The sequence below is a fragment of the Brucella sp. LJL56 genome (assembly GCF_054871705.1).
On record NZ_JBTXLQ010000001.1, the window covers coordinates 343,888 to 458,246 of the forward strand.

The following is a 114,359-nucleotide window of genomic DNA, read 5'->3' on the forward strand; positions in this document are numbered from 1 at the left end:
AGTTGCAAACGTCAAGGTGATATGTCTTGAACAATACCGCCTCAATATAGTGTGCGTGGCCCTTCTTTAAAACCTCTCTAAACTGAATTTCAAGCACCGGGTTCAAATTTGCCCCTAAAAATGCCGATTAAAACGATCAACTTAATGAAACAGTCCGATGAAACAGCGATTACGGTCGATACGTCCCGGCTTTGATACCTTGATTTCCTTCAAAGAATTGGAATTACCGCACAGTCGATCAGAATCATGCCTGCCCTTGCTCTGCGCATGTAGGGACATAGATAGTCAAAGGAAAGGGAGACCATGATGAGCACCCAGAACCTGCAGGACTATGTAAAATTTCTCGAACAACAGGTGAATGACGAGGGCCGCACCATTGAGCAACTGAAGTTTTTTCAGGACGCCCACGACAAGTTCAATATTTCAAACGCCAGCGCTTCAAACGACATCGCCGCTGATATAGCCAAGCGGGAAGAGTTCAAAACGCGCTACGAGGGTTATATTGCGGCTGCAAAACAGAAGCTCGGTCTGGACTTTTAGAGCGCGTCTCGATCTGATTGAATCAGATCGGCGCTCTAAATATTAGTTTTAACGCGCATCTTTTCCGAAAACCGTTTCACACTTTTCGGGATGCGCTCTAAACTGTGATCAGGCTTTCCCGGCACGGCGCGCGATAATCTTGCGAAACACGTCGAGAAACGCATCGACGTCCTCCGGCGTCGCTGTTGGTTCAAGCGACACACGGATCGCTCCGAGACTGTCTCCGTGTCCCATGGCCGACAGCACATGGCTGGGGCCCACCTTTCCAGACGAGCAGGCCGATCCTGCCGAAAGTGCGACCCCGCCTAGATCAAACGCAATCTGTATGGTTTCCGCTTTTTGCTCCTCAAGGGAAAAGAACGTCGTGTTCGGCAACCTGTCGACCGATTTGCCGTAGATCACGGCATCCGGGGCGATTGCCTCCAGCCCGGCTTCCAGCCTGTCCCGCATCGCCGGGGACCAGCCATCACCGTCCAGTCGTGCCTTGGCAGTATCTGCCGCAGCACCAAAACCTGCAATCAGCGGCAGAGCCTCAGTTCCCGCTCTATGCCCCTTCTCCTGACCACCACCGCGAACGAGCGCCCTCGGCATCATAAGATCGGAAATGGCGATAACAGCACCAACACCTTTCGGCCCACCGATCTTGTGTGAGGAGATTATGAGGTAATCACCGCAATTATCTGAAATATCTAATTTAATGCGTCCTGCAGCCTGAACCGCATCAATGATATAAATGCCGCCCGCAGCCTTGACGATGGCCGCAATCTCCGCAATCGGCTGGATGATGCCGGTTTCGTTGTTGGCGGCCTGTATCGCCACAAGCGGCAGCCCTTGGCTTTTGTCGTGATCGGCGAGAGCTGTTTTCAGGGCATCGAGTTCTATGATGCCATTTGCATCAACCGGTAGAATGGTGACGTCCTGCGCGGCAAACTGGCCACCGGACAACATGCACGGATGTTCCGTATCACTCACATAGAGATGCGATAGGCGAACTGGTGAGCGTCCCATCATGTATTGAGGCGTCAGCAGCGTCGATGCGGCTTCCGTTGCTCCTGATGTAAAGAAAACATGGTCTGGCCTGGCATTGACAAGCGCTGCAACGCTCCGGCGCGCTGATTCAACAAGCGCGCGCGCGGCGCGGCCTTCACGATGCACGGAGGATGGATTGCCGGTAATGCCGAGTGCATTGATGACCGCATCCCGCGCTTCATCGAGCAACGGAGCACTGGCATTATAATCCAGATAGAGCCTCTTGCCGCTCCCGTTCACCGTACCTATCTCCTAAACAAAATTCTGGAAGCGCAATTTTCTTGAATTTTCAATCAAGAAAAGCCTATTAAGCCCCCATAGGAACTGAAACTCGCTTTCAGTCTGTCGAAATTTCAAACCGGTTCTAGAAGCGGCGTCCAACGACGTCAAGTTTCGCCGCCCAAGTCCGGTCTTCCCGTTACGAGCGGAGTACACATGCCAGAAGTCATTTTCAACGGCCCTGCCGGACGCCTCGAAGGTCGCTATCAGCCTTCCAAAGAAAAGAATGCTCCGATCGCGCTTATCCTTCATCCGCATCCGCAATTCGGCGGAACGATGAACAACAAGATCGTCTACGATCTTTTCTATATGTTCCAGCAGCGCGGCTTCACCACGTTGCGCTTCAATTTCCGCGGGATTGGCCGCAGCCAGGGTGAATTCGACCATGGCGCAGGCGAATTGTCGGATGCGGCAAGCGCACTTGACTGGGTGCAGGCGCTTCATCCCGATTCCAAGACGTGCTGGGTCGCCGGTTACTCGTTCGGTTCGTGGATCGGCATGCAGCTTTTGATGCGTCGCCCGGAAATCGAAGGCTTCATTTCCGTTGCACCACAACCGAATACTTATGATTTCGCTTTCCTCGCACCCTGCCCTTCATCCGGCCTCATCATCCATGGGGATCAGGATAAGGTTGCACCACCGAAGGATGTGCAGGCTCTGGTCGACAAGCTGAAGACCCAGAAGGGTATCACGATTACCCAGACTACGATTCCGGGCGCGAACCATTTCTTTGCCGGTCAGGGCGATGAGCTCATAGAGGATTGCGCCGAGTATCTGGATCGCCGTCTGGCAGGCGAGCTGGTTGAAGTGCGTCCGAAGCGGTTGCGTTAAACCTTAAGCAATCCGGCAAGTCGTTTTCCAGATTTGCAACGTCTCATCCGGCGGGTCTCCCGCCGGATTTTTCATGCGATGTTACCATCGCCATCAAATGATTCGTTTTTTCAAATCCATCTTATGGGCGTGACATGCCGGTTTATGCTTTCCTTGCTATCGCCATCGTGTCCGAAGTCATCGGGACTCTCAGCCTCAAGGCATCGGAAGGCTTCACACGACTGGGACCGTCTCTGATCGTCGTTGTCGCTTACGGTCTGGCCTTCTACTTTCTTTCCATGACGCTGAAGACCATTCCCGTCGGTGTCGCTTACGCGGTCTGGTCCGGGATCGGAGTCACGCTCGTCGCCCTGATCGGCTGGCTGTTGTTCGGCCAAAAGCTCGATATGGCTGCAGTGGTCGGTATGGGGTTGATCATTGCGGGTGTCATTGTGCTCAATCTGTTTTCGAATACTGCGCAACATTGAGACCGATGCCGACTGCTTGCGATCATCGAAGCCAAATTACTGGTTTGAAACCCGCCGATTCGGGAGTTTCCTTGTTTTTGGCGGTTGATTGGTGCTAAAGGCGGACTTATCACATGGGTGTAAGCAGCCGCTTGCGACCAGTTTCAACTTCGCCTTATCAGTCAGGGAAAAGGAATGTCCGGTTTCAAATCCGATTTTCTTCGCACGCTTTCCGAGCGTGGCTTCATTCATCAGATTTCCGATGAAAGTGGCCTCGACGAATTGTTGGCCAAGGAAACCGTGACGGCCTATATCGGCTTCGATCCTACGGCTCCGAGCCTTCATGCAGGCGGCCTGATCCAGATCATGATGCTGCATTGGCTCCAGCAAACCGGGCACAAGCCTGTTGCGCTGATGGGCGGCGGCACCGGCATGGTGGGCGATCCGTCCTTCAAGGACGAAGCCCGCAAGCTGATGACCGAGGATACGATTGCCGAGAACATTGCCGGCATCAAGCGCGTCTTCGCCAACTACCTCACCTTCGGTGACGGCGCGACCGACGCCCTGATGGTCAACAATGCCGACTGGCTGCGCAACATCAACTATCTGGAATTCCTGCGTGATGTGGGCCGTCATTTTTCGGTCAATCGCATGCTTTCGTTCGATTCGGTGAAGACGCGCCTCGACCGCGAACAGTCGCTGTCATTCCTCGAATTCAACTACATGATCCTTCAGGCCTACGATTTCGTGGAACTGAGCAAGCGTTATGATCTGCGCCTGCAGATGGGCGGCTCGGATCAGTGGGGCAATATCATCAACGGTATCGATCTCGGTCACCGTATGGGAACCTCGCAGCTTTATGCCCTCACCTCGCCGCTGCTGACGACAGCATCGGGCCAGAAGATGGGCAAGTCGCTTGGCGGCGCAATCTGGCTAAACGCCGAGATGCTGAGCGCCTATGATTTCTGGCAGTACTGGCGCAACACGGAAGATGCCGATGTTGAGCGGTTCCTCAAGCTCTACACGACGCTTCCGCTGGACGAAATTGCCAAGCTGGCTGCCCTTGAAGGTGTCGAAATCAACGAAGCGAAGAAAATCCTCGCGACGGAAGTAACGGCGATGCTTCATGGGCGCGATGCTGCCGAGGAAGCTGCCGAGACTGCCCGCAAAACCTTTGAGGATGGAGAACTGTCGGAAAATCTTCCGACAGTTGGTGTTCACAAGGCAACGTTGAATAGCGGCATCGGCGTACTGGCATTGATGGTCCTGGCCGAGCTTTGCACGACCAATGGCGAAGCTCGCCGTCACGTTGAAGGCGGCGCCGTGCGCATCAATGACGAACCTGTCAGCGATCCGCGCATGACCGTTGATGCCAGCGCGTTGAACGATCAGGGCGTCATCAAGCTGTCGCTCGGCAAGAAGCGCCACGTGCTGATCCGTCCTGCATAAGCTGCACGACGATTGAACAAAAAAGCCGGGCCTTACGCCCGGTTTTTTTTCAGAATTCGAAGATCGAACGGAATATGCCTGGCGCGATAACGGAGATTGGATTGACGATCACCTGCGGCTGCTTGGCGCTACCCGCAAGCTTGTAGGTAATTCCGATCAGGCCCCGATCGCGCCCGTTTCCAAGCAAAGCACCGAAGATCGGAACTTCGCCGAATAGCCGGTTGACGCCATAGGCGGGCATGAATGTGCCGGTGATCGCCATGTTACCCTGCTTGTCATAGAGCGTTCCCTGGAAAGTGGTGCCGACAGTCGGGCCACGCACCACACCCTTGGACAGATTCAGATAACCGTTGCCTTTCTCAATCAACGAAAAGCCGCGCTCGATATCAACCCGTGAAACGTCGATATCGCGCTTTACGGCCTGATTGAGGCTTGTGCCGCCGCTGGACGGCGGGCTGGAAACGATTTTCGCAAGGCGCGGTTCATTGATGATAGCAAAGTTGCGCGCATCGATCTGTCCACGCAACGGACCGTTGCCCTGTGCAGCCAGTCCGACCGTGATTTTGCCGCCACGCATCTTGTCATAGAAATCGAAGAACCGAAGCACCGCTCCAGCATCGTTCGATTGCAGCGAGATCGACCGCGCGTCGCCCTGATCGTTATTCGTAGCCACGAAGGATTCGCCGGACGATGTGACGGCATTGACCGATACGCCTGAAACTTTGCTGCCGGCACTTTCATAGGAAACGGCAACATTGCGCAGAGTTTCACTATTAAAGCCGCTGACTTCATCAAGCTGGGCGCTAACAACCACACGCGGATTGTTGGATTTTCCACCGCTGCTCCCCTTCTCGCCAAGATCGGAAACCTGTTTGATCAACGCACGCGCGTCGAATTGCGAACCACGCACGTTGACCCGATAACCGCCTCCACTTTTGGTCGCCTTGACTGAGAGGTTGTCGTTTCTGTTCAGACGGATTTCGCTGAAATTCGCCGATTGGAAATCGCCTTTCGCAATGGAAAGATCGCCCTTCGCACCGAAAGCATCGCCGGAGAACACAAGATTGTTGATGTCCATCTTGCTTTTGTCATCAGTACCCTGGACCAGATCGAAAGTTGCTTTTGCCGGTATACCTGCGCCTTTGCGCCATCCAAGCCAGGGCAGATCAATCTGCGTTTTGCCAAGATCGGCCGAAACACGCCGCTTGCCGCCATCTTCCATTCCAAGATCCACCGACATCGGGCCGGAAAAGATGGAGCTTAGCCCAGGGAAGACCGCATCACGGCTCTTGTCGTCAATATCAAGCTTGATTTTCTGTTCGCGTTTGGCCGGTCCCGAACGATCCACCGGTTCCGTCATACTGACTTTGGCAGGAATGCCGTCAAGCTTTGCATCGGCGGTAATAATGGCTGCTGACTGATCGACTTTGATGTTGCCGGTCGCATCACTGACGGAAGAGCCCGCTATCGGCTTCGAAATATCAAGGCCCGTGAAGCCAATATCAGCGTTCCATTTAAGTGTACCGGGTGGCGGATCTTTGGAAACAGCAAAATTCACCTTTACGCGCGACTTCACATCGCCGGTCACATCGCCAGGCAGAAAAGGCACATTCTTCAGAACGTCGATAGGCTTGTTACCGGCGATTTCGGCAATTGCCGATGCCTCACCCGAGACACCGAGATCCAGCTCCGCGATGACGGGGCGCTGCGGTCCCCAGGGAATAATAAGCGTGCCGTCTGATACGTCTATCTTGCGATTATTCGGCGTGTAGGCCACGCCTTTCAAAAGCTTGATGGTCGTATAGGCGCCACGAACCGATATTTCGCCATCGGCATCCCGCACCGGCGGCAGCTCGCCAACCACATCGAAGCGCGTATCGAAAACCTTGAAATCCGCCTTAATTTCATCGCCCGTCAGCGGTGGCGGCAGGCCCGGTCCATTGAAGCGACCACCCGCGAGCGAAATATCGATGCGGCTGTCTTTGACGGTCCCGCCGAAGAGGTTTTTCAGCACCCATTCACGTGCGCCGTCCGCGACATCGATTGGCCAGAGATGCTTGGCGTCGGCAACAGGCATTTCGGGAATGCGCAGCATGAAGATCATTTCCGGCGAGCCGTCGCCGAACCCCATGCTTCCCTGGCCAAAAAGCTGTCCAGTTTCCGTCTGCACGTCGAGATTGGCAAATTGGATGCGCCGCTGGTCGGCCATATAACGTCCGGCAATGCGCGTGGCGAAAGATAGCGGCGGGTCGGTCGATTCCGATGGCATGCTTGTCGCTGACGTGGTCAGGACCTCGAAGCGATATGTCGGCCCCCCGGTGTTGTTTTCAGCTTCCGGTTCCGGGCCGAAGGCGCCGTTGAACTGCGCCTGCATACCACCGAGCTGCAACTTGGACGGCTTGATCTCGATCTTACGGCTTCCCACCGTATGTTCGAGGTTAAGACGAATACCACCACGCACATCTTCAACCCTGCCAAGCTGCATATCTATGCCGTCAACAGCGAGTTCCGTCGCGAGACGTTCGGCTTTGTCGCCATCGGCTGCGGATCCCGTCAATGACAACCGCGCCACAGCTTCCAGTTCGAAATGGGCCGGATTAACGCGATTGCCATTTATAACCGGAGAGACTTCAGGCGGAGACCCCAATGCAACTGGAATGTCGCGAACGTTCAGTTCAAAGCCAGCAAGGCTATTGTCAGCTACATGGCGGTCAATCGTGCCGTCCAGTGCAATTTTCTTGCCTTTCCAGACGACGCTGCCGGTGATGGCGATCTTTCCGCCGTTTTCAATGAGACGAGCCTGTTCTATGTCCAGAACCTGTTGCTCATCGCCGACCTTGAAAGCGATAGTGCTGTTGAAAATGCTTATGACATGCGTGTCCTGCGCGCGCAAAAGTTCAAGGCTACGACGCATTGCGGCGAAAAGCTCACCTGAAACCGCATCAAAATCGAGAATGCCACGTTCGTCGTAAGGCAAGGACTTCCAGAAGCCGGGCCCTTTCGTTTCCGGCATTTCAAAAGAAACACCATCCACTTCGAGCTGAGCCACTCGTACCTTGCCAGTCAAAAGCGGAAGCGGTGCCAGTCCCAAACGTACGGACTTGATTCCGCTGATTTCAAGGCCCTGTTTGGGATCCGTAATCGACACGTTTCGGGCTTCCAGCGCAACATGACTGTCCTGATCCAGAGATAGCGCCGCGCTTCCAATGGATGCGGAGGCACCCTCACCGAGAATACGGGTCAGGCTTTTCTGTGCTTCGTCACGCAATAGGTTGCTGTCAACGCCACTGCGAAGAATGACGAAACCGGCACCGACGACGAGAACCAGAAGAATGCAGATCGACAAAATTGCATGGGAACAGCGCGATAGAAATGAACGGCTCGAACGCGTCGCGCCGGGCAAATAGCCACACTCGCCGTCAGCGGCGAGACGTTCGATTCTTTTCATCTCCCGCTTGCTGAAGCGGATCTTCTGCGGTTTCTCTGTCAACAACCCAGCCAGAAAAAGAGTGCCATACCAAACGGTCCCTTAGAATTTACTTCATTAAGTAACCGTAATTATATGTTTTACAACGACTTCCAACCCGTTCCATGTGTTTACACCGGCAACCGTGCGCCTATCCTCCGACATCACGAAGACGCTGACATCAATGGTTGCACAAGCCTTGCCTGAATGCGATAGCTCAGACTGTAACAGGTGATTTCCATCCTAATCCATAAAAGAAAGGCGCAGATATGGCTCATCCCCAGGTTGGCGATCCAGCACCCGATTTCACTCTGCCTTCGGATAATGGCGAAATCTCCCTGTCATCTCTCAGAGGTAAGCCAGTCGTCATCTATTTCTATCCGAAAGACGATACTTCCGGCTGCACCAAGGAAGCGATTGCTTTCTCTCAGTTGAAACCGGATTTCGACAAGATCGGAGTTCGTGTCATCGGTCTTTCTCCCGACAGCGCAGTAAAACACGCAAAATTTCGCAAGAAGCACGACCTGACTGTTGATCTTGCTGCCGATGAAGACCGTGTGGCGCTTGAAGCCTATGGCGTGTGGGTCGAAAAGAGCATGTATGGTCGCAAATATATGGGTGTGGAACGCACGACCTTCCTGATCGATGCGGATGGGCACATCGCTCGCATCTGGAACAAGGTGAAAGTCGCCGGTCACGCCGAACAAGTGCTTGAAGCCGCTCGTGCGCTCTGAACGATGCCAAACAAAACATCATACGAGCAGACGCTGCGCGGCAACGCCATTCGCGCCATATCTACCTGTGATCTGGATGAAAAAGTCAGGCTGACACGAGAGACCGCTCATCGCTGGTTCGGACGTACGCTTTCGGTGCGCAGCCCGCTTGATCCACCGTTGCCAGACCGTCCGGGGCGCCCGGCCAAGCCGGAGCTTGTGCCGCCGCGCATGATGAAGAAGCGCTCGCTCCACACGGAGCATGGGCGTATTGCGCTCATGCATGCACTCGCCCATATCGAGCTGAATGCCATTGATCTTGCGCTCGACATCATTGCCCGGTTTGCCGCCAAACCCATACCGCGCAGTTTCTTCGATGGCTGGATGAAAGTCGCCGACGATGAAGCCCGCCATTTCACGTTGTTGCGCGACCGTCTCAAGTCGCTCGGCGCAGACTATGGCGACATGCCTGCTCATGACGGACTTTGGCAATCGGCGCACCAAACCCGCAACGACCTTGAAGCTCGTCTCGCTGTCGTGCCGCTTATTCTTGAGGCGCGCGGGCTGGATGTGACGCCGTCTCTGCTCGAGAAGATGATCGAGACTAGTGACCATGAAACCGCTGCGATCCTCGACGTCATCTACAATGATGAGAAAACGCATGTTGCCGTGGGGGCCAAATGGTTCCGATTCTTCTGCGCGCAGAACAAAATCGATCCTGCCGCGAGGTTTCGCGAACTGGTTCGTGCCAATTTCCGTGGCGACCTCAAACCGCCGTTCAATGAACTGGCGCGCGCCGAAGCAGGATTGACGCCGTCCTTCTACCGCTCTCTATCGCCGGTATCGATCTAGTCGCTCCCTCAAAAGCTTCCTTGCTGAAAACAAACCCGGTCGCATGGTCCGCGCAAGCCTCAAATGTAAAGGTCTGTTAACCCTAATAAGTTGTAATCAAGCTAGGGAATCGAGAAGGGGCATGCGGCTGGCATGACTGGGAAGCAGGCGAAAACATCGACAAAAAAGGTGTTCGGAGAGCGCAAGGAACTGCCCGTCCTCATTATTGCGCGCGGTGAAAAGATCAGCCATTTCACCTTTCGCCCCTGGATGGCAGCCCTTGGTGGTGCAGCTTTTCTGGCGCTTTCGGCAGGGTATCTTGGAGCGACTGCTTATCTCGTGCTGCGTGACGACCTGATGAGCGCTGGCATTGCGCGTCATGCGCGTAACCAGCAGCTTTATGAAGATCGCATTTCCGCGCTTCGCACCGAGGTTGACCGCATTACCAGTCGACAAATGCTCGATCAGCAGGTGATGGAGAACAAGGTTGCCGAATTGATGCAGCGTCAACAGACGTTGAGTGCGCGTGACGGAAAACTTGCTCCCTTGCTTGAACGAGCTTCGCAATTGCAGCCGATGCCGGAAATGCCAACGGAGAACGCACCGGATCTGGAAAAGCATAGTCAGCTTATCCCCGACGAGGCTCTGGCAGGACACGATTTTCCGGGTATAGACCCGATCATCACCGGGCCTGTGTCCGGAAAATCTCTCGCTGAAAAGCCTGACCGTCGGGCCGACGCTGGTTCGATAGGGTTGCGTCTCTCAGGTGGGCTTTCGGGTGAATCGACACTAGAGACCTCCGACAAGATACTGGCCACCATCACCCAGAACCTTCATCGCATCGAGAGCGAACAGAACGGCAAGGTGCGGGTGCTGGCAGATGCTGCTTATGAAAAGGCCGACAGCATTATCGATACTTTGAATGCCGCTGGATTGCGGATCGAAACGCCGCACAATGCTGCGATAGCGATGGGTGGACCGCTTATTCCGGTTTCGTCACCCGGAACTGTGATCAATGATTTCGATATGCAGTTGCGTAACCTTGATAGCGCCCTTGATCGGCTCGATCAGGTACGCAAACGTGTGAGTGCCCTACCCCTTGCCAATCCTGCACCGGACAAGCCCGTAACAAGCCTGTTCGGTGTGCGCCGTGATCCGTTTCTCGGAACGGCCGCGTTCCACTCCGGTATTGACTTCCGTGCAGCCTATGGACAGTCGGTGAAATCCACCGCAGCAGGCAAGGTCACGAAGGCAGGCCGTTTCGGTGGATACGGTAATATGGTCGAGATCGACCACGGCAATGGATTTTCGACTCGTTTCGCTCATCTCAGTCGCGTTGTTGTACGCGATGGGCAGCATGTCGCTGCCGGAACCATTGTGGGTGAAGCAGGAAGTTCCGGACGCTCGACTGGCAGTCACCTGCATTATGAAGTCCGTGAAAACGGGCGCGCGGTCAATCCTGTCAATTTTCTCAAAGCGGGCAAACAGATCGAGCCATTACTTTGAATTCCTGAAACGAAAAAACCCGGCCAGAAGCCGGGTTTTTTTTCTATGCACGTGTATTTACGATTGATCAGTCGATGTCGTCGACCATTTCGCCGCCGCCCTGAATACGGTGGGCAAGTGCGGCTTCCATAAATGGCGTAACGGAACCATCCAGCACTTCCTGCGGGTTGGTGCTTTCGACGCCGGTGCGCAAATCCTTGACGAGCTGATAAGGCTGCAGGACGTAGGAGCGAATCTGATGCCCCCAACCGATTTCGGTCTTGGTGGCATTCGCCGCATCCGTCGCTTCTTCGCGCTTTTTCAATTCCTCTTCATAGAGGCGTGCGCGCAGCATCGACCATGCCTTTTCCCGGTTCTTGTGCTGTGAGCGTTCCGCCTGACACTGCACCACGATTCCAGTCGCGATATGCGTGATACGCACTGCTGAATCAGTGGTGTTGACGTGCTGGCCGCCCGCACCCGAAGCGCGGTAGGTATCGATGCGAACATCGGCTTCCGTAACCTGTACATCGATATTGTCATCGATCACAGGGTAGACCCAGATGCTGGCGAAGGACGTGTGGCGGCGAGCGTTGGAGTCATAAGGTGAGATGCGGACCAGGCGATGGACGCCCGATTCTGTCTTCATCATGCCGTATGAATTGTGCCCCTTGACGAGAATGGTTGCGGACTTGATGCCCGCTTCTTCGCCATCATGCACTTCCATCACTTCGACCTTGCGGCCGCTGCGTTCCGCCCAGCGCGTATACATGCGCAACAGCATCGACGCCCAATCCTGACTTTCCGTGCCGCCAGCACCGGCATGCACTTCGATATAGGTATCGTTCGCGTCGGCTTCGCCCGACAGCAGCATGTCGATCTGGCGACGATCAATCTCGACCTTCAGCTCACGGATGGTATTTTCCGCGTCCTCGATGATCGACTTGTCACCTTCCTCCTCGCCCATGGCGATGAGTTCGATGCTATCTTTCAGCGTCTGAGTAAGTTGATTGATGCCATTGATGCTGTCTTCCAGTTGCTGGCGCTCGCGCATCAGCTTCTGGGCTTCCTGGGCATCATTCCACAACGTGGGATCTTCGGCTTTCTGATTGAGATAGCCGAGACGTTTTATCGCCTGATCCCAGTCAAAGATGCCTCCTCAGCAGGCTTATGGCCTGCTTGATTTCGTCAACCAGCGTCTCGATTTCCGCGCGCATGGGCAAATCGTTCCTTCAATATCAGTCTATTTCATCTGAGAAGCTGAGCCGGTCGGTTATGAGGCTCAGGCTTTCGGGCATGGACGGTCGGTCCAGGCGCCGCGGACCATAGTAAGCACGCAGCGCGGTGTAAAGGGTAAAGCCCTGCTTTTCCCGATCAGTAAAGTCCGCCGGAACCGGAGTTGATCGCACGGGTTGCCTGCGGCGACTGTGGCGCAACCGGTGAACCTTCACGGAACGAATCCATGCCAATGACCGAATAGCTGTCAGACGGGCCTGTACCCGGCTTGAAGGCTTCCATGATGACGTTCGGATCGCCGGGATTTGCACGCATGCCGGTCTTGCGGTTGATCGCGATAACGGTCATGCCTTCAGGCACGCGGAAATCCACCTTCGGCGTGCCGGCCAGAGCTTGTTCCATAAAGGACTTGAACACTGGGGCTGCCAGACCGCCACCGGTATTGCCACGACCAAGTGGCGTGGGCGTGTCGTAACCCATGAAAACGCCGACCACGAGATCAGGAGTAAAGCCTACGAACCAGGCATCCTTCTCGTCATTCGTCGTACCGGTCTTGCCGGCCATTGGACGATCGAGGCTCTTCAAAATCTGTGCCGTACCGCGCTGAACGACACCTTCCATCATCGACGTGATCTGATAGGCGGTCATGGGGTCGAGCACCTGATCGCGATTATCGATCAACGTCGGCTCATCCTGATTGGCCCAATCCTGCGCATTGCAGCCCTCGCACTGGCGCGCGTCGTGCTTGAAGACGGTCTTGCCATAGCGATCCTGAATACGGTCGATCATCGACGGGGTTATGCTTTGCCCCCCATTCGCCATGATGGAATAGGCAGTCACCATGCGCAGAACAGTTGTTTCGCCCGCACCAAGCGCCATCGAAAGAACAGGCAGCATCTTGTCGTAAATACCGAAGCGTTCGGCATATTCAGCCACAAGCTTCATGCCCATGTCCTGCGCCAGACGCACCGTCATCACATTGCGCGACTGTTCGATACCGTAACGCAACGTGGACGGGCCGGAGAACTTGCCGGAATAATTCTTCGGCGCCCAGACACCGAGCGAACCACCTTGATTGACTTCCAGCGGACCATCCAGAACCACGGAAGCAGGTGTATAGCCGTTATCGAGAGCCGCAGCATAAACGAACGGCTTGAATGAGGAACCTGGCTGGCGATAGGCCTGCGTCGCGCGGTTAAATTCCGATTCCGCGTAAGAGAATCCGCCGACCATGGCCAAAACGCGGCCCGTATGCGGGTCCATGGCGACAAGCGCGCCCTCAAGCTTCGGCGGCTGCTGGAGACGATAGCGGGAATCGCCCTCCTTGGAGACATAGACGATGTCGCCCGCCTTCAGAACACCTTCCGGCGACTTCGCGCTGGTACGCTTGCCACCGATATTCACGACGCGCATCGCCCACTTCATATCATCGGCAGCGATGAACGCGCGCTTGCGTTCCTTGCTGCGGGAACCTGATGCCTCAAGCGGCGGCTGCAGTCCGATATCCGCGCCTGCAGCAGAAACATTGAGCACAATGGCGAGCTGCCATTCCGGCACATCCGAGTAGGACTGCATATCACCGAATGCTGCGCCCCAATCGTTGCCAAGCTCGACATTCTTCATCGGTCCGCGCCAACCGCGTGCTTCATCATAGCGAAGCAGTGCCGCCTGCAAGGACTTGCGCGCTTCAACCTGAAGGGTTGGATTCAGTGTTGTGCGAACAGAAAGACCACCTTCATAAAGCGCATCGACACCGTATTTCTGGATGATCTGGCGACGCACTTCCTCGGTGAAATATTCCGACGCAAACACATAATGGGCGTCCGAACGTTCCTTGACACCGAGCGGCTGCTTTTTGGCTTCGGCGGCTTCTTCGGCGGTGATGTAGCCGTTTTCGCCCATTCGATCGATCACCCAGTTGCGGCGCTCGATGGCGCGCTCTGGCTGGCGGAACGGATGATAATTGTTCGGGCCTTTAGGCAAAGCTGCAAGATATGCGCTTTCAGCGATAGAAAGCTCGCCGACCGATTTGTCGAAATATGTCAGTGCCGCGCTGGCGATACCGTATGAACCAAGACCGAAGAAGATTTCATTGAGGTAAAGTTCGAGAATACGGTCCTTGGAGTAGGCCTGCTCGATGCGCATAGCGAGAATGGCTTCCTTGATCTTGCGATCATAGGTCTGCTTCGACGTCAGAAGGAAGTTTTTTGCGACCTGCTGAGTGATAGTAGATGCGCCAACCGGACGGCGACCGGAACCCATATTCTTGACGTTGGTTATCATGGCGCGAGCAAGACCCGCGAAGTCGAGACCATGATGTTCGTAGAAGGTCTTGTCTTCAGCCGAAACGAAAGCCGCTTTGACGCGGTTCGGAACAGCCTGAATGGGAATATAAAGACGGCGCTCACGGGCAAACTCTGCCATGAGGCTACCATCGGAGGCGTGAACGCGCGTCATTACCGGCGGCTCGTATTTTGCGAGCACCTCGTAATCTGGCAAATCCTTCGTGAGACTTCCGACGTAAAGGGCGACGCCACCTGCCACGAGGAGCATCAGCACCGTTCCGATCCCGAAGAAATATCCGATAAGCCTTACCATAAATGCGGAATCCTGCCTTCAGATTATTCACATGATAAGGGTCAAAGCACGAACAGCCAACCCTTTAACCCAATTTTGCCGTATAGCAACCACTGGCTTAGTGACCAGCAAATGAGTCAAAGGCAAGATGGTTTACGCGTTTTTACCAATTTAACGCTGTCACTTTCGTCCGCATGACGAAAATCCACAAAACTGTTGCAAGCATGCATCTTATAAGCTGAAGCGCATTCAACACCAAGCGGACAGATCCACTTTCCGGTTCCCTACCCTTTGCTCATGCTTGCCGGATGCTTCAACGTTTCGAAAGCCTTGATCGCAATCGCCAACCGATCCGCAAGCCTCTTGCGCCATTCTGGGTTACTGATCAGCTTTTCATCCTCGGCGTTGGACAGATACCCGATTTCGATCAGAACGGATGGCACATCCGGCGCGCGTAGCACCTGGAAACCGGCGAAACGATGCGGATTATTGATGAGGTTCACCTGCCCTTGCAGGGAATGTATCACCTTCTCGGCAAAACTCAGCGAGAATGTATGCGTTTCACGTCGCGTCAGATCGAGAAGAATATCGGTCACCTCGGGCTGCTCTTCTGGTGCAGCTCCGGCCAGACTATCCGACTTGTTTTCACGCTCAGCCATGGCACGCGCGACAGAGTCCGATGCCTTATCGGAAATTGTGTAGACAGTCGCACCGCGAATATCGTGCTGGTTGATCGTATCTGCATGGATAGAAATAAACAGATCCGCCTCATGCTGGCGAGCAATCCGCACCCGTTCGGACAGTCGCAGAAAAGTATCATCAGCGCGGGTCATCAGAACTTTGATGTTGCTTTCCTGCGCCAGACGATCTCGCAGTTCCTGCCCGAAAGCGAGCGTCAGATCTTTTTCCTTGATACCACTGAGGCTTTCGGCTCCGCTGTCGATACCGCCGTGACCAGGATCGATCATAACGGTAAACGGGCGCGCGGCAGACGCATTCGGCGATGCAGCCTGAATGGGCTTTCCACCACGGTCCGTCGAGCTCGTTATTTCCTCGCGGCCTTTCAATTGTTCCGCAAACTCCCGATCCGAAGTGGCAACGACATCGGCCACCAAACGGTAACCCGATTCACTCTCATTTTTCAGAACGCGAAGATCCTCGACCTTGAAGGGACCGCGCAATGTCAAGATCAGACGTGAACGGCCCTTGCCGACGAGTCCATAGCGAACACGAGATACGAGCCCTCGGGCTTCCAGACTTTTTTCATCGAAACCAAAGCGTGTTTCAGGCAAATCGACGACGAGGCGATGCGGATTATCGAGAAGCAAGGTCGAGAGTTTTGGTTCCCGATCGAACATGACGACGATGCGCGTTCGCAAATCATCGCCGGCCATACGGAAGGTCAGCGCAGATATTGGAGAAATGATGCGATCGGCAGCGAAGACAGATGCGGTTTGGAACAGCAAAACCGGCAAAAGAGCGATCAATGCCAGGAGGCATCTTGCACTCGGCAATCGTGTCATAGCGTTTTCAACGCTTCGAAAATGCATCAGCCGCCACAATCAAGAACATCATTGAATGACTGGTATCAAAAATCGCGATACCGGCACGCTTGCCCCTGCACCATCTCGCCCGAATACCCATTAAAACACTCGTACAGAACTACAGTTAATGAAGGATTTCCAGCCGTATTTCGACCGTGAATAGGTCCTATACTCAGCTTTCGGCGAAATTGCGATACGAATGTCAATTGATATTCGCACTTGTCATCGTTCAAACGACGCCATAAAAGCTATGGAAGGTTATGGGTGAACTATCAGAATCGTTTGCCGGTTCTCAAAACGAACCGCAAGTAATGATAGTGAAAACAGCGGCATATTCATTCGCCGCCCTCGATAACCGGCACAGAATTCAGCGGAGATGTGGCTCCCCCGCCCTCCGTTTCTATCGGCCGACTGCGCATCTTTACGCGCTGTCGCCAACGCTCGAAAAGAGCAAAGAGGTCGGCCCGGCTTTTCCGGGTCATATATGAGGTCGTTTCGTTCGGAACAGCTATGGGTCAAGCAAGACTGACCATTGCGAGCCTGAAGACCGTGATCGCCACGAGGCCGTCGCGCGCGGAGGCAGCAGCTTTTATTCCGACGAACCCAGAATCATCCGGCAGATGCAACGCAGTGAGCACGGCAGCCCTCAGGGTTTTGTCCGGCGTACGCGTTTTGCGTCTTGGCGCCGGCAGGAAAGACAATAATGTCCAACAAAATGCTTATAGATGCCTCCCACCCGGAGGAGACCCGGGTTATCGTTACTCGGGGCAACAAGATTGAAGAATTCGACTTTGAGTCGGAACACAAGAAGCAGCTCAAAGGCAATATCTATCTCGCACGCGTCACCCGCGTCGAACCTTCGCTTCAGGCTGCGTTCGTGGAATATGGCGGCAATCGTCATGGTTTCCTCGCATTCTCGGAAATCCATCCTGACTACTACCAGATTCCGGTAGCAGATCGTCTCGCTCTGCTTGAAGCGGAAGCAAAAGCTGCACGCGCCGAAGACGATGAAGACGAACCACGCGCCAAGAGCGAACGCACCGAACGAAATGATCGTTCGCGTCGCAACCGTCGTCGCGGTCGTCGTGATGGCCAGACTGGTGAAGCGCAAGCCAATGCTTCCGACAAGGAATTGCCAGCGGCTGAGCCTGTTGGCCCGGATTTTAAAAACTACGTGCCGGGCACACCGGCTATTGCCCTCTCGCAGAAAAGCGACGTGATCTCCGAGGCCGTCGAAAACGGCGACGAAGACGAAGTCGAGAATGAAGAGGATATGGTCGAGTCGGTCGGCTCGGAAGATGCTCTTGAAGAGCTTCCAACGCATTCCCGCACCAATCGTCGCCAGTACAACATTCAGGAAGTTATCAAGCGTCGCCAGATTATTCTGGTGCAGGTGGTCAAGGAAGAGCGCGGCAACAAGGGCGCAGCTCTCACGACCTATCTCTCGCTTGCCGGACGCTATTCGGTGCTGATGCCAAACACCGCGCGCGGTGGCGGCATTTCGCGCAAGATCACCAATCCACAGGATCGCAAGCGTCTGAAGGAAATCGTCAAGGAACTCGAAGTGCCGCAGGGCATGGGTGTGATCCTGCGTACGGCCGGTGCAAACCGCACAAAGGCCGAAGTCAAGCGCGACTATGAATACCTGATGCGTCTTTGGGAAAATGTGCGCACGCTGACGCTGCAATCGACAGCTCCTGCCCTCGTCTACGAGGAAGGTAGCTTGATCAAGCGGTCGATCCGTGACCTCTACAACAAGGACATCTCGGAAATCCTCGTTTCCGGCGAAAACGGTTACCGCGAGGCCAAAGACTTCATGCGCATGCTCATGCCGAGCCATGCAAAGGTTGTTCAACCGTATCGTGAACAGGTTCCCATCTTTACGCGTAACGGGGTTGAAGCACAGCTTGACCGCATGCTGCTGCCGCAGGTCACGCTTAAATCGGGCGGTTATCTGATCATCAATCAGACGGAAGCGCTTGTCGCGATCGACGTCAACTCGGGCCGTTCGACGCGCGAACATTCGATTGAAGACACAGCGCTCCAGACCAATCTCGAAGCTGCCGAAGAAGTTGCGCGCCAGCTACGCCTGCGCGACCTTGCCGGCCTGATCGTCGTCGACTTCATCGACATGGAAGAAAAGCGCAACAATCGCGCCGTCGAAAAGAAGATGAAGGACTGCCTGAAAGATGACCGTGCCCGCATTCAGGTAGGCCGCATCTCGCATTTCGGCCTCCTGGAAATGTCGCGCCAGCGTATCCGTGCATCGGTACTTGAAAGCACGATGCAGGTCTGCCAGCATTGCGGTGGCACTGGCCATATCCGCTCGGATTCCTCCATGGCGTTGCATATCATTCGCGGTATCGAGGATTATCTGCTGCGTCATTCCGGTTTCGACATTCACGTCCGCACACCGGCTGCATCGGCGCTTTATGTTCTCAATCACAAGCGCCAGCTTCTTGCCGATCTGGAAGGACGCTTCGGTGCAACGATCAGCATTGACGCCGATGAAAGTGTCGGCCACCAGCATTTCGTCATCGACAAGGGTGCGCCGTCCACTCGGCCTATAACCCAGCCTCCGGTGCAGCCGATGGCCTATATCGAGGACGACATCGAAGATCCGGAAGTCCCGGTTGATGAGGACGAAGCCGAAGAAGAAACGACGGCTGAGATTCAGGTTCGTGAAGATCGCGGTAATGAAGCTGACCACAAGCGTCGTCGCCGTCGTCGTCGTCGCGGTGGACGCGATCGCGATAACCAGGAACAGCCAGCAACGACCGATTCCGAGTCGGATGAAGTTTCCGACGAAGACGATGATGCCGATGAATCTCAGGAAACATCTTCGAATGCTTCATTGAGCGAAGAAGATCGCCGCAAGAAGCGCCGCCGCGGTCGCCGTGGCGGGCGGAAGAATCGTCGTGATGACGAACCCCGTGCGCGTAAGGTTCCTGATCCTGAGTTCGTCGGATATACGCCGGTTCTGCCTGTAAAGGTCGAAGAAACTGTTGCTGAAGAAGTTGCAGCCGATGTCACTGAAGCGGCTGTTCCCGTCGTCGAAACGGCAGTGGAGGAAAAGCCCACCAAGCCCGCTCGCAAGACGCGTGCTCGCAAGTCTGCAAAGACTGAAGAAGTGGCTGAGGAAGTGGTTGCCGTTGAGGTAGAGGAAAAGCCTGCCAAACCGGCCCGTAAGACCCGCGCTCGCAAGAAGGCGACTGAAGAAGAGGCTCCTGTTGAACCAGTAGCAGTCGCCGATGAGCCGGAAGCGGAAACGGAAAAGCCAAAGCGGCGTACCCGTAGAGCTGCTGCCAAACCGATTGTTGAAGTCGAAGAAACGGTATTGGCCGAAGCAGAGGTAGCAACTGTTGCCGAACCGCAGAAAAGCGCTGAGCCTGTTGTGACCTCGAGCGAGAGCGAAGAGCAAAAGCCCAAACGCGCAGGCTGGTGGCAGAAGAAGGGCTTCTTCTAAGCACCGCGTCACGCTTGAAATGAAAAAACCGGCGGAAACGCCGGTTTTTTTATCTTTTAGAGCGCATCCCGAAAGTGTGAAACGGTTCTCGTAAAAGATGCGCGTTAAAACAAGTATTTGGAGCGCCGACCTGATTCAATCGGATCGAAACGCGCTCTAACGGAGATCGATGTTTTCAGAAGCCGAACAGATTCAGGCTTTCTGTTGTGGCAGCCAGTTTTCCAGCCTGCGGACAGCCTCTTCCATTTCCTCGATCTTGCCAGCATAGGAAAAGCGCATTGTGCGGTGTCCATCCAGCGGGTCGAAATCGCGCCCAGGCGTCGCCGCGATGTTGATTTCAGCAATCATACGGCGAGCAAATTCCATGCTGTCATTGGTGAAACGCGAGACGTCACAATAGGCATAGAATGCACCGTCCATCGGTGCAGCCAGGTTAAGACCCACGCGCGGAAGGTGGTCAAGCAGGATAAGCCGGTTCTGACGATAGCGATCCTTCACCCGCTCCAGTTCCATCGTTGCATGAAAAGCTTCGATGGCAGCACGCTGTGAAAGCTCCGGCGCGGAGATGTAAAGGCTTTGGCTCAGTCGCTCGATAGCGCGAATATCGCTCTCGGGCAGAACCATCCAGCCGATACGCCAGCCGGTCATGCAATAATATTTGGAGAATGAGTTGATGACTGTCACATCGTTGGAAATCTCCAATGCAGTGACATCATCCGTTTCATAGGAAAGCCTGTGATAGATTTCATCCGAAATAACCCGGATGCCCAGATCGCGGGCTGTATTTATAATCGCTTTCAGTTCCGGTTTGTCTATGACCGCGCCGGTGGGATTGGCGGGGCTCGCAAACAATACGCCCTTCAAAGGCTTTTCAGAATGTGCCGCCTCAAGCGCTTCAGCAGTCAGCGATGCCGATGTTCCATTGCCGGTCGGTATTTCCACGACTTCAAGGCCAAGCGCCGTCAATATATTGCGATAGGCAGGATAGCCTGGACGTGTAATAGCAACCCTGTCGCCCGGATCGAAATAGACCAGGAAGGCCAGATTGAAGGCGGCGGATGAACCTGTGGTAACAGCAATTCGCTCCGGCGAGACCGAAACACCGTAGTGGTCGGCATAATGGGAAGCAATCGCCTCTCTCAATTCAATCAGCCCGAGAGCATCGGTATAACCGATGCGACCGTCTTTCAAAGCACGCTCTGCCGCTTGTCGAACGATTTCGGGCGCCGGGTCGGCAGGCTGTCCTACCGCCATGGAAATGATTGGATGCCCGGCTGCGCGGCGACGGTTAGCCTCCGCCAAAACGTCCATGGCATGGAAGGGCTCGACCGCGCTGCGGCTGGAAAGAGTGACCAACTTTACCTCCAGAAAATTGCGAGTGTCGCTTTCTACACCCGCCGTATAATCGCCGGATTGCTAAAGCAACAGCACCTATCGAGAAAATACGACCAAATCCCGATTTGGAGATTATCCCGCCGCTCCGCCTATCGGTGATTGAATGCAAAGGTTATAAGATTCGCGCCGGTTTCAAGAAGGAAGAACAGCACGATGGGGACGATGACTGCACCTTTCCCAGCCAGAAGATTTTCTTTCCAAGGTTTAGTTCGCCGCTCGGTCGCTACAGTGGCCGCACTGTCCATAGCTGTTACCAGTGTCCTGCCTGCATTCGCTCAATCGCGCGGCGGTGGCGTGCCTATCGTTCGGGATGCGGAAATCGAGGCACTTGTTGCCGATTATGCCGCGCCGATCCTCAAGGTGGCTGGCCTGGGCGGTCGTGGCGTTCGAGTCATTCTGGTCAATTCACAAAGCTTCAACGCCTTCGTCGATGGACGCCGTATTTTCATCAATACAGGCGCGATCATGCAGGCCGAAACGCCCAATGAAATCATCGGCGTGATTGCGCACGAATCAGGACATCTCGCGGGCGGACACCAGGAGCGCTTGCGTCAACAGCTCAGCCGCGCCCGCAATATGGCGATCATCGGCATGCTGCTTGGTGTAGGAGCTGGCGTTGCCGGTGCTGCAAGCGGCAGCGGCAATGCGGCAGGCGCCGGAGCGGGCATTGCCATGGGCTCAAGCGAAATCGCCATGCGCAGCGTACTCAACTATCAGCGCACTGAAGAAATGACCGCCGATCGCCTTGCCGTGAACTATCTCAATGCCACAGGACAATCGACCAAGGGCATGCTCAATACTTTCGAACGCTTCGCATCCGCTCTGTCGCTTACCGGGACGCAGATCGACCAATATCGCATCAGCCACCCGCTTCCCCGTGAGCGAATTTCGAACCTTGAGGAGCTCGCGAGAAAGAGCCCTTATTTCAACAAGACCGATTCTCCAGCCCTGCAGATGCGCCACGACATGGCTCGGGCGAAGATTGCGGCCTATTCCGGCAATATGGGTGCATTGCAGCGCATGTTCCGCAGCAATCCCGGTGGTCTGCCGGCACGTTATGGCAATGCCATCACCACTTACCTGAACGGCTCGGCCCGTGCCGCATTGCCGAAATTCGATGCATTGATCAAGGAACAGCCGAAGAACCCGTATTTCCAGGAAATGCGCGGTGAAGTCTTGCTAAAAGCCAATGACGCAGCGGGAGCGGCAAAGGCTTTCCAGAAGGCCGTTTCGCTCGATCCGCGCAAGTCGCCGTTGCTGCGCATGAGCTATGGGCGCGCGATGATGTTGACAGGGGCCAAGGCAAACATGCCGACGGCAATCAAGGAAATCAAGGCAGGTATTGCTTCCGATCCAGAGTTTCCCGGCGGCTACGGCTATCTGGCACAGGCTTATGGACAACAAGGCGACATGGCCCTCGCAGACCTCGCCACTGCCGACATGAACTATTATTCGGGCAAGCTTCAACAAGCCCAGATCTTCGCCATTCGTGCACAAAAGCAGATGAAACCCCGTTCACCCGAATGGCTTCGTGCGCAAGACATAATCAATGCCAAGAAAAGCAAGTAGGACAGCCGTTCGCACCTGCTGCCGGCATTCAAGACAGATAGGATTTTTGGAATGAAGAACATAGTTTCCATAACGGTTGCCAGCGGCATCGTGGGCATCGCTGCACTTGCAGTGGGTTACTATGCAGGTACCGCCCGGCAAGTTTCGACTGCTGTAGAAAGCCCCGCTGCTCCCGCAGCAATGAACCAGCAAGCTATTGAGAATGTCGTGCGCAACTATCTCATCCAGAATCCCGAATTGATGCTGGAGGTACAAAGCGCGCTGGAAACCAAGCAGGCACACGCGGCGCAGGAACAGATCAAGCAGGTACTGGCTGCCAATCGCAGCTCCCTTTTCGATCCCAAGCATGATGCCGTCTTTGGCAATCCCGACGGTGATGTGACAGTCTACGAGTTCTTCGACTACAACTGTGGCTATTGCAAACGGGCCCTGCCCGACATGGAAGCGATCCTGAAAACCGACAAGAACGTGCGGTTTGTCTTGAAGGAATTTCCGATTCTCGGACCAGATTCCGCCAAGGCGCATATTGTGGCGCAGGCTTTCAAAGCACTGATGCCGGAAAAATATGCTGAATTCCATGAAGTGCTGCTGGGTGCGCAGGAACGTGCGACGGAAGATTCTGCCATCGCCGATGCCGTAAAACTGGGTGCCGATGAAGCGCGGCTCCGTGAAAAGATGAAGGACTCGGCAATTACGGGCGCTTTCCAACAGACCTATCAGTTGGCACAGCAGCTCAACATTACCGGCACGCCATCCTACATCATCGGAGATGAACTGGTGCCTGGGGCAATCGGCGCTGATGGTTTGGTAGAGAGAATCGCGGCAGCACGCGCTGCGGCAAAAAAATAAGCAGTTTCGCGATGGCTTGACTGTTCGCTTTTGTGAAACAGTTTAAGCCATGGCCTCCAATGTTTGTGTTGCGAGCAAAGAAACTGCCGTACTATCCGCCTATTTTGCAAAGAATAGCGGGAAAAACCGGTTCGGCAAAACATCTGCAATGATTTAGAGGGTTTCGACTTGCGTCCAAGCCCTCTATATGAAATGCGAAGTGTACCGAAATTTCGTGGTAAATGCGTTATCAGTCGCGGACGGATATGGCAAAAACAGTTTTTGTTTTGAACGGCCCCAATCTCAACCTTCTCGGCAAACGAGAACCGGGGATATACGGTGTTGCAACGCTCGATAATATCGAGGCGGACTGCAAGCGTGAGGCCGAACAACTTGGACTTGATGTCGATTTCCGTCAGTCCAATTACGAAGGCGATCTGGTGACCTGGATTCAGGAGGCTGGCGACAAAAACGCCTATGTCCTCATCAATCCTGCCGCCTACAGCCACACTTCGGTTGCTATTCATGATGCGATCCGCTCGGCCAAGGTAACGGTCGTGGAAGTGCATCTTTCGAACATTCATGCGCGTGAGGCCTTCCGGCATCACTCCTATGTATCCGCAGTCGCCAAAGGCGTTATTTGCGGCTTTGGCGCGGAAGGATATCTGCTCGGTCTGCGCGCGCTTGCGGCAATTGCCAAAGAAGAAGAAAACAACGGGCAAAGCGTTAAAGGGGCCTGATATGTCCAGCAAAAATTCCGTCATCGACAAGGAAACGATCCGCGACCTCGCGGACATTCTCAATGAAACCGACCTGACCGATATCGAAGTGGAACACGGTGATCTGCGTATCCGCGTTTCGCGCAAGGTCACGGTTCAGGCCGCAGCAACCGTGATGCAAGCAGCAGCTCCTGTTGCTGCCGTTCCGGCCGCACCAGTTGCTGCTGCTGAACCGACAAAGGCTGAGCTATCCAAGAATGCCGTTCCGTCGCCAATGGTTGGCACCGCCTATCTTGCTCCGGCTCCAGGCGCTCGCAACTTTATCGAGGTCGGTGCGCAGGTGAAGGAAGGTCAGACCCTTCTCATCATCGAAGCCATGAAGACCATGAACCAGATTCCAGCTCCACGTGCCGGTACGGTCAAGGCCATTCTCATCGAAGACGCTCAGCCGGTTGAATTCGGTGAGCCGCTCGTCATAATCGAATAAGACAGAAGATTACGGCTTATTCAATGAACGGGCAGCAAAGCGCAATGTTTCAAAAGATACTCATAGCCAATCGTGGCGAAATCGCTCTTCGCGTGCTCAGGGCTTGTAAGGAACTGGGCATCAAGACCGTCGCCGTTCACTCCACGGCAGACGCCGACGCGATGCATGTACGGCTGGCGGACGAAAGCGTCTGCATCGGCCCACCGCCATCGCGCGACAGCTATCTGAATATTCATCAGATCGTAGCGGCTTGCGAAATCACCGGTGCCGACGCAATCCATCCGGGTTACGGCTTCCTGTCGGAAAACGCCAAGTTCGCGGAAATTCTTGAAGCGCACGGCATAACCTTCATCGGTCCCACCGCTTCGCATATCCGCATCATGGGCGACAAGATCGAAGCCAAGCGCACTGCAAAGCGCCTCGGCATTCCAGTCGTCCCTGGTTCTGATGGTGGCGTGACGGACGACGTGGAAGCGGCTCGCATCGCGGAGGAAATCGGCTACCCGGTCATCATCAAGGCTTCGTCCGGTGGTGGTGGACGCGGTATGAAGGTCGCCCGCAGCGAGGAAGAACTCTCCATCGCTCTTGCAACGGCTCGCTCCGAAGCCGCAGCGGCATTCGGTGATGACGCAGTCTATATCGAGAAATATCTCGAAAAACCGCGCCACATCGAAGTTCAGGTCATGGGCGATGGTGCAGGCAATGCCATCCATCTGGGTGAACGTGACTGCTCGTTGCAGCGCCGTCACCAGAAGGTTTGGGAAGAAGCCAATTCACCGGCACTCAATGCTGAAGCACGCGACAAGATTGGTATGGTTTGCGCCAATGCCTGTGCGGAGCTGGGCTATCGCGGTGCGGGAACGATCGAATTCCTTTATGAAGACGGCGAGTTCTATTTCATCGAAATGAACACACGTCTTCAGGTGGAACATCCGATCACGGAAGCCATCACGGGCATCGATCTTGTTCACGAACAGATTCGCGTTGCCGCCGGTCTTGGCCTATCGGTAAAGCAGAAGGATATCCGGTTCTCCGGCCACGCCATCGAATGCCGTATCAACGCCGAAGACCCGCTGACATTTGCGCCTTCGCCGGGCCTGATCACGCATTATCATACGCCAGGTGGCCTTGGTATCCGCGTGGATTCGGGCGTCTATTCCGGCTATCGCATTCCGCCTTACTACGACAGCCTTATCGGCAAGCTTATCGTACACGGTCGCAATCGCGTGGAATGCATGATGCGCCTGCGCCGCGCACTGGATGAGTTCGTGGTCGATGGTGTGAAAACCACCCTTCCGCTTTTCCAGGATCTGATCGCCAATCAGGACATTGCGAACGGCGAATATGACATTCATTGGCTGGAAAAATATCTGGCCAAGAAAACCAAGAGCGAAAGCGCCTGACGAAAGTGACCGCAGGAGTATCCCCGGACGACTATTCAATCGAACCGGAGCTGCTCCTGCGGGCCTATGCCACGGGAGTATTTCCCATGGCCGAAGAAGCCGACGATCCCGAGGTCTTCTGGGTTCGCCCTGAGAAGCGCGGCATTATCCCGCTTGATGGCTTCCATCTGCCGAAAAGCCTCCAGAAGACCATCCGTCAGGGCATTTTTGACATAAGGCTCGACAGCGATTTCGATGGCGTAATTGATGGTTGCGCCAGCGGAACCGGAGAACGCGCGCGCACATGGATCAATGGCCCCATCCGCGAATCCTATAAGAAATTGTTCGAGATTGGACATTGCCACACGGTTGAAGCCTGGAACGACGGCCAGCTCGTCGGCGGGCTTTACGGTGTAACACTGGGACGCGCCTTTTTCGGCGAAAGCATGTTCACGCGCAAACGGGATGCGTCGAAGGTTTGCCTCGCCTATTTGGTCCAGCATCTGGTCAGGCAAGGTTTCGTGCTTCTCGATACGCAGTTCACAACGCCGCATCTTGAAAGATTCGGCGCTGTCGAAGTTCCACGGAAAAAATATGAGAAGCTGCTGGAAAACGCTCTGGATGGAATCGCGCGTTTCTGACCGGATAGAACCTAGTTACGCTGATCTGGCGGTGGTACTTCCGACTTCTGTTTGCAGTCTTTCAGCCAAACGTCATAGATTGGATGTTCAACAGCGTTGAGACCCGGACTATCGGCGAACATCCAACCGGTGAAAATACGGCGTATCTTGCGATCCAGCGTGATCTCATCGACTTCCACAAAACCATCCGTGCGCGGCGCTTCGTTCTCGGTGCGCGAGTAGCAAACTTTCGGCGTTACCTGAAGGGCGCCGAACTGGACAGTTTCATTGATATAGACGTCGAATGTCGTGATGCGTCCGGTGACTTTATCGAGACCTGAGAACTCAGCAACCGGATTGGTGATGCGCTCGGCCATGGCTGCCTGAAAAGTGCTGGTGGACGTCATGAACGAAATCAGGGCAATTTGAACTGCTCTTTTGATCGAGTTTTTTCCGTTGCCAGCCGCGCCGTGAGATTGCTTCGTCAAAACGGAGATCCGCATCCAAAGGGTTTTAATTAAGCCGGAACAATTCCTAAGCATGAAATGTGACGATTCGTTGCCCTGTCGCAAGTCGCAATGCAGTCGTTGCTGCGAAGCAAGCCGTCTATCCTCAAACCTTTTCCGCTCTCGCGTAAAAAGGGCGGGCATATAAGAAATCCGGCGCGAATTAACGCGCCGGACAAAAATCAGAACCGATTATCAATTGCCGGGCGTCCAGGCATCGTACTCGCCAGTCACGCGCGGACGTTCCGCAGGTTCCGTGCCCGGACGAGCGATAGCACCCTTCGGACGATAAGCCAGCGGAGAACCAGTCAGATTCTGCAGATGCGGTTTCTGCCAGTCACGTGGCTTGTAATCTTCCTTGGAAGGCGGCGTGTCGACGCGATGATGCATCCAGCCATGCCAACCGGAAGGAATAGCGCTTGCTTCCGCATAGCCATTGAAGATTACCCAGCGGCGCGTGCGACCTTCGGAGTCCTTGCCGCCCTGATAATAGATATTGCCGAACTCATCTTCACCGACGCGCTCACCCTTGCGCCACGTATGAAACCGTGTGCCGAGCGTCTGGCCGTTCCACCAGGTGAAAACTTGCGTAATAAATTTCTTCATGACCTATTCCAGATCCATCATTGCCACAGGTGATCGAAACCACCGGGTTTTCTTGCTTATGGCCCTATCGCCCGGCCATGGCAAGGGTCAAGTTGCCGCTGTCACAAGAGTATGAAGAGCCTAAAGCGCTACGCGTTTCAGGCCATTATATTCTCACATGTCTTGATCCCCAAACCGGTTCCCACTTTGGGGAGACATGCTTTACACACTCCAGCCCTCGAGCGACTTTTCCATTACCAGCACAGGTTCCTTGCAATTGGGATCGCCCCAATCCTCATTACGACCGACTTTGGTATAGCCTTTGCGCTCGTAGAAATTTACCGCCTTGGTGTTTCTCTCGATCACTTCAAGCTTCATCGTTCGCACGTCAGGAAAAGCCATCTCGATTTCGGCAAGAAGCATCGTCCCGATACCCTGCACCTGTGTGTCGGGGCGAACATATAGCTGATGCAGCAAAGCCTTGCCTTCTTCGGCTTGGCTCGCAAAAGCCATTCCGTCGATGCCACCTTCGCCATTATCGGCGACGATGAACTCCGAATAAGGTTTTTTCAGATTGGCTTTCAGCACAGCAATGCTGTGCCATTGGGCGGTAATGGCGTCAACCATTTCCCGCCCAAGAATGTCATCGAAGGTCGCGTGCCAGGTCGCTACAAGCAGCTCGTTCACTGCCTTGAGATCAGCCTCTGTCGCGCTTCTGACCCACATTACTCTTCGATCCCGAGCTTGGCCTTGACCAGTTCATTGACAGACTGCGGGTTGGCCTTGCCGCCCGTTGCCTTCATGACCTGGCCGACGAACCAGCCAGCCAGTGTCGGCTTGGCCTTCGCCTGCTCGACCTTTTCAGGGTTGGCAGCGATGATGTCATCGACAGCTTTTTCGATGGCGCCAGTGTCGGTGACCTGTTTCATGCCACGTTCTTCAACGAGCTTCTTCGGGTCTCCGCCTTCATTCCAGACGATCTCGAAAAGATCCTTGGCGATCTTGCCGGAAATCGTACCGTCCTTGATGAGATCGATAACCGCGCCGAGCTGTTCCGGGTTAACCGGCGAATCCTCGATATCCTTGCCTGCCTTGTTCAGCGCGCCAAGAAGATCGTTGATGACCCAGTTCGCAGCCGCCTTTCCGTCACGACCGGCAGCAACTGCTTCGTAATAATCAGCAATGGCCTTCTCGGTCACGAGAATCGATGCATCGTAAATCGAGATGCCCTGCTTCTCGACGAGACGCTGCTTCTTGACATCCGGCAGTTCCGGCAGATCTGCTGCCAGCGCATCCACGAATGCCTGATCGAATTCGAGCGGCAGAAGGTCTGGATCCGGGAAATAACGATAATCATGCGCTTCTTCCTTGGAGCGCATGGATCGGGTTTCACCCTTTATCGGATCGAACAGGCGCGTTTCCTGATCGATGGAACCACCGTCCTCAAGAATGGCAATCTGGCGACGGGCTTCATACTCTATCGCCTGACCGACAAAGCGGATCGAGTTGACGTTCTTGATTTCGCAACGCGTGCCGAACTCACCGCCCGGACGGCGGACGGAAACGTTCACGTCGGCGCGCATGGAGCCCTCGTCCATATTGCCGTCGCAAGTGCCGAGATAACGAACAATCGTACGCAGTTTGGTCAGATAGGCGCGGGCTTCATCCGACGAACGCAGGTCCGGCTTGGAAACGATTTCCATCAGCGCCACGCCAGAACGGTTCAGGTCGACATAGGACATGGTTGGATGCTGGTCGTGCAGAGACTTGCCCGCGTCCTGTTCCAGATGCAGGCGCTCGATGCCGATCTCCACGTCTTCGAACTGGCCCTTGTTGTCCGGGCCGACCGAAATCATGATCTTGCCTTCGCCAACGATCGGCTGCTTGAACTGCGAAATCTGATAACCCTGTGGCAGATCAGGATAGAAATAGTTCTTGCGGTCGAAAACCGACTTCAGATTGATTTGAGCATTGAGTCCGATACCCGTGCGAACCGCCTGCTTGACGCATTCCAGATTGATCACCGGCAGCATGCCCGGCATAGCCGCATCCACCAGAGAGACATTGGAATTAGGCTCCGCGCCGAACGAAGTGGAAGCACCGGAAAACAGCTTCGATTCTGACGTGACCTGCGCATGGACTTCCATGCCGATGACGACTTCCCAGTCGCCGGTGGCACCGGAGATAAAGCGTTTCGGTTCAGGCGTGCGCGTATCGATAAGTGACATTACTGGCTCGACAATACTGTGATTGGGCTGAAACTGATTGCTTACTGGCTAGAGCAAAGCCCCACCGGATGCAAGCTTTTCAGCCATCCATTTCCATGATCGCAAAACGAAAAGGCCGCGCGATGCGCGGCCTTTCCGAATTCATGCTTGAAGCGAAGATCAAGCCTCTTCGGACTTATCTTCATCGGCCTTCTTCTTGGGAGCGGCCTTCTTCTTCGCAGCAGCCTTCTTGGCAGGCTTTGCTTCCGAAGCAGCATCCTCGTCTTCAGCCGTCAGCTCTTCCTTCGAGACCTTCTTGTCGGTCACGTTGATGTTGGCGAGCAGATGGTCAACGACCTTTTCTTCGAAGATCGGGGCGCGAAGGTTGGCAACGGCATCCGGCGTCTTGCGCAGGAAGTCGTAGATTTCCTTTTCCTGACCCGGATAGCGACGAACCTGATCGTAAACGGCGCGCTGCAGTTCTTCTTCAGAAACTTCAACGCCAGCCTTTTCGCCGATTTCGGAGAGAACCAGACCGAGGCGCACGCGACGCTCAGCAAGCTTGCGATATTCTTCGCGAGCAGCTTCTTCGGTGGTTTCTTCGTCTTCGAACGTGCGGCCAGCCTGCTGCAGGTCGAAATTGATTTGCTGCCAGATGTTGTTGAACTCGGCGTCAACAAGCTTCTGCGGCGTTTCGAACTGGTAATCGCCGTCCAGAGCGTCGAGAATCTGACGCTTTACCTTCTGACGGGTGATCTGGCCGTACTGGCTTTCGATCTGTTCGCGAACAACCTGACGCAGGCGCTCAAGCGATTCGATGCCGAGCTTCTTGGCCGTTTCGTCATCAAGAACGAGTTCGTTCGGCTTGGCAACTTCCTTGACCTTGATGTCGAAGGTAGCTTCCTTGCCAGCCAGATGAGCGGCGCCGTATTCAGCAGGGAACGTTACGTTGATAACCTTCTCGTCGCCAGCCTTGACGCCGACGAGCTGCTCTTCAAAGCCCGGAATGAACTGGCCCGAACCGAGAACGAGCTGCGCATCGTTATCTGCACCGCCTTCGAACGGCTCACCGTCGAGCTTGCCCAGATAATCGATCGTGACGCGATCTTCGTTTTCGGCCTTACCCTTCTTGGTTTCGAAGGTGCGGGTCGACGAAGCGATGCGCTTGACCTGATCGTCAACTTCCTCATCGGAAATATCAACGACTTCACGGGTAACGGCGATCTTCGAGAAATCCTTGACTTCAATTGCCGGCAGAACTTCGTAGTTCAGCGAGAAAACGAAATCAGCCTTGCCATCGAGAACCTGTTCGGCCTCTTTTTCGTCTTCCGACAAGATAACTTCAGGCTGCGTAGCAGACTTTTCGTTGCGCTCAGCGAGAATCGAGCGCGACGAATCGCTCAGGATTTCGTTCACGATCTCAGCCATAAAGGACTTGCCGTAGGTCTTGCGCAGATGTGCTGTTGGCACTTTGCCTGGGCGGAAGCCGTTGATCTTGGCGCGACCGCGCGCGGTATCGAGCCGCTCAGCGAGCTTGGCTTCGAGATCTCCGGCCGGAACCACGACTTTAATCTCGCGCTTCAGCCCTTCATTGAGCGTTTCGGTAACCTGCATGTTCAAACCTTCACTTCTTGTCATTGTCCCGCCGTCACCGGCTTGTTTGCCTTGTCGCGGGAGAGAAATTCTTTTGCCTTATGGCAGTTGGTGCGGATAGAGGGACTCGAACCCCCACGGTCTCCCGCCAGAACCTAAATCTGGTGCGTCTACCAATTTCGCCATATCCGCTTCTGAACCGAAGCGCATTCTTTAGAACGCACCGAATTCGTCTCAGATCTTGAACTGCCCTCGAAAGCGCGCGTCTCTATATCACCCAATTTTCCCGGTTCAAAGGAAAAAAGCCGCCTTCCCGGCAGAGAATTACCACGCTCGCTCCGACTAACCTTCCCGTCTCTATATAGCGATCCTGCCGCATCAGCCAACCCCTTTGAAACAGTGTGTGATTGTAGGATCAATAAAGCGGCTCCTGATAGAGCTGTCGTCCATCTTCCTGCAGCGCTTTGATGACGGGCCCTCCGTTCGGATCAACAGCGACCACGGCGGTGATCCGCCGCTCCCGCTGACTGTCTTCTATCGCGCGTCCCTGCCCCTCGGGCACATAATATCGCTCTATACCGAAATTGAGACGGATATTCGTTTCCGGATCATCCGAGATGGAATAGACGGCTTCGCCGCGAATCTGCACCTCATCAGACGCAAGCTCCGAAAACGGGTGGAATGAGGCGCGAGAAAAGCGTGCTATTCCGTTCGAATCGGGTTTCACCGCCACATAAACAGTACTCGAACCGGCAGGACGCACGCCCTGAATGTCTTTTCGTGACAGGCTGGAAATCTCGTAACCCAGAACAACATAATCGCCGCGCATCAGGTCGCGCGGATCGAACGGTTCCGTCTGAAGCGTCACTTCCGTGCCTGAACGCAAAACAGAGGCGCGTTTTTCGATACCTGCATAAAGAATGCCTGTTTGCAGCAATGCAGTGATGGTTGCCCCGACATAAAGCCATTTGAACCGAATGGTCATGGATGAACCTCCACGCTGCCTTTCCGTCCGAAACGGTTCTCCATACGTCGCACAAATGCAGCCAGCAGCAGCACGAGGATGCCGGCAGTCAGGAAGAAGCCTGATGTTCCGATCATAGTACCGACCGTCTGAAAGGCCAGATAGAGGACTTCGATCGAGAAAGCGGCATAGGCTATCGAACGCAATCCACCGTTGTTCCGACCACCAATCGCAATGGCTCCGACCGAAAGCGCCAATATGAAGATGCTATATACTATGTCCCGATCCAGACTTGCGGTAACGCCGGAATAGGAGAACATCTGGTTGAGCTGAAGTGTAACTAGTGATAGCAGCGCGAGAGCCAGGCCGTATGCCGCGAGCGGATGAGCGAAGCGAGTCAGTCTCTCCAGCGTCACATGGGCAAAACCGTCAGCCAGTATCAGGCCGATTCCCACGAGCAGCATAAGCACCAATACCGTATTGCTCTCATGCTCGGAATAGACGAGCAAAGCCCAGCCGATGGAAAACATGGCCCATAGATGAGCCGCATGCCGCGAGCGCGTGAAAAGGGCTGCCATAGCGCCAAATAGCAGAAGCAGCGGGCCGACCCAGCGATAGGTCATATCATCGTAGGACGAGCCATCGAATACATAGGTCGAAAGATAGAAACAGGCGACACCCGCACCGAAAGCCGCCAATACGGGCGCCCGCAGAAGAAAGGCTGAAATCAGGACGCCGACAGACCAGTAGATTGCGGCGGAATGGATATCGCCGGACAAATGATACATTTGCCCCACGAGCGCCAACCCTGCCCCGAACGATGCAGCCCCCACAATATAGAGTGCTGCCGGGAACAGCTTGTCACCACGAGACTGCCGCCACGCACCGCCGAGATAGCTACCCCATATAAGAACAAATATGAGGCCGATACGCATAAGACGTGGCATGTCCTGCCAGTTGGCAGCTACCAGCATGATGACTGCGGCACCCAGAAGCAGCCCGCCAAGCGTGGCCAGAACGGAACCAAGGCTGAAAACCGAAGCACGTTTTTCAAGATCGGCATTCAGTTTCGATGCTGTTTCTGCATCGATCAGACCGTCTCGCTGCCATCTCTCGATCAGGCGTTCAACAGAAATGGAAAGTGACAAATTAGCTCCTGGTCAGTCTGTCAGTTGTGCTGTCGCAACTGTAAGCGGTTGAGAACATATAGGAAACCGCGCCGCCGGCAAAGGGTTGGATCAAATCGCTTTGCGGCTATTTTGTGCCCTGCCAGTCTAATCGATTTAACGTGTCGTGCAGAACCCGCAGAGCAGCTATGCAAACTCGGGTCTGCAACCTGCGAAAACAATAGCTTATACAACAGGCAACAAACGAGATGAATTGAACAGAACTCCAGTTCCTCAACGATGAAGGAATAGCACGATGAACCTTATCCGCTCTTACAACAACTGGCGCCGTTACCGCGACACCGTCAATGAACTCAGCCAGCTCTCCACCCGTGAGCTGAATGATCTTGGCATCTCCCGCGCGGACATTCCGTTCGTGGCTCGCCAGACCAAGGCTCGCTAATTTAACGAGCTTTAAAGTTTCTCCAAGTCTGGATCCTCCTCCCACCAGACTTGGTTCATCGCAGAACCATCCTCCTCCCAGGTTTTGCGATAACAAGACCGGTTCTCCTCCTCCCAATGCCGGTCTTACCATAATGGCATCCGTCGCTCCTCCTCCCGCGACGGATGCCATTTCTTTTTGCGGCACGATTCCCGTCCTTGGCGAGCCTTCTCCATTGAAGGCGTTCAACAAAGGCGATAAGGGAATGGCCCATGTCAAACACATCCGATCTTTCTCCCGTTCACGTCGTCGGCGGCGGCCTTGCCGGTTCTGAAGCTGCATGGCAGCTCGCACAGGCTGGCGTGCCCGTCATATTGCACGAGATGCGCCCTGTGCGCGGCACCGATGCCCATAAGACGGAGAATCTGGCCGAGCTTGTCTGCTCCAACTCTTTCCGCTCCGACGACGCCGAGACCAATGCAGTCGGCGTTCTTCATGCCGAGATGCGCCTTGCCGGATCGCTCATCATGGCTTGCGCCGACGCACATCAGGTTCCTGCTGGCGGCGCACTGGCTGTCGACCGCGACGGCTTTTCACAGGCCGTCACTGCCAAGCTTGAAGCCCATCCGCTGATAACCATCATTCGGGAAGAAGTAACCGGCCTGCCGCCGGAAGAGTGGGGAACGACCATCGTTGCCACCGGGCCTCTGACCGCGCCTTCACTGGCTGAGGCCATTCAGGCGCAAACCGGCGCGGATGCTTTGGCTTTCTTTGATGCCATCGCACCGATCATCCATTTTGATTCGATCAATATGGATGTTTGCTGGTTCCAGTCGCGCTATGACAAGGTTGGCCCCGGCGGCACCGGAAAGGACTATATCAACTGCCCTATGGACAAGGAGCAGTATGAAGCTTTTGTGGCCGCATTGGTCGAAGGTGACAAGACCGACTTCAAGGAATGGGAAGGCACACCCTATTTCGACGGCTGCCTGCCGATCGAGGTGATGGCCGAACGCGGACCGGAAACCTTGCGTCACGGACCGATGAAGCCGATGGGCCTCACCAATGCCCACAATCCGACCGTGAAGGCATATGCCGTTGTGCAGCTCCGTCAGGATAATGCTCTAGGCACGCTCTACAACATGGTCGGCTTCCAGACGAAGCTGAAATACGGCTCCCAGACCGGCATCTTCAAGATGATTCCGGGTCTGGAAAATGCGGAGTTCGCTCGTCTCGGTGGCCTCCACCGCAATACCTATCTGAATTCTCCGGTGTTGCTCGATGCTACCCTTCGCTTGAAATCACGCGAGACATTGCGCTTTGCCGGTCAGGTGACGGGCTGTGAAGGCTATGTTGAATCGTCTGCAATCGGATTGCTGGCAGGTCGTTTCACCGCAGCAGAAAAGCTGGGACAAACGCTGACGCCACCTCCGGGAACAACCGCATTCGGCGCCCTGCTCGGTCATATTACAGGTGGACACATCGTTGCCGACGATGAGCCGGGCAAGCGTTCATTCCAGCCGATGAATGTGAATTTCGGCCTGTTCCCGTCCGTCGATGTTCCAAAACCGGAAGGCAAGCGTCTGCGCGGCAAGGAAAAGACTATTGCCAAAAAACAGGCGCTTTCCGCACGTGCTCTGGCTGATTGTCGTCAGTGGCTAGGGTTGGGGTTAGGACTAGCTGAGTGATATCGCGATAGGCTTCAGTTCGAAGTGGACTGAAGCCTATCAGTTCTGGTTACTCAGAAGTTGGCTCTGAACATGAGCCATTGCTTTCGGATGGCTGAAATATCCGCCACCTTTTCCGCAGCTTGTGCGCCCAGACGCTCGATTGCCTGCAGATAGGCTGGGACAAGCGCCAATGGCAGAAACGCCGGAGCTAAGCTCTTCGGTACCTGCCGCATGTTCTTCTCGAAAATCGCCAGATGTTCACGCGCGAAAGCCAGCATGATGCTGACGACGCGCTCAACAGCCGCCTTGTCTTCGCCAGCAATCAAGGTCTCGCGAGTCACGCCGACGGCCTGCAACATATCAGCGGGAACATAAAGTTGCCCGCGTCGCCGATGAATGGGCATAAGACGGAGTAAACCGGTCACCGCCTGCGCCACACCGGCATGACCAGTAATTTCTGTCTGTGCCTGCGCGGCATCTCTATCGAGTATAAAGCCAGCTAACTGGATGATAGCCGATGCGGTTTCACCGCAATAGCCCTCCAGATCATTGCGGCTGGGCATGGGATCGTCATAGAGATCGAAAATGCGCGCTTCGCAATAATTGTCGAAAGCAGTTCGCGGCAGCTCATATTTTTCAATGGTGCCGATCAGCGCTGCGGCAACGGGATGCGCTTCGGCACTGCCCCTCGCCTCGCCGTTTATGAGGTCGCGCCACCATTGTAGCCGAACTTCTCCGGGTAGCGGTTCGTGGACCAGATCACGGATACGCGCAATCTCTGCATTGAATGCGTATAACGCAGCCAGACCGCCTCGACGGTCTTCCGGTGCATAAAGCACTGAAAGATAGCGATCCCGGTCAGCTTCGCGAAGCAATGCCAGGCAATGTGCCTCATTCTCGTTCATGATGTCAGTCTACAGCAATCAGAGCCGCCGCAACCGCGCGATCTTCGGCCAGAAGCACATTATAGGTTCGGACGGCTGCACCCGTGCTCATGGGATCGGAAGAAATGCGGTGTTCGCGCAGGATGGCGCGCACATCTTCAGGGATGCGGCGCAAATCCATGCCCGTCCCCACCAGCAGAATCTCAATGTCAGATGCCTGCTCTAGGATCATTTCCAGATCAGCTTTGGCCAGGACTGGCGGTGTTGCGGGTTTCCAGCCGTGAATTCCAGAAGGCAGGCAAAGTATCGACCCGCGATGCGACATCTCGGCAAAGCGGAAGCCTCCATCGCCATAGGCATCGATAGGAGCACGGCCCGGAAAATGGGCCTCGCGTATCTCTATCCCTTTAGCCATTCTCAGCTTTCCAAATTCAGCGATTGCGCCAGTTCATCATCCAAGGAATCGCCTGCTCGATCTGATCCGCGCGGCTTGAGCCCAAACTGAACCAGCAATGGAGCGGCAATGAAGATCGACGAATAACTCGCAACGATAATACCGACGCTCAGCGCCAGCGCGAAACTGCGGATATCTGCGCCCCCGAAGGCATAGAGCGGAATATGCGCGAGAAAGGTCACAAAGGAGGTCAGCAGCGTACGCGACAAGGTCTGGTTGATCGAGGCATCAATGATGGCAGGCAACGGCGCGCTTTTATAGACCCGCAGATTCTCACGCACGCGGTCGTAGATCACGACCGTATCGTTGAGCGAATACCCAATGATCGTCAGGATTGCAGCGACGCTCCACAGATTGAACTCCATGCGGAAAACAATGAACATACCCGCGAGGATGATAACGTCGTGCAAGGTGGACAGCACTGCACCAAGCGCGAGTTGCCAGCGGAACCGGACCCATACGTAGATGAAGATACCAATCAGCGACAGAATGACTGCCAGAACACCGGCGCGCGAAAGCTGTTCCGAAACCGTCGGTCCGACGACCTCGACCCGCTGGAATGAGTAATCCTGCTCGAATTCACCGCGCAGCTTCACGGCGACGGTTTGTTCGGCATCGTCTCCGACTTCCTGACTGCCGATAATGACAAGAGCGGAGCGCGGCGACTTTGCCGGCAGAACACGCGCGCTATCGATATTGAGCTCGGCAAGCCGCTCGGTAATGTCTTCAAGATTAGCGTCACCGCTGCGGGCCTGCAATTCGACCATTGAGCCGCCACGGAAATCGATGCCGTAGTTGAAACCAATATTGACGAACAGTGCGACCACGATAGCGCAGGCCAGAACCGAGATGCCCAATGTCACGAACTGCAGACGCATGAACGGGATGTGCGTCACAGTCGGAACCAGCTTCAAACGGCGCTTCGGCACCTCCTTCGGCTTGGCTGTGCGCACCCATTGCGCGATCACCAAGCGGGTGAAGGTGAGCGTCGTGAAGAGCGTCGTACCGATACCCACCGCCACCGTCAATGCGAAGCCGTGAACCGTTCCCGAACCGAGCAGGAATAGAACCAGCGCTGCAATAAGTGTGGTGAGGTTCGCGTCGATAATGGTCGAGAGAGCGCGATAGAATCCGGACTCCATAGCCTGAACCACGGAATAGCCTTTGCGACGGTCTTCGCGCACACGTTCGTAAATCAGGATGTGAGCGTCGACTGCCAGACCTATGGTCAGCACCAGACCGGCAATACTGGCGAGACTGATCGAAGCGCCGATCAGCGACAGTATCGCCGTCAGGATAATGATGTTGACGGCCAGTGCGATCATGGCGATCACACCGAGGATACCGTAGGACAAGACCATGAACAGGCCGACCAGCAGTGCAGCAAGCAGCGCTGCCAGTGCGGCGGCGCTGGCATAGTCTTCGCCCAATGCAGATGCGATCGTGCGCTCTTCCAGAACCGTAACATTCTGCGGCAGCGCGCCGGAACGCAGCACAACCGCCATGTTGTTGGCCGCTTGAAGATCGAAGGCGCCAGAAATCTGCAGCTCATTCGTATCGAGCTTCTCATCGACGGCAGGTGCGGAAACGATCTGGTTATCGACGACGATAGCAAAACTTCCACCGACCAGATGCGATGTTGCTTCGGCAAGGTTCTTGCGACCTGCATCGTCCAAAGTCAGCGTAATGACAGGTTCGGTATCATCGTCCGCAAGTGTCGCCTTGGCATCCGTCACATTGGCGCCAGTCAGGATCGGCTGTTTTTTGACGAGATAGCCGACAGGCGGATCGTCATAGGAGTAGATGATTTCACTGTCTGCCGGTGGCGTGCCACGAATGGCATCATCCGGTGACATGGTACCATCGACAGCACGGAAAGAAAAATCGCCGCGGACGCTCAGAATGTCTTTCAGAAGCTGCGCGTCATAAACACCGGGAACTTCGACCCGAATCTGATTGCGGTTTTCCTCTTCTACAACTGGCTTGCCATAACCAAGCTCTTCGAGACGCTGCCGCATGATATTGGCAGTGCGTTCGAGTTCCCCGCGTCCTGCATTCTGCACTTGCAGGACCAGTCGCGAGCCGCCGGAGAGATCAAGCCCAAGGGCGATCTGCTGCTTCGGCAGAAAATTTGGCAGCTTGGCCAGCGTTTCACGCGAGAAAAAGTTAGGGGATGCGATGACGAAACTCACGAGAACCGCAAGCCAGATCAGGGCAGATTTCCAGCGTGAAAAATAGAGCATAGAGCAGCAATTCCGTATCAGCTTGGATAGAGCATACCGGAGTTCACTTGTTGCGAACCGCTCTCCGGCGTCGTAGCACGCAAAACTTATGTAGCGTTTACCGAATAATGCGCAGGCCCCGGTTATTGAAATCTTACCGGGGCCTGAAGTGTCGTGAAAAGAATTACTTGTTCTTGTTGTCGGCGACAGGCTCGCCCTTGACGCGAACATCCATCAGCGTGCTGCGCATGACACGGATGCGAACGCCTTCTGCGATTTCGACTTCAAGTTCGTTGTCATCAACAACCTTCTGAACCTTGCCAACAATGCCGCCGCCAGTGACGACGGTATCGCCGCGACGAACCTGTGTCAGCATTTCCTGGCGCTTCTTCATCTGCGTCCGCTGCGGACGGATGATAAGGAAGTACATGATCACGAAAATCAGGATGAACGGCAGAATGCTCATCAGCATGTCTGGGCCAAAAGCGCCGCCGCCAGGTGCTTGAGCGAAAGCCGGTGTTACGAACATTAGGAACTCCTCTGAAGTCTCGAAGACAAATTATTAAGGGCATTACAATGGTTGGCGCGCCAAATGCAACCGGCGATGACACCACCTGCGCCAAGGTCGCACACTTTTCGCCTCCGCTGTGGCATGTTAAGCCATTACCCCTATCATCAGGGGCATGAAATGACGACCGAAGACATACTCAGCCAGAAACTGGACCGTTTGATCGCCGCTCTGGAACGCATCGCGCCGCCGGAAGCTAAAACACCCGATCTTGATGCCACAGACTGTTTCGTCTGGGCTCCCGAACGCCTGACTCTAGATCCGGTCAGCCGCGTGAACCGCGTGGATATCGCACTGATCCGTGGCGTAGATTTGGTACGTGACCAGCTCGTGGACAATACCCGGCGTTTCGCAAAAGGATTTCCAGCAAACAACGTGCTGCTCTGGGGAGCGCGCGGCATGGGAAAATCCTCGCTCGTCAAGGCTGCACAGGCAAGCGTGAACGCAGAAATGCCCGATCGCAATCCGCTCAAGCTGATCGAGATTCACCGAGAGGATATCGATAGTCTTCCGACATTGATGAATCTCATCAAGGATACAGACTATCGGTTCATTCTGTTCTGTGACGATCTTTCCTTCGATCACGACGATACGTCCTATAAATCGCTGAAGGCCGCACTTGAAGGCGGCGTTGAAGGCCGACCGGGCAATGTGATCTTCTATGCGACCTCGAACCGCCGCCATCTGATGCCGCGCGACATGATCGACAACGAGCGCTCGACGGCGATCAATCCCTCGGAAGCCATAGAGGAAAAAGTATCGCTTTCGGACCGTTTCGGCCTCTGGCTCGGTTTCCACAAATGCAGCCAGGACGATTATCTTGCCATGGTCGACGGCTACGCGGCCTATTTTAAGCTGGCTTACGATCCAGCTAAAATGCATGCGGAAGCATTGGAGTGGTCCACAACACGCGGAAACCGTTCAGGGCGCGTTGCATGGCAATATATCCAGGATCTCGCAGGTCGCCTCGGGATTGCAATGTAAAAAGACGAAAGTAACCATAAAAAGAAGGCGGGCTTTGGGCCCGCTTTCTTTTTTGTTGTGTCACGTTTCGATCAGGATTCCAGATACTTGTTAGGATTGACCGGAGCCGAATTCTTGCGCACTTCGAAATGCAGCTTCGGAGATTTCGCGTTGCCGCTCATGCCCGATTTTGCAACTTCTTCGCCGCGACGAACTTTCTGTCCACGCTGAACCAGTATCTGGCTGTTGTGGCCGTAAACGGTGACGAGGCCATTGTCGTGGCGGATCAGAACCGTCTGGCCGAATTCCTTCAGACCATCACCGGCATAGATGACGACGCCATTTTCAGCAGCCTTAACCGATGTTCCTTCTGGAACCATAATGTCGATACCGTCACTCACCGATGTACCTTCACGCTGGCCGAAGCTTGCGAGAATACGGCCACGTACCGGCCAACGCATCTGCGAAATGCCGGTTGAAGAAGGTGCCGCCGCCTGATCCTTTTCGGCATCTTCGATCACCTTATTGCTCGCTTGCGGCGGCGTATAAGGCTTCACATCGGCATTGGCGGTCGGCGCAGCCGCTGCCTTGGCCGGGTTTTCCGGCGGCTGCGAAACTGCAGCAACCTGCGTTGCATTGCCCGCTGCGGCAGAAGGAATGACGAGCGCCTGACCGACCCGGATAGCGCCGTTCGACAGGCCGTTTGCCTTCTTCAACTGCTCGACAGGAACGTTATGCTTCTGCGCGATGGAGAAGAGCGAATCGCCGCTCTTAACCGTGTAGGTGCCGTTCGGCGCTGGTGGCGTCGTGGCGCTTGCGCCTGCCGAAGCCATATCGTTTGCCGAAGGCTTCTTGCCGTTGACGGCAGGTGCCTGCGGTACGACTGCGATATTGTTATCCGTTGGTCGCGGCATGGCCGGGTTCGCCGGAAGCTGTCCGAGAACCTTTTCCTGCGCACCGTTCACGGTGTTGCGCGTAGATGTTGCCGCGCTGGCGACTTTGGTTTCAGCAGCGTTGACCGTGTTGTTCACACGGTTTGCGGCCATGTCCTGCGCCTGCCCGACCTGATTCTGAATGTTATTGGATGCCGCTGCGACCGGAGCCTGAACCGACTGTCGTGCTGCCGCCACAGGCGCTGCCATCGGCGCAGAAGATACCGGAGGCAACGAATTGCGCTGAACGGAACCGCTTGAAGCGGGGGCTACGGGAGCCGCGGATGCATAAAGATCGCCTGTCGGCTGCTGTGCGACACGCTGACTGGACGTCGATCCCGTACTGATACCATCAGTGAAGCGCATCGTATCCGCACTGCACCCGGCACCAAAACCGGCAATCAGAACGATCGCGACATTCCGCAGGAGACGTTCAGACGTGTGCTGCAAAATTTGTAAACGCATGTTCAACTCGCCCATACTCGAAACTCAGTAAGGTGATTAAAACGCGTTAATGTTACTCTCTGGTTAAGAACGGCAAATCTTCGAAAAAAGATTCACCAATTAAATACCATAAGCGCACAAAGCAGCCAGTCCGCCCCCGCCGACTATGCTGAGCGAGCCCGATAGCCTTCATTTCGACGAATCGATACGCATGTCGGTCACAGAACGGACGAAACACCTTCGACAAATGGCTGATAGCGGACCGACATCAGGTCCTCTTGCTCGAATCGGCTGCCAACCTTGGCTATGCGGGTCATGACCTGCTGGCCATCTCCTGGTCCGATTGGAGCTATCAGCACACCATGCGTTGCCAGAAGATCGACGAAATGCCGTGGCACGTCCTCGAATGCGAGCCAGATCAGAATACGGTCAAAGGGGCCGCCCGGCATTCCATGGCGACCATCGGCATGTTTGACCATGATGTTTTCGCGCTTCAGCGAAACGAATTGCTGGAGGGCGTGATCGCAGAGCTTGCGATAGCGCTCGACGGTTGTGACACGTCCGACGAGCGAAGACATAACCGCCGCTGTAAATCCGGAGCCGGTTCCAATCTCGAGCACACGATGACCGGGCTCCAGCTTGAGTGCAGCGATGGCCCGAATCTGGTCGTCGATGCCTTCCATATACTCGCCGCAGTCAAGCGGCGCAGTCCGTGAACTATAGGCAAGATGCGACCATGATGATGCGAGGAAGCTTTGGCGTGGCGTCGCTTCAACGGCTGCAAAAAGACGCGGATCGTCAATTCCATATCCGCGCATTCGCATAACGAAGGATGCAAATCCTTCTCTGTCCGAAAGCCGTGGGCGCTCAGACGTCGCCTGCCTCATGCTTCAACCCCAAGTGCTGCGCTCAACTCCGCCCGAACCTTATGCGCGGTCAGATCAAGGTGCAACGGAGTGACTGAAATGCAGTCGGAACGAATGGCAGCGATGTCGCTGTCGTCTGCTACCGGAGCCTTGCCGCGACCAAAATGCAACCAGAAATACGGGAAACCACGCCCATCCCGGCGCTCGTCGAGGCGCGCATCATGGCTAAGCTTGCCCTGCGCCGTGACGCGCACACCCTTCACTTCTTCAGGACCGCAATTCGGGAAATTCAGGTTTAGAAGCACCCCTTCCGGCCAGCCTGCCTCCATCAGCTTTTTGATAAGGTCTGGAGCGTGGGCTTCAGCCGTTTCCCACGGCACAATGCGGCGATCACCCTCATATTCATATTCTTGCGACAGTGCGATGGCTCGCACACCGAGCAAGGTTCCTTCCATCGCACCGGCGACGGTGCCCGAATAGGTTACGTCGTCGGCCATGTTCGCCCCGGAATTGACGCCGGAGAGGACGAGATCAGGCGCCCCCGGCAGAACATGACGCACACCCATGATGACGCAATCGGTCGGCGTACCGCGCAATGCGAAATGGCGATCATCGATCTGGCGTAGACGGAGCGGTTCCGACAGCGTCAGCGAATGCGCGAGGCCACTCTGATCGGTTTCCGGAGCGACGACCCAAACGTCGTCGGAAAGCTTGCGTGCGATCCGCTCCAGAACTGCGAGGCCTTCAGCGTGGATACCATCATCGTTCGTCAGCAGAATTCGCACGTCGTCACTCCTTCATTGTGGCTATCGGTAGTTTAATTCACGCAGCTTTCTCAATCCGCGTGAGGCCGCCCATGTATGGCTGCAATGCTTCAGGAATATGAATGCTGCCATCCTCTTCCTGATAATTTTCCATGACGGCAATCAGGGCGCGACCGACTGCGACCCCCGAGCCGTTCAGCGTATGGACGAAACGGGTCGATTTCTCGCCTTCTGGACGATAGCGGGCATTCATGCGACGACCCTGGAAATCACCGCAGACCGAGCAGCTCGAGATTTCGCGGTAGGTGTTCTGGCCAGGCAGCCACACCTCAATATCGTAAGTCTTCTGCGCACCGAAGCCCATGTCGCCGGTGCAGAGCACCACAGTACGAAAAGGCAGACCGAGGCGTTTCAGCACTTCTTCCGCACAGGCAGTCATGCGTTCATGCTCTTCGATCGAGCTGTCGGCATCCGTGATCGACACCATTTCCACTTTCAGGAACTGGTGCTGACGCAGCATCCCGCGCGTGTCGCGACCGGCAGATCCCGCTTCCGAACGAAAGCACGGGGTCAGCGCCGTATAGCGCTGCGGAAGCGATTTGGTGTCGACGATCTCGTCGGCAACCAGATTGGTCAGCGGAACTTCGGCGGTCGGGATGAGCCAGCGGCCGTCCGTCGTGCGGAAAAGATCTTCGGAGAATTTCGGTAGCTGGCCGGTCCCATAGACAGCTTCGTCGCGCACCATCAGGGGCGGCATCGTTTCGGTAAAACCGTGCTCCATGGTGTGGAGGTCGAGCATAAACTGACCAAGCGCCCGCTCGAGACGCGCAAGCGGCCCCTTCAAAACCGTAAAGCGCGAACCCGCGAGCTTTGCGGCGCGCTCGAAATCCATATAGCCGAGCGCTTCGCCAAGCTCGAAATGTTCCTTCGGCTGGAAGGAAAAATTGCGCTGGTTGCCGATACGACGAACTTCGACATTGTCGCTTTCGTCCTTGCCGAGCGGCACGTCTTCCAGCGGAATATTGGGGATGGTCGACAGCGCGTCGTTCAGTTCCCTGGTCAGGCGACGTTCTTCATCCTCGGCCTGCGCAAGAAAATCCTTCAACTCGGCAACTTCCGCCTTCAGCTTGTCAGCCGTCGCCGCATCCTTTGCAGCCATGGCCTTGCCGATTTCCTTCGAAGCGGCGTTGCGACGCTCCTGGGCGGCCTGAACCTTGCCGACATACTCGCGGCGTTTTTCATCCAGCGCCATCAATTCGGACGACAGCGACTGAGCCCCGCGCTTGGCGAGCGCTTTGTCGAGGGTTTCAGGGTTTTCGCGAATCCATTTGATGTCGAGCATGGGAAAAGCCGTTTCTTGAAATTGAACAGAAGCGAGGCCGCATGGAATTGCGACCTCATAGAATCAGAGTGACAAATCAGGACGATGAAGCGTCGTTCTCGGCGTCAGCGGATTCCTGCGCCTCATCCCGTTTCTTCTCGATCATGCGAGCCACGATGATTGAAATCTCGTAGAGAAGGATCGTCGGCAAGGCAAGGCCGATCTGGCTCGCCGGATCAGGCGGCGTCAGGACCGCCGCAACGATGAAGGCGATGACGATTGCATATTTGCGCTTGTCCTTCAGACCAGCCGAGGTCACCAGACCGACACGGGCCATGAGGCTCGTGACCACCGGTAGCTGGAAGACCAGACCGAAAGCAAAGATGAGCGTCATGATGAGGCTCAGATATTCCGAGACTTTCGGCAAAAGCGATATCTGCACTTCGCCGCTGCCGCCTGTTTGCTGCATTGCGAGGAAGAACCACATCACCATCGGCGTGAAGAAGAAGTAGACGAGCGCGCCCCCGGTCAAAAACAGGATCGGCGATGCGATCAGGAACGGCAGGAACGCCATGCGCTCATGCTTGTAGAGGCCGGGCGCCACAAATTTGTAGATCTGCGCGGCAATGATTGGAAATGCCAGCACGATGCCGCCGAACATCGCCACCTTCACCTGTGTGAAGAAGAATTCCTGCGGGGCAGTATAGATCAGTTCTGCTTTCGAGCGATCCATACCCGCCCAGTCGAGCGCCCATTGGTATGGCACGACAAGCAGGTTGAAGAGCTGTTTGGCGAAAGCGAAACAGAATATGAATGCCACGAAAAATGCCAGAATTGCCCAGATCAGGCGGCGGCGTAGCTCGATCAGGTGCTCAAGCAGAGGCGCTGCGCTCTGTTCGATTTCGTCCTCGTCGCGTTTCACGCTTTGGTTCCTGTCTTTTTCGTGGTCTTCTTGGCAGGTGCGGCAGCGGTCCTGGCCGTTTCGGCCTTTGCCGTTTCCGATTTAGCTGCAACGGGCTTCTTGGGAGCAGGTTTTGCGACAGAAGCTGCCTTTGGCGCAGCCTTCGTTTTAGCTGCGCGGGCTTCGGTCGCTTTGCTCTGTGCCTTGGGTGCCGTCTTGCGCGCCGCCTTTTGGGGCGCTTCGGTTTTTTCCGTCAGCGGCTCCGCAGCAGGGGGCACCAGTTTGCCACCAGCATCGACGGGTGTCGTCACTTCAGCGGCTTTTTCAGGAGTCGCCGGAGACATGGAAGACGTGGACTGAAGGCCAGAGCGTAAATCCTCGCCTGCGCTTCGAATCGGATCGAATACCTGCGTAATCTTTGAACGCGGGTCGAGCTTGCGGGTTTCATCAATGATGTTCTTGACGTCCTCAAGCTCCGCCTCTTTCAAGGCCTCGTCGAACTGCTGCTTGAACTCGTTGGCGGTAGCGCGCATGCGCGCGGTTGCCTTGCCGAATGCCCTCAGCATTTTCGGCAAATCCTTGGGACCGACCACTACGATCATCACGATCGCAATAATCAGAAGTTCAGACCAACCGATGTCGAACATATTCTTGATACCCCGCGCAATTCGCGCGCGCGTCCCGTCTTTCGGCGGAAAACCGCACTTGTAAATGGCAAAATATGCTGCGCGCGTTTCCGTGCACGCAGCATGCTTTATCCGTTAGATCAGGACTTGGTGGTTTTCTTGACGTCGTTGACAGTTTCGTCAGCCTTGGCGTCGATCGTACGGCCCGAATCCTTGGCTTCATCCTTGGCGTCTTCGTCGGACATGCCCTGCTTGAAGTTCTTGATGCCCTTGGCAACATCACCCATCAGCTCGGGAATCTTGCCGCGGCCAAACAGAAGAAGGACAACCGCCAGAACGATCAGCCAGTGCCAGATGGAAAAGCTACCCATTTCATTCCTCTCATTGCCGCGAATGCGCGGCATGTTCCTGCAATGCCAATTACGATTTAAGCGCTTTCAACAAATCTTTCAAACAGAAGTATGACGGTGAACGGCTTTGCTACAAATAAAATTGGCTCCAAAGACCGGGGTGAGACTATTCACCGCGTGGGGCGAGCAAGCCAAGGCTTTCCAGATCTATATCTTCGAGCGGCTCTTCATCTTCGGTCAGCTCATCCGGGTCTAAATTCGGCACCGGAACTGCAAAACTTGATGGCATGCGTGCGGATAGAAGCCCTGCCCCACGCAGCTCTTCCAGTCCGGGCAAGTCCCGGATTTCCGGAAGGCCGAAATGGTCAAGAAAAGACTCCGTTGTTCCGTAAGTGACCGGACGACCCGGTGTACGGCGGCGGCCGCGCAGCTTGATCCAGCCCGTCTCCATAAGGACGTCAAGTGTGCCCTTCGAGGTCTCGACACCGCGAATGTCTTCCAGCTCGGCGCGCGTGACCGGCTGGTGATAGGCAATGACGGCCAGCACTTCCATCGCGGCGCGAGACAGTTTGCGCTGCTGGACAGCTTCGCGGCTCATGAGAAATGCGAGATCGGGCGCGGTGCGAAACGCCCATGCACCGCCAACCTGAACAAGATGCACGCCGCGCGTTTCATATATTTTCTGCAAATGTTTCAAAACAGGAGCAACCTCCACATTGGCAGGCAGACGTTCCGCCAATGCGCGCTCGGAAACGGGTTCGGAAGATGCGAAAACGATGGCTTCCACAATACGTGCGAGTTCAGCGAGCCCCTGCGTCGAGACGGAAGCTTCTTCATCCATCAGATAATCATCGCTATCAATTTCAGCCAGATTTTGACGTTCCGCCTCAGACATCCTCGTCCTCATCCAATTCGCTGATATCTACCGTCGCCCTGATATAGATCGGCTCGAAAGGAGCGTTTTGCCTGACTTCCAGCTTACCTTCGCGCACAAGTTCAAGACTGGCGGCAAAGGAACTCGCAAGTGCCGAGGCCCTCTCGCGTGGTGAAAGCGCATAGTCGATCAGGAAACGGTCGAGAGAAACCCAGTCTCCAACCGTTCCCATCAAACGCACAAGCGCCACCCGTGCTTCTTTCAGCGACCAGACTGCCCGCTTGGCGATTTGCACCTGCGACACGGCCTGCCGCTGCCGCTGTGAAGCATAGGCTGTAAGAAGGTCGTACAAGGTCGCGGAAAACTGGCTGGTCCTGTCCACCATGACCATTTCCGGCATGCCGCGCGCAAAGACGTCCCGCCCCAGCCGATTGCGATTGACGAGCTTTGCCGCCGCATCGCGCATGGCTTCAAGCCTCTTCAAGCGATAGTGCAGCGAAGCTGCCAATTCTTCGCCTGTTGCTCCGTCATCACCCTGTTGCTTCGGGATCAGCAGCTTCGACTTGAGATAGGCGAGCCAGGCAGCCATGACGAGATAATCGGCTGCAAGTTCAAGGCTCAACACGCGTGCCTTTTCCACGAATTCCAGATATTGCTCCGCGAGCGCCAGAACGGAGATGCGGGCAAGATCGACGCGCTGGCTTCGAGCAAGATGGAGCAGCAGATCAAGCGGGCCTTCGAACCCCTGCACATCGATGAGAAGAGACGGTTCGCTTTCGCTGCGCTCGGGATCACCTTGCCACAGCGCATCCATCGGCACGAGCGTGCCGTCTTTGCCGTCTGCGTCTGCTCCCGATGCCGCCAAACCCGTTTCCCTGCTGACAAGATCGCCGGCGGATCAGCCCGCCGACCATCTCAGTTTACCAAGTTTTGACGATTACGCTATCAGTTCGAACATGGCGTTGAATTCTGCACGCAGTTCGTCTTCATCGGAAAGATCGGGATCGCCCGCATAGACTTCCGCCAGATCGGCACGGCGCTTCGCCTTGCCCTCAAGAACCGGCACACGCGCTGCAACCTGCTTCAGTTCGTCCATCACGCCAGCACAATAGAGAACCACGTCGCAACCGGCACCGATGATGCCGTCTGCAATGTCGCCAAGTCCGCCCGAGAGCGCCTTCATGGAAATGTCGTCGCTCATGACGAGACCGTCGAACTGGATGACATCGCGAATGATCGTGTTGATGACAGTCGGCGACAATGTCGATGGACGCTGCGGGTCGATGCAATCGAACACGACATGCGCTGTCATTGCCATCGGCAGATCGTTGAGCGCCTTGAATGGCACAAAATCATGCGCAACCAGTTCGTTCAATGGAACGGTGACGCGGGCCAATTCCTTGTGCGTGTCGGCAAACGCGCGGCCATGTCCCGGCATATGCTTGACTACGGGCAACAAACCACCGGCAAGCAAGCCCTCCGCAGCAGCTCGCCCCATTTCCGCAACCGCATGCGGGTTCTTGGAATAGGCTCGCGCACCAATGACATCATGAGCGCCTTCGACTGGCACGTCGAGGACCGGCAGGCAGTCTACATTGACGCCAACCTTCAGCAGATCGAATGCATGGAGGCGAGCATGAAGCCACGCAGCGCGCAGACCAGCTTCGCGATCATGCGCATAGATCGCACCGATTTCCGAGGCCGAAGGATAGTTTGGAACAAGCGGCGGGCGAAGGCGCTGCACACGGCCACCTTCCTGGTCGATGAAAACAGGTGTTTGGTCCCTGCCCGTCAGGTCGCGCATGTGCGCCGTCAGCTCCGAAACCTGTTCCAGACTTTCAACATTGCGCGCAAAAAGAATGAAGCCCCAGGGTCTTTCATCCCGAAAGAACGCAATTTCGTCCTGAGTAAGTTTCGTTCCTGACACACCGGCAATCCATGCCTTGCACTCTTTCATGCGCTCGTCCTTCAAATCGTCTGGAAATGCTGTACTCAAGCCCTGTTTCGGTTTAGCCGAAAAAATCAGGGCTTGGTAGTGGACCATGAAAAAGGGCGACCGAAGCCGCCCTTTCAATAATCAGTCTCTGATAAATTACTGCGTCACGAAGCAGCTACCGCCCGCAGACTTGAGGCGTCCGCAAAGTGCGGATGCATCTTCCTTGGAACCGCCCTGAACGCGGACACGATAGTAGGTGCCCTTGCCCGGAATGTCGGCACGCTTGATGTCGACGCTACGGCCACCGATCACGCTGCCATATTTCTGGGCCATATTGGCATAGGACTTCTGTGCCAGCTCGGCTGATGGCTGCGATGCGATCTGGATGAAGTAGCCGCCTGCCCCTGCTGCCGATGCAACCTGTGGCGCAGCCGTGGCAGCGGCTGAACTCGCTGCTGCCGGTGCCTGCGTACGCTGCGGAACATTGCCGACGATATTGACCGGCTGTTCAGCAGGCCGTGACGGTACCACCGGAGCGCGGGCCGGAAGACGTGGAGCTTCCGCAGCAGGCTGAGGCGGTTGTGCCTGAGGTGTCGGTGCCGATGCTGGTGCTGGTGCTTGCGCGACCGGTTCTGCAGGTATGTTGCCAGCCGCCAGTGCGCCGATTTCATCACCGCCAGCAGGTGCGGCCGGCTGCGGGGTGTTCGCAGGAGGCAGTTGCGAGGCCGTTTCCTGCGGAGCAGGAGATGGCTGCACGATAGAGCCATCCGGACGAACAATCATGGTTTCCACTTCGCGCGGCTGAACCAACGGCGCATTGTGGTTCGTATTTTGATTCTCGGCCGGAGCATTATTCGCCACGGGCTGTTCATCTGGCGTATTGTCCGCCATGTTCTCGCTGTCATCCGTACCCGAAATGTCCACCGGTTCTTCACCGGAAGTAATCAGGGACTTTTGTTCCGGATTATTCGGCAAGGTACCAGCAACGCGATCATAAACGGCCTTGTCCTGGTTCGGCACCGTTGCGCCGCCCGGATTTTCCGGCTGCATCTTGATCGGCTGATTGTCAGCGCGAATCACAACCGGCTCACCGGAACCGCTTCCTCCGATGAAATGATAGCCGATTCCGCCAAGAAGCACTGCCACGCCGGCTACACTGGCCAGAATAAGGCCACGGCGGCCACGGACGGGACGATTGCGATAGGCCTCGGCAGCACTGCCAAGATCATCTTCCGGCTGCATCGCAGCGCGTTCACCGTAGTCGCCGCCTTCAAAGGTCTGCGCACCCTGGGCCGCCCAATGGTTGTAGAAATCGTCTTCATTACCCAATGGGTTGGAAGCTTTTGGCTGCGCTGGCGCCTGAGGCGTTGCCAGCGAGCGGCCATATGCTCCCGCAGATGCGGCAGCACCAACGCCCATTGCAGCAGCACCGACAGCGGCGCCAAGGGTGGCACCGGAGTTTGGCAGATAGCTTGAAGCGCTTTCACGGAATATATCCTCAAAAGCCCTGTCAGCCTCGCTCTGCGCGTCGGATTTCGCCGAATCATCCGCGCCGACCGTGTTGAAGACCTCCGCGAATTCCGCTTCAAGATCAGTCAGACCAGCATTGGGCTCTTCTTCGCCGTAGCTTACTTCAGGCAGATCGAGGGAATGCGTCTGCTCGACCTTCTCTTCGGCCACACTTAATGTTTCGACTTCGGGTGCCGGGGCACTGACCGCAGCCGTATGGGTACTTCCGAACTGCGAGAACGAAGCCGGTGATGATCGATAATCGTCGTCCGAACGCACCGCATGCGCGTAGGCAGCAGTTTCCTCTTCAGTTTCCGTACTCAGATCGAGATCGTCTTCCGTAAAGAAATCATCTTCGCCGAAGGCATTCTCATCCTGAATTTTGGAAACATCGCCCGACGGTTCAAAACCAAAATCATCTTCCGAAAGGCTGATCTCAGCCATTTCGGGAAGATCGTCCTCTGTTCCTTCGGCAGCTACTGCAGTGTCTTCAATGTCGAACGAAAAGTCGTCATCGAACGAGAAATCGTCCTCATCGTCATGAGAGGACGCTGAGCCTGCAACAGGCGCATAATCAGCCTGCGGCGTTGTCGCGACCGTGTCTTGTCCTGAAGCTTCCGAGGAGAAATTGCTCCGCGTGTAATACGGGTAACCCGCAGGAACCGTCTGGGGCGCGTAAGTTTCAACTGGCGCAACTGGTGCGGCAGACTGAGGTCCATTATCATAAGCCTGCTCATCGAGCTGCAAATCGTCGAAATGCAGGTCTGCCAGCTCTGGCTCATCCTGATAAACATGATTCTGCACCGACGCCGCATCATGCTGGACATTTGCCGCTGCGGCAGGCGCAACGTGTGAGAAGTACGTCGCGTCGTGAGATACTGGCTGTGGCTCGTCTCCGAAAAGGAGATTCTCCAGCTCGTCCTCAAGCGAAACGGGTGCCGTGACAGCGGCATAGGACTGCTCAACGGGTTCTACGGCCTGAACATTCCAGTCGTGCTCGCGTGCAGGCTGGTAAGCCTCTTCATGCGGCTCTATGGCGCGCTGATAGATCGTCGGATCGTAGTCAGTCTGATCGATATGTACTGGCTCAACGGTTTCCCGGCGGCTGTAGATCGCCGATGCAGCGTAACCCTCATCGTTCGAATCGCGTGCAGCCGAGTAATCGTTGTAATCGAATTGCGGTACAGGCTCGGTGCGGTCCGTCTCTTCGAACTCCAATGTTTCGAACGAAGGCGTTTCCAAAGCTGGCGCCTGCTCATCCTCGCTCATCTGAAGATCGAGTTCGTCTTCCAGAGCGGACGCAAGTTCTTCCTCATGTATCAGAGTTTCGCCCGCCGGGTAAGAATCATCGCGCGTGGGTGCTGCTTCGAACTGTGACTGGTCCGCAGGCTGAGAATAATCATTGAAGTCACCGAGCAGCTCGCGTTCCAGATCCAGCGCTGGATCGAAGCCGGGATCTGTCCGGTTATCCTCGAAGTGAGTGGGGCGACGCTCGTTCCAAGCGACGTTATCATCAGCAGGCGTGCCGAAGTCCATGATCCGTGACAATTCCATCAGCGGATCGTCTTCGTGCAACGGACGCTCGCCGTAATTACGGGGATTTGCACTGCTGTCCGTCATAACGTGTTCCTAACTCAAACCCTGGACGTCGCAAGACGTCTCCATACATTGCTTTTTAGCGAGGCAATGTGGGCAAAAGTTGACGGAAGTTTCCTGCGCCAGAAGGAAGACCAATGACTTGCGTTCATTATGGCCTCCCACCTGTTCGACTTGCCAACTTTTGCCTTCAATCAGTCTTTCGACCTGAACAGCTTCGTGACAGCCGAGTGGTCACCGAAAACATCTCGACCCGCATTTCGCGGCTCGCTCACTGCGGTGACCAATCTTCGAGTATAATCCGTCTCAAAGGCTTTCACCTTCAAACTATACTCTAGCGCATTTCCGTTGGAGCGTCCGCACCGATTATCGTCAATCCGGAACGCAGTACATCGGAAACAACCTGTACCAGCCCTAGCCTGGCTAGTGACAAGTCTGGATCGTTAACCTTAATAAAACGTAAGTCCGGGTTCTCTGTGCCTCTATTCCACTGCGAATGGAACGCGCTGGCGAGGTCATAAAGGTAGAATGCAAGCCGATGCGGCTCCTGATGGACGGCCGCAGCCTCGATCAGACGCGGATATTCCGCAAGCTTTCGAACGAGTGCAATTTCGCTTTCATCGGTCAGCTTGTTGAAATGCGCAGCCATGCCGACTCGGTCCAGATCGGCAAGCCCAAGTTGATCGGCAGCCTGCCGGAAAACCGAGTGACAACGCGCCGAAGCATATTGCACGTAGAAGATCGGGTTGTCCTTCGACTGCTCGGTCACCTTGGCAAAATCGAAATCCAGCGGCGCGTCGTTCTTCCGGTAAAGCATCATGAAACGAACCGGGTCGCGGCCGACTTCATCCACGACCTCGCGCAACGTTATGAACTCGCCCGACCGCTTCGACATGCGCACAGGTTCGCCATCACGGAACAGCTTGACGAGCTGGCAGAGCAGCACTGTCAGCTTGGCCTTGCCGTCGGAAACGGCTCTCGCGACCGCTTCCAGACGCTTGACATAGCCACCGTGGTCGGCACCCAGCACATAGATCATCTCGTTGAAGCCACGGTCGTACTTGTCCTTGAAATACGCGACGTCGCCGGCAAAATAAGTGAAAGCGCCATCGGACTTCATCAGCGGACGGTCAATATCGTCGCCCACTTCCGTCGAACGGAACAATGTCTGCTCCCGGTCTTCCCAATCTTCCGGAAGCTGGCCCTTTGGAGGCGGAAGCTTGCCCTTATAAACATGGCCCTTGAGCGTCAGATCGTTGATTGCATTGCGAATCGCCCGTGCGTGATCCACATGCAGCTTCCGCTCGGAGAAGAACACATCATGATGCACATTGAGCGCATCGAGATCGGCACGGATCATCGCCATCATGGCGTCAATCGTGCGATCCTTTACGAGAGCGAGTGCTTCGGCTTCCGGTATTTCCAGAAGCTTCTTCCCGAATTCCTTGGCAAGCTCCTGCCCGACCGGAACGAGATAGTCGCCGGGGTAAAGACCAGCCGGAATCTCACCGATATTCTCGCCTAGCGCTTCGCGATAACGCAGCATCGCGGAACGCGCCAGCACATCAATCTGCGCCCCGGCGTCGTTGATGTAGTATTCCTTGACCACATCATAGCCTGCGAATTTCAGCAGATTTGCCAGAACATCGCCCACAACCGCACCGCGGCAATGGCCGACATGCATCGGGCCGGTGGGGTTTGCCGAAACATACTCGACATTCACCTTCAAGCCGGAACCAAGCTTGGAACGACCAAAATCAGTACCCTCATTCAGCATCGCCGAGAGTTCACGCTGCCAATAAGCGGCCTTGAGACGCAGATTGATGAAGCCCGGACCCGCAACATCGACAGTTTCGACATCTTCATCCGAGGCAAGAGCTTCAGCTATCCGAGCGGCAAGTTCACGCGGGTTTTCACCAACAGCCTTGGAGAGCACCATTGCAGCATTGGTTGCGATATCGCCATGGGAAGCATCTCGCGGTGGCTCGACACCGATGCGCGAAAGATCAAGTTCGCCACCGTCTTTCGATTTCAGATCAATATCTTGCAACGTCTTTTTGATACGTGCGTCGAAATCTGCAAAGATATTCATGGTCTGTCCTGTCAGGCTTACGCCGGGCTTTTAGAGCGCATTTCGATCTGATTGAATCAGATCGGCGCTCCAGATATTTGTTTTTACGCATGTCTCCCGAAACCGGTTCCCACTTTCGGGAGACATGCTCTAGTCCTGCTTTTCCGGTGTCGGCTCGTTCCAATAAAGTGCGGGATCAGGTCAATTTACCGATAGATGCCGCTTCGTTTGGCCCCGATTAAGCTAAATCGGGTGTGTGGTCAAACAATCGTCGGTGTTCTCGCACGGCATAATTGTCAGTCATCCCGGCGAGATAATCAGCTATCCGTCGTGCCCGCGATGCTTCATCCAGCGTCTCGCAGCCTGATTGCCATTCTGGTGGCATGATCATTGGGTCGGCAAAACAGGCGTCAAAAAGGTCTTGAAGAATCTTGTCGGCGGCGTGCCTGCGCACCAATACGCTGTTGTGGAAATAAAGATTCTTGAAGAGAAACCGCTTCAGCACTTTTTCATCGGTGCGCATGGCATCCGAAAAGCCTACCAGTGCACGCGACTGACCACGCACGTCATCCACGCTTTGTGGTTTCGCTGCAGCAAGACGGCGCTGAGCCTCCTCAATCACGTCTTCCACCATGATCGTGATTTGCCTGCGCACCAGTTCGTGTCCGGTTCGCACGGGGTCGAGATCAGGATAACGCGTCCGAACAAGATCGATCAGGCGCCTTGTCAACGGCACTTCGTCAAGTGCATCGAGGTTCAGAAGCCCCGCTCGCAAGCCATCATCGATATCATGGGCGTTATAAGCAATATCATCGGCAATGGCCGCACATTGTGCTTCCAGGCTCGCAAACCGCGTAAGCTCCAAGTCATAGCGTTCATTGAAATCGAGAATCGGCAGCGGAACAGAAACATCCGGACGGGGTGCATACGCACCCAGCAAAGGTCCGTTATGCTTGACCAGCCCTTCCAGCGTTTCCCATGAAAGATTAAGACCATCGAAATCGGCATATCGATGTTCGAGTTTGGTCACGATCCTGAGCGACTGCGCATTGTGATCGAAGCCACCGAATGACTTCATACGCTCATTGAGCGCTTCCTCACCGGTATGGCCAAAGGGCGTGTGCCCGAAATCATGGACAAGCGCCACAGCTTCGGCAAGATCTTCATCGAGCCGTAATGCACGCGCCAGAGCTCGGGCAATCTGGGCGACCTCTATCGTATGCGTGAGCCGCGTTCGATAATGATCGCCCTCGTGCGCGATAAAAACCTGCGTCTTATGCTTCAGACGGCGGAAAGCCGTAGAATGGATGATGCGGTCCCGGTCGCGCTGGAATGGCGTGCGTGTCGGGCTCTCCGGCTCCGGCACCAGACGGCCGCGACTCTGTGCAGGATCACAGGCATAGGGCGCGCGTTCGCGATAACCAAAGCCTATTCCTTCCAGCGACATTGCGATGCATCCTTCACTGTAATATGATTACGCCAAATTGGTGCGGACCCAGTACAGACATTGACTTCCGCAATTCGCGTTCATAGCTATCAGCTAACCATGAAGGCAAGTATGCGGCTATCGGAAATCTGGAGAAATAACCCGGTTCGATATTCGCATCTGCAAACGGAACAAGGCAAATGACAGGCATTACCGTTTCAGATTCCGCAGCAAAGCGGATCGCCAAGATTCTCGGATCGGAACCGGGAAAGACTGCACTTCGCGTTTCGGTCGAAGGTGGCGGGTGTTCCGGTTTCTCCTATAAATACGACCTGGTCGATGAGCAGGCCGACGACGATATCATCATCGAGAAGCTTGGCGCCAAGGTGTTGATCGATTCCATCTCCGTTCCCTATCTGGACGGCTCGGAAATCGATTTCGTCGATGATCTGATGGGGCAGTCGTTCCAGATCCGGAATCCGAATGCAACTTCATCCTGCGGCTGCGGAACCAGCTTCGCCATCTAACTGGCACGCACGAATGGGAAATTAAAACCGGCTGCCATGGGGCTGCCGGTTTTTTTATGATTGCCGAAAAACAACCCGCCTCAAACCTTTACCGAAGCCACCGTGGCCTCAATGTGGTCCACCAAAGCATCTGGCAGGCCGAGACGACCGGCCAGCATATCCATATATCCGCGTTCAGCCCGGTTATCGGGATCTATCGCAAGGCGCGACGCCGTATAAAGCTCGACTTTCTGTTCTTCAGTCTGTGCGGCTGAAACCAGAACGTCGATATCAACGGGATCGGCAAGTTCCTTCTCAAGGAATGCTTCTGCCTCATCATCGAGACCCGAAATCTTCACCTTCTCCATGATACGAGCCCGCTCCGCATCGTCAATATGGCCATCGGCTTTTGCAGCGGCAATCATCGCCTGCACGAGCGTCAGCGCAAAACTGTTGCTCATTGCCGGAGATTGCGGGTGGAACGGAGAATCGGCGGGGGGCGGCGGAAGAAGTTCAGGTTCCTTCGCGACCGGCTGTTCTACCGTTTGCGGTGCCTGACCGGATTTGTAATTCTTGTAGGCGAGATATCCCAATCCGGCGACGGCAGCGATCCCACCAACGGTCGCCACGTTGCCAGCGAGCTTGCGCCCGGTCTTCGTGCCGAGAATGGCGGCGGCAATGGCACCCGTCGCAAGCGGGTTCTTCTTTGCCAGGTCTGTAACCTGCCCGGCCTTATCGCGGACGCTTCCCGACGTACCGGGTACTTGCGATCCCAGAAACTGTTCGAGAAGTTTCTTGGCGTCGAACATTCGAATATCTCCTGTTTGGCTCCTGTTCATGAGCAAATAGGAACGTAAAACGGTCAATACAAACAGTTCAGCATCAAAATATTCGCGAACATTGAAAATACTGGGGTTGAAAAGCTGTGACGCAAGATAGCGTCCTGCTTGCCCTCACCTCCCCGAGCGCATAATCATAGTGATATGAAAATCGCTACGTGGAACATTAACGGCGTCAAGGCCCGCATCGACAACCTCCAGCATTGGCTGAAGGAATCTTCGCCCGATATCGCCTGCCTGCAGGAAATCAAATCGGTCGACGATCAGTTTCCGCGTCTGGAGATCGAGGCGCTCGGCTACCATGTGGAAACACATGGTCAAAAGGGCTTCAACGGTGTCGCACTTCTGTCCAAGAAATCGCCGGATGAGGTCAACCGTGGCCTTCCGGGTGATGATAGCGATGAGCAGGCACGCTTCATCGAAGGCGTCTACTCGACGGACAAGGGTGTCGTTCGCGTCGTTTCGCTTTATCTGCCAAACGGCAACCCGGTTGACACCAAGAAGTTTCCTTACAAGCTTTCGTGGATGCAGCGGCTTGAACTATGGGCGAAAGATCGTCTTGCCCTTGAGGAGCCCCTTGTCCTCGCTGGCGACTATAACGTCATTCCTGAACCCGAGGACGCCAAAAACCCCGCTCAGTGGGTCGGTGACGCGCTCTTCCTGCCGCAATCACGCCAGGCATTCCGCAGACTTGAAAATCTGGGCTTTACCGAGGCCATCCGCGCGTCGACCGACGATAGTGGGATTTATTCGTTCTGGGATTATCAGGCCGGTGCCTGGCAGAAGAACAACGGCATCCGCATCGACCATCTGATGCTATCACCCGAGGCGGCCAATCGTTTCATATCGAGTGATGTGGAAAAGCACGTTCGTGCCTGGGAAAAGCCGTCCGACCATGTGCCGGTGACGATAACGCTTTCGGTCTGAGAACAGACCATAAATCAGGATGAAAATCAGAAATCGCCTTTGGTGGCATAGTCACTGGAGAGAGCAACCGCATTACGGCGGTCGGCTTCACCGGCAATTGAGAATGCCTGTTCCTGCATATCGCGTATCCATGGGCAATCTTCGGTCGGGCAGCGTTCGAAAGCCGCCGTCATCATGGCAAGGCCGCGAACCGTCTTGCCTGCCTGAAACAGCATATTGCCGAGCATAGCCTGTGCACCGGCATTGCCTTTCTTGGCGGCAAGCTGGAACCAGCGTGCGGCCTGCACGGAATTGCGTTCTCCGCCATCGCCATCGAGCAGCATCTTGCCAAGCTCGAACTGGGCCGCGGAATCACCGAAATTCGAGGCGGCCTGCACATAGAGATTGCGCGCCATGCCCGGATTTGCATTGACCGGCGAGCCCGGAATGCCACGCTTCACATAGCCCGCAAGCGCCACGAGAGCATCGGCCACATAGGAGTCGTTTTCCGACCCCGGCTCCGAGCCTTCGCGAACGATCTTTTCGAAAATCTTATAGGCTTCGTAATCGTTTTCCGGCACGCCATCGCCATCGGCATACATGCGGGCCAGTTTCCACTTTGCGCCCTGATGGCCACGATCCGCAGCATAGCGCAACGCCTTGATCGCCTCGTCCTTGTGACCGTTCTTGTAGGCAGAGAAGCCGAACTTGAAGAGTTCGAACGGGCTTCTCGACTTTTCGGAATCGTCATTAAGGTCGAAAGCAAAGGCGCTGTTACAGGCAATGGCCAAGCCGAGAGCCATAGCAAGGGCGCTATATGAAAAACTGCGGATACGCATCACAACGCTGGTCTTTCACACTCAGTGGAGGAAACATTCATCGAGGACAGAATGCACGCTGTTTTCGTCAAGACTGAGACCCGATCTTGGCCGAAAAAAGCCTTACCATCATTGGAACGAATAAAGGGCGAGCGAACAGGGTTCATCCTGTTCCCAATTCGTTTGCTGTGCAACAACGCGCCCTTCGTCATTCCTGCCTATCCTGTTGGAGTTTAGCGGCTCCAGATATTTGATGGCTTCTGCCTTTCCATGATCGGTGACGCCTGTTTGTGGCGGGAAATGGGCAAAAAGTACCTTAGCTCTTTCTAGCCTAAAGCAACGGTAAAGACTGTTGCCAATTGACAACAAACTGAAGGTTGTTCTGATCGACAATCTGCTCGTGTTGACGTGAGCGATACGAGCTCGCAGTCTGACATAAAATCTAAGATGCCGGGGAGTCGGGAAGCCACCTATGAGCAAATACCGTCGCCCTTATAGGCGTCCTTATCGCCCGGCCCGCAAAAGCAATAGCATAAGCTTTCGCAGCATCTTATTGACTATATTACTTTTTTCTTTTCTTGCCGTATTGATCGCTTATCTGCCGATCCAATCGGCTCCTAAAGAATCATTGAACGGGCCCGTCTATGTGATCGACGGCGACACTGTGGTCCTCGGCAAGATACATATACGCCTCAAGGGTATCGACGCGCCGGAGATGCAACAGCAATGTGTTCGGGCAGGAAGCGCTTACGATTGCGGCAAGGAAGCTCGCAACATCTTGCGATCCAGAATCGGCAGGTCCTCGATTCGATGCGAGGCGGAGGGGCGAGATCAGTACAATCGCGATCTGGCGCGCTGCTATCTTGGAGAAACCGACCTCAACCGCTGGATGGTCGAGCAGGGCTGGGCCGTCTCCTACGGTGACTATCGGCGCGAGGAAAGAGACGCCCGCAGTAACCGCCGCGGCATCTGGGCCGGACAGTTCGAGCAACCATCTCTATGGCGCAAGGAACATCGTAATGAGGAAACTGCACAGCAATCCGACCGTAAACCACTGTCGGCTGTAATCGGCGAAGCCTTTACCTATATAAGGAACCGTATTCAGAACTTCATCGAAATGATCCTGCCCCGAAGCTGATAGTATTCATGGAAAAACTAGACGCGCTCAGTCGCTCAATCCGGGCCTGCCGCATCTGTCGCGACACACCAGAATTTCTGCCGCCCTTGCCGCATGAGCCCAATCCCGTCTGCATCGTTTCGGATACAGCGAGAATTGCCATTTGCGGTCAAGCTCCCGGCATTCGCGTGCACAACACTTCCCTGCCGTTCAACGACCCGTCGGGAGATCGCCTGCGGCAATGGCTCGGTGTGTCACGCGAGGAGTTTTACGATCCGTCGCTCTTTGCCATCGTACCGATGGGTTTTTGCTTTCCCGGCTATGACAAGCATGGCGGTGACCTTCCGCCACGCCGCGAATGTCGACAAACCTGGCATGACCGCGTTTTCGCCGCTATGCCGCAACTGGAATTCATTCTGGTCGTCGGACAATACGCGCTTGCCTATCACCTGCCCGACTATCGGGGACGCAATCTGACTGAAACCGTCAAGAACTGGCGGCATTTCATCGAAACACCCAATCCGGCAGGACGAATCGCACTGCCCTTACCGCATCCATCCTGGCGCAACAGCGGTTGGCTCAAGCGAAATCCATGGTTCGACGCTGAAGTTGTGCCTGTTCTTCAGGCAAAAGTCCGACACCTGCTCGGTGACGATAAATAATTTTTACTCCTTTCGTTTTCATCAGAAAATTCTTCCTGTAACTTCGGTTCATTGCGAACCATAAGGTATGACGTTTCACCTATTCGCAAAGTTCGGGAAACGATTTCTAAAACCGGGAACGGAAACGCATGGACAGGCTCGACAGGAAGATACTGCGCTTATTGCAGGAAGACGCGACACTTGCGGTGGCAGACGTTGCCAAGAAAGTTGGCCTTTCCACGACGCCATGCTGGCGTCGAATCCAGAAACTCGAAGAAGATGGCGTCATCAAGCGCCGTGTCGCTATTCTGGACCCCATTCGCGTCAATGCGCGGGTGACGGTGTTCGTATCGGTGCGCACAAGCTCCCACAGCCATGAATGGCTGAAGCGCTTCTCCGAAGTGGTTCAGGAATTCCCTGAAGTCATCGAATTCTACCGCATGAGCGGTGATGTGGACTATCTGCTTCGCGTAGCTGTGCCGGACATCGGCGCTTATGACGCTTTCTATAAGCGCCTCATCAGCAAGATCGAAATTCGCGACGTGTCTTCGTCCTTCGCCATGGAGCAGATCAAGTACACCACCGAACTGCCGCTCGACTACATGGTGCTCGACAAAGATAACAACTAACGCATTTAAGCGCTTGTTTTAAAAGAAAAGCCCGCTCAGTAGCGGGCTTTTTTGATTGTGCTGGCCACCGTTATTTCGATCCGGATATTCCAGCCTGTTCGAACGTCGCCATGCCGCTATGGCACAGTACCGCCGCCTTGACGATACCGGCTGCGAGCGCCGCGCCTGTTCCTTCACCAAGGCGCATTCCCATATCGAGAAGCGGTTGCTTGCCCATCTTCTCCAGAAGCTTGCGATGGCCGGGCTCTGCAGAAACATGGCCGAAGAGACAATGATCTATTGCTTCCGGATTGGCGGCATAGAGAACCGCTGCGGCAGCGCTCGCCACAAATCCATCGACGATGACCGGAATTTTCTCCATGCGCGCTGCCAATATCGCGCCAGCCATGGCTGCGATTTCGCGACCGCCGAGACGGCTCAGCACTTCCAGCGGGTCCTGCAAATGTGCCTGATGGAAGGCAACGGCCTGACGAACGGCAGCAAGCTTGCGCTCAAGCAGTTCACCCGTCGATCCCGTGCCCGGCCCAACCCAGTCTTCCGCCGTACCACCGAAGAGCGCCAGCGCGATAGCCGCTGCAATCGTGGTGTTACCGATACCCATTTCACCGATGCACAAAAGATCGGTTCCACCGGCAATCGCTTCCATACCGAAAGCCATGGTCGCAGCGCAGGTGCGCTCGTCCATTGCTGGCTCTTCCGTAATGTCCCCGGTCGGGTGCTCCAGCGCCAGATCGAAAACCTTCAGCCCAAGATCGTTGGCGATACAGATCTGGTTGATTGCTGCGCCACCGGCGGCGAAATTTTCGACCATCTGTGCCGTCACGCTTGGCGGAAACGGCGTGATGTTCTTGGCCGTAACGCCGTGATTGCCGGCAAATACCGCTACCAGTGGGCGATTGATCTGCGGCGTGCGCTTGCCGGTCCATGCGGCAAGCCATGCCACGATCTCTTCCATGCGTCCGAGCGAACCGGCAGGCTTGGTCAACATCACCTCACGCTCCCGAACAGCCCTTTCAGCCCCCAGATCGGGACCCGGCAGATTTCGGATCAATTCTCGGAAATCGTCAAAAGGTAGGCCGCTGGCGCTCATAAGTTTAGTCCAATCAATGATGGGAGGTGTAAATTCGTTGGGCTCGTCCTATAAGCACTGACGCGAATTTTCAAATCACCTCTTTGAGTTGAAGCAACATTGAGGCGAATTATCGCGGGAATCCGTTTCGGGAAACAAAGTGGAACAGTCACTTGCAGCGAAATAGTCTCATTGGCGACACGATCCGGAGTCTGGGCTTTCTGAGCCGCCTGCCGCTTCCACAGAGCTGGTTTGAGAATGGTGATGATTCGTTGCCCCGCAATGCCCGTGCATTTCCGCTCGCCGGAGCGGTTTTGGGCCTGCTGGCAGGCGCTGTGCTTTTCATGGCCTATAAAATGAACCTGCCGCCCCTTGCCTGCGCGCTGCTCGCGATTGGCGCCCTGGCGGCGATGACCGGTGCACTCCATGAAGACGGCTTAGGCGATACCGCCGATGGTTTTTTCGGAGCTTCTTCGCCCGATCGCCGACTGGACATCATGAAAGATTCCCGTATCGGAACTTTCGCCGCGCTGACGCTGATTGTCTTCATCGGTTTGAAAGCGGCTCTCCTGATGGCGATCATCGACCGTGCGGGTGCAGGATATGCAGCAATTGCGCTGATCGGCTGCGAAGCGGCAAGCCGCGCTGGCATGCTGGCATTCTGGCACGCCCTGCCCTCCGCACGTCCCGGCGGGCTTTCCGACAGTATTGGCCGGCCGCAATGGGAAACCGTTGTGTGCGGTTTCGGGATCGGGCTGGTCTTTCTTGTCTTTACACTCATACCAGCGGGCGGATTTCTTTCGCTCATCAATGCGCTTGTACTATCGACAATTCTGCTATTCGGTTTTGCCAGGCTTTGCATGGCAAAAATAGGCGGACAGACGGGCGATACACTGGGCGCGGCACAGCAGATCGGTTCGGTTGCCGTCCTCGCCGGGCTTGTCATGGCCCTTTGATGCAACCACATTGCACCCATGGACACGACAACCATCGAATCCCCGTGCATATTGGTTTGCACAATCGATACCGAAACCGGCTTCTGCCTTGGCTGTGCCCGGACGCTGGATGAGATCGCACGCTGGTCCAGCATGAGTGCGGAAGAGCGATTGGCCGTCTGGGCGCTTCTCGCCGACAGGCACGAGATTATTGTAGAAAAGAGAATTGGCTGATGGGGCGCTTTTTCTGGCTCATTATTGCGGCAGTCGCGATTGTTGTCCTGCTGCTGATGTCCAACAATGACAGCGGCTCAACGCTTGGCATGGACAATGACGTGTTTGCCCGCGCAGCCTATCTGGGCATATGGGGCGTCGTGCTTGCTGCCGGTCTGCTCGGCTCCGGCATCAAGCTGACCGACTTTGCGCGCAACATGGCCATGTGGGCCGTGATTATTCTCGGCCTCGTTGCGGGCTACCAGTATCGTTATGAGCTACAGGACGTAGCGAGCCGGATCACGGCTGGGCTGATCCCCGGAAGTCCCATTTCGGGCCGCAATGCCGATGGTGCCCTGACTGTCACGCTTGCAAAGGCTGCGAATGGCCATTTCGAGGTCAACGGACGCGTGAATGGCGAACGCGTTCACTTTCTGGTCGATACCGGCGCGTCCTCGGTCGTCCTGTCACAGCAGGATGCAGAGCGCGCAGGCATAGACACCGCCTCGCTCAACTATTCCGTTCCGATCATGACCGCCAATGGCACGGCAAGTGCAGCAGTCATCACCATTGCCACCTTGCAGATCGGCGATATTGAACGCCAGAATGTGCGTGCAATGGTGACCAAGGAAGGTCTGATGACCGGCAGCCTGCTCGGCATGAATTTTCTGCAAACGCTCGGCGGATTCACTGTCCGTGGCGACCAGCTTATTCTTATAGATTAAGCAGCCTCCGCTCCGGCATCAGTCACAACGGCATAAGCCTGACGCAGAACGTCACTCGTCGCGCCCGGCTTGGTGGCATCCGTCGAAAGGATTTGCCGCCAGCGCCGTGCGCCCGGCTGTCCGGTAAAAAGCCCGACCATATGGCGGCTCACATGCGAAAGCCTGCCGCCTGACGCAATATGGCGATCAGTATAAGCGCACATTTCATCAATAATATCTGCTATCGAAGTATCTGCCTGTCCGCCGTCATAAAGGCGCGCATCCACCTCTGCCAGAAGCTCGGGATTATGATAAGCGGCGCGACCGAGCATCACCGCATCGACCTTCCGCAAATGCGTTTCGGCTTCATCAAGCGTGTTGATCCCGCCATTAATGCCGACGAAAACATCGCCAAGCCGTTCCTTGAGGCGATAAACACGATCATAGTCGAGCGGCGGAATCTCGCGGTTTTCCTTGGGCGACAGTCCTTTCAGCCACGCCTTGCGGGCGTGTACCCAAAGCGCATCAGCACCAGCGTCGAGCGTCACGTCGGCCAAGGTATCGAGCGCAACTTCCACATCCTGATCGTCAACGCCGATACGACATTTGACGGTAACGGGCACGGAAACGGCTTCCTTCATCGCTGAAACGCAACGCGCCACCACATCTGGGGTCTGCATGAGACACGCTCCGAATGTACCGGACTGAACGCGGTCCGACGGGCAACCGACATTGAGATTGATTTCATCATAGCCGTAATCGGCGCCGATCCGGGCAGCCTCTTTCAGCTTGGCCGGATCAGAACCACCTAGCTGCAGCGCCACCGGATGTTCGGCGGCGTCGAAACCCAGCAACCGGTCACGCGGGCCGTGGATGATAGCATCCGCCACGACCATTTCGGTGTATAGCAGTGCGTGCCTGGAAAAGAGCCGGTGAAAATACCGGCAATGTCTGTCCGACCAATCGATCATGGGGGCGACGGCGAATCGGACATCAGGATAGTTGCGTTTTTTTGATTTTATTTCAGTCATTTATACAACAATCCTGAGAATGCGATTCAATCGCAGTCAGCGCCTTCAGTTTCCATTCGAGTTCGGAACTATCCCAAAAGCCACAATTGATCGAAATGATCAAGTTTCACCATTATTGCGGTCAGCGCCGCTTAATATAGTGACCCAGGAAGAATTTTCATACCCGACACGAAAACTCTGGCTGCTCCAGAGAGTAGAATGCCCTGTCTTCTCGCCAAATACGCACTATGATTGGGTACACAAACATTCTCCCGATTCTCATCTGCGCAATTCAAGGAAATTCGGCGTGACCTCCTTTTCTCCCTTCGGCAAATCATTCGATGCGTTTCTCTTTGACATGGACGGCACGATATTGAGCTCCATCGAAGCGACCGAACGCGTGTGGAGCGAATGGGCGATACGCCACGGCATCGATCCGGTCACATTCCTGCCGACCATCCACGGTGTCCGGGCAGTCGAAACAGTCCGCCGCCTTGCGCTGCCGGGCGTGGACCCGATCCGCGAGGCGGAAATATTGCTTCAGGCCGAAATGGCGGATCTGGACGGCATTGCACCTATCGACGGGGCTTGCGAGTTCCTGAACTCGCTTCCGGAAGACCGTTGGGCGATTGTAACCTCGGCGCCGCTCGAACTGGCGCGCCGCCGCGTCGCTGCGGCAGGATTGCCGATGCCGAAGACGATCGTTTCCGCCGAAGATGTAGAGCGCGGCAAGCCGAGCCCTGAATGTTTCCAGCTCGGCGCAAAGCGGCTTGGCTTCGATCCGCTTAACTGTCTTGTGTTCGAGGATGCGCCAGCCGGTATCGTTGCCGGAGAAACTGCAGGGGCCTGCGTCGTCGTGGTGACCGCAACGCACCCGCACTCCCCGAAAACATCGCACCTCAGCATTGAAAGCTATCGCTATCTGCAGCTCGACATTCTGGATGATGGCAGACTGGCTCTGGAACCGACCACGCCGATTCCAGTGGGTTAAATAACCCGCCGCCCTTCCCGCCAGACGGTGCGGATGATCGGAACATGATCGGCGATCTGCACCCGAACCAGATCAGCTCGCTTGCCTGCGAGGATCTCGCCGCGATCCTCCAGCCCTACCGCCTGGGCAGGGTTGGCAGAAACCAGTCGAATAGCTTGAGGCAGCGAAATGTTCTCAGCGACATCTGCGAGAAAAAACGCCGACTGCATCATGCTGGCCGGAATATAGTCCGACGATATGATGTCGAGATTTCCAGCCTCCGCCAGCTCGCGCGCGGATACATTTCCCGAATGTGAACCACCGCGCACCACATTCGGCGCTCCCATAAGAACCGACATTCCGGAATCTTTTGATGCCTTCGCCGCAATGTGTGTCGTGGGAAATTCGGCAACGCGTATTCCCTGCGCCTTTGCTTCTGCGACATGCTCTGTCGTCGCATCATCGTGGCTCGCCAGAATAACCCCGCGCTGGTGGCACAATTCGGCAATCGCCTTGCGCGTTGGAGCCGAATATCGCTGGGAATGCCCGATACGCCGCTCGCAATAGAGCCGGAACTCCTCTTCCGAGAATTTCAGCTTGCGGATGAAATAGGTCTTGTAGGTTTCGATATCCGTAAACTGGCGCTGCCCCGGCGCGTGATCCATCAGCGATACCAGCCTGACCAGCGCCTGATTACCGAACTGTTCGAAGGCCGGAAGGCAGTCGGGAGCCGAAACCTCGCAGCGCAAATGCAGGAAATGGTCGGCGCGCAACCGGCCTGCATGGCGACCCTCCGCGATTGCCGACGAAAGCTTGCGCATATCGTCGATACCCGTCTCGGCGTCATCATCGAAGCCTATACGCAATGCGTCGAAAACAGTGGTGATCCCGGAGGCAGCAATCTGGGCGTCATGCGCCTGCACAGCAGCAATCGGGTTCCAGCGCACCTTCGGACGCGGCGCATAGTGTCCTTCGAGGTGGTCTGTGTGCAGTTCCACCAGTCCGGGTGTCAGGAAGTCACCTTCCATATCCTCGCCGACACTGGATGCGCCAGCGGAGATATCGACGATCTTGCCGTCAACAAGCTTCAGGGAACCGAGAACGACATCGTCGGAGAGTACGATGCGGGCATTACGCAGAACCGTTTCATTTCCCATTACTTACGGCCTCCCAACCGCTCGTGAGGCCCGAGCAGACGCCACCTTGCCACCGGTCAGAGGATGCAGCGAATGAATCTCGAAAGGAGCCCCTTTTTCAGGTTCTACGAACAAAGCGAGATTCGCAACCTCCACAGCATCATCCAGCAGCGGCGTGAAGAACTCGTCCAGCGTCCGCTCCACGCGAGCGCGATCTTTCTCTTCCACAGGGCCGGTCAGGGTCATATGAAAGCGGAACTCCTCGAAAACATAAGGATAGCCCCAGCGCTCGATGTTGTGCCGCTGTGTCTCGCTAAGACGCTCCGGACGCCGCTTTGCAATTTCCGCCTCGGTGAGCGGCGCGCGAAAGCGGTCGAAAGCAACGACAACATCATTTGCGAGCTGGTTCAACCCGGCAACGGGTTCTTCCGGTACAAGAGCAAAGAACGGCCCTATTGCGTGAAGTTTCAGACGAGGAATGGTAACAGGTGCCGCCGATGAGGCGAAATGCATCAATGCGGAAAGCAGATCATTTTCGGTCTGTTTTTCGTCCAGACGAAATGGAGCCTTCATGGTCGCATGAAAGCCATAGCGGCGCGGCTCTTCGGTCAGCTTGGCGATTTCATCGGTCGCAAGCGAGCGAATCGCAGGCATCTTTACCGGCTCGCCACTGAACGCGCTTCGTCCGAGCCAGTTTGCGGCAACCTTCAAAAGCGCATCGTTGGATGGCGGCGTGAAATAAATCGCATAACGCATGTCAAATCCTTAGGCGAGGTTCGCTACACGACGTCAGCGGAACTCCAAGATATCAGGTAATGCATCGCGCTTCTGAAAAGCTATCCCGATTTTGAGGTCGAAGCGGTCGGCGGATGCTTACACAATGAATGTGGCAAGTCGATAAAGACCAGATGACAGTCATCACCAATTACCGACAAACCAATTTTACACGAGCGAAAATTAGTATAGGCGTTAGCCCCATTGGAAGTGAGGAGACTGACATGGGCGGATTTGCGTCTATCGGCGAATGCATGATCGAGCTTTCAGGCAATGAAGGCGATCAATGGCGCATGGGTTTTGCGGGCGATACGCTGAACACTGCGTGGTACATGCGGGCGTTGACGGACAAAGCCTTTTCCGTCGAATATGTGACCGCTTTCGGCGAAGACAGCTTTTCGCAGAAGCAACGCGTGTTTCTGACATCGAACGGTATCGGCATCGCGCACAGCCCCGTTATCGACGGGCTTCACCCCGGCCTTTATGCAATCACACTCAACGGTGCCGAGCGCTCCTTCACCTATTGGCGCAGCGACGCCGCCGCCCGGCGTCTCGCCAGTGATCGCGCAGCTTTGGAACAAAGTCTGGCCGGTCGCGACATCATCTATTTTTCGGGCATTTCTATTGCCATTATCCTGCCGGAGCATCGAGACACGTTTTTCAACGTCTTGCGAGAATGCCGCGCCGCCGGTTCGCGAATCGCATTCGATCCGAATTTCCGTCACCAGCTCTGGCCCGACCGGAAAGTTGCGCAGGATATCATCAGCGAAGCGATGCGCATTGCGGATATTGCGCTGCCCACATTCCCCGATGAACAGGCGCTTTTTGGCGACAAGGACGCCGGCGCTTGCGTAGATCGCCTTGCCGCGCTTGGCGTGAAAGAGATCGTCGTGAAGGATGGCACGGAACCTGCACTGGTCGTCACGGGCACTGAAAGCGTATCGGTGCCGTCCGTTGTGGCGCAAGCCGTGGACACCACCGGCGCTGGCGACAGCTTCAACGGCGCATATCTTGCCGCGCGATTGAAGGGGCTTGCTCCGGTGGAAGCAGCCCGGAAAGCCCATCTGGTAGCAGCACGTGTCGTCGAGATACGTGGCGCGCTCGCTCCGATGGAAACCGCACGCGCCGCCTTTTCCGACTAAAGCGTGTCGCGCTTTATCATATTCAAACGACACGCTTTAAGCTTTTGTTTTTACGCATGTCTCCCAAAACGGTTCCCACTTTTGGGAGACATGCTCCAATTATTCTCGCGTAAAGCTGAAATGGCTGGTCTGGGCATAAACCTCGCCTGGACGTAATATTGCCTGCGGGAAATACGGGTACTCCAACGATCCCGGCCAAATCTGCGGCTCCAGGCAGAAGCCTGCGTGTTTTCCGTAGGGCTTGCCCAACAGGCCGATACAATCATTGGCCATGGTGTTGCCAGCGTAGAACTGGACGCCCGGCTCTGTCGTCGATATGTCGAGACGAATACCCGAACGAGCACCCACGACCGACGCGCATGGGCGCAATGGCCCGCGTGCAGCGGTCAGGCAGAAATTGCTGTCATACTGGACCTGACTCCCGTTTTCCTCAAAGCGAATCGGACGAAAATCCCTGAAGTCGTAGGGCGTTTCTTTGACCGGCAGAACGCGACCGTCCGGAATGAGAGCGTCATCGACCGGCATATAGGCGTCGGCCTCGATCTTCAGTTGGTGATCTAGAATATCGCCCTCGCCGCCATCATCGAGATTGAAGTAACTGTGATGAAGCAGATTGCATATGGTCGGCTTATCGGTCACCGCTTCCAGACGGACAATCAGCGTTCCGTCTCCATTGAGCATATATGTGCAGCTCACATTCAGATTACCGGGGAAACCCATCTCGCCATCCGCAGCGACAGTCGCAAGCGTCACGAAATCCGGACCGTTTCCGGTTATCTTCCAGACGCGATTGCCCAACCCCTTGCTGCCGCCATGCAGGTTATGACGGCCCTGAAAGTTCGGTTCCACCTCATAGGTTGTTCCATCCAGATCGAACCGGGCATTGCGGATACGATTGGCCGAACGACCGGCAATCGCGCCCAGATGCGGTGAGTGAGCGGGATAATCGGCAAAGTCGCGATAGCCGATCACAAGAGGAGCCGTATGACCCTCCATCCGCAAATCCTGAATGGCAGCGCCCCAGCTTATGATCTTGGCCGTCAAAGGGCCGTTGGAGATAGTGAGCCGGTGAACCGCCTGCCCGTCCGGTGCATGTCCGAAGATTTCCGAATTCACGTTTGCCCGCCTGTCAATGATGCAACGATGAGATGCGCATGAAGCCGCATCAATGCGCAGGACGCAAGACACATCATGACCAAATGACGATTTTGAACCAATCTTGATTGAACCTGCAAACAAGTATTTTTCACACTATTTTCTTATTCAATACAGATGTTATCCTCATCTATAAACTACCGAATATTACCGATAAATACTAAATTAGAGGATTTTAAATGAAATCAAACTTTCAGAAAGTCATGCCCTATATTTTTATTGAAGAAGGTGGCTATGTAGACAACCCTTCTGATCCGGGCGGCGCAACCAATATGGGTATCACCATCGCAACATTGTCCGCATCGGAGGGGCATCAAGTCTCGCCTCAAGATGTAGAGGAAATGACGCAGGCGACCGCCACCCAAATCTATCAGGCACAATTCTGGAACAAGATAGACGGAGACAATCTGCCTTCCGGGATCGACTACGCCGTATTCGACTTTTCAGTCAATTCGGGACCAGGGCGCGCGGCAAAAATGCTGCAAAGCGTTCTGCATATGCCCGAAGACGGTGTCATTGCAGCGCAGACGGTCGCGGCAGCGAATATGCGATCCGCTGATGAGGTCATCAACGCGTTGTGCGACGCACGCGCGTCCTGGCTGGAAGGTTTGTCTACAGCATCAACCTTCGGGAAAGGCTGGCTCGCCCGTGTCGAACGGGTGCGTTCCCGTGCCCTGGCGCTCGCTGCCAATCCGCCGGTTGCTCAGCCTGCAGAGCCCGTGAGCGAAATTTCGCCCAAGGCCCGACAAAGTGACATGGCCTTCACATCGGCTTTGAAGCATCCGGAAGCTTTAGGGACAATGGGGAGCGCGGCTTCCGGACTCGCGGCAATTGCATCAGGGAATGGCCCGGTGCAGTACGCCTTGGCAATCGTCATGATAGCTTGTGCTGCCGTAGGTCTCTGGTACTTTGTCAGGCGCGTTAGAAACGATCCATAGGGGCAGTCGCGATAACTCGGTTTTGAGAATATTTCCAAAGTTCGAGTTTGTCTTTATGTTGCGCTTCGCATGTTGCGCGCCTTATATGCGCTTTTGAAAGCTTGGTGGTTATGAAAGTAATATGACTTTCCCTGTCACCGGAAAAACGCTAGACACGCGCAAACAGTCAGATGTGTGCCAACTGTGGCACCGCCATGAATAAAGGAATCGAAACTTGTCCTCTACTTTTGACAAAGTCGCCGACATCATCGCCGAAACCAGTGAAATCGACCGTGATACCATCACGCCAGATAGCCACACCATCGACGATCTGGGCATCGACAGCCTCGACTTCCTCGACATCGTCTTCGCTATCGACAAAGCTTTCGGCATCAAGATTCCGCTTGAGCAGTGGACCCAGGAAGTGAACGAAGGCAAGGCTCCGACCGAAGAATACTTCGTCCTCAAGAACCTCTGTGCAAAAATCGACGAGCTGGTTGCAGCCAAAAAGGGCTGATCCGGCACATAATATGGCGGTATTGAGGGGTGAACAGAAATGTTCGCCCTGATTCCGTTTCTGATAGCGCGAAATTTTCGCTTGTCAGAGCAGTCACAGTGTCTGAATCAAATAATCGTCAGACCGTGGCGAAAATGATGGTTTTCGAGAACGGGAGCGGAGTGTACTTTTGAGAATAATCCCGAAAAATTGTAGACTTTTCGGATAAGATTATGCGTCTAAGCAAAGTACACATGCACCGGAAGCGCAGAAAAGAACCATTGCTAGTGGTCTTTTGATTCCGGCATTTGTCCCGCGCCAGTAACCGAGGAATGCAAATATTGGAATCAGACCACTAGCCAAGGCATTGCGACTTTTGGATCGGACACTCAGTATCGACGGACGAACGGGACTCATGCAGAACAATAAAGTCGTCATCACCGGTATCGGCATCATCTCCTCGCTCGGCGAAGGGGTCGATGTGCATTGGAACGCTTTCTCGAAGGCTGCGGGTGAACCGCGCCTCGAAAAGGAAGCCTTTGCGCCCTACACTGTCCATCCACTGGGCGAAGTGGACTGGAGCCTCCAGATTCCAAAGCGCGGCGATCAGCGCCAGATGGAAACCTGGCAGCGTCTCGGTACTTATGCTGCAGGGCTTGCACTTCAGGATGCAGGCATGAAGGATGACGAGGCGCTTTGTGCAACCATGGATATGGTCGTGGGCGCTGGTGGCGGCGAGCGTGACATCACGGTCGACATGCAGATTTTGGATGAAGGCCGCACCCGTAACGATCGTGGTGTCATGCTGAACGAGAAGCTCTCGACCGAATTGCGCCCGACGCTGTTTCTGGCCCAGCTTTCCAACCTGCTCGCAGGCAATATTTCGATCGTGCACAAGGTGACCGGTTCTTCCCGCACCTTCATGGGCGAAGAAGGTTCCGGCCTTTCAGCCGTTGAAACCGCAGCCGCACGCATTCGCACCGGACAGAGCACACATGCGCTCGTCGGGGGTTCCTATAACTCAGAACATTTCGATATGATTCTCGGTCATGAACTTGGCGGACTGCTCAAGCACGATGGCTGGGCACCGCTCTGGCAGCGTGAAGGTTCGGCAGGCGGCGGGATGATTTCCGGCTCCGGTGGCGTATTCCTTGTTCTGGAAAGCGCCGACCACGCGGCCAAGCGCGGCGCGCGCGCCTATGCGGAAGTGACCGGCATCGAAAGCGCACAGATCCGGCGCGAAAGCGCTGACCTCGCCAACACCATCCGCGAACTCATCCTTGCTGCCAATGGTGGCGAAGACCCGTCCTATGTTGTTTCGGGCGCTTCCGGTGCACATGAAGCGACCGGCGCGGAGAAAGCCACACTGGACGCTCTGTCAACCGCTTATCGCGGCATTTCCGGCCTGACCGGCCATATGCGCGAAGCACAGTTTCCGCTGGCATTGGCACTTGCAGCCATATCCGTCTGGAAGGGCGAGGCTTTCGCGCCGCTGGATGCATCCGAAAAGGATGCCGCTGGCCCAATCAGCGAAGCAATCGTCACCATAGTCGGAGCGACTCGTGCCGAAGGTGCCGCAAAGCTGGTGAGGGTATAAGATGACAAAATATACAGACCATCTCGGCCGTCCCATTGTTGCCATCACCGGTGCTGGCGTGGTTTCCTCGCTCGGTCAGGGCAAGGAAGACAACTGGGCTGCATTGACCAGCGGGAAATCGGGCATCCATGCCATAACCCGCTTTCCAACCGAAAATCTCAATACGCGCTTCTCCGGAACGGTCGATTTCTTGGCCGAAAGCGATGTGGGCGCATCGGCACTCTCCGAAGCACTGGCCCGGCTTGCTGGCGAAGAAGCCCTCGCCCAGTCCGGCCTTTCCTCGACCGATTTCGGCGGTCCGCTTTTTCTGGCAGCTCCCCCGGTCGAACTGGACTGGAAAAGCCGGTTTGCACTTGATGCGACCGTGAAGAATGAAGGCCCGGCGAGCTATCAGCTTCTGCTGGAAGCCTGCCGTCGTGCGCGTCAGGACGAGCTCTTCAACACAACCCAGTTCGGCTATATCGCCGAACGCCTGTCGGAAGCTTTCGGCACGCGCGGCCTGCCGATCACGCTGTCGACCGCATGTGCTTCGGGTGCGACTGCGATCCAGCTTGGTGTCGAAGCCATCCGTCGTGGCGAAAGTGATCGGGTTCTTTCCATCGGAACCGACGGTTCCGTCTCTGCCGAAGCCCTGATCCGTTTCTCGCTGCTATCCGCTCTATCCACCCAGAACGACAAGCCGGAAAAGGCGTCAAAGCCCTTCTCCAAGGATCGCGACGGCTTTGCCATGTCGGAAGGGTCCGGCGCGCTGGTGATGGAATCGCTCGAAAGCGCCGTTGCACGTGGCGCCAAGGTTCTGGGCATCCTGGCCGGTTGTGGCGAGAAGGCCGATGATTTTCATCGCACGCGTTCGAAGCCCGACGCCTCGCCTGCCATCGGCACGGTGCGCGCCGCGCTTGCCGATGCAGGCCTGACCGAAGATCAGATTTCCTACATCAACGCGCACGGTACCTCGACGCCGGAAAATGACAAGATGGAGTATCTGGCGCTTTCGTCCGTATTCGGCGAGCGCATCGAATCCATTCCGGTTTCGTCCAACAAATCGATGATCGGTCATACGCTGACCGCCGCCGGTGCAATTGAGGCCGTGTTCTCCCTTCTGACAATCCAGACGGGCACGCTACCGCCGACCATCAATTACGACAATCCGGACCCGGCTATTCCACTTGATGTCGTGCCGAATGTGAAACGCCAGGCCGAGGTTTCCGCAGTCCTTTCGAACTCATTCGGCTTCGGCGGACAGAATACGAGCCTTGTTTTGGCGGCAAATCCGAATTAATCGGTCCGGCAAATACGAATTTTCCCATGATCCCGGACGGTTCGCCGTTTCCGGGATTATGTCTTGAAAAGGATTACTTCATGCGCGCCTTGCAGCTTCTCGATGATCGCCGTCTTGAAATTACCGATATTGCACCACCGCCTGCCCCCGGCATTGGCGAGGTGACGGTAAAGATCAAGGCCGTTGCGCTCAACCACATCGACGTGTGGGGCTGGCGCGGCATGGCGTTTGCCAAGCGCAAGATGCCGCTGGTGATCGGTGCGGAAGCTTCGGGCGTCGTCGATGCCGTCGGTCCCGGCGTTTCCAATCTGCTGCCCGGCCAGCTCGTCTCGATTTACGGTGCGCGCACATGCGGGCTTTGCCGCGCCTGCCGAGAAGGCCGTGACAATCTGTGCGAGCATGTCGGCGGCGTGCATGGTTTCCATCTCGATGGTTTTGCCTGCGAGGCGGTCAACCTTCCAGCGCGCCTGCTCGTTCCGGCGCCTCCCGGCGTGGACGCCATTGGCGCAGCCGTCGCTCCTGTAACCTTCGGCACGGTCGAACATATGCTGTTCGACAATGCCAAGCTGGAGCCGGGCGAAACCGTTCTCGTTCAGGCCGGCGGTTCCGGCATCGGTTCAGCCGCCATCCAGCTTGCCAAGAAGATGGGCTGCACGGTCATCACGACAGTCGGTTCCGACGACAAGATCGAGAAGGCCAAGGCACTCGGCGCCGATCACGTCATCAACTACCGGGAAGACCGCTTCGAGGGCGTGGTGCGCAAGCTCACCAAGAAGAAGGGTGTGGACGTGGTGTTCGAGCATGTCGGCGCGGATACCTGGGCCGGTTCGATGCTTTGCATGAAGCGCGGCGCACGTCTCGTCACCTGCGGCTCGACGTCCGGCGTCTCGACCAATATGAACCTGATGCAGCTCTTCCAGCAGCAGCTCAAGATTCTGGGTTCCTTCGGCTGCCGCATGGAAAACATGGCCGACGCCATGCAGAAGATGGCGCGCGGCATCGTGCATCCGGTCATCGATACGGTGGTCGGGTTCAACGATATCGACACGGCCCTGAAGCGCATGGAAGGCCGCGACGTCTTCGGCAAGATCATTCTAGAGATCGATTGAGCCCGTCCCGTTCATGATGTTCAAGCTGAAACTCCTGCTCTTCCGCTGGTCGCGCAAGCTGAAGCAGTTCAACTACTGGCTCTGGGCTCAGGCCGTATTTCTGCTGCTTGGCCTGTTGCGTCTGTTTCCGGCGAAGGCTGCCATCAGCTTTTCGGCCAAGGTGGCTCGTCTCATTGGGCCATTGACGCCACGCCACAAGGTTGCGACCAACAATCTGCGCAAGGCATATCCCGAGAAGAGCGACGCCGAGATCGAAGAGATCGCGCGCGATATGTGGGATTCCATGGCGCGTCTTCTGGCAGAATACATTTTCCTCGATGCCATCTTTGACTTCGATCCCCATGCCACAAAGCCGGGGCTCGTCGAAGTGGAGGGCATTCCGATCTTTGAACGCCTGCGCGACGAGAAGAAGCCGCATATCTTCTTCACCGCCCATACCGGCAATTTCGAGCTTCTGCCGATTTGCGCCGCCACATTCGGCCTAAATGTCACCGCCCTGTTTCGTCCGCCGAACAATCCCTATGTCGCCAAAAAGGTTCTGAAGGCCCGCCATACCAATATGGGTCATCTCGTGCCTTCGAAGGCGGGAGCGGCGTGGGCGCTGGCGGGCATTCTGGGCGATGGCGGCAATGTCGGCATGCTTGTCGACCAAAAATTCTCGCGTGGTGTACCGTCGACATTCTTCAATCGCCCGGTGAAAACCAATCCGTTGCTGGCCAAACTTGCACGGCAATATGATTGCGATGTCTATCCGGCGCGCTGTATCCGCCTGCCTGGCGGGCGCTACCGTCTCGAACTCCATGAGCGCATGGAACTGCCGCGCGACGACAAGGGCCAGATTGACATCGACGCCACTGCGCAATTGCTCAACGATACCGTCGAGACATGGGTCCGCGAATATCCCGGCCAGTGGATGTGGTTCCACAAGCGCTGGGGATAGGATTTTTGCTGTTCATATGATACGGGCAAGCCACGCTGCCAAGGAGACTATCGCCATGCGCCCCATCGCCATCGCCCCGTCCATTTTGTCCGCCGATTTTGCCCGTCTTGGCGAAGAAGTCGATGCCGTGCTGGAAGCCGGCGCCGATTGGGTACATATCGACGTCATGGATGGGCATTTTGTGCCGAACATCACTTTTGGCCCGCAGGTGGTGAAGGCGATCCGCCCGTGCACGAAGGCTTTCTTCGATGCGCATCTGATGATTGCGCCCTGCGACCCATATCTGGAACCGTTTGCCGAAGCGGGCTGCGATCTCATCACAATTCACGCTGAGGCTGGTCCGCACACGCACCGTTCGCTGCAATCGATCCGCGCTCTGGGCAAGAAGGCCGGTCTGGCGCTTAACCCGGCAACACCCGCCGAAGCGCTGACGAATGTTATCGAAGATGTCGATCTCGTCCTCGTCATGACGGTCAATCCGGGCTTTGGCGGCCAGAAATTCATTGCTCCGATGCTCGACAAGATCAAGCGCGTCCGAGAAATGGTTGGCGACCGCCCTATCGATATCGAAGTCGATGGCGGCATTACGCCGGAAACCGCAGGCTCGGTCGTTGCCGCTGGCGCCAACATTCTCGTGGCCGGTTCGGCGGTTTACAAAGGCAATTCTGTCGAATCTTATCGCGCCAATATCGACGCCATTCGTGCCGCGGCTGAAGCTGCCCGCAATCGTTAAACTCCCTCTTTCTACAGGATGCACCCATGATCCCGCGCTATTCCCGGCCTGAAATGGTCGCCATCTGGTCGCCCGAAACGAAGTTTCGCATCTGGTTCGAAATCGAAGCCTATGCCTGCGAAGCGCTTGCGCAACTCGGCGTCATTCCAAAGGAAGCGGCAAAGACCATCTGGGAAAAGGGTAGCGTGGCGAAATTCGACGTCGCCCGTATCGACGAAATCGAAGCTGTCACCAAGCACGACGTCATTGCCTTCCTGACGCATCTGGCCGAGTTCATCGGTCCTGACAGCCGTTTTGTGCATCAGGGCATGACATCCTCGGATGTACTCGACACCACGCTCAACGTCCAGCTTGTCCGCGCTGCTGATCTGTTGCTTGCCGATATGGACCGCGTACTGGCAGCGCTCAAGACCCGTGCCTTCGAACACAAGGACACGGTGCGCATCGGCCGCAGCCATGGCATCCACGCCGAGCCGACCACGATGGGCCTCACCTTCGCACGCTTCTATGCCGAAATGCAGCGCAACCGCGCCCGCCTTGTCGCAGCACGCGCGGAGATTGCGACGGGCGCTATTTCCGGCGCTGTAGGCACCTTCGCCAATATCGACCCGCGCGTCGAGGAATATGTCTGTGCCAAGCTCGGCCTTGAAGCAGAGCCGGTTTCGACGCAGGTGATCCCGCGTGATCGCCATGCCATGTTCTTCGCGACGCTCGGCGTCATTGCGTCATCCATAGAGAATGTGGCGATCGAAATCCGCCACATGCAGCGCACGGAAGTTCTGGAAGCCGAAGAGTTTTTCTCTCCGGGCCAGAAGGGTTCGTCGGCCATGCCGCACAAGCGCAATCCGGTTCTGACCGAAAACCTGACCGGCCTCGCCCGTCTGGTGCGCATGTCAGTAACGCCTGCGATGGAAAATGTGGCTCTCTGGCATGAACGCGACATTTCGCATTCGAGCGTCGAGCGTGCCATTGGCCCGGACACCACCATCACCCTCGATTTCGCGCTCAACCGTTTGGCTGGCGTGATCGAAAAGCTGGTCATCTACCCGGACAACATGCTGAAAAACATGAACAAGTTCCGTGGTCTGGTGCATTCGCAGCGTGTGCTGTTGGCACTGACGCAGGCAGGTGTATCGCGCGAAGACGCCTATCGTCTCGTGCAGCGCAATGCCATGAAAGTCTGGGAACACGGCGCGGACTTCCTTGAGGAACTGCTGGCAGATCAGGAAGTGCGCGCAGCTCTTTCCGAAGAACAGATTCGCGAAAAGTTCGATCTGGGCTATCACACCAAGCACGTAGACACGATTTTCAAGCGCGTTTTTGGCTAATGGAATTTCAGCTTATAAACTGAATCCGAAAAAAGCCCCATGTTTATGAAAACATGGGGCTTTTTTACATTCTGTAGATCGGCTGTTTACGCCTTGGTCTTGATCGTATTGACCACGTTGCCCCATGGATCCACGAAGGTGCTGTTGTTACCGCCACGCGTGTCTTCCAGCTCGACCCAGCCGAGGCCGGTCCGATCCTCGTCACGCTTGCCCGCACCGGCACTCTGCCAGGCATTGGCAGCGATATGGTGGTGGTAACGCCCTGTGGACATGAACACTGCCCGATCACCATAGGTTTGAACAGTTTCGAGGCCGAGTTCATTATGCCAGAAGGTTTCGGCTTCATGGGCATTGCCGACGCGCAGATGAACGTGACCAACCACAGTGTTCTGCGGTGCGCCGTCCCATTCCCCGCCCTCGCGCTTGATGACATCGAGCAGATTTCCAACATCGAGCGGATCGGTGGTCATGGCGACGCGGTCGCCATTCCATTGCCACTCATTGTTCGGACGGTCTGAATAGATCTCAATGCCATTGCCCTCGGGGTCGGTCAGATAGATCGCTTCACTTACCTTGTGGTCCGATGCACCGCTGACCGGCAATTGCTTGTCGATGGCGCGGCGCGACCAGCGCGCGAGGTCTCCTCGCGTCGGCAGCAGGAACGCAGTGTGATAAAGACCGGCGCTGCGCGGATCGTCTGGCCTGGCGGCCGAAAACTGCTCGATCTCCATCAGTTCGCGGTCGCCCGCGCCCAGCACAATCGACGCGCCGCGACGGGCCATTTCGCGCAAGCCCACGACATCCCGATAGTATTCTGCCAATGTCTCAGCATCGCGTGCCTTGAGGCCAACGCGTGCAACACGCATCGGCGTCGTCATTGCGAATGGAAGCGGAGCAACCGGACGTTCGGTTTCAACTGCCGTTGCTCTCAAATGCTGTGTCATATCGCCCTCCTTCGACGGCATTTCTGCGCGAGCGGCAAGAATATTGGCCATGACAGCAGTCCCGGCAGCGCCGAGGATCTTACGTCTGCTGATTGCCATGTCTTTATCTCCGTCGCATTTCAAATCTTGCCCAAACATCGCCATTTGGGGCGTGTTTCACAAGATCGCGATCAGCGAACAGGCTGTTCATCATTCGCATGCCCTCAATGCAATGCTGACACAACAGGACCGCTTGAAGAAGTCACAAAGCCTCTCTAAATGGGAAGTCATGAAAGTCAAAGACGCAGATATCCTCATCATCCCCGGCTACACCAATTCCGGCCCCGACCACTGGCAGACCCGTTGGGAAAGCAAACTCTCGACCGCGCGGCGTGTCCAGCAGGCCGAGTGGACCAAGCCTGTTCGCGAAGATTGGATTGGCGAAGTCGTCAAGGCTGCAAATGCTGCGACGAAGCCGATCGTGCTCGTCGCGCATTCGCTCGGCGTCGCAACTGCCATTCATGCCATGCCGCATATCCAGCATAAGATTGCAGGCGCATTCTTTGTCGCCCCGCCAGATGTTTCGAACAAAGCTATCCGTCCCAAGCATCTGATGACCTTCGGTCCCTATCCGCGTGAACGGCTGCCCTTCCCGACCATCACGGTGGTCAGTCGCAACGATCCCTTCTCCAGCTTCGAAGCTGCGGAAAACATCGTGAAGGACTGGGGCGCAATGCTGATCGATGCGGGCGAGTCCGGGCATATCAACTCGGAGTCCGGGCATGGTCCATGGCCGGAGGGCTCGATGGTATTCGCCGAGTTCATGACGCAGCTACAGGCGCCCAAGCATCATTGATGGGAAACAAGAATGGTAGAAAATTCACTACCATTCTTCCCAGCGAACTTCCAAGCGACCACCTAAAGCGCTCACTCCTCGGCTAATTGCCTTGAAGTTTGGATATTTGCAGCGATAGCCGCGTGTTTGAAAATAACGCCCGGTCCCCGCCTCATCATCCAAATCCCGCATAATCCAGTTTACTTCGTAACAGCGGCTCCTGCACTGGTCGAGCGAAAGAACGCCTGTAATCTTGTAAGGTTTTTTCTTACGCCGGTAGTTATAATAACGCGCAGCAGACTGGATTTTCGACCAATCTACGCCAGGAAAAGCGTTACATATTTCTTCGCGGCTTGCTTCTGGATAGAGTTTCCGCAATTTTTGTTTCGCCGACCATCCCCAACATAACTTCTTGGGAACAAGACCTATTTTCTGGCAGCGTGTCTGTACTGCTTTTCTAGATCGGGTGTCGAGAACCTGGCAAATTGCAAAATAGTCAGGATAGAAGATTTGGCCCACGCGGTCTTCGTCATCAGTCCATAATCGATGCCCACTGATCGTAAACCCCGAGCGCAATATCCTTGAACGTGCACGTTCCGCCGAGGCGGCATTTCGCGATAGATATCTGAGGTCCATTGTAAAAAACCGACAAGCTAGTTTTTCTTCACCTTCATTACGCGGAAGGAGTTGAATGTGTTAGCCTTGTCGGTAAAGGCCTCCGCGACAGCTTTCGGGAGAGCGTTCAACTCCCTCAACTGGTAAGCAAGGTTCGCGAATTCCAGTTTCTTCCGTTCTATATCCTGGCCTTTGACTTCCAGAATACGTACTTCAATTTCCGCTTTCTGACGGAGAAGATCATCGAGCTCAGACATTAAAACCCCTCGAATGAGCGTTCGGATAAAAACGTTTGTGATGAAATCGCGTTGCTCGTGAAGCAACTGGCACCAACGTATCCTTCCATTCAACAGGCTTCCAGTTGCAATTAATTGGGCGCAAACACTCCAATGAGCCAGTTTTGAGGAAACATGAAAAAGGCGGGCCACAAGCCCGCCTTTTCTTATTCGTATCTTGCGATGGACTTAGAGCGGTTCCGGTTTAAATGGAATCGTCGGAACCGCTCTATCTATTTGTTTTCACGCATTATCCGACGCATCGAAGCGGGATAAGAAATCAGTCCAGTGGACTGATTTCCCCGCGAAGGCGCTTCGCACTTTTGCTGGAAATGCTCTAGTCACGAACCGCTTTCGTCAGTGTTTCCGCTGCAAGCCGGATATAGCCGCCATCATTGCTGAGCGTCAGGAAGCGGAAGCCGAGCGGAATATAACGGCGCGCAAATTCCGGCGAAGGCGAATAGATGCCTGCGATCTTTCCTGCTGCGGCGGCCTTGCGCGCAATATTGCCGATCGGCTCCACAATCGCATCCGAATTGGGATTGGCCTCTCGTCCGTTGCTCCATGCTATCGAGAAATCCGCCGGGCCAACAAAAACACCGTCAATGCCGCGAACATCCAGAATGGCATCCAGCGCATCATAGGCATCGCGCGTTTCGATCATCGCGAAAGCAAGCGTGTCGTGATTTGCGGTCGTCAGATAGTCATTGGAGCCAGGCGCTCCATAATCTGCATTTGCCCTGAATACGCCCCATGAGCGCTCACCCACCGGCGGATACTTCATGGCGGCTGCAAACCTGCGGGCGTCCTCAACGGAATTGATCATCGGAGCGATGACCGCCTGCGCGCCAAAATCGAGCGCACGGCTCGCCATGTCGAAACGGCCGACAGGAATGCGCACAACCGGCGGCTTGCCAGCATTCAGGATGAGGCCAAGCGAGCGCAGAATGCTCGATTCATCATGTCCGCCGTGCTGCATGTCCAGCGTGACGGCGTCGAAGGCACTGTGTGCGAGAATTTCAACCGTCAGGGGTTCAGGAAGGGAGGACCATGCAGAAAGCACGGTTTCACCAGCGCGAAGGCGCGACGACAACGACATTCGAATTTCCTTCATTTCATAAGTTCAGGGCGGAAATGCCACCGGTGCCTCCGCCCTGAATCTTTCATCAATCCTGCTTCACCTGACGAACTGCTTCCTCAAGGAAGGCGAACATCTTCTCGCGGATTACTTCATCGGTCACGCGGACACCCGCAGCATCAAAGTCGGCGCGCACCTTGCGGAAAACATCTTCATCACCAGCTTCTTCGAAATCAGCGGCCACAACTTCCTTGGCATAGGCTTCGGCGTCCGTGTCCTTCTTGCCAAGCTGCTCGGCAACCCAGAGCCCCAGAAGCTTATTGCGGCGTGCCTCCGCCTTGAAGCGCAGTTCCGCATCAAGCGCGAATTTCTTTTCAAAAGCGTCGCGGCGATCATCCATGCCAGTGGTCATTCATTAAGCTCCCAGACTTCCAAGTTAGAAGAGATCGTCATCCGTTCTCTTGCCTAAAGCTGGCAAGGGGCGCAAGATTATACAAGAGCTAAAGACTACTTTCTTGCGACTCATGCATAAACTTCGATCAGAAACATCGAAAACGGGGGAACGGGCACAAAGCAGGATTGTTAAAAGCCCACAATTGCTATAGGTAGCCCGCGAGAATAGCGGCTTCGAGCCGATCACCATAAATATGGAAATCCGAGAAAAGCCATGAACCGTCGCCGCCGTATTTACGAGGGCAAGGCCAAGATTCTTTATGAAGGCCCTGAACCCGGTACGCTAGTCCAATTTTTCAAAGATGACGCAACCGCTTTCAATGCAAAGAAGCATGAGGTCATCGACGGAAAAGGCGTGCTGAACAACCGCATTTCCGAGCATATTTTCACCCAGCTCAACCGTATTGGCATCCCAACGCACTTCATCCGTCGCCTCAACATGCGTGAGCAGTTGATCAAGGAAGTGGAAATAATTCCGCTTGAAGTGGTTGTGCGCAATGTCGCAGCCGGTTCGCTTGCCAAGCGACTTGGTCTTGAAGAAGGCACCGTCCTGCCGCGCTCGATCATCGAGTTCTATTACAAGGCTGACGCACTCGACGACCCTATGGTCACCGAAGAGCATATCACGGCTTTCGGTTGGGCAAGCCCGCCGGAAATCGACGATATCATGGCGCTCGCCATCCGCGTCAACGACTTCCTGACCGGCCTGTTCCTCGGCATCGGCATCCAGCTTGTCGATTTCAAGATGGAATGCGGACGCCTGTGGGAAGGCGACATGATGCGCATCGTCGTCGCCGACGAGATCTCGCCGGACTCGGCACGTCTCTGGGACATCAACACCAGTGACAAGCTCGACAAGGACCGCTTCCGCCGCGATATGGGCGGACTGGTCGAGGCCTATCAGGAAGTGGCTCGCCGTCTCGGCATCATGAACGAGAACGACACGCCCCGTCCGGCTGGCCCCACGCTTGTAAAGTAAAATGATCCGCCCAGCCCGGAAGGGCATGATCCCGAAAAGTGGGAACCGGTTTTCGGAAAAGATCATGCCAAATTAAGCCTTCCGGGCTGTTTCATTCGTTCTAAAACTGCAGGAACTATAGAGTGATCAAGGCACGCGTCACCGTTACACTGAAAAACGGCGTTCTCGACCCGCAGGGCAAGGCCATCGTCGGCGCGCTCGGCAGCCTCGGTTTCGAGGGCGTCAACTCGGCCCGTCAGGGCAAGGTTTTCGACCTCGAACTGAATGGCTCCGACAAGAGCAAGGCCGAAGCCGACCTGAAGGCCATGTGCGAAAAGCTGCTCGCCAATACTGTGATCGAAGACTATTCCATCGCCATCGCCTGAGCCCAGTAAAGGAAGCAGACGCCATGAAATCCGCAGTCATTCTCCTTCCCGGTCTCAATCGTGATCGCGACATGATCGCGGCGCTCACCAAGATTACCGGACAGGCGCCGGTAACCGTCTGGCAGACCGACACCAGCATTCCCGACGATGTGGACATGATCCTGATTCCGGGCGGCTTTTCCTATGGTGACTATCTGCGTTGCGGTGCAATTGCAGCCCGTATGCCGGTGATGCAGGCTATCCGCGAGAAGGCCGACAAAGGCGTCATGGTCATGGGTGTCTGCAACGGTTTCCAGATACTCGTCGAAGCCGGGCTTCTGCCGGGCGCATTGATGCGCAACGCTTCGCTGAAGTTCGTCTGCCGCGAAGTGAAGCTTGAAGTGACCAACGCCAACACGTCGTTCACGCGCGGCTACAAGCCGGGCCAGATCATTCGCTGCCCGGTCGCGCATCATGACGGCAATTATTTCGCCGACGCCGAAACGCTGAAGCGTCTCGAAGGTGAAGGCCAAGTTGTGTTTCGCTATGCCGAAGGCACCAATCCGAACGGATCGGTCAACGACATTGCCGGTATCGTCAATGCACGCGGCAATGTGTTGGGCATGATGCCGCATCCGGAAAACCTGATCGAAGCAGCTCACGGCGGCGATGACGGTCGGGCGCTTTTCGCAGGTGCGCTCGGCATCGCGGCGTAAGCTGACAAACTGATAAACGGAAAAGGCGGCTCCAATCGAGCCGCCTTTTTTGTTGCGCTTATTTCGCCGCAAAACTGCACTGGCAAAGCATCTATTTTCATGGCAGCTTGGCTACGGGAGGGTTCCAACGGCAGAGGAATCGTCGGGATCGCCCCATATTTGTTTCACGCGCTATCCAAGCAAGAGCGTTCACATTTTTGCTGGAAATGCCTTGCACATTTTAGCGATAACGAATCAGGGGAACTTCATTCATGCAGCTATATTCACGCCCTCTTTCCCCTTACTCGGCCTTTGTACGCGGGGTTCTTTACCTGAAGGACCTGCCTTTCAAGCCGATGAGCATGCCCTACCCGTTTCCCGCCGATTTCGGCGATGTAACACCGCTCCGACGCGTACCAGTGCTGATTACCAGTTCCGGTGAAACGCTGTTTGAAGGAGCAGTGATCGCCGAATATCTCGAAGATCATTTTCCGGAGACATCTGTACTGCCCGGCTCACCTCGTGAGCGGGCGCTTATTCGTCTTCTCGCCCGTGTGACAGAACTGGAAGTGCTTGGACCGGCGATGAAGCTGTTCGTCCTGTTGAGCAAACCAGAACGCGACAATGCCAGCATTGAGCGCCTGTTCGACAAGATGCATACCGGCCTGAAAGTGGTTGAAAGCCGTCTCTCGGACAAGGCCTATGCGGCTGGAGACGAACCAACGCTTGCAGATTGCTGGCTCTTGCCGGTGCGCTTTCTGATGGAGCCGTTGAAGAAGCTCTCGGGCAGAGCGGATTTGCTGGACGAGTTCCCGAAATTCGATGCATATGCAGTAAAGGCAAAACAGCACCCGGTTTTTGAGCGCATCTGGAACGAGATGAGCGACGGACTGAAGGCTTTCATGCCACAACTTGCCTGACACCTTCCTCCCGCCCACCTCTCATGCGTGGCTTTCATAGGCACGCACTATCGGAGCCCCTCCTTGAAGACCAAGACTTTCGCTCTTCTGGCCCTCCCGGCCATTGCATTGCTTGCAGCCTGCACTTCCAGCAAGCCCACGGGCCCCATCGCCGTCGACGCCAGCAAGGCGGCGCTGCCAACCATGGAACGCATCGCACTGGCAGCAAATAGCTGCTGGTTCAAATCCAAGGACAAGGATTTCCGTGGCTATACGCTTGCGCCAGAACTGAATTCCTTTACCGGACGTCCGCGCATTCTGGTCGTTCCTGCCCGCAATCCGGCATCACGTCCGCTGCTCGTCGTGCACGCACAGGGCAATCCGGCACGCGTCGAGGCCTTCGGACCCATGATGCAGGAAAGCCATGGCGGCCGGATCGCCGCCGACGTCAACCGCTGGGCTTCGGGCCAGAGCGGCTGCCAGTAAAACCAGAGCATGTCGCGGAAAAGGGGAAGCCGGTTTTCCGCGACATGGTTTAACGCAGATGAAATCGCACTTTGCGCGCTTCGCGCTCTGCCTCTTCGCGCTGCAGTCCGATATCGCGCAACTGATCGTCTGTCAGTTCACTCAAGGCGATCCGGCTGCGTCGCAGCATCATGCGATAAGACACCCAGTCTAAAAAACGGCTTATATATCCGACTTGTGGCTGGGAGGCCGTTGTCAGATTGACCTGCAATCCTTTTGGCAAGTCTGTGATGCTATCTGCCACCGGAACAGGGAGAATTGTATCTATTGTCTCGGTCTGCGGTCTGAAGTAGAACATTGGCTCGGTCCATTTCATTACCAGTTGGGCCAGTTGGGAGCTGGGAAGCAGTCGAGGCAAACCGTATGTTTGGCTCTATGTCTGCATTGTCACCAAGCAGCGACGAATTGACTCTATAATTGACTTGGCAATAGGTACAATTTATAAGTTGTCACCATGACAAATTGGATTCCAGACCTAGCCGGTAAATCCGGTCCGTTTTACCTGCAGCTTGCCGATGCCATCGAAGAGGCTATCGGGAATGGCGGATTGCCAACGGGCACCAAGTTGCCACCGCAACGCAATCTGGCATTCGACTTGAAGGTGACAATCGGTACAATCGGTCGTGCCTATGCACTGGCCCATGAGCGTGGCCTTGTGACAGGCGAAGTTGGTCGCGGAACCTATGTCCTGGGCGAAGAACCCGCAGACAACGCGCTCACCGCCTCCGGTATAGCTGGCACAAAGCCCGCCGATGTTCCCTCGGGAAAAATACGTTTCGACACCACGGCAGCGCCGGATGTCGGCCAGCATGAAGTTCTGGCCAAAATCAATGCCGACATTCACCGGGATTTTCCGCAGGATATTGCGAGCTATTCGCGCTACTTTCCGCAACACTGGCTGGAAGCCGGACAAAAATGGCTTTCGCGAGCAGACTGGCGGCCAGACCTCGACAATATTGTCGTCACCAATGGTGCGCAGGCGGCAAGCATCGCCATCATCACGGCTTTCACCAATCCGGGCGATCGCATCCTGTTCGAAAACCTGACTTATGCGCAGATCAGCCGCTCCGTACGCCTTCTCGGGCGCCGCACCATTCAGGCAGGTCTCGATGAATATGGGCTGATCCCGGAAGAATTCGAACGGGCCTGTCGCCAGCAGCATCCCACCCTCGCCTTCCTGATGCCGACACTGCACAACCCGACATTATCCGTCATGCCGGAAGAACGGCGTCGCGCAATCGCCGATATAGCAAGGCGTTACAATGTCTGGCTTATCGAAGACGATATCTATGGTGTCATGTGCGATAGCCAGATTCCACCCTTGGCAAGTTTTGCGCCTGAACGCACATTCGTCGTCTCCGGCTTGTCGAAAGCCGTTGCGGCTGGGATACGCAGCGGCTGGGTCGCCTGCCCTGCGCATTGCGCGCAACGTGTGAAGGTCACGCACAAGATGGTCACAGGCGGCGCAGCATTCCTGCTCGCCGAAACCGGTGCCCAGCTTGTGTTGTCCGGTGAGGCCGACGTCGTTCATGGCAAATGCCGAGCAGAAACCGTCCTGCGTGAGGAAATGGCCCGCAAAGTCTTCAGCGGTTTCGATTTCGTTTCCAAACCCACCATTCCATTTCTTTGGATGGGTTTGCCTGAACCATGGCTTTCGGGAACCTTCAAGGCCGCAGCCTATGAAAGCGGAATTCTGATCGATGACGAGGACGAGTTCAAAGCGGGCCGCGTGGAGCAGGTCTATCACCGGGTTCGCGTTGCCTTCTCCTCGCCCGCTGATCGCGAAGTGGTCGAGAACGGCTTTTTGACCCTGCGGCGACTGCTCGAAAACGAACAAGCGGGATATGAAGGCAGTGTATGACGGACTTGGTCTCTTTTTATCGTTATTGATATAGGATTGAGGCCGGGAAAGCGGTATTTTCCTGTCGCACTTCCAACAGAGTTAGGTTAAAGAGGCCCCTTGAAACCTTAGATGCCCAGCCTTCGGCGGAAGGTTTTTGGGTGCCACAGCCTGCGACGGGGTTGCCCATTTCCATGACTATTTCCAACAAGCGCGACATCACGCCGGAACTCATCGAATCCCATGGCCTCAAGCCGGACGAGTATCAGCGCATTCTTGAGCTAATCGGACGCGAGCCCACCTTCACAGAGCTTGGGATTTTCTCGGCCATGTGGAACGAGCACTGCTCCTACAAGTCTTCCAAGAAATGGCTTCGCACGCTTCCGACAACCGGACCGCGTGTTATTCAGGGCCCCGGCGAAAATGCAGGCGTGGTGGACATCGGTGATGGCGATTGCGTCGTCTTCAAGATGGAAAGCCATAATCACCCATCCTACATCGAACCCTATCAGGGTGCAGCGACCGGCGTTGGCGGCATTCTGCGCGACGTGTTCACCATGGGCGCGCGTCCGGTTGCGGCGATGAACGCGCTGCGCTTTGGCGAACCTGACCATCCGAAGACCCGTCATCTTGTATCCGGCGTCGTGTCCGGTGTCGGCGGTTATGGCAATGCCTTTGGCGTGCCGACCGTTGGCGGCGAAGTGAACTTCGACAAGCGCTATAACGGCAATATCCTCGTCAATGCCTTTGCTGCCGGTCTCGCCAAGCATGACGGAATCTTCCTGTCGGAAGCCAAGGGCGTCGGCCTGCCGGTCGTCTATCTGGGTGCCAAGACGGGCCGCGACGGTGTCGGCGGCGCGACCATGGCATCGGCGGAATTCGACGAGTCGATCGAAGAAAAGCGCCCTACTGTTCAGGTCGGCGATCCGTTCACCGAGAAGTGCCTGCTCGAAGCCTGTCTTGAGCTGATGGCCTCCGGTGCGGTCATCGCCATTCAGGATATGGGTGCAGCCGGTCTTACCTGCTCGGCTGTCGAAATGGGCGCCAAGGGCGACCTCGGCATTGAACTCATTCTCGACCATGTTCCCGTCCGCGAAGAGAACATGACGGCCTATGAAATGATGCTTTCGGAAAGCCAGGAGCGCATGCTCATGGTTCTGAAGCCTGAAAAGGAAGCCGAAGCGCAGGCCATTTTCCGCAAGTGGGGTCTGGACTTCGCCATCGTCGGCAAGACCACGGACGACCTGCGTTTCCGCGTCATTCATCAAGGCGAAGAAGTCGCCAACCTGCCGATCAAGGATCTGGGCGACGAAGCGCCTGAATATGATCGTCCGTGGATGGAGCCGGGCAAGCACGCACCGCTTCCCGCAAGCAACGTGCCGCAGGTGGAAGACTATTCGGCTGCCCTGCTCAAGCTCATCGGTTCGCCGGATCTTTCGTCGCGTCGCTGGGTCTATGAACAGTATGACACGCTCATTCAGGGCAACTCGCTACAGGTTCCCGGCGGCGATGCCGGTGTGATCCGCGTTGAAGGCCATGAAACCAAGGCGCTCGCCTTCTCGTCGGACGTGACGCCGCGCTATTGCGAAGCCGATCCGTTCGAAGGCGGCAAGCAGGCTGTGGCCGAATGCTGGCGCAACATCACAGCGACCGGCGCGGAGCCGCTGGCTTCGACCGATAACCTGAACTTCGGCAATCCCGAAAAGCCGGAAATCATGGGCCAGCTCGTCAAGGCCATCGAAGGCATTGGCGAAGCCTGCCGTGCGCTCGATTTCCCGATCGTTTCGGGCAATGTCTCGCTTTATAACGAAACAAACGGTCAGGCCATTCTGCCAACGCCAACCATTGCCGGTGTCGGCCTCATTCCGGATTGGTCGCAGACAGCCAAGATCGGCGGCATGCAGGACGGTGACACGCTGGTTCTGCTTGGAGGCGACGGCACGCATCTCGGCCAGTCGATTTACCTGCGTGATCTGTTCGACCGTGCGGATGGCCCTGCCCCGACTGTCGACCTTGCGCTTGAAAAACGTAACGGCGAGTTCGTCCGCTCGGCCATCCGCAACGGTCAGGTTACGGCCTGTCATGATCTCTCCGATGGCGGTCTGGCGATTGCCGTCGCGGAAATGGCGATCAAATCCGGCAAGGGTGCAGAGCTCGATGCCGGTGACGGCCTGCCGCACGCAGTTCTTTTCGGTGAAGATCAGGCGCGCTATGTCGTCGCGGCTACAGCGGAAATGGCAAAGCTCATTGCGCTCAATGCTGAAGGTGCAGGCGTTCCGTTCCGCGTTCTCGGTACTGTTGGCGGCGACCGCCTGAAGATTGGCAATAATATCGATGTCAGCATTGTCGATCTGACTGATGCTTTTGAAGGCTGGTTCCCGGACTTCATGAGTGGCGAACCGGTTAGCGATAACTGACCTCGTTTCACATCATTGATACCTTTTGCCGCCCGGATGGAAAGCCTGTCCGGGCGGTTTGCTTGTCGGCTATTTAAGCGTTAGACAGATGTTTGTTGACGTTCCACGATGGTGCGTTACGATTCGATAAAATGATAAGAAGATGCCGGAAACGGCGGGAGATTTTACATGGCTATGGACGCACATGAGATCGAAAAACTGATACGCGAAGGAATTCCCGACGCAAAGGTGACGATCCGCGACCTTGCCGGAGACGGAGACCATTATGCCGCCGAGGTAGTCGCGGAAAGTTTCCGTGGCAAGTCCCGTGTGCAGCAGCACCAGATGGTCTATGATGCGCTGAAGGGTAATATGGGCGGCGTGCTTCACGCACTTGCCTTGCAGACCGGCGTACCGGAATAACGGAAGACCGTTTGGGGGAGCCCCATTTCTACGAGCAAATCCTGCTGCGGCAAGATGCTGCTCCCCTGAATACGGATTTTCCGCGCATTTGACTTGCTTTCGCCCGAACAGGGTGGTTACCAGCATACAAATGACTATATTGGGGAAGACCTCCCAGTTTACGCTGAAATTTGCCTCGGCGTATTTGTTTAGCGCATAATCCTGTCCGAAAAGTCAGGCAACTTTTCGGGGTTATGCTTGGAAAGGACCGCAAATGACCGGCATCAACGATTTCATCGACAATGAAGTAAAGACCAACGACGTCGTGCTTTTCTTGAAGGGCACGCCAGGTTTCCCGCAGTGTGGTTTCTCCGGTCAGGTGGTCCAGATCCTCGACTATCTCGGCGTGGATTACAAAGGCGTCAATGTCCTGTCCTCTGACGAACTCCGTCAGGGCATCAAGGAATACTCCAACTGGCCAACCATTCCTCAGCTCTATGTGAAGGGCGAATTCGTTGGCGGCTGCGATATTGTGCGTGAAATGTTCCAATCGAACGAATTACAGGCACTTTTTACCGATAAGGGTATTGCCACCAAGGCTGCTTGAGGATTAATTGCCGGTTATACGGTTTTTAGCCTCACCTTTTTTCCAAAGGCGCCGTTCTACGGCGCCTTTTGCGTTTGCTAGATGCTTCAACGACAGACTTCCATCTGTCGGCTTCTGCTTTCTAAATTTTGTCGTTCGCATCGTGTCTTTCAGACGCGATGCGTCACTTTGCCAAGGAATGCCAGTCATGCCGCTCGACATCAAGAACGGTTCGCCGGACCAGAAGGCCTCCATGCGTGGGCGTGGAGAATTCATCGCGCTCATTGCAGCGATCATGGCCATCAATGCGCTGGCAGTCGATATCATGCTGCCCGGTTTGCCGCAGATCGGTGCAAGCCTTGGCGTCCAGTCCGAAAATCACGTCCAGTTCGTCATCACCGCCTATCTGCTCGGCTTTGGTGTTTCGCAACTGTTCTATGGACCACTGAGCGACCGATTCGGTCGCAGGCTGCCGCTGTTCGGCGGGCTCGTCATTTACATTCTGGCAGCTCTGGGAGCGGCCATCGTTACCGATTTCACGACGCTTATCATCCTGCGCGTACTCCAGGGGCTTGGCGCTGCTGCCACCCGCGTGATTGCGGTATCCGTCGTCCGCGACAAGTTCGCCGGCCGTCAGATGGCTGAGGTCATGTCGCTCGTCATGATGGTTTTCATGATCCTGCCTGTCGTTGCACCTGCAACTGGCCAGCTCATCATGCTTTTCGGCGAATGGCACCTGATCTTCCTGTCTATGGCCATCATGGCGCTTGCCGTCGGTATCTGGGCCTTCTTTCGGTTGCCAGAAACGCTGCCCGCGTCCAATCGTCGTCCATTGACCGTAAAGAGTGTGATCGGTGGATTCGGGATCGTTCTTTCGAACCGCGTCGCCCTGTTTTACATGCTGGGCACATCGTTCATCCTGGGCGCGCTGTTTGGCTACATCAATTCGGCGCAGCAGATCTTCGTCGATATTTACAAGCTCGGCGCCTTGTTCCCATTGGCTTTCGCCGCTGTTGCCATGACACTGGCGCTTGCCTCATTCATGAACTCTCGTCTGGTCGGCCGCTACGGTATGCGGCGAATTTCCCAGACCATGCTGCTGGTCTTCACCAGCTTCAGCCTGTTGTGGATGGTTCTGTCTGTCACAATGGAAGGCCCTGTGCCCTTCCCGGTTCTGATGGCGATCTATATGACCATCATGTTCTCGTTCAGCCTTGTGACCGCCAACTTCAATGCGCTGGCGATGGAACCACTCGGGGAGGTTGCAGGGACGGCCTCCTCCGTTCTGGGCTTTGCCCAAACCGTGATCGGCGCGGCATTGGGTGCTATCATCGGCCAGGCCTTTGACGGCACAACCACACCAGTTGCAACCGGCTATTGCGTGCTTGGATTTGTCGCCCTCGGCTGTGTTCTGATAGCCGAACGCGGCCGGTTGTTCAGGGTGCAGAACCCGCCCGCAGAACACGTAATCTGATTATACATCAGGAATAAACAATCAAAGCCCGCTCATAGTTAGCGGGCTTTTCTTATGCCATACACATGCTATCAGTTGGTGTTTCGGGAGCAAAAGCAGAACGCGCCGGCCAGCAGGCGCATCGGGGAGGATAAGCCACCTCGACTTTGGCAAGAGCTTTGCTCTCGAACCGGAGTGACACAAATGGGTTTCATACCCGTGAGTATCACGCTGACGATAAAGAAAACCCGCACGGGCTGGCAATGCTACGTGCGGGTCAGACTCTTTATCTAAGCGAAACGGGTTGGGAGTTCGCGCTTCCAACCCACTCCGCCAATATAGTGCCCAGATGCCAAAAACACAAGCTGGCCCGAGGCGCTGCTATTCTTCCCAGAGTGCAGCCTGAATGGACTGCCAGCTATCCTTGCTCGGTGCCACCAGAAGCCCACCGCCCGTGTGAGAGGGCAAATATGCGCTTCCGTCCCACCGTGCGAGATAACCGCCAGCTTCTTGGTGGATCAACGCTCCTGGAAGATGGTCCCAAGGCATAAGCTTGTTGTAGACGGCAAAATGCGCCCCACCGGTCGCGATGATGCGATACTCGTGCGCTGCGCAGCGATAGCCGATCTGCGACAGAAACTTCGTATGATTGCGTGCCAGACGCGACCGTACCGGTTCAGTCGTGTACTGCCACGATATAGCGCCAGTCATCTGGTCAATTGAGGCCGGTTCGGCAACGCTGACCTTGCTTACATCCCCATTAGCGTGACGGATGTAGCTTCCGCCACCTTTTGAAGCCATGATCCAGTCATTTCCGACAGGATCATGAATGATACCGGCAACCGTTTCGCCTTTCGACACAACCGCAAGCATCACGCCGAAGAGCGGAACACCGGATGCAAAGTTGAAAGTGCCATCGACCGGGTCGATCGTGAAAGCAAGCTCCGCATCATCGAGACCAGCAAGCAGGGCCGGATTGTCCGAGCAGGCCTCCTCGCCGACGATCACTGCATCGGCGAAGCGCTCTTTGAGCTTGACTGTGATCAACCGTTCTGCATTCACATCCGCCTCTGTTACCAGATCGGCGGGTGAAGTCTTCTGTCGGATATCGCCAGCATCCAACCGACGAAACCGGGGCATGATTTCCTGGCGAGCCGCATCTGCAAGCAAATCCGCCAACCAGTCCATCTGTCCGTCATCAAACCGCATGATCACCCTCTCCCACATTATTCGCCATCAGCCCTGCAAAGTCGAACAGCGTGCGATCCAGCAGATGGCTTGGACGCACATTCGTCATCGCGCGGATCATCGTGTCCTTGCGGCCCGGCATACGCTTCTCGATATCGGTCAGCATGGCCTTCATCGCATTGCGCTGAAGCCCTTCCTGACTGCCGCACAGATCGCACGGAATGATCGGAAACTGCATTGCGGTCGCAAACTTTTCGAGATCATCCTCTGCCGCATAAGCCAGCGGCCGGAATAACATCAGATCTCCTTCGTCGTTCAAAAGCTTTGGCGGCATCGCAGCCAGGCGCCCGCCATGGAACAGGTTCATGAAGAAGGTTTCGAGAATATCTTCCCGATGATGGCCAAGAACGATGGCCGAACAGCCCTCTTCACGAGCGATGCGATAGAGGTTCCCCCGACGCAGACGCGAACACAGCGAGCAATAGGTGCTGCTTGCAGGCAGCTTGTCGGTCACGATCGAATAAGTGTCCTGATATTCGATACGGTGTTCGATTTCATACCGTTTCAGGAAATCCGGCAAAATGTGCTTCGGAAAATTCGGCTGGCCCTGATCCAGATTGACGGCAAGCAGCTCGACCGGCAGCAGGCCGCGCCATTTGAGGTCGAGCAGCAAAGCGAGAAGGCCATAGGAATCCTTTCCGCCTGAAAGGCATATCATCCAACGCTCGCCGGGCTTCACCATCGCGAAATCGTCGATAGCTTGCCGCGTGAGACGCAAAAGTCGCTTGCGCAGCTTGTTGAACTCGACCGTGGTCGGCACATCGCGGAACAGCGGGTGGCAGCCGTCGCTGCCAGCGTCTTCTGCGATATCTGGATCGAAAGCGTTCATGATGCTTCCCGAAAAACAATTGAAGATGTTGAAGGCTTAATAGCGAAAACTAGCGGCAGGGAAAACCGCGAAACAACATTTGTTTGCGAAAGACGCAAAACCGCTTCGCACTTTTGCTGGAAAAGAAAAAGCCGCGCTGCATGTACAGCGCGGCTTTTCGATTTCGGCATATATCCAGCGCGCCAGATGGCGCCTGAAATTAACGCGAATAGAATTCGACGACCAGGTTCGGTTCCATCTGGACGGCGTAAGGCACATCCGTCAGGGTCGGAACGCGGGAATAGGTTGCAACCAGCTTGTTGTGGTCAACTTCGAGGTAGTCAGGAACATCGCGTTCTGCGAGCTGAATAGCTTCGAGAACGATAACCAACTGCTTCGACTTTTCGCGGACTTCAACGATGTCACCAGCCTTCAGGCGGTAGGACTGGACGTTGACGCGACGACCGTTCACATTCACGTGGCCGTGGTTGATGAACTGGCGGGCAGCAAAGATCGTCGGAACGAACTTGGCGCGATATACGATCGCGTCGAGACGCGATTCCAGAAGACCGATCAGGTTTTCACCGGTGTCGCCCTTGCGGCGAGCGGCTTCTTCGTAGGTCTTGCGGAACTGCTTTTCGGAGATGTCGCCGTAGAAACCCTTGAGCTTCTGCTTTGCGCGGAGCTGTACACCGAAGTCCGACAGCTTGCCCTTGCGGCGCTGGCCGTGCTGGCCTGGGCCATATTCACGACGGTTGACCGGGGACTTCGGACGACCCCAGATGTTTTCGCCAAGACGGCGATCAATTTTGTACTTAGCGGATTCGCGCTTGCTCATCGCATTTCCTTCAAAAGGTTAAAGCGCCCGGAGGCGCTGGAGGAAACGCGCCCTCCTCTGCCCTCGGTTTCGAGGACTGACAGGATGAAGCGCGCGAGCGCAATCTTCATCCACGGGACACGTCAAATGAACCGCCGGCACGAAAACGCGCCAGCGATGGGCGGCTTTTAGTCGTGCTGCTATTATCTTGTCAAGCTCAACGAGCCGAGAAAGCCTGAAAAACCGGCCTGCAGGGTGTCTTTCCTACCATTTGCTACGTCCTGCCATCAAGCGTGAAGGAACGCACCTGGCTGTTTCATCATTAGACATGAGAATCCGCTACTCATGAGGCGTCAATGGCTTTGTCTTTTTTCCTGCCCGGCAAGGGTGCATTCACCACTCTGATTGCGCTAGGCCTTGTTGCGGTGCCCCGTTTTTCGGGCATCAGTTCCGATGAGGCGCAGGCGCAAACTTTTATCGAACGCATCCTGAAGCAGGACGCCCAAAAGGCAAAGCAGCATCGCAAACGCCCGGCGGTAAAACGCACCCAGAGCAAATCAGCGCCGAAACAGCGAACGGCAAAGCAGGCGGAAAGCGCCCCGGCAAAGGCGGAAACAAAACCCGTGCCCGGCCTCACCATACCTGTTCCGACGCCAGCCCCTCGCCGGGAGGAAACAGCAAGCAAAACGTCCGAACCGGACACCCCGCCCGTTCCAACGGAAAAGCCGGAGGAAGAACCCAGGCTGCCACCGCAACCGGCGCCCGCTCCATCCCCGGATACTCAAGCCGCACCTGGTCCAACTGAGCCGCCAAAACCGGCTGAGAACCCGAAACAGACGGACGAGAAACCACAAGAACCGAAACCTGATCGTGCCCAGCAGCCGCAGCCGGAAAAGGATGAACGTGTCTATCAGGTGTCCTGCCCGGCACTGATTTCCGGCGAAGTTGACGGCAAACTGCTCCCCCCGATCAAGGACGGTGAGCAATGTGGAGCCCACTCTCCTTTGTCTCTAACTGCCGTCGGCAAGGGTGAACCTTTGAAATTCGCCAATGCCATCACCACAAATTGCGCGATGGCCGTCACGCTGGCGCAATGGAGCATTGAGGTAACCAAGGCCGCCAAAGACGTGTACGGGCCGGATTCAAAAATCTCGGAAATCGGCACCGGATCGGACTATCAGTGCAGGAAGGTAAACGGCGCTACGTCGGGGCGGGTTTCCGAACACGCCTTTGCAAACGCGCTCGATATCATGTCGTTCAAGTTCTCCGACGGTCGCAAGACAGAGTTGGAAAGCGGCTGGAACGGTTCCGATAAGGACAAGGCTTTCTGGCGTGCTGTGCATAGCGCAAGCTGCAAGCTTTTCATGACTGTCATCGGCCCCGACGGTGATGCCGCCCATCGTACCAACATGCATCTCGATCAAGGATGCCATGGCAAATCTTGCCTTGCACGTATCTGCCAGTAAGATATCGTCGTAAGCGTCGGAAATTCATAAAAAAATCAGAATTGCGTCCGTAATCTCTCTTCTATTATCGGTTCAATCCTGCCGCTCGCTTGTGAACGACGGGTTTCCAAAAGGACATAGGGCATGAAATCGACCAAATTCATAATTTCCGCAATTTTCGCACTTGGCTTTTCCGCCGTTGCCCATGCCGATGCTGTCCCGAAAAGATCGAAGGATTTTACGGGAAACTATCAAACGTTGGTGAAGGATCAGCAAGCGGCTCCACAAGTCGCGGACTGCATCGCCAGCGCTTATGATTATGTCAAGAAAAGCAAGAAGTACGATCGTCTCGGCTTCACCAAGGATGACATCTCTTCGGCAGAAACCAATGATAAATCTTCGAAATTCAGCACCAGCGACCCACGCAAGGTTTCTGCTGTAATTTCGGTTCCCGGCGAAGCGCGCAACAAGAATGCATCCACGAAATGGGACAGCATCACGCTTCGTTGTGGCATTACGAATGGCAAGCTGAAAGCGATCGAGCTGGCGTCGAACAAAGCCGGCAAGTAACCATCTGACAGTAGCGGCGAGCGTCTGATAACGCTCGCCATTTTATCTTGAGCGCCAATCTGATGGATGCTTAAACCCTCTTGGTTCAAGCAGAATCGAGCCGATCCTCATTTCCCTCCGGTCGATTGTGGTTAGGGTCAGGACTTATTGATTTGGTGAAAATGGTGTGAGGCCACCCGTTTGGATACGAGGAGAAAAGGCGAAGGAAATGTGGTTCATTTTCGAGCTTTTCGACGAAGTCGCCGAGCGGATGGACCACATCCTCTCGACACCGAAATGACTCGCGTTCCGCTGCGTCGAACCGCTCAGCCGGGGAAACCACCCCGTTCTTCGCGTCTCTCCTAAAAGCTCCTGTCATTTCAGGTGCCATTTCCATCAAATTAATCGGTCCTGACCCTAGTGCTTCGTCTTGTCGTCTACGTGTTCGGGCAAGCCTTTGCGCTTGGTTTCGGCAAACTCTTCCAGTTCCTTTTCGGTCATCGATTCATACATTTCTTTCGACGCACCGAAGAGTTCGCTTTTCTTGATTTCACCGCGTTTGGCGGCAAGTGCGGCACCGGCTGCCTTCTGTTGGGCCTGGGATTTTGCGGGCATTGGACTTCTCCTGTTTGCAAGACAAACGCAAACGGAGTGAGACCGGTTCCTTTTTATTCAACGCTTCCGTCAAAGCGCGAGCGTGCATCGCGAAGTAAAGCCCTATTTTTGACGGCCCATTGGCCAAGAACGTCAATGGGAACGGCCAGAGAATGTCCAAGTTCGGTCAGCGAATATTCCACCTCGGGCGGAGATGTCGGGCGAACATGACGAGACACAAGGCCATCCCGCTCCAGCGACCGCAACGTAACCGTCAACATGCGCTGTGATATCCCCTCAATGGCACGTCGCAATGCATTGAAACGCATCGAACCTTCCTGAAGATTGAAAATGACGAGAATGCTCCATGTGTCGCCTATCCGGTCCAGCACTTCGCGGATCGGGCAGGAACCGTCACCATCGGTTTTGAAAGCAGGTGTTGACGAGAGCAAAGGCGTCTTGCCGTCTGGGCGTGTCGGTATCGTCATCTTATTTCTCCGGAAAACCCGGTGGCAGACCGGTGTTCTTCCTCATCATCGAATCTGGCGCATTTCCAGCAGAAGCGTGAAGCGGTTTGGGGCGAATAGTGCCTGAAAACAAACCTTTATATCGGTTTTATGATTCCAGTTTTAACACGCATCATTCTCGGCACTTGCCTTTGAGGCGGTTACTTCCATGTATCCTGACCATGTAAAAGTGCGTTCTTCACAAGCCTGTCGGCATGGCCTATGTGGTTATCAGAAATAACCTGATTATGAAACATACCTTAATTCGTTCGATACGAGAAGATCGGAAAGGAGAATGCCATGGCCAAGATCGCACTGATCGGCGCAACGGGTTTCGTAGGCGCTGCAATCCTCAAGGAAGCTGCGGCACGCGGCGACCAGGTTACCGCACTTGTTCGCCACCCGGAGAAAGTCGAAAAACTGCCCAATGTGACAGCGGTAAAGGCTGACGTTTTTGATACCGACGCGCTCGCAAAGCAGCTTGCGGGGCATGACGTCGTGATTTCAGCTTACAATCCGGGCTGGAGCGACAAGAACATCCGCGAAAACCACATCAACGGCAGCCGCTCCATCACGGATGCGACCAGGAAGGCAGGCATCAAGCGCCTTATAGCAGTCGGCGGTGCAGGCAGCCTTTCCGTCAATGGCAACCAGTTGGTCGACTCGCCTGAATTCCCTGCCGAATGGAAGGAAGGCGCACTCGGCGCCCGTCAGGCGCTCGAAGACCTGCGTGGTGAGAACGAACTGGAATGGTCGTTCGTATCACCGGCGATCATTCTTCAGCCGGGCGAACGCACCGGCAAATACCGGCTTGGCGGCGACGAACCGGTTTTCGACGACAAGGGTGAAAGCAAGATTTCAGTTGCCGATCTGGCGGTCGCAATTCTGGACGAAGCTGAAAAAGGCCAGCATATTCGCAAGCGCTTCACAGCAGCCTATTGATGCCAATCACAAAAACGCCATATTTTTGACAGGCGTTCGCCGAAAAATCGGTGGTGAAATTCGCACATCACCACCGATTTTTCGTGCAAAACGAATGCAAAACAGGACAGCCCCTGTTTTGCCCAAGTTACCCTAAACCAGCTCCACGTCCACGACGCCCTGAATGGCTTTCATGGCACTGGCGATCTGTGGACTGACGCGATAGCGATGTGGTAGCTCGATCTCCACTTCCCGCTGGCCGTTATCCTTGATGACGATCAGGCTCACCTGCCCGTCGCCGCGCGTGTTGAAATGCGGCACGATATGACGGACCGCGTCAGCCGAGCGCAGATAAAGTCGCAGCGCCTTCTGCATGCGGCAGGCTTCGTCTTCCAATGACTGCACCGTCTGGATACGCAAGCCTATTCCTTCGGGACGGTCCTCCGCCTGAACCGTAATAACGACCGACTTGCCGCTTTCCAGAAGATCGCGATATTGCGCAAGCCCTTCGGAAAACAGGACCGCTTCGAACTGGCCGCTGGCGTCGGACAGTTGCACTATACCCATCTTGTTGCCGGTGCGTGTTTTACGCTCCTGCCGTGCCGTCACGGTTCCCGCCAGACGACCGGCATTGGCGCCGCGTTTCACGGCTGCGGAAAAATCCGCCCAGCTTTGAACACGCATACGGTTGAGCACATCACGATACTCATCGAGCGGATGTGCAGAAAGATAAAAACCAACCGCCTGAAACTCACGGTGCAGCATTTCCGATGGCAACCACGGAGCTGCCTGCGGCAGGATAAGCGTTTCCTTCGGCGCACCCGACAGGCCAAAAATATCGGACTGGCCACTGGCGGCATTTTCCTGCGTACGCTGGGCAAAGCCCATGATGCGGTCCATGCCCGCACTCATCGCCGGGCGCTCACGACCGAAACAATCCATTGCACCGGCATTGATGAGACTTTCCAGCACGCGCCGGTTGATTATGCGCGGGTCGACGCGCTCGCAGAAATCTTCAAGGCTTTCAAAAGGCTTCTCGGCACGCACATCGACAATATGATCGACGGCCGCCTCGCCCACCCCTTTGATGGCGGCAAGCGAGTAGAAGATCTGCTTCTCGCCGACTTCAAACGGGCGGAAGGAAGTCATTACCGAAGGCGGAACCACTTCAATGCCCAGGCGATTGGCCTCTCGTCGGAAATCGTTGAGCTTGTCGGTATTCGACATATCGTAGGTCATCGACGCGGCGAGGAACTCGACCGGATAATGCGCCTTCATATAAGCTGTCTGGTAGGAGACGATAGCATAGGCCGCGGCGTGCGACTTGTTGAAGCCGTAGTCAGCAAACTTGGCCAGCAGGTCGAAGATCATGTTGGCCTGTGCCTTGTCGACGCCGCCTTCAATCGCGCCATCCACAAAACGGACGCGCTGCTTGTCCATTTCCTCGCGGATTTTCTTACCCATGGCGCGGCGCAGAAGGTCAGCTTCGCCGAGCGAATAGCCGGAAAGCACCTGCGCGATCTGCATCACCTGTTCCTGATAGACGATAACGCCCTGCGTTTCCTTGATCAGGTGATCGATCTTCGGATGAATGGAGGCGATCTCCTCCTCACCATTCTTGCGCGCATTATAGGTCGGGATGTTCTCCATCGGACCAGGACGATAAAGCGCTACGAGCGCAATAATATCTTCGATCCGGTCCGGGCGCATGCCGAGCAGCGCCTTGCGCATACCCGCACTTTCAACCTGGAACACGCCGACCGTTTCACCGCGCGACAGCATCTCATAGGTCAGCGCATCATCGAGCGGTATATGAGACAGATCAATGGCGATGCCCTTGCGCGCCACCAGTTCGACCGCCGTTTCGAGAACGGTCAATGTCTTGAGACCGAGAAAGTCGAATTTGACCAGCCCCGCCTGCTCGACCCATTTCATGTTGAACTGGGTAACGGGCATGTCGGAACGCGGATCGCGATACATGGGCACGAGTTCGGACAGCGGTCGGTCACCGATCACAATACCGGCGGCGTGGGTCGATGCGTGGCGGTAAAGCCCTTCGAGCTTGAGCGCCATATCGAGAAGGCGGCCAACAACCGGCTCCTTCTCGCGCTCCTCATTGATCTTCGGTTCGGTCTCGATAGCCTGCGCCAGCGACACCGGATTAGCCGGGTTCTGCGGCACCAGCTTGCACAGACGGTCAACCTGTCCGTAAGGCATTTCCAGAACACGTCCGACGTCGCGCAGCACGGCGCGAGCTTGCAGGGTTCCGAAAGTGATGATCTGTGCGACCTGATCGCGCCCGTACTTTCCCTGCACATAGCGGATCACCTCTTCACGGCGGTCCTGACAGAAATCGATATCGAAGTCGGGCATCGAAACGCGGTCCGGATTGAGGAAGCGTTCGAAAAGCAAGGAAAAGCGCAATGGATCGACGTCAGTAATCGTAAGCGCATAGGCGACAAGCGAACCGGCACCCGAACCACGGCCGGGCCCTACCGGAATGCCTTGGGCTTTCGCCCATTTGATAAAGTCGGCAACGATCAGGAAGTAACCGGGGAACTTCATGCGGGTAATGATGCCGATCTCATATTCGAGACGATCGGTATATTGTTCCGTCGTATAACCTTCTGCGAGACCTGCGGTCTCCAGACGCATCTTCAGGCCTTCACGCGCCTGCCGGGCAAGCTCATCAGCCTCCTCCTGAACGGCCGCCTCTGCATCATCGGACTCGCCCGTGAACCGCGGCAGGATCGGCTGGCGGGTCTGCGTGTACCAGCTACAACGTTCCGCAATCTCGACCGTGTTGTCGAGCGCTTCCGGCAGATCGGCAAAGAGTGCCGCCATTTCCGCACGGCTTTTCAGATGATGGTCCGGTGTCAGACGGCGGCGGTCATCGTTTGAGAGAATCTGGCCTTCCGCAATGGCAAGAAGCGCATCGTGAGCCTCGAAATCTTCCGCCTTGAGAAAGAAAGCCTCATTGGTGGCCACCAGAGGCAGATCCATTTCATAGGCAAGGGCAACCGTCTTTGCTTCCAGCGCACGGTCGTAACCTACCTGACGCTGCAATTCGACATAAAGCCGGTCACCAAAGACCTCCCGCAGGAAGGCAAGCCGCGCCTCTGCCCTGTCGGGGCGGTCGGCAGCAAAAGCGCGGCCGATTGGTCCCAGTGCGCCACCGGAAAGAATAATGACGTCTTTCGACAATGGTGGTAGCCAGCTTGCTTCGACATGCACCGGATCGCCTGCGGGCGTCTCCATAAAGGCGCGACTGACGAGCCGCACTATATTCGCATAGCCTTCTTCCGTTGCCGCAAGCAGCACGATTGGAGCAAGGTCCAACGCAATCCTGCGATTGACGCTGCGTCCATTGTCATTGTGATCGCCGAACGCAATATCGACCTGACAGCCGATAATGGGCTGCAGCCCGTCTTTCGACGCCTTCTGTGCAAACTCAAGCGCGCCAAACAGATTATTGGTATCTGTGACTGCGATAGCCGGCGCCTCGTCGGCAATCGCCTGTTTGATGATCTTGCCGAGCGGCAATGCGCCCTCCAGCAAGGAATAAGCCGAGTGTACCCGCAGATGCACAAAACGTGGCGTCAAGGCACCGTCTTTTGCTGCATTGCCTGCTGCTGCATCACTCATTCCATCGACCCCGATCATCTGCTGAGCCGCCCGGATGGACATACATCCGGCGCTCTAAATCTTCGCATCGTGCTTTCCGAAAATCGATTTCGATTTGCGAGCCGAAGCGTTAGCCGCCTGATAGCACATTACTTCAGTGACGGACCATATTTATGGCCCATCGCGGCTGGCGACTCTGTCGCCTGATAGCATCAGTTTCGGGGAATGATATGGCGATGTCCAGTAAGACTATCGCCACCGTGTCGCAGGTTCACAAGAACCCATTAATTCCTTCAGATCACACTCACCCAGATGGCGAAAGTTGCGATGAACAGGCTTACCGAAATGAAAGACAGAACGTCGTGGACGAGATCGGTCATGTTGGAAACTCCTCTGTGTTCACGTATGTTTATTTTTTGTTCCATTTTTGTTCCGAAGTCAACACCCGTTCTGGAGCGGCATTCATTTTAGGGTTTACGAATAGTGAATATACAACCACAGACGGAAGCCTGCGGAGGCGAGAAACCGAAGGGGAAAGTATCGCGACGATGCTTCACCGAGGGACGCCGCCTGCGGCGGCTCCTCAGGATGAGGTGCTGCTGCAATGAAAACAGGTGTTAAAGATCGACGACCTTGCCGTCCTGCAACGTCACGCGCCGGTCCATGCGGCGGGCAAGTTCATGGTTGTGGGTGGCGATCAGGGCTGCGAGCCCCGACTGACGCACGAGGGCTTCCAGAGCGCCGAAGACGTAGGATGATGTCGTCGGGTCGAGGTTGCCGGTCGGCTCATCTGCCAGAAGAACGAGTGGCGCATTGGCAACGGCACGCGCAATGGCGACGCGCTGTTGTTCACCACCCGAAAGCTCAGAAGGACGATGCGAGGCCCGCTTGCCGATCTTCATATATTCAAGGAGTTGTTGTGCCCGCTCCGCTGCGGCCTTCTTCGAAAGCCCGCGGATCATTTGCGGCATCATCACATTCTCCAGTGCGGAAAACTCCGGCAGGAGATGATGGAACTGATAGACAAAGCCAACATCGTTGCGGCGCACGGCTGTGCGCTCGTCGTCGGACAATTTGCTGCAGGAGCGCCCGTCGAGGAAAACCTCGCCGTCATCGGGACGTTCCAGAAGGCCCGCCGTGTGCAGTAATGTCGATTTGCCCGCGCCGGATGGCGCAACAAGTGCAACCATTTCGCCGCGACGAAGCGTGAAATCGGCATCCTTCAGAATGACCAGTTCGCGGTCGGCTTCCTTATAGGCGCGGCCGACACACTCCAGCCGCATGATGACTTCAGCCGCCATTTATTCGTACCTCAATGCTTCGACCGGATCGAGCTTGGCAGCGCGCCAGGCCGGGAAAATGGTGGCAATGAATGAAAGCACCAGAGCCATGACGATAACGGATATCGTCTCGCCGGGGTCCATCTTGGCTGGAAGCTGGCTCAGGAAGTAAAGTTCCGGGTTGAAGAGCGTGGTTCCCGAGAGCCACGAGAAGAACTCCCGCAGACGCTCGACATTGAGGCAGACGACAACGCCCAGAACAACACCGGCCACAGTGCCGGTGACACCGATGGCGGCACCCGTCATCAGGAATATGCGCATCACGGCGCCACGGGTGGCCCCCATGGTTCGCAGGATCGCAATATCGTGCCCCTTGTCCTTCACCAGCATAATAAGGCCGGAAATGATGTTCAGCGCCGCAACGAGCACGATCAGCGTCAAGATCATGAACATGACATTGCGCTCGACTTCCAGAGCGGAGAAGAATGTCTGGTTACGCTGGCGCCAATCGACAAGCGAGAGCTGGCGTCCCGCGGCCTCTTCCACCGGCGCGCGCATCGCATCCACCTTGTCTGGATTATCGACAAAGATTTCCAGCGATTGCACCTTGCCTTCCTGATTGAAGAAAAGCTGTGCTTCGGAAAGCGGCATCATGACAATCGACGAGTCATATTCCGACATGCCGATCTCGAAGATCGCCACAACAGGATAGGCTTTCACACGCGGATTGACGCCAAACGGAGTCACATCGCCATCCGGCGAAATCACCCGCAGCGTATCACCGATGGAAAGGCCGAGATTTTCCGCCATGCGGGTGCCGATGGCGACACCGCCGCCTTGGTCGAAACCTTTCAGCGTGCCCTGACGAATATTACCGGAAACAAGCTTGAGCTTGTCGAGGTCTTCTTCACGCAGGCCGCGCACCAATGCACCGGTTCCAGCACCGATATTGCCCTGGACAAGCGCTTGTCCTTCCACAACGGGAATGGCGAATTTGATGCCGGAAATACCGTCGATCCGCTTGATAAGGTCGGCATAATCATCCAGCGGGCGATCGATCGGCTGCATGATAAGATGGCCGTTGATACCGAGAATTCGGGTCAGAAGCTCGGCACGAAAGCCGTTCATCACCGCCATGACGATAATGAGGGTCGCCACGCCCAGCATGATGCCGGTGAACGAAAACCCGGCAATGACCGAGATGAAAGTCTCGCGGCGGCGCGCACGCAGATATCGCCATGCGATCATCCGTTCGAAAGCCGAGAATGGACCAGACTTCGGAGCCTTCTGCGCTACCTTTGCCTGATCTCCGGATTTTGCTGCCGCCGCGTTGCTCATGCTTCTGCCGTCAACAGGTTGATTGCGGCTTCAACGCTCAGAGTCTGGCGTTCACCGGTCTTGCGGTCCTTGATTTCGACTTCACCGGCAGCGACGCCACGCGGGCCGACGATCACCTGCGTCGGCAAGCCGATCAGGTCCATCGTGGCAAACTTTGCACCCGGACGATCATCCGTGTCGTCGAGCAGCGGGTCGATGCCTGCATTGGTCAGCGCTTCATAAATCTTCTCGCTGACGCTGTCGCAACCTTCGTCGCCCGGCTTCATGTTGACAATACCGGCGCCGAACGGCGCGATAGCCTTCGGCCAGATGATGCCCGCATCGTCGTGGAAGGCTTCGATGGCTGCCGCGACCAGGCGCGACGGGCCGATGCCATAGGAACCCATGGAAACCAGATGTTCCTTGCCGTCCGGCCCCTGCACCTTCGCACCCATCGGTTCGGAATATTTGGTGCCGAAATGGAAGATGTGGCCCACTTCGATGCCGCGTGCCGAAACCTGATCATCAGCCTTGACCTTGGCCCAGTCGGCCTCATCGTGCATTTCGTCGGTCGCCGCATAGGGCGTCGTCCAGCGCGTAACGATGTCGGTGAGCTGCGCATCGTCGCGGAAATCGGTGTCCGCACCCGGCACGGCCAGATCGAGATAGGCCTTGTCGCAGAAAACCTGGCTTTCGCCGGTTTCCGCCAGAATGATGAATTCGTGGCTGAGATCGCCGCCAATCGGCCCAGTATCGGCGCGCATCGGGATCGCCTGCAGGCCAACACGCGCGAAAGTGCGCAGATAGGACACGAACATGCGGTAATAAGCCATTTTCGCGCCCTCATAGTCGAGGTCGAACGAATAGGCGTCCTTCATCAGAAATTCGCGTGAGCGCATCACGCCGAAACGCGGGCGCACTTCATCGCGGAACTTCCACTGGATATGGTAGAGGTTGAGCGGCAGGTCCTTGTAGGAGCGCACATAGGAGCGGAAAATGTCGGTGACCATTTCCTCGTTGGTCGGGCCGAAGAGCATATCGCGCTCCTGGCGATCCTGAATGCGCAGCATTTCCTTGCCGTAAGCGTCGTAGCGGCCGCTTTCGCGCCACAGGTCGGCGGACTGGATGGTCGGCATCAGAATTTCATTGGCGCCCGCGCGGTTCTGCTCTTCGCGAATGATAGCGCAGACCTTGTTGAGAACCTTCAGACCGATCGGCAGCCAGGAATAGATGCCGGCCGACTGTTGACGGATCATGCCCGAACGCAGCATCAGCCTGTGGGAGACGATTTCCGCCTCCTTGGGGTTTTCCTTCAGAATAGGCAAAAAATACCGCGACAGACGCATCGTAACCACCAATCAAGAGGGACTGCCTGAGTGCTTCAAGAATCAGGCAAAAATTAAGCATATTCGTCGGTTTCTTACCGGGTTATACACCGGTTGGAAACCCGCCTGAAAAAGCTTTCGCGATAGCGGATTTCCCCATCCACAGCCGTCATCGTCAGCCGAATGAACCAATGATGCGAAATACGGCCTCCAGATTCACATTCAATTTCAATATATTACAGATATATCACCTTCATTGAGGAAATTTTGCGAAAGAAATATGACGTCACAGAAGATTTTTCGTGACAAAAGCTGTGCAGTTCGCTATTTTTTTCAGCATAAGAGCAACAACGGAATAAAACCGTTGGTTTCACGCGGTCAAAGTCTTGGGAGGATGGATCCAGGCGCGATTTTCGCAGCCGCCAGTTAAATGGAAACGGGTCGAACGCGTATTTGATTAGCAAGGCGAAAGCCTTGCTTTTTTTTTGCACTTATAGCGCACTCATACTTTCCGCGATTTCACTGTTTTATAGCTCGCAATAACACATTGATTTTGTAGGATTTATCCAGATGCCTTTCAGGCACTCAAGTATTAAATTTCACTTAAGTATAAATCGATTTATTTGGAGAACATTACATGCGGCTGGCATCAATGTCACAAATGACGCCGGGTTGTGCCCCGTCGGAAATTCAATACGTTACGCCCGCATACTCAATGTAAGGTACAACTTTTGGTAGATTCGTCCACTTTTCTTTGTACAAAAGAAAGGCTGCCTATTTTTTAGGCAGCCTCAAAACTCATATTGAACTGGACCTGAAATTTCAGGTCAGATCCGGGAAGAAATGCGGAATATCGTCGAGGCCGAAACCGCTGATCTGCGTCATATAATAATAGAGCAGGAAGATGAGCGTTGCGACGATGGTTGTCCGCAGAAATGCCCGACCGATGCGCGGCTTGGCCGGAGCGCTGGCCACCGTGCCCAAAGTCACTTCGTTTTCTTCAGCCTGCGTGCGCAAGCCGACAGGCAATAGAGCAAACAGCGTCGTCCACCAGATGATGAAATAGATCGCGATTCCTGAAACCAGCGACATGGTTACACCTCTTCCAGTTCGATCAGCGTGCCGTTGAAATCCTTGGGATGCAGGAACAGAACCCGTTTGCCATGGGCGCCGATTTTCGGCTCACCGTCGCCAAGGATGCGCACGCCTTCCGCCTTGAGGCGGTCGCGAGCGGCGATTATGTCCGCGACCTCATAGCACAGGTGATGCATCCCGCCGGAAGGGTTCTTTTCCAGAAAGGCCGCAATGGGTGACCCCTCGCCCAACGGTTCCAGCAATTCGATCTTGGTGTTGCCGACGTCAATGAAAACCACGGTCACGCCATGTTCGGGCAACGCCTGCGGCTCGGTGACTTTTGCACCGAGCTTGCCGCGATAAAGCGCTGCTGCGGCATCAATATCCGGAACGGCAATCGCCACATGGTTCAAGCGTTCGAGCATCAGCACCTCCCTTGCTGTTATCCGCTGCGGCTCAGCGTATCCTATTCACGAATACGGTCACTACCGGCTTTTTGCCCCATGCTTCATTTGCCGCAGCGCGAACGGCACGGCGGACGGATTCCCGAACAAGCTCAATATCCTTGCGGCGAACGCGCGGAATGCTGTCGATGGCCTCGACGGCTGCATCCAGCAGAATGTCTTCCATCAGGTCACCGAGAGCATTTTCTTCCGGCACACCGAAAGTCACCAGATCGGGCTCATCGATGATCTTGTGTTCACGGTCCAGCAATACCGAAACGGCGACATGACCGACATAGGCGAGCTTGCGACGCTCGACCATGCCGATTTCTTCCTCGTCGCCGATCAGCTTGCCGTCCTTGTAGATCCGGCCAACCGGTGCTTCGTCGATAATCTCGGCCTTGCCGGGCGCCAGACGCAGCATATCGCCGTCACGCACCTGCGCGATCTGCTCGATGCCTTCCATCGCACCAAGCGAACCTTGCGCGACCAGATGGGCGGCTTCGCCATGCACGGGCACCAGAATTTGCGGACGAACCCAGGAATACATGCGGCGCAATTCATTGCGCCGTGGATGACCCGACACGTGAACCAGTGCGTCGTCATCGCCGATGATCTTGATACCGCGATCGATCAGCCGGTTCTTGATATCGAGGATGGCCTTTTCATTGCCGGGAATGGCGCGCGATGAATAGATGACCGTATCGCCAGCCGACAAGGCAAGGCTGCGCATTTCGTCACGCGCCAGCTTCGCGAGCGCTGCACGCGGCTCGCCCTGACTGCCGGTCAGGATCATCACCACGTTTTCGCGCGGAACATAGCCGTAATCCTCTTCGCTGAGATATTCCGGCAAGCCTTCCATATAGCCAAGCTCGGTAGCAACCGAGATAGCGCGTTTCATCGAACGCCCGACCACCAGAACCTGTCGGCCTGCATCACGTGCTGCTTCCGTAATCGACCGGATACGACCGACATTGGAAGAGAAAGTGGTGATGGCCACGCGGCCACGCGCATTTTCAATCAGTTCGCGCAAGCTTTCACCCACCTGGCGCTCCGAAGGAGATTCACCCTCGCGCAACGCATTGGTGGAGTCGCAGATCAGCGCCAGAACGCCCGCATCGCCGATTGCACGGAAACGCGCCTCGTCGATAACCGGTCCGAGCGACGGTTCCGGATCCATCTTCCAGTCGCCCGTGTGCACGACCGTGCCGAGTGGCGTCGTGATAGCCAGAGAAACCGGCTCGGGAATTGAGTGGGTTACCGCAACAGCCTCGATCTTGAAGGGCCCAACCTCGAATTTCTCGCCTGCCTTGTAGATCGTGATCGGAATTTCAGGCGCGCCATGTTCTGACTGTCGCTTCGCTTCGAGCAGACCGGCAGTGAATGGCGTCGCATAGACCGGAACCTTCAGGCGCGGCCATAAATCGAGCAATGCGCCGAAATGGTCTTCATGCGCATGCGTGATAACGATGCCGCGCAGATTATGTTTTTCGGCCTCGAGATAGCGTATATCCGGCAGGATGAGATCAGCACCCGGCTGTTCAGGCCCGGCAAAACTCACGCCCATATCCACGACCAGCCATTCACGGTTATCCGCCGGACCGAAGCCGTACATGGCCAAATTCATGCCGATTTCGCCCACGCCGCCGAGCGGCAGAAAGACGAATTCCGTAGTATTGGATCGGGCCATGAAATTTCCTCTTTGATTAGAGCGCAGTTCCATCTGATTGAATCAGATCGCGCTCCAAATATTTATTCCAACGCGCATCTTTTCCGAAAACCGTTTCACACTTTTCGGGATGCGCTCCAATTCTGCACTATTGTGGCATCAACTGGACCTAAAGCTGTCCTGTTGCAACCCCGGTAAGACGCGATAAAGCAATTATTTGCGTATTGTAGCAGCAGTTCCGAAATAGACATCGCCAGCCGTTATCGCAACCCGCGAACCTTCATCTTCGCGAATAACAAAACGACACGCCTCATCGATTGTCTCAAAACGACCTTCGATGATGCGACCTTCAACCTGCATGGTTACATTCTGGCCTAGGCCATGCGCACGCTGCAGCCAGCGCTTGCGAATATCATCGAGGCCGCGCCCCTCGTTCCAGACACGATAATTGACCGACCATGCGTCCGACAGGGCTGCGAACAAGGTCTCGGCATCGCATTTGCTGCCAAGAGCCTGCAATGAGGTTGCCGCATAAGGCAGGTCATCCGGAAAGGCGACGACATTGGTCCCGATGCCGATAGCAACAGCGAACAAATTCTTCGCTAGTATGGAGGATTCAAGCAGGATGCCGGTGAGTTTGGCGCCATTGACCAGAACGTCATTCGGCCATTTAAGGCCAATTGTCGGCGGAACGGCAGGCCCGGTTGCCGCGAATACAGCATCAAGCGCATCGGCAAGCGACAGACCCGCCACAAAACCAAGCGTCGCCGCCGTCTTCATTTCATAGGATTCAACGAGCAGCAGCGTGGAGGCAAGGTTGCCCTCAGGCGTAGACCAGGCACGGCCCCGTCTTCCGCGACCGCTTTCCTGCTTCTTCGTAACAAGCCAGAGCTTGCCCGGATCACCGCTGGCTGCCCTTTCCAGAGCCACCGCATTGGTGGAACCTACCGTCTCGAAAGTTTCGAGACGGTAGCCCTCATTTGCCGCAACAGGCGAAAGCGCAAAACTCATTTATGCTTCCGCCTTTTGCATTAATCAGAAAAACGTCTTGGCTGCGGCTTCGGCAAATCCGCCGATCGGACCAGCAAGGAAGACGTAGAAGAGTACGAAGGCACCCGTTACGCCGAGAACGAGACGAAGCTCGCCTGCGACCGGAACGAAACCACCCGTCGGCTCATCGAACCACATGATCTTGATCATGCGCAGGTAGTAGAACGCGCCTACGACCGAAGCCACGATACCGATGATGGCAAGCGGATACAGGCCCGCTTCAACGGCAGCAAGGAAGGTGTACCACTTGCCGAAGAAGCCAGCGAGCGGCGGGATACCGGCAAGCGAGAACAGGAAGATGGTCATGATCGTTGCCAGCACCGGATTGGTGCGGGACAGACCAGCCAGATCCTCAATGCTCTCCACATTGCCGTCCTTGGTGCGCATTGCCAGAATGAACGCAAAGGTGCCGAGCGTCATGGCAAGGTAGATTGCCATGTAGATCATCACGCCCTTCACGCCGATCACCGTTCCGGCAGCCAGACCGACGAGCGCATAGCCCATATGGCTGATCGAGGAATAAGCCATCAGGCGCTTGATGTTGCGCTGGCCGATGGCCGCAAATGCCCCGAGCACCATCGAAGCAAGCGCGATGAAGATCACGACCTGCTGCCAGTCATGGGTGACCGGAGCAAAGGCTTCCGAAACGACACGGATGATGAGCGCCATGGCGGCCATCTTCGGGGCGGCGGCAAAGAATGCCGTTACCGGGGTCGGCGCGCCTTCATAGACGTCCGGCGTCCACATGTGGAACGGAACGGCAGAAATCTTGAACGCCAGACCGGCCAGAATGAAGACGAGGCCGAACACCAGACCGAGTTCACGCTGACCGCCGGAGACGGCCTGAGCGATTTCGGTAAAGCCGATATGGCCGGTGTAACCATAGACGAGCGAAATGCCGTAAAGCAGCATGCCCGAGGAAAGCGAACCGAGGACGAAGTATTTCAGGCCAGCTTCCGTCGAACGGACGCTATCGCGGTTGAACGCTGCCAGAACGTAAAGCGCCAGCGACTGCAGTTCGAGACCGAGATAGAGCGACAGCATGTTGGATGCTGAAACCATCAGCAGCATGCCGAGCGTGGAAATCACGATCAGGACCGGGAACTCGAACTTGTCGAACTTCTCCGCCTTGGCAAAGCCGACCGACATGATCAACGTCACGATGGAGCCGATCAATGTCAGCACCTTCATGAAGCGGCTAAAGCTGTCATTGACGATGGCACCGCCGAAAGCAGCACCGTTCGTCGGGAAAAGGACCACCAGTGCCAGCGCCGCAATAAGCACTGCGACGGATAACCCGTTGACGAGCGTGGTCGCCCGTTCGCCGGAGAACACGCCAATCATGAGCAGTGCCAAGGCGCCCACAGCAAGGAGAACCTCCGGTGCTGCAAGGGTCAGATGAGCTATGAGATCAGTCTGCATGACCTACGCCTTTATTTCTTACTGTGCCAGCACGGCGCTCGCGGTGCCCGCGAGTGCTGCGTCGTAATGTTGGACCAGGGCGTTCACGGCACCGGCGGTCACATTGAAAACCGGGGTCGGATACACACCGAAGAAGATGGTGAGCGCCACAAGCGGGTAGAGAATGATCTTCTCACGCGGGCTCAAGTCGAGGAGCGCCTTCAGGCTTTCCTTGGTCAATGCGCCGAAGACTACCTGACGGTAGAGCCAGAGCGCATAAGCCGCCGAGAGGATGACGCCCGTGGTTGCGAACAGTGCCACCCAGGTATTGACCCGGAACACACCGAACAGCGTC

109 protein-coding genes and 1 tRNA gene (1 of these 110 running past the window's edge) are annotated in these 114,359 nt (G+C 55.7%); 50 read left to right on the forward strand and 60 right to left on the reverse strand.

Annotated elements, in window-relative coordinates; genetic code table 11:
* The first annotated feature begins 306 nt into the window (after window positions 1–306).
* Entirely contained in the window at window positions 307–540 is a 234-nt protein-coding gene (locus ACYSN1_RS01700; protein ID WP_105543192.1) for a hypothetical protein, read from the forward strand.
* Window positions 541–648: 108 nt separating this feature from the next.
* Here ACYSN1_RS01700 and ACYSN1_RS01705 read toward each other — a convergent pair whose 3' ends face one another.
* The gene (locus ACYSN1_RS01705) at window positions 649–1,809 is read right to left on the reverse strand and encodes a cysteine desulfurase family protein (protein ID WP_461724146.1); all 1,161 of its coding nucleotides are present in this window, start codon (window positions 1,807–1,809) and stop codon (window positions 649–651) included.
* 195 nt (window positions 1,810–2,004) lie between these two features.
* Between ACYSN1_RS01705 and ACYSN1_RS01710 the strand changes: the two genes are divergently transcribed.
* The 3 genes from ACYSN1_RS01710 (at window position 2,005) to tyrS (ending at window position 4,574) form a co-directional block, all read left to right on the forward strand.
* Complete coding sequence (locus ACYSN1_RS01710) at window positions 2,005–2,679, forward strand: alpha/beta hydrolase (RefSeq protein WP_461724147.1); 675 nt, start codon at window positions 2,005–2,007, stop codon at window positions 2,677–2,679.
* 134 nt (window positions 2,680–2,813) lie between these two features.
* Complete coding sequence (locus ACYSN1_RS01715) at window positions 2,814–3,146, forward strand: DMT family transporter (RefSeq protein ID WP_140019539.1); 333 nt, start codon at window positions 2,814–2,816, stop codon at window positions 3,144–3,146.
* A 174-nt stretch (window positions 3,147–3,320) separates the two neighbouring features.
* Window positions 3,321–4,574 carry a tyrosine--tRNA ligase gene (gene tyrS, locus ACYSN1_RS01720; protein ID WP_105541736.1) on the forward strand — a complete coding sequence of 418 codons (1,254 nt, stop codon included), beginning with the start codon at window positions 3,321–3,323 and terminating at the stop codon, window positions 4,572–4,574.
* Between the two features lie 49 nt (window positions 4,575–4,623).
* Here the strand turns inward: tyrS and ACYSN1_RS01725 are convergent, their stop codons facing one another.
* The gene (locus ACYSN1_RS01725; RefSeq protein WP_461724148.1) at window positions 4,624–8,022 is read right to left on the reverse strand and encodes an RNA-binding protein; all 3,399 of its coding nucleotides are present in this window, start codon (window positions 8,020–8,022) and stop codon (window positions 4,624–4,626) included.
* Window positions 8,023–8,309: 287 nt separating this feature from the next.
* Between ACYSN1_RS01725 and ACYSN1_RS01730 the strand changes: the two genes are divergently transcribed.
* The 3 genes from ACYSN1_RS01730 (at window position 8,310) to ACYSN1_RS01740 (ending at window position 11,090) form a co-directional block, all read left to right on the forward strand.
* Window positions 8,310–8,774, forward strand: coding sequence for a peroxiredoxin (locus ACYSN1_RS01730; RefSeq protein ID WP_461724149.1), 465 nt, complete (start codon window positions 8,310–8,312; stop codon window positions 8,772–8,774).
* 3 nt (window positions 8,775–8,777) lie between these two features.
* Window positions 8,778–9,605: a ferritin-like domain-containing protein gene (locus ACYSN1_RS01735; RefSeq protein WP_461724150.1), complete on the forward strand. Its 828-nt coding sequence runs from the start codon at window positions 8,778–8,780 to the stop codon at window positions 9,603–9,605.
* 132 nt (window positions 9,606–9,737) lie between these two features.
* Window positions 9,738–11,090, forward strand: a complete 1,353-nt coding sequence (locus ACYSN1_RS01740; RefSeq protein ID WP_461724151.1) for a M23 family metallopeptidase — start codon at window positions 9,738–9,740, stop codon at window positions 11,088–11,090.
* Window positions 11,091–11,157: 67 nt separating this feature from the next.
* Here the strand turns inward: ACYSN1_RS01740 and prfB are convergent.
* From prfB to ACYSN1_RS01760, 4 genes are all read right to left on the reverse strand, one after another.
* Window positions 11,158–12,286 (reverse strand): peptide chain release factor 2 gene (prfB, locus tag ACYSN1_RS01745; protein ID WP_461724152.1). Its coding sequence is split into 2 segments (ribosomal slippage): window positions 11,158–12,216 and window positions 12,218–12,286, totalling 1,128 coding nucleotides; the frame shifts between segments, so codons are not numbered across the junction.
* 157 nt (window positions 12,287–12,443) lie between these two features.
* Entirely contained in the window at window positions 12,444–14,903 is a 2,460-nt protein-coding gene (locus tag ACYSN1_RS01750) for a penicillin-binding protein 1A (RefSeq protein WP_461724153.1), read from the reverse strand.
* 263 nt (window positions 14,904–15,166) lie between these two features.
* On the reverse strand, window positions 15,167–16,405 hold the full coding sequence (locus ACYSN1_RS01755) for an N-acetylmuramoyl-L-alanine amidase (RefSeq protein WP_461724154.1): 1,239 nt from the start codon (window positions 16,403–16,405) through the stop codon (window positions 15,167–15,169).
* A 536-nt stretch (window positions 16,406–16,941) separates the two neighbouring features.
* The gene (locus ACYSN1_RS01760) at window positions 16,942–17,127 is read right to left on the reverse strand and encodes a hypothetical protein (RefSeq protein ID WP_461724155.1); all 186 of its coding nucleotides are present in this window, start codon (window positions 17,125–17,127) and stop codon (window positions 16,942–16,944) included.
* 2 nt (window positions 17,128–17,129) lie between these two features.
* Here ACYSN1_RS01760 and ACYSN1_RS01765 point away from each other — a divergent pair, with 2 nt between their 5' ends.
* Complete coding sequence (locus ACYSN1_RS01765) at window positions 17,130–19,892, forward strand: Rne/Rng family ribonuclease (protein ID WP_461724156.1); 2,763 nt, start codon at window positions 17,130–17,132, stop codon at window positions 19,890–19,892.
* A gap of 192 nt (window positions 19,893–20,084) precedes the next feature.
* Here the strand turns inward: ACYSN1_RS01765 and ACYSN1_RS01770 are convergent, their stop codons facing one another.
* Window positions 20,085–21,248, reverse strand: coding sequence for a pyridoxal phosphate-dependent aminotransferase (locus ACYSN1_RS01770; RefSeq protein WP_461724157.1), 1,164 nt, complete (start codon window positions 21,246–21,248; stop codon window positions 20,085–20,087).
* Between the two features lie 192 nt (window positions 21,249–21,440).
* Here ACYSN1_RS01770 and ACYSN1_RS01775 point away from each other — a divergent pair, with 192 nt between their 5' ends.
* From ACYSN1_RS01775 to aat, 6 genes are all read left to right on the forward strand, one after another.
* Window positions 21,441–22,856 carry a M48 family metalloprotease gene (locus ACYSN1_RS01775; RefSeq protein ID WP_461724158.1) on the forward strand — a complete coding sequence of 472 codons (1,416 nt, stop codon included), beginning with the start codon at window positions 21,441–21,443 and terminating at the stop codon, window positions 22,854–22,856.
* A 51-nt stretch (window positions 22,857–22,907) separates the two neighbouring features.
* Window positions 22,908–23,705 carry a DsbA family protein gene (locus ACYSN1_RS01780; protein ID WP_461724159.1) on the forward strand — a complete coding sequence of 266 codons (798 nt, stop codon included), beginning with the start codon at window positions 22,908–22,910 and terminating at the stop codon, window positions 23,703–23,705.
* Window positions 23,706–23,950: 245 nt separating this feature from the next.
* Window positions 23,951–24,424 (forward strand): type II 3-dehydroquinate dehydratase, encoded by a 474-nt coding sequence (aroQ, locus tag ACYSN1_RS01785; protein WP_151557977.1) that lies wholly within the window; start codon window positions 23,951–23,953, stop codon window positions 24,422–24,424.
* A 1-nt stretch (window position 24,425) separates the two neighbouring features.
* The gene (accB, locus tag ACYSN1_RS01790; protein ID WP_461724160.1) at window positions 24,426–24,890 is read left to right on the forward strand and encodes an acetyl-CoA carboxylase biotin carboxyl carrier protein; all 465 of its coding nucleotides are present in this window, start codon (window positions 24,426–24,428) and stop codon (window positions 24,888–24,890) included.
* Between the two features lie 44 nt (window positions 24,891–24,934).
* Window positions 24,935–26,293: an acetyl-CoA carboxylase biotin carboxylase subunit gene (gene accC, locus ACYSN1_RS01795; protein WP_461724161.1), complete on the forward strand. Its 1,359-nt coding sequence runs from the start codon at window positions 24,935–24,937 to the stop codon at window positions 26,291–26,293.
* A 50-nt stretch (window positions 26,294–26,343) separates the two neighbouring features.
* The gene (gene aat, locus ACYSN1_RS01800; protein WP_461725252.1) at window positions 26,344–26,913 is read left to right on the forward strand and encodes a leucyl/phenylalanyl-tRNA--protein transferase; all 570 of its coding nucleotides are present in this window, start codon (window positions 26,344–26,346) and stop codon (window positions 26,911–26,913) included.
* An 11-nt stretch (window positions 26,914–26,924) separates the two neighbouring features.
* Here aat and ACYSN1_RS01805 read toward each other — a convergent pair whose 3' ends face one another.
* From ACYSN1_RS01805 to ACYSN1_RS01840, 8 genes are all read right to left on the reverse strand, one after another.
* Window positions 26,925–27,395 (reverse strand): DUF2155 domain-containing protein, encoded by a 471-nt coding sequence (locus ACYSN1_RS01805; RefSeq protein WP_461725253.1) that lies wholly within the window; start codon window positions 27,393–27,395, stop codon window positions 26,925–26,927.
* A 198-nt stretch (window positions 27,396–27,593) separates the two neighbouring features.
* Window positions 27,594–28,004 carry an NADH:ubiquinone oxidoreductase subunit NDUFA12 gene (locus ACYSN1_RS01810; RefSeq protein WP_461724162.1) on the reverse strand — a complete coding sequence of 137 codons (411 nt, stop codon included), beginning with the start codon at window positions 28,002–28,004 and terminating at the stop codon, window positions 27,594–27,596.
* 201 nt (window positions 28,005–28,205) lie between these two features.
* Entirely contained in the window at window positions 28,206–28,709 is a 504-nt protein-coding gene (locus tag ACYSN1_RS01815) for a GNAT family N-acetyltransferase (RefSeq protein WP_461724163.1), read from the reverse strand.
* Window positions 28,709–30,211, reverse strand: coding sequence for an Asp-tRNA(Asn)/Glu-tRNA(Gln) amidotransferase subunit GatB (gene gatB, locus ACYSN1_RS01820; RefSeq protein WP_461724164.1), 1,503 nt, complete (start codon window positions 30,209–30,211; stop codon window positions 28,709–28,711). Before gatB ends, ACYSN1_RS01815 begins: the two co-directional genes overlap by 1 nt.
* A gap of 159 nt (window positions 30,212–30,370) precedes the next feature.
* Complete coding sequence (gene tig, locus ACYSN1_RS01825; RefSeq protein ID WP_268898982.1) at window positions 30,371–31,804, reverse strand: trigger factor; 1,434 nt, start codon at window positions 31,802–31,804, stop codon at window positions 30,371–30,373.
* An 88-nt stretch (window positions 31,805–31,892) separates the two neighbouring features.
* Window positions 31,893–31,975: transfer RNA gene (locus ACYSN1_RS01830), tRNA-Leu, on the reverse strand.
* Window positions 31,976–32,198: 223 nt separating this feature from the next.
* Window positions 32,199–32,768: a GDYXXLXY domain-containing protein gene (locus ACYSN1_RS01835; RefSeq protein WP_461724165.1), complete on the reverse strand. Its 570-nt coding sequence runs from the start codon at window positions 32,766–32,768 to the stop codon at window positions 32,199–32,201.
* Window positions 32,765–33,895 carry a DUF2157 domain-containing protein gene (locus ACYSN1_RS01840; protein WP_461724166.1) on the reverse strand — a complete coding sequence of 377 codons (1,131 nt, stop codon included), beginning with the start codon at window positions 33,893–33,895 and terminating at the stop codon, window positions 32,765–32,767. Before ACYSN1_RS01840 ends, ACYSN1_RS01835 begins: the two co-directional genes overlap by 4 nt.
* A gap of 274 nt (window positions 33,896–34,169) precedes the next feature.
* On the opposite strand from ACYSN1_RS01840, the gene ACYSN1_RS01845 reads away from it, so the two are divergent.
* Both ACYSN1_RS01845 and trmFO read left to right on the forward strand, forming a co-directional pair.
* The gene (locus ACYSN1_RS01845) at window positions 34,170–34,316 is read left to right on the forward strand and encodes a DUF1127 domain-containing protein (RefSeq protein WP_461724167.1); all 147 of its coding nucleotides are present in this window, start codon (window positions 34,170–34,172) and stop codon (window positions 34,314–34,316) included.
* A 251-nt stretch (window positions 34,317–34,567) separates the two neighbouring features.
* On the forward strand, window positions 34,568–35,983 hold the full coding sequence (trmFO, locus tag ACYSN1_RS01850) for a methylenetetrahydrofolate--tRNA-(uracil(54)-C(5))-methyltransferase (FADH(2)-oxidizing) TrmFO (protein WP_461724168.1): 1,416 nt from the start codon (window positions 34,568–34,570) through the stop codon (window positions 35,981–35,983).
* A gap of 53 nt (window positions 35,984–36,036) precedes the next feature.
* Here the strand turns inward: trmFO and ACYSN1_RS01855 are convergent, their stop codons facing one another.
* From ACYSN1_RS01855 to yajC, 4 genes are all read right to left on the reverse strand, one after another.
* Window positions 36,037–36,870 (reverse strand): phytoene/squalene synthase family protein, encoded by an 834-nt coding sequence (locus ACYSN1_RS01855; protein WP_461724169.1) that lies wholly within the window; start codon window positions 36,868–36,870, stop codon window positions 36,037–36,039.
* 4 nt (window positions 36,871–36,874) lie between these two features.
* Window positions 36,875–37,264: an Mth938-like domain-containing protein gene (locus ACYSN1_RS01860; RefSeq protein WP_105541709.1), complete on the reverse strand. Its 390-nt coding sequence runs from the start codon at window positions 37,262–37,264 to the stop codon at window positions 36,875–36,877.
* Window positions 37,265–37,266: 2 nt separating this feature from the next.
* On the reverse strand, window positions 37,267–39,546 hold the full coding sequence (secDF, locus tag ACYSN1_RS01865) for a protein translocase subunit SecDF (protein WP_461724170.1): 2,280 nt from the start codon (window positions 39,544–39,546) through the stop codon (window positions 37,267–37,269).
* 163 nt (window positions 39,547–39,709) lie between these two features.
* Complete coding sequence (gene yajC, locus ACYSN1_RS01870; RefSeq protein WP_105541707.1) at window positions 39,710–40,054, reverse strand: preprotein translocase subunit YajC; 345 nt, start codon at window positions 40,052–40,054, stop codon at window positions 39,710–39,712.
* 159 nt (window positions 40,055–40,213) lie between these two features.
* On the opposite strand from yajC, the gene ACYSN1_RS01875 reads away from it, so the two are divergent.
* Entirely contained in the window at window positions 40,214–41,077 is an 864-nt protein-coding gene (locus tag ACYSN1_RS01875) for an ATP-binding protein (RefSeq protein ID WP_461724171.1), read from the forward strand.
* Between the two features lie 71 nt (window positions 41,078–41,148).
* Here the strand turns inward: ACYSN1_RS01875 and dipM are convergent, their stop codons facing one another.
* The 13 genes from dipM to ACYSN1_RS01940 form a co-directional block, all read right to left on the reverse strand.
* On the reverse strand, window positions 41,149–42,468 hold the full coding sequence (dipM, locus tag ACYSN1_RS01880) for a cell division endopeptidase DipM (protein ID WP_461724172.1): 1,320 nt from the start codon (window positions 42,466–42,468) through the stop codon (window positions 41,149–41,151).
* Window positions 42,469–42,650: 182 nt separating this feature from the next.
* Window positions 42,651–43,319: a protein-L-isoaspartate(D-aspartate) O-methyltransferase gene (locus tag ACYSN1_RS01885; RefSeq protein ID WP_461724173.1), complete on the reverse strand. Its 669-nt coding sequence runs from the start codon at window positions 43,317–43,319 to the stop codon at window positions 42,651–42,653.
* Complete coding sequence (gene surE, locus ACYSN1_RS01890; RefSeq protein WP_461724174.1) at window positions 43,316–44,083, reverse strand: 5'/3'-nucleotidase SurE; 768 nt, start codon at window positions 44,081–44,083, stop codon at window positions 43,316–43,318. The genes ACYSN1_RS01885 and surE overlap by 4 nt, the downstream gene beginning before the upstream one ends.
* Window positions 44,084–44,120: 37 nt before the next feature.
* Entirely contained in the window at window positions 44,121–45,404 is a 1,284-nt protein-coding gene (gene serS, locus ACYSN1_RS01895; RefSeq protein WP_461724175.1) for a serine--tRNA ligase, read from the reverse strand.
* Window positions 45,405–45,480: 76 nt separating this feature from the next.
* Entirely contained in the window at window positions 45,481–46,305 is an 825-nt protein-coding gene (gene tatC / locus ACYSN1_RS01900; protein ID WP_461724176.1) for a twin-arginine translocase subunit TatC, read from the reverse strand.
* The gene (gene tatB / locus ACYSN1_RS01905; protein WP_461724177.1) at window positions 46,302–46,931 is read right to left on the reverse strand and encodes a Sec-independent protein translocase protein TatB; all 630 of its coding nucleotides are present in this window, start codon (window positions 46,929–46,931) and stop codon (window positions 46,302–46,304) included. Before tatB ends, tatC begins: the two co-directional genes overlap by 4 nt.
* Before the next feature lie 119 nt (window positions 46,932–47,050).
* Complete coding sequence (locus ACYSN1_RS01910) at window positions 47,051–47,281, reverse strand: twin-arginine translocase TatA/TatE family subunit (protein ID WP_140019623.1); 231 nt, start codon at window positions 47,279–47,281, stop codon at window positions 47,051–47,053.
* 145 nt (window positions 47,282–47,426) lie between these two features.
* Window positions 47,427–48,155 carry an SMC-Scp complex subunit ScpB gene (gene scpB / locus ACYSN1_RS01915; protein WP_461724178.1) on the reverse strand — a complete coding sequence of 243 codons (729 nt, stop codon included), beginning with the start codon at window positions 48,153–48,155 and terminating at the stop codon, window positions 47,427–47,429.
* The gene (locus tag ACYSN1_RS01920; RefSeq protein ID WP_461724179.1) at window positions 48,148–48,999 is read right to left on the reverse strand and encodes a segregation and condensation protein A; all 852 of its coding nucleotides are present in this window, start codon (window positions 48,997–48,999) and stop codon (window positions 48,148–48,150) included. Before ACYSN1_RS01920 ends, scpB begins: the two co-directional genes overlap by 8 nt.
* Window positions 49,000–49,071: 72 nt before the next feature.
* On the reverse strand, window positions 49,072–50,091 hold the full coding sequence (nagZ, locus tag ACYSN1_RS01925; RefSeq protein WP_461724180.1) for a beta-N-acetylhexosaminidase: 1,020 nt from the start codon (window positions 50,089–50,091) through the stop codon (window positions 49,072–49,074).
* 135 nt (window positions 50,092–50,226) lie between these two features.
* A complete protein-coding gene (locus ACYSN1_RS01930; RefSeq protein WP_461724181.1) occupies window positions 50,227–53,199 on the reverse strand; it encodes an SPOR domain-containing protein in 2,973 nt (990 codons plus the stop codon).
* 310 nt (window positions 53,200–53,509) lie between these two features.
* Entirely contained in the window at window positions 53,510–55,267 is a 1,758-nt protein-coding gene (gene argS / locus ACYSN1_RS01935) for an arginine--tRNA ligase (protein WP_461724182.1), read from the reverse strand.
* Window positions 55,268–55,484: 217 nt separating this feature from the next.
* Window positions 55,485–56,693: a deoxyguanosinetriphosphate triphosphohydrolase gene (locus tag ACYSN1_RS01940; RefSeq protein WP_461724183.1), complete on the reverse strand. Its 1,209-nt coding sequence runs from the start codon at window positions 56,691–56,693 to the stop codon at window positions 55,485–55,487.
* A 179-nt stretch (window positions 56,694–56,872) separates the two neighbouring features.
* On the opposite strand from ACYSN1_RS01940, the gene erpA reads away from it, so the two are divergent.
* The gene (erpA, locus tag ACYSN1_RS01945) at window positions 56,873–57,199 is read left to right on the forward strand and encodes an iron-sulfur cluster insertion protein ErpA (protein WP_140019629.1); all 327 of its coding nucleotides are present in this window, start codon (window positions 56,873–56,875) and stop codon (window positions 57,197–57,199) included.
* 80 nt (window positions 57,200–57,279) lie between these two features.
* Here the strand turns inward: erpA and ACYSN1_RS01950 are convergent, their stop codons facing one another.
* Window positions 57,280–57,987 (reverse strand): tellurite resistance TerB family protein, encoded by a 708-nt coding sequence (locus ACYSN1_RS01950; protein ID WP_461724184.1) that lies wholly within the window; start codon window positions 57,985–57,987, stop codon window positions 57,280–57,282.
* Window positions 57,988–58,161: 174 nt separating this feature from the next.
* Here ACYSN1_RS01950 and xth point away from each other — a divergent pair, with 174 nt between their 5' ends.
* Entirely contained in the window at window positions 58,162–58,944 is a 783-nt protein-coding gene (xth, locus tag ACYSN1_RS01955) for an exodeoxyribonuclease III (protein WP_461724185.1), read from the forward strand.
* Between the two features lie 26 nt (window positions 58,945–58,970).
* On the opposite strand, the gene ACYSN1_RS01960 is transcribed toward xth, so the two are convergent.
* Window positions 58,971–59,762, reverse strand: coding sequence for a tetratricopeptide repeat protein (locus ACYSN1_RS01960; protein WP_461724186.1), 792 nt, complete (start codon window positions 59,760–59,762; stop codon window positions 58,971–58,973).
* A gap of 451 nt (window positions 59,763–60,213) precedes the next feature.
* Between ACYSN1_RS01960 and ACYSN1_RS01965 the strand changes: the two genes are divergently transcribed.
* The 3 genes from ACYSN1_RS01965 (at window position 60,214) to ACYSN1_RS01975 (ending at window position 62,128) form a co-directional block, all read left to right on the forward strand.
* Window positions 60,214–60,879, forward strand: a complete 666-nt coding sequence (locus ACYSN1_RS01965) for a thermonuclease family protein (protein WP_461724187.1) — start codon at window positions 60,214–60,216, stop codon at window positions 60,877–60,879.
* Window positions 60,879–61,520 (forward strand): uracil-DNA glycosylase family protein, encoded by a 642-nt coding sequence (locus tag ACYSN1_RS01970; protein WP_461725254.1) that lies wholly within the window; start codon window positions 60,879–60,881, stop codon window positions 61,518–61,520. Before ACYSN1_RS01965 ends, ACYSN1_RS01970 begins: the two co-directional genes overlap by 1 nt.
* A 128-nt stretch (window positions 61,521–61,648) precedes the next feature.
* Window positions 61,649–62,128, forward strand: a complete 480-nt coding sequence (locus tag ACYSN1_RS01975; RefSeq protein WP_010661230.1) for an Lrp/AsnC family transcriptional regulator — start codon at window positions 61,649–61,651, stop codon at window positions 62,126–62,128.
* Between the two features lie 70 nt (window positions 62,129–62,198).
* Here ACYSN1_RS01975 and cobT read toward each other — a convergent pair whose 3' ends face one another.
* Window positions 62,199–63,218 (reverse strand): nicotinate-nucleotide--dimethylbenzimidazole phosphoribosyltransferase, encoded by a 1,020-nt coding sequence (cobT, locus tag ACYSN1_RS01980; protein WP_461724188.1) that lies wholly within the window; start codon window positions 63,216–63,218, stop codon window positions 62,199–62,201.
* 152 nt (window positions 63,219–63,370) lie between these two features.
* Between cobT and ACYSN1_RS01985 the strand changes: the two genes are divergently transcribed.
* From ACYSN1_RS01985 to ACYSN1_RS01995, 3 genes are read left to right on the forward strand one after another with little or no spacing between them, the layout of a single operon-like run.
* Window positions 63,371–64,153, forward strand: coding sequence for an adenosylcobinamide-GDP ribazoletransferase (locus ACYSN1_RS01985; RefSeq protein ID WP_461724189.1), 783 nt, complete (start codon window positions 63,371–63,373; stop codon window positions 64,151–64,153).
* Between the two features lie 18 nt (window positions 64,154–64,171).
* Window positions 64,172–64,366, forward strand: coding sequence for a DUF1289 domain-containing protein (locus ACYSN1_RS01990; protein WP_139975719.1), 195 nt, complete (start codon window positions 64,172–64,174; stop codon window positions 64,364–64,366).
* Window positions 64,366–65,070, forward strand: a complete 705-nt coding sequence (locus ACYSN1_RS01995) for a TIGR02281 family clan AA aspartic protease (protein WP_461724190.1) — start codon at window positions 64,366–64,368, stop codon at window positions 65,068–65,070. Before ACYSN1_RS01990 ends, ACYSN1_RS01995 begins: the two co-directional genes overlap by 1 nt.
* On the opposite strand, the gene dusA is transcribed toward ACYSN1_RS01995, so the two are convergent.
* Window positions 65,067–66,080 (reverse strand): tRNA dihydrouridine(20/20a) synthase DusA, encoded by a 1,014-nt coding sequence (gene dusA, locus ACYSN1_RS02000; RefSeq protein ID WP_461724191.1) that lies wholly within the window; start codon window positions 66,078–66,080, stop codon window positions 65,067–65,069. The two genes, ACYSN1_RS01995 and dusA, sit on opposite strands and share 4 nt — an antisense overlap.
* A 286-nt stretch (window positions 66,081–66,366) precedes the next feature.
* On the opposite strand from dusA, the gene ACYSN1_RS02005 reads away from it, so the two are divergent.
* Window positions 66,367–67,050 carry an HAD family hydrolase gene (locus tag ACYSN1_RS02005; RefSeq protein ID WP_461724192.1) on the forward strand — a complete coding sequence of 228 codons (684 nt, stop codon included), beginning with the start codon at window positions 66,367–66,369 and terminating at the stop codon, window positions 67,048–67,050.
* Here ACYSN1_RS02005 and ACYSN1_RS02010 read toward each other — a convergent pair.
* Window positions 67,047–68,186 carry an alpha-D-ribose 1-methylphosphonate 5-triphosphate diphosphatase gene (locus ACYSN1_RS02010; RefSeq protein WP_461724193.1) on the reverse strand — a complete coding sequence of 380 codons (1,140 nt, stop codon included), beginning with the start codon at window positions 68,184–68,186 and terminating at the stop codon, window positions 67,047–67,049. The two genes, ACYSN1_RS02005 and ACYSN1_RS02010, sit on opposite strands and share 4 nt — an antisense overlap.
* Window positions 68,187–68,189: 3 nt before the next feature.
* A complete protein-coding gene (locus ACYSN1_RS02015) occupies window positions 68,190–68,921 on the reverse strand; it encodes a DUF1045 domain-containing protein (protein ID WP_461724194.1) in 732 nt (243 codons plus the stop codon).
* Between the two features lie 242 nt (window positions 68,922–69,163).
* Between ACYSN1_RS02015 and ACYSN1_RS02020 the strand changes: the two genes are divergently transcribed.
* Window positions 69,164–70,081 (forward strand): sugar kinase, encoded by a 918-nt coding sequence (locus ACYSN1_RS02020; protein WP_461724195.1) that lies wholly within the window; start codon window positions 69,164–69,166, stop codon window positions 70,079–70,081.
* A 99-nt stretch (window positions 70,082–70,180) separates the two neighbouring features.
* Here the strand turns inward: ACYSN1_RS02020 and ACYSN1_RS02025 are convergent, their stop codons facing one another.
* A complete protein-coding gene (locus ACYSN1_RS02025) occupies window positions 70,181–71,197 on the reverse strand; it encodes an aldose epimerase family protein (protein WP_461724196.1) in 1,017 nt (338 codons plus the stop codon).
* Between the two features lie 218 nt (window positions 71,198–71,415).
* Here ACYSN1_RS02025 and ACYSN1_RS02030 point away from each other — a divergent pair, with 218 nt between their 5' ends.
* The 8 genes from ACYSN1_RS02030 (at window position 71,416) to purB (ending at window position 79,635) form a co-directional block, all read left to right on the forward strand.
* On the forward strand, window positions 71,416–72,174 hold the full coding sequence (locus ACYSN1_RS02030; protein ID WP_461724197.1) for a glycoside hydrolase family 108 protein: 759 nt from the start codon (window positions 71,416–71,418) through the stop codon (window positions 72,172–72,174).
* A 214-nt stretch (window positions 72,175–72,388) separates the two neighbouring features.
* Window positions 72,389–72,670: an acyl carrier protein gene (locus ACYSN1_RS02035; RefSeq protein ID WP_007874646.1), complete on the forward strand. Its 282-nt coding sequence runs from the start codon at window positions 72,389–72,391 to the stop codon at window positions 72,668–72,670.
* A 394-nt stretch (window positions 72,671–73,064) separates the two neighbouring features.
* A complete protein-coding gene (locus tag ACYSN1_RS02040) occupies window positions 73,065–74,246 on the forward strand; it encodes a beta-ketoacyl-ACP synthase (protein ID WP_461724198.1) in 1,182 nt (393 codons plus the stop codon).
* A 1-nt stretch (window position 74,247) separates the two neighbouring features.
* Window positions 74,248–75,525 carry a beta-ketoacyl-ACP synthase gene (locus ACYSN1_RS02045; protein ID WP_461724199.1) on the forward strand — a complete coding sequence of 426 codons (1,278 nt, stop codon included), beginning with the start codon at window positions 74,248–74,250 and terminating at the stop codon, window positions 75,523–75,525.
* An 80-nt stretch (window positions 75,526–75,605) separates the two neighbouring features.
* A complete protein-coding gene (locus tag ACYSN1_RS02050; protein WP_010661217.1) occupies window positions 75,606–76,634 on the forward strand; it encodes a zinc-binding dehydrogenase in 1,029 nt (342 codons plus the stop codon).
* A 13-nt stretch (window positions 76,635–76,647) separates the two neighbouring features.
* Window positions 76,648–77,574, forward strand: a complete 927-nt coding sequence (locus ACYSN1_RS02055) for a lipid A biosynthesis lauroyl acyltransferase (RefSeq protein ID WP_461724200.1) — start codon at window positions 76,648–76,650, stop codon at window positions 77,572–77,574.
* 55 nt (window positions 77,575–77,629) lie between these two features.
* A complete protein-coding gene (rpe, locus tag ACYSN1_RS02060) occupies window positions 77,630–78,307 on the forward strand; it encodes a ribulose-phosphate 3-epimerase (RefSeq protein WP_461724201.1) in 678 nt (225 codons plus the stop codon).
* 26 nt (window positions 78,308–78,333) lie between these two features.
* Window positions 78,334–79,635 (forward strand): adenylosuccinate lyase, encoded by a 1,302-nt coding sequence (gene purB / locus ACYSN1_RS02065; RefSeq protein ID WP_461724202.1) that lies wholly within the window; start codon window positions 78,334–78,336, stop codon window positions 79,633–79,635.
* Between the two features lie 86 nt (window positions 79,636–79,721).
* Here purB and ACYSN1_RS02070 read toward each other — a convergent pair whose 3' ends face one another.
* On the reverse strand, window positions 79,722–80,678 hold the full coding sequence (locus tag ACYSN1_RS02070) for a VOC family protein (RefSeq protein WP_461724203.1): 957 nt from the start codon (window positions 80,676–80,678) through the stop codon (window positions 79,722–79,724).
* A gap of 169 nt (window positions 80,679–80,847) precedes the next feature.
* Here ACYSN1_RS02070 and ACYSN1_RS02075 point away from each other — a divergent pair, with 169 nt between their 5' ends.
* Window positions 80,848–81,414 carry an alpha/beta hydrolase gene (locus ACYSN1_RS02075; RefSeq protein ID WP_461724204.1) on the forward strand — a complete coding sequence of 189 codons (567 nt, stop codon included), beginning with the start codon at window positions 80,848–80,850 and terminating at the stop codon, window positions 81,412–81,414.
* Between the two features lie 27 nt (window positions 81,415–81,441).
* On the opposite strand, the gene ACYSN1_RS02080 is transcribed toward ACYSN1_RS02075, so the two are convergent.
* From ACYSN1_RS02080 to ACYSN1_RS02095, 4 genes are all read right to left on the reverse strand, one after another.
* A complete protein-coding gene (locus tag ACYSN1_RS02080) occupies window positions 81,442–81,912 on the reverse strand; it encodes a hypothetical protein (RefSeq protein ID WP_461724205.1) in 471 nt (156 codons plus the stop codon).
* 134 nt (window positions 81,913–82,046) lie between these two features.
* Window positions 82,047–82,265 (reverse strand): hypothetical protein, encoded by a 219-nt coding sequence (locus ACYSN1_RS02085; protein ID WP_461724206.1) that lies wholly within the window; start codon window positions 82,263–82,265, stop codon window positions 82,047–82,049.
* Between the two features lie 355 nt (window positions 82,266–82,620).
* A complete protein-coding gene (locus ACYSN1_RS02090; RefSeq protein WP_174977396.1) occupies window positions 82,621–83,388 on the reverse strand; it encodes an HpcH/HpaI aldolase family protein in 768 nt (255 codons plus the stop codon).
* A gap of 61 nt (window positions 83,389–83,449) precedes the next feature.
* On the reverse strand, window positions 83,450–83,773 hold the full coding sequence (locus tag ACYSN1_RS02095; protein ID WP_461724207.1) for a DUF1476 domain-containing protein: 324 nt from the start codon (window positions 83,771–83,773) through the stop codon (window positions 83,450–83,452).
* 255 nt (window positions 83,774–84,028) lie between these two features.
* On the opposite strand from ACYSN1_RS02095, the gene purC reads away from it, so the two are divergent.
* The 5 genes from purC (at window position 84,029) to ACYSN1_RS02120 (ending at window position 87,217) form a co-directional block, all read left to right on the forward strand.
* Window positions 84,029–84,793 carry a phosphoribosylaminoimidazolesuccinocarboxamide synthase gene (gene purC, locus ACYSN1_RS02100; RefSeq protein WP_461724208.1) on the forward strand — a complete coding sequence of 255 codons (765 nt, stop codon included), beginning with the start codon at window positions 84,029–84,031 and terminating at the stop codon, window positions 84,791–84,793.
* Window positions 84,794–84,915: 122 nt separating this feature from the next.
* Entirely contained in the window at window positions 84,916–85,158 is a 243-nt protein-coding gene (gene purS / locus ACYSN1_RS02105) for a phosphoribosylformylglycinamidine synthase subunit PurS (protein ID WP_461724209.1), read from the forward strand.
* A 23-nt stretch (window positions 85,159–85,181) separates the two neighbouring features.
* Window positions 85,182–85,853 (forward strand): phosphoribosylformylglycinamidine synthase subunit PurQ, encoded by a 672-nt coding sequence (purQ, locus tag ACYSN1_RS02110; protein WP_461724210.1) that lies wholly within the window; start codon window positions 85,182–85,184, stop codon window positions 85,851–85,853.
* Between the two features lie 251 nt (window positions 85,854–86,104).
* Window positions 86,105–86,752: a glutathione S-transferase family protein gene (locus tag ACYSN1_RS02115; RefSeq protein ID WP_461724211.1), complete on the forward strand. Its 648-nt coding sequence runs from the start codon at window positions 86,105–86,107 to the stop codon at window positions 86,750–86,752.
* Window positions 86,753–86,815: 63 nt separating this feature from the next.
* On the forward strand, window positions 86,816–87,217 hold the full coding sequence (locus ACYSN1_RS02120) for a hypothetical protein (protein ID WP_140019655.1): 402 nt from the start codon (window positions 86,816–86,818) through the stop codon (window positions 87,215–87,217).
* A gap of 49 nt (window positions 87,218–87,266) precedes the next feature.
* Here ACYSN1_RS02120 and ACYSN1_RS02125 read toward each other — a convergent pair whose 3' ends face one another.
* Window positions 87,267–87,572 carry a DUF1127 domain-containing protein gene (locus tag ACYSN1_RS02125; protein WP_461724212.1) on the reverse strand — a complete coding sequence of 102 codons (306 nt, stop codon included), beginning with the start codon at window positions 87,570–87,572 and terminating at the stop codon, window positions 87,267–87,269.
* A gap of 138 nt (window positions 87,573–87,710) precedes the next feature.
* Here ACYSN1_RS02125 and ACYSN1_RS02130 point away from each other — a divergent pair, with 138 nt between their 5' ends.
* From ACYSN1_RS02130 to ACYSN1_RS02150, 5 genes are all read left to right on the forward strand, one after another.
* Complete coding sequence (locus tag ACYSN1_RS02130; RefSeq protein ID WP_461724213.1) at window positions 87,711–89,117, forward strand: aminotransferase-like domain-containing protein; 1,407 nt, start codon at window positions 87,711–87,713, stop codon at window positions 89,115–89,117.
* Between the two features lie 173 nt (window positions 89,118–89,290).
* Window positions 89,291–91,513 (forward strand): phosphoribosylformylglycinamidine synthase subunit PurL, encoded by a 2,223-nt coding sequence (gene purL / locus ACYSN1_RS02135; RefSeq protein ID WP_461724214.1) that lies wholly within the window; start codon window positions 89,291–89,293, stop codon window positions 91,511–91,513.
* Between the two features lie 168 nt (window positions 91,514–91,681).
* Complete coding sequence (locus tag ACYSN1_RS02140; protein WP_140019658.1) at window positions 91,682–91,915, forward strand: BolA/IbaG family iron-sulfur metabolism protein; 234 nt, start codon at window positions 91,682–91,684, stop codon at window positions 91,913–91,915.
* Window positions 91,916–92,168: 253 nt separating this feature from the next.
* A complete protein-coding gene (gene grxD / locus ACYSN1_RS02145; RefSeq protein WP_140019659.1) occupies window positions 92,169–92,501 on the forward strand; it encodes a Grx4 family monothiol glutaredoxin in 333 nt (110 codons plus the stop codon).
* Window positions 92,502–92,688: 187 nt separating this feature from the next.
* On the forward strand, window positions 92,689–93,954 hold the full coding sequence (locus ACYSN1_RS02150) for a multidrug effflux MFS transporter (RefSeq protein ID WP_461724215.1): 1,266 nt from the start codon (window positions 92,689–92,691) through the stop codon (window positions 93,952–93,954).
* A 360-nt stretch (window positions 93,955–94,314) separates the two neighbouring features.
* On the opposite strand, the gene ACYSN1_RS02155 is transcribed toward ACYSN1_RS02150, so the two are convergent.
* From ACYSN1_RS02155 to rpsD, 3 genes are all read right to left on the reverse strand, one after another.
* Complete coding sequence (locus tag ACYSN1_RS02155) at window positions 94,315–95,142, reverse strand: inositol monophosphatase family protein (protein ID WP_461724216.1); 828 nt, start codon at window positions 95,140–95,142, stop codon at window positions 94,315–94,317.
* Window positions 95,132–96,010 (reverse strand): tRNA 2-thiocytidine(32) synthetase TtcA, encoded by an 879-nt coding sequence (gene ttcA, locus ACYSN1_RS02160; protein WP_461724217.1) that lies wholly within the window; start codon window positions 96,008–96,010, stop codon window positions 95,132–95,134. Before ttcA ends, ACYSN1_RS02155 begins: the two co-directional genes overlap by 11 nt.
* Before the next feature lie 199 nt (window positions 96,011–96,209).
* Window positions 96,210–96,827, reverse strand: coding sequence for a 30S ribosomal protein S4 (gene rpsD / locus ACYSN1_RS02165; protein WP_105541652.1), 618 nt, complete (start codon window positions 96,825–96,827; stop codon window positions 96,210–96,212).
* Window positions 96,828–97,162: 335 nt separating this feature from the next.
* Here rpsD and ACYSN1_RS02170 point away from each other — a divergent pair, with 335 nt between their 5' ends.
* A complete protein-coding gene (locus tag ACYSN1_RS02170; protein WP_461724218.1) occupies window positions 97,163–98,272 on the forward strand; it encodes an extensin family protein in 1,110 nt (369 codons plus the stop codon).
* Window positions 98,273–98,395: 123 nt separating this feature from the next.
* Window positions 98,396–98,821 (forward strand): type IV secretion system effector BspC, encoded by a 426-nt coding sequence (bspC, locus tag ACYSN1_RS02175; protein WP_461724219.1) that lies wholly within the window; start codon window positions 98,396–98,398, stop codon window positions 98,819–98,821.
* Between the two features lie 396 nt (window positions 98,822–99,217).
* Here bspC and ACYSN1_RS02180 read toward each other — a convergent pair whose 3' ends face one another.
* Both ACYSN1_RS02180 and ACYSN1_RS02185 read right to left on the reverse strand, forming a co-directional pair.
* A complete protein-coding gene (locus ACYSN1_RS02180; RefSeq protein WP_461724220.1) occupies window positions 99,218–99,415 on the reverse strand; it encodes a DUF3008 family protein in 198 nt (65 codons plus the stop codon).
* A 53-nt stretch (window positions 99,416–99,468) separates the two neighbouring features.
* Window positions 99,469–99,882: a winged helix-turn-helix transcriptional regulator gene (locus tag ACYSN1_RS02185; RefSeq protein ID WP_461724221.1), complete on the reverse strand. Its 414-nt coding sequence runs from the start codon at window positions 99,880–99,882 to the stop codon at window positions 99,469–99,471.
* A gap of 318 nt (window positions 99,883–100,200) precedes the next feature.
* Here ACYSN1_RS02185 and ACYSN1_RS02190 point away from each other — a divergent pair, with 318 nt between their 5' ends.
* On the forward strand, window positions 100,201–100,842 hold the full coding sequence (locus tag ACYSN1_RS02190) for an NAD(P)-dependent oxidoreductase (RefSeq protein WP_461724222.1): 642 nt from the start codon (window positions 100,201–100,203) through the stop codon (window positions 100,840–100,842).
* A 132-nt stretch (window positions 100,843–100,974) separates the two neighbouring features.
* Here ACYSN1_RS02190 and dnaE read toward each other — a convergent pair whose 3' ends face one another.
* Window positions 100,975–104,466 (reverse strand): DNA polymerase III subunit alpha, encoded by a 3,492-nt coding sequence (gene dnaE / locus ACYSN1_RS02195; protein ID WP_461724223.1) that lies wholly within the window; start codon window positions 104,464–104,466, stop codon window positions 100,975–100,977.
* A 209-nt stretch (window positions 104,467–104,675) separates the two neighbouring features.
* On the opposite strand from dnaE, the gene ACYSN1_RS02200 reads away from it, so the two are divergent.
* The gene (locus ACYSN1_RS02200; protein WP_461724224.1) at window positions 104,676–105,053 is read left to right on the forward strand and encodes a hypothetical protein; all 378 of its coding nucleotides are present in this window, start codon (window positions 104,676–104,678) and stop codon (window positions 105,051–105,053) included.
* Between the two features lie 9 nt (window positions 105,054–105,062).
* Here ACYSN1_RS02200 and ACYSN1_RS02205 read toward each other — a convergent pair whose 3' ends face one another.
* The 9 genes from ACYSN1_RS02205 to ACYSN1_RS02245 all read right to left on the reverse strand — a co-directional run.
* Window positions 105,063–105,746, reverse strand: a complete 684-nt coding sequence (locus ACYSN1_RS02205) for an ABC transporter ATP-binding protein (RefSeq protein ID WP_461724225.1) — start codon at window positions 105,744–105,746, stop codon at window positions 105,063–105,065.
* On the reverse strand, window positions 105,747–107,063 hold the full coding sequence (locus ACYSN1_RS02210) for a lipoprotein-releasing ABC transporter permease subunit (protein ID WP_461724226.1): 1,317 nt from the start codon (window positions 107,061–107,063) through the stop codon (window positions 105,747–105,749).
* Window positions 107,060–108,388, reverse strand: coding sequence for a proline--tRNA ligase (gene proS / locus ACYSN1_RS02215; RefSeq protein ID WP_461724227.1), 1,329 nt, complete (start codon window positions 108,386–108,388; stop codon window positions 107,060–107,062). Before proS ends, ACYSN1_RS02210 begins: the two co-directional genes overlap by 4 nt.
* An 801-nt stretch (window positions 108,389–109,189) precedes the next feature.
* A complete protein-coding gene (locus ACYSN1_RS02220) occupies window positions 109,190–109,459 on the reverse strand; it encodes a DUF1467 family protein (RefSeq protein ID WP_061345442.1) in 270 nt (89 codons plus the stop codon).
* A 2-nt stretch (window positions 109,460–109,461) separates the two neighbouring features.
* The gene (gene mce / locus ACYSN1_RS02225) at window positions 109,462–109,866 is read right to left on the reverse strand and encodes a methylmalonyl-CoA epimerase (RefSeq protein WP_461724228.1); all 405 of its coding nucleotides are present in this window, start codon (window positions 109,864–109,866) and stop codon (window positions 109,462–109,464) included.
* A gap of 31 nt (window positions 109,867–109,897) precedes the next feature.
* A complete protein-coding gene (locus tag ACYSN1_RS02230) occupies window positions 109,898–111,574 on the reverse strand; it encodes a ribonuclease J (protein ID WP_461724229.1) in 1,677 nt (558 codons plus the stop codon).
* Between the two features lie 192 nt (window positions 111,575–111,766).
* Window positions 111,767–112,564: a biotin--[acetyl-CoA-carboxylase] ligase gene (locus ACYSN1_RS02235; protein WP_461724230.1), complete on the reverse strand. Its 798-nt coding sequence runs from the start codon at window positions 112,562–112,564 to the stop codon at window positions 111,767–111,769.
* 24 nt (window positions 112,565–112,588) lie between these two features.
* Window positions 112,589–114,025, reverse strand: coding sequence for an NADH-quinone oxidoreductase subunit NuoN (nuoN, locus tag ACYSN1_RS02240; RefSeq protein ID WP_010661183.1), 1,437 nt, complete (start codon window positions 114,023–114,025; stop codon window positions 112,589–112,591).
* Between the two features lie 18 nt (window positions 114,026–114,043).
* Window positions 114,044–114,359 carry the 3' end of an NADH-quinone oxidoreductase subunit M gene (locus tag ACYSN1_RS02245; protein WP_461724231.1) on the reverse strand. Its footprint extends 1,193 nt past the window's final position, so the window shows 316 of its 1,509 coding nt (coding positions 1,194–1,509); its start codon lies off the right edge, out of view; its stop codon occupies window positions 114,044–114,046.

What these genes read in the sequence shown, in the direction of transcription:
- ACYSN1_RS01700 (WP_105543192.1), top strand. Translation starts at nt 307, where the DNA reads ATGAGCACCCAGAACCTGCAGGACTATGTAAAATTTCTCGAACAACAG.
- ACYSN1_RS01710 (WP_461724147.1), top strand. Translation starts at nt 2,005, where the DNA reads ATGCCAGAAGTCATTTTCAACGGCCCTGCCGGACGCCTCGAAGGTCGC.
- ACYSN1_RS01715 (WP_140019539.1), top strand. Translation starts at nt 2,814, where the DNA reads ATGCCGGTTTATGCTTTCCTTGCTATCGCCATCGTGTCCGAAGTCATC.
- tyrS (WP_105541736.1), top strand. Translation starts at nt 3,321, where the DNA reads ATGTCCGGTTTCAAATCCGATTTTCTTCGCACGCTTTCCGAGCGTGGC.
- ACYSN1_RS01725 (WP_461724148.1), bottom strand. Translation starts at nt 8,022, where the DNA reads ATGAAAAGAATCGAACGTCTCGCCGCTGACGGCGAGTGTGGCTATTTG.
- ACYSN1_RS01730 (WP_461724149.1), top strand. Translation starts at nt 8,310, where the DNA reads ATGGCTCATCCCCAGGTTGGCGATCCAGCACCCGATTTCACTCTGCCT.
- ACYSN1_RS01735 (WP_461724150.1), top strand. Translation starts at nt 8,778, where the DNA reads ATGCCAAACAAAACATCATACGAGCAGACGCTGCGCGGCAACGCCATT.
- ACYSN1_RS01740 (WP_461724151.1), top strand. Translation starts at nt 9,738, where the DNA reads ATGACTGGGAAGCAGGCGAAAACATCGACAAAAAAGGTGTTCGGAGAG.
- ACYSN1_RS01750 (WP_461724153.1), bottom strand. Translation starts at nt 14,903, where the DNA reads ATGGTAAGGCTTATCGGATATTTCTTCGGGATCGGAACGGTGCTGATG.
- ACYSN1_RS01755 (WP_461724154.1), bottom strand. Translation starts at nt 16,405, where the DNA reads ATGACACGATTGCCGAGTGCAAGATGCCTCCTGGCATTGATCGCTCTT.
- ACYSN1_RS01765 (WP_461724156.1), top strand. Translation starts at nt 17,130, where the DNA reads ATGTCCAACAAAATGCTTATAGATGCCTCCCACCCGGAGGAGACCCGG.
- ACYSN1_RS01775 (WP_461724158.1), top strand. Translation starts at nt 21,441, where the DNA reads ATGGGGACGATGACTGCACCTTTCCCAGCCAGAAGATTTTCTTTCCAA.
- ACYSN1_RS01780 (WP_461724159.1), top strand. Translation starts at nt 22,908, where the DNA reads ATGAAGAACATAGTTTCCATAACGGTTGCCAGCGGCATCGTGGGCATC.
- aroQ (WP_151557977.1), top strand. Translation starts at nt 23,951, where the DNA reads ATGGCAAAAACAGTTTTTGTTTTGAACGGCCCCAATCTCAACCTTCTC.
- accB (WP_461724160.1), top strand. Translation starts at nt 24,426, where the DNA reads ATGTCCAGCAAAAATTCCGTCATCGACAAGGAAACGATCCGCGACCTC.
- accC (WP_461724161.1), top strand. Translation starts at nt 24,935, where the DNA reads ATGTTTCAAAAGATACTCATAGCCAATCGTGGCGAAATCGCTCTTCGC.
- ACYSN1_RS01805 (WP_461725253.1), bottom strand. Translation starts at nt 27,395, where the DNA reads ATGCGGATCTCCGTTTTGACGAAGCAATCTCACGGCGCGGCTGGCAAC.
- ACYSN1_RS01810 (WP_461724162.1), bottom strand. Translation starts at nt 28,004, where the DNA reads ATGAAGAAATTTATTACGCAAGTTTTCACCTGGTGGAACGGCCAGACG.
- ACYSN1_RS01815 (WP_461724163.1), bottom strand. Translation starts at nt 28,709, where the DNA reads ATGTGGGTCAGAAGCGCGACAGAGGCTGATCTCAAGGCAGTGAACGAG.
- gatB (WP_461724164.1), bottom strand. Translation starts at nt 30,211, where the DNA reads ATGTCACTTATCGATACGCGCACGCCTGAACCGAAACGCTTTATCTCC.
- tig (WP_268898982.1), bottom strand. Translation starts at nt 31,804, where the DNA reads ATGCAGGTTACCGAAACGCTCAATGAAGGGCTGAAGCGCGAGATTAAA.
- ACYSN1_RS01835 (WP_461724165.1), bottom strand. Translation starts at nt 32,768, where the DNA reads ATGACCATTCGGTTCAAATGGCTTTATGTCGGGGCAACCATCACTGCA.
- ACYSN1_RS01845 (WP_461724167.1), top strand. Translation starts at nt 34,170, where the DNA reads ATGAACCTTATCCGCTCTTACAACAACTGGCGCCGTTACCGCGACACC.
- trmFO (WP_461724168.1), top strand. Translation starts at nt 34,568, where the DNA reads ATGTCAAACACATCCGATCTTTCTCCCGTTCACGTCGTCGGCGGCGGC.
- ACYSN1_RS01855 (WP_461724169.1), bottom strand. Translation starts at nt 36,870, where the DNA reads ATGAACGAGAATGAGGCACATTGCCTGGCATTGCTTCGCGAAGCTGAC.
- ACYSN1_RS01860 (WP_105541709.1), bottom strand. Translation starts at nt 37,264, where the DNA reads ATGGCTAAAGGGATAGAGATACGCGAGGCCCATTTTCCGGGCCGTGCT.
- secDF (WP_461724170.1), bottom strand. Translation starts at nt 39,546, where the DNA reads ATGCTCTATTTTTCACGCTGGAAATCTGCCCTGATCTGGCTTGCGGTT.
- yajC (WP_105541707.1), bottom strand. Translation starts at nt 40,054, where the DNA reads ATGTTCGTAACACCGGCTTTCGCTCAAGCACCTGGCGGCGGCGCTTTT.
- ACYSN1_RS01875 (WP_461724171.1), top strand. Translation starts at nt 40,214, where the DNA reads ATGACGACCGAAGACATACTCAGCCAGAAACTGGACCGTTTGATCGCC.
- dipM (WP_461724172.1), bottom strand. Translation starts at nt 42,468, where the DNA reads ATGGGCGAGTTGAACATGCGTTTACAAATTTTGCAGCACACGTCTGAA.
- ACYSN1_RS01885 (WP_461724173.1), bottom strand. Translation starts at nt 43,319, where the DNA reads ATGAGGCAGGCGACGTCTGAGCGCCCACGGCTTTCGGACAGAGAAGGA.
- serS (WP_461724175.1), bottom strand. Translation starts at nt 45,404, where the DNA reads ATGCTCGACATCAAATGGATTCGCGAAAACCCTGAAACCCTCGACAAA.
- tatB (WP_461724177.1), bottom strand. Translation starts at nt 46,931, where the DNA reads ATGTTCGACATCGGTTGGTCTGAACTTCTGATTATTGCGATCGTGATG.
- ACYSN1_RS01910 (WP_140019623.1), bottom strand. Translation starts at nt 47,281, where the DNA reads ATGGGTAGCTTTTCCATCTGGCACTGGCTGATCGTTCTGGCGGTTGTC.
- scpB (WP_461724178.1), bottom strand. Translation starts at nt 48,155, where the DNA reads ATGTCTGAGGCGGAACGTCAAAATCTGGCTGAAATTGATAGCGATGAT.
- nagZ (WP_461724180.1), bottom strand. Translation starts at nt 50,091, where the DNA reads ATGAAAGAGTGCAAGGCATGGATTGCCGGTGTGTCAGGAACGAAACTT.
- ACYSN1_RS01930 (WP_461724181.1), bottom strand. Translation starts at nt 53,199, where the DNA reads ATGACGGACAGCAGTGCAAATCCCCGTAATTACGGCGAGCGTCCGTTG.
- argS (WP_461724182.1), bottom strand. Translation starts at nt 55,267, where the DNA reads ATGAATATCTTTGCAGATTTCGACGCACGTATCAAAAAGACGTTGCAA.
- ACYSN1_RS01940 (WP_461724183.1), bottom strand. Translation starts at nt 56,693, where the DNA reads ATGTCGCTGGAAGGAATAGGCTTTGGTTATCGCGAACGCGCGCCCTAT.
- erpA (WP_140019629.1), top strand. Translation starts at nt 56,873, where the DNA reads ATGACAGGCATTACCGTTTCAGATTCCGCAGCAAAGCGGATCGCCAAG.
- ACYSN1_RS01950 (WP_461724184.1), bottom strand. Translation starts at nt 57,987, where the DNA reads ATGTTCGACGCCAAGAAACTTCTCGAACAGTTTCTGGGATCGCAAGTA.
- xth (WP_461724185.1), top strand. Translation starts at nt 58,162, where the DNA reads ATGAAAATCGCTACGTGGAACATTAACGGCGTCAAGGCCCGCATCGAC.
- ACYSN1_RS01960 (WP_461724186.1), bottom strand. Translation starts at nt 59,762, where the DNA reads ATGCGTATCCGCAGTTTTTCATATAGCGCCCTTGCTATGGCTCTCGGC.
- ACYSN1_RS01965 (WP_461724187.1), top strand. Translation starts at nt 60,214, where the DNA reads ATGAGCAAATACCGTCGCCCTTATAGGCGTCCTTATCGCCCGGCCCGC.
- ACYSN1_RS01975 (WP_010661230.1), top strand. Translation starts at nt 61,649, where the DNA reads ATGGACAGGCTCGACAGGAAGATACTGCGCTTATTGCAGGAAGACGCG.
- cobT (WP_461724188.1), bottom strand. Translation starts at nt 63,218, where the DNA reads ATGAGCGCCAGCGGCCTACCTTTTGACGATTTCCGAGAATTGATCCGA.
- ACYSN1_RS01990 (WP_139975719.1), top strand. Translation starts at nt 64,172, where the DNA reads ATGGACACGACAACCATCGAATCCCCGTGCATATTGGTTTGCACAATC.
- ACYSN1_RS01995 (WP_461724190.1), top strand. Translation starts at nt 64,366, where the DNA reads ATGGGGCGCTTTTTCTGGCTCATTATTGCGGCAGTCGCGATTGTTGTC.
- dusA (WP_461724191.1), bottom strand. Translation starts at nt 66,080, where the DNA reads ATGACTGAAATAAAATCAAAAAAACGCAACTATCCTGATGTCCGATTC.
- ACYSN1_RS02010 (WP_461724193.1), bottom strand. Translation starts at nt 68,186, where the DNA reads ATGGGAAATGAAACGGTTCTGCGTAATGCCCGCATCGTACTCTCCGAC.
- ACYSN1_RS02015 (WP_461724194.1), bottom strand. Translation starts at nt 68,921, where the DNA reads ATGCGTTATGCGATTTATTTCACGCCGCCATCCAACGATGCGCTTTTG.
- ACYSN1_RS02020 (WP_461724195.1), top strand. Translation starts at nt 69,164, where the DNA reads ATGGGCGGATTTGCGTCTATCGGCGAATGCATGATCGAGCTTTCAGGC.
- ACYSN1_RS02030 (WP_461724197.1), top strand. Translation starts at nt 71,416, where the DNA reads ATGAAATCAAACTTTCAGAAAGTCATGCCCTATATTTTTATTGAAGAA.
- ACYSN1_RS02040 (WP_461724198.1), top strand. Translation starts at nt 73,065, where the DNA reads ATGCAGAACAATAAAGTCGTCATCACCGGTATCGGCATCATCTCCTCG.
- ACYSN1_RS02045 (WP_461724199.1), top strand. Translation starts at nt 74,248, where the DNA reads ATGACAAAATATACAGACCATCTCGGCCGTCCCATTGTTGCCATCACC.
- ACYSN1_RS02050 (WP_010661217.1), top strand. Translation starts at nt 75,606, where the DNA reads ATGCGCGCCTTGCAGCTTCTCGATGATCGCCGTCTTGAAATTACCGAT.
- ACYSN1_RS02055 (WP_461724200.1), top strand. Translation starts at nt 76,648, where the DNA reads ATGATGTTCAAGCTGAAACTCCTGCTCTTCCGCTGGTCGCGCAAGCTG.
- rpe (WP_461724201.1), top strand. Translation starts at nt 77,630, where the DNA reads ATGCGCCCCATCGCCATCGCCCCGTCCATTTTGTCCGCCGATTTTGCC.
- purB (WP_461724202.1), top strand. Translation starts at nt 78,334, where the DNA reads ATGATCCCGCGCTATTCCCGGCCTGAAATGGTCGCCATCTGGTCGCCC.
- ACYSN1_RS02070 (WP_461724203.1), bottom strand. Translation starts at nt 80,678, where the DNA reads ATGGCAATCAGCAGACGTAAGATCCTCGGCGCTGCCGGGACTGCTGTC.
- ACYSN1_RS02075 (WP_461724204.1), top strand. Translation starts at nt 80,848, where the DNA reads ATGAAAGTCAAAGACGCAGATATCCTCATCATCCCCGGCTACACCAAT.
- ACYSN1_RS02085 (WP_461724206.1), bottom strand. Translation starts at nt 82,265, where the DNA reads ATGTCTGAGCTCGATGATCTTCTCCGTCAGAAAGCGGAAATTGAAGTA.
- ACYSN1_RS02095 (WP_461724207.1), bottom strand. Translation starts at nt 83,773, where the DNA reads ATGACCACTGGCATGGATGATCGCCGCGACGCTTTTGAAAAGAAATTC.
- purC (WP_461724208.1), top strand. Translation starts at nt 84,029, where the DNA reads ATGAACCGTCGCCGCCGTATTTACGAGGGCAAGGCCAAGATTCTTTAT.
- purQ (WP_461724210.1), top strand. Translation starts at nt 85,182, where the DNA reads ATGAAATCCGCAGTCATTCTCCTTCCCGGTCTCAATCGTGATCGCGAC.
- ACYSN1_RS02115 (WP_461724211.1), top strand. Translation starts at nt 86,105, where the DNA reads ATGCAGCTATATTCACGCCCTCTTTCCCCTTACTCGGCCTTTGTACGC.
- ACYSN1_RS02125 (WP_461724212.1), bottom strand. Translation starts at nt 87,572, where the DNA reads ATGAAATGGACCGAGCCAATGTTCTACTTCAGACCGCAGACCGAGACA.
- ACYSN1_RS02130 (WP_461724213.1), top strand. Translation starts at nt 87,711, where the DNA reads ATGACAAATTGGATTCCAGACCTAGCCGGTAAATCCGGTCCGTTTTAC.
- purL (WP_461724214.1), top strand. Translation starts at nt 89,291, where the DNA reads ATGACTATTTCCAACAAGCGCGACATCACGCCGGAACTCATCGAATCC.
- ACYSN1_RS02140 (WP_140019658.1), top strand. Translation starts at nt 91,682, where the DNA reads ATGGCTATGGACGCACATGAGATCGAAAAACTGATACGCGAAGGAATT.
- grxD (WP_140019659.1), top strand. Translation starts at nt 92,169, where the DNA reads ATGACCGGCATCAACGATTTCATCGACAATGAAGTAAAGACCAACGAC.
- ACYSN1_RS02150 (WP_461724215.1), top strand. Translation starts at nt 92,689, where the DNA reads ATGCCGCTCGACATCAAGAACGGTTCGCCGGACCAGAAGGCCTCCATG.
- ACYSN1_RS02155 (WP_461724216.1), bottom strand. Translation starts at nt 95,142, where the DNA reads ATGCGGTTTGATGACGGACAGATGGACTGGTTGGCGGATTTGCTTGCA.
- ttcA (WP_461724217.1), bottom strand. Translation starts at nt 96,010, where the DNA reads ATGAACGCTTTCGATCCAGATATCGCAGAAGACGCTGGCAGCGACGGC.
- rpsD (WP_105541652.1), bottom strand. Translation starts at nt 96,827, where the DNA reads ATGAGCAAGCGCGAATCCGCTAAGTACAAAATTGATCGCCGTCTTGGC.
- ACYSN1_RS02170 (WP_461724218.1), top strand. Translation starts at nt 97,163, where the DNA reads ATGGCTTTGTCTTTTTTCCTGCCCGGCAAGGGTGCATTCACCACTCTG.
- bspC (WP_461724219.1), top strand. Translation starts at nt 98,396, where the DNA reads ATGAAATCGACCAAATTCATAATTTCCGCAATTTTCGCACTTGGCTTT.
- ACYSN1_RS02180 (WP_461724220.1), bottom strand. Translation starts at nt 99,415, where the DNA reads ATGCCCGCAAAATCCCAGGCCCAACAGAAGGCAGCCGGTGCCGCACTT.
- ACYSN1_RS02185 (WP_461724221.1), bottom strand. Translation starts at nt 99,882, where the DNA reads ATGACGATACCGACACGCCCAGACGGCAAGACGCCTTTGCTCTCGTCA.
- ACYSN1_RS02190 (WP_461724222.1), top strand. Translation starts at nt 100,201, where the DNA reads ATGGCCAAGATCGCACTGATCGGCGCAACGGGTTTCGTAGGCGCTGCA.
- dnaE (WP_461724223.1), bottom strand. Translation starts at nt 104,466, where the DNA reads ATGAGTGATGCAGCAGCAGGCAATGCAGCAAAAGACGGTGCCTTGACG.
- ACYSN1_RS02200 (WP_461724224.1), top strand. Translation starts at nt 104,676, where the DNA reads ATGGCGATGTCCAGTAAGACTATCGCCACCGTGTCGCAGGTTCACAAG.
- ACYSN1_RS02205 (WP_461724225.1), bottom strand. Translation starts at nt 105,746, where the DNA reads ATGGCGGCTGAAGTCATCATGCGGCTGGAGTGTGTCGGCCGCGCCTAT.
- ACYSN1_RS02210 (WP_461724226.1), bottom strand. Translation starts at nt 107,063, where the DNA reads ATGAGCAACGCGGCGGCAGCAAAATCCGGAGATCAGGCAAAGGTAGCG.
- proS (WP_461724227.1), bottom strand. Translation starts at nt 108,388, where the DNA reads ATGCGTCTGTCGCGGTATTTTTTGCCTATTCTGAAGGAAAACCCCAAG.
- ACYSN1_RS02220 (WP_061345442.1), bottom strand. Translation starts at nt 109,459, where the DNA reads ATGTCGCTGGTTTCAGGAATCGCGATCTATTTCATCATCTGGTGGACG.
- mce (WP_461724228.1), bottom strand. Translation starts at nt 109,866, where the DNA reads ATGCTCGAACGCTTGAACCATGTGGCGATTGCCGTTCCGGATATTGAT.
- ACYSN1_RS02230 (WP_461724229.1), bottom strand. Translation starts at nt 111,574, where the DNA reads ATGGCCCGATCCAATACTACGGAATTCGTCTTTCTGCCGCTCGGCGGC.
- ACYSN1_RS02235 (WP_461724230.1), bottom strand. Translation starts at nt 112,564, where the DNA reads ATGAGTTTTGCGCTTTCGCCTGTTGCGGCAAATGAGGGCTACCGTCTC.
- nuoN (WP_010661183.1), bottom strand. Translation starts at nt 114,025, where the DNA reads ATGCAGACTGATCTCATAGCTCATCTGACCCTTGCAGCACCGGAGGTT.